Annotated in this window: 87 protein-coding genes, 1 tRNA gene and 2 pseudogenes; 29 read left to right on the forward strand and 61 right to left on the reverse strand. The window is 61.7% G+C overall.

Annotation, left to right across the window (positions count from 1 at the left end):
* Positions 1-68: 68 nt before the first annotated feature.
* The 7 genes from NKI46_RS14720 to NKI46_RS14750 all read right to left on the reverse strand — a co-directional run bounded on the left by NKI46_RS14720 (position 69) and on the right by NKI46_RS14750 (position 7,225).
* The gene (locus tag NKI46_RS14720; RefSeq protein ID WP_023749118.1) at positions 69-983 is read right to left on the reverse strand and encodes a class I SAM-dependent methyltransferase; all 915 of its coding nucleotides are present in this window, start codon (positions 981-983) and stop codon (positions 69-71) included.
* Positions 984-1,055: 72 nt separating this feature from the next.
* On the reverse strand, positions 1,056-2,315 hold the full coding sequence (locus NKI46_RS14725; protein WP_023691487.1) for a polysaccharide biosynthesis/export family protein: 1,260 nt from the start codon (positions 2,313-2,315) through the stop codon (positions 1,056-1,058).
* On the reverse strand, positions 2,302-3,579 hold the full coding sequence (locus NKI46_RS14730) for a hypothetical protein (RefSeq protein ID WP_023739597.1): 1,278 nt from the start codon (positions 3,577-3,579) through the stop codon (positions 2,302-2,304). Before NKI46_RS14730 ends, NKI46_RS14725 begins: the two co-directional genes overlap by 14 nt.
* On the reverse strand, positions 3,576-4,580 hold the full coding sequence (locus NKI46_RS14735) for an SDR family NAD(P)-dependent oxidoreductase (protein ID WP_352536732.1): 1,005 nt from the start codon (positions 4,578-4,580) through the stop codon (positions 3,576-3,578). The genes NKI46_RS14730 and NKI46_RS14735 overlap by 4 nt, the downstream gene beginning before the upstream one ends.
* A gap of 44 nt (positions 4,581-4,624) precedes the next feature.
* Positions 4,625-5,299 carry a sugar transferase gene (locus NKI46_RS14740; protein WP_023681043.1) on the reverse strand — a complete coding sequence of 225 codons (675 nt, stop codon included), beginning with the start codon at positions 5,297-5,299 and terminating at the stop codon, positions 4,625-4,627.
* The gene (locus NKI46_RS14745) at positions 5,296-6,447 is read right to left on the reverse strand and encodes a DegT/DnrJ/EryC1/StrS family aminotransferase (RefSeq protein WP_352536731.1); all 1,152 of its coding nucleotides are present in this window, start codon (positions 6,445-6,447) and stop codon (positions 5,296-5,298) included. The genes NKI46_RS14740 and NKI46_RS14745 overlap by 4 nt, the downstream gene beginning before the upstream one ends.
* A gap of 49 nt (positions 6,448-6,496) precedes the next feature.
* Positions 6,497-7,225 carry a nucleotidyltransferase family protein gene (locus tag NKI46_RS14750; protein ID WP_352723261.1) on the reverse strand — a complete coding sequence of 243 codons (729 nt, stop codon included), beginning with the start codon at positions 7,223-7,225 and terminating at the stop codon, positions 6,497-6,499.
* A gap of 620 nt (positions 7,226-7,845) precedes the next feature.
* Between NKI46_RS14750 and NKI46_RS14755 the strand changes: the two genes are divergently transcribed.
* Complete coding sequence (locus NKI46_RS14755) at positions 7,846-8,523, forward strand: LuxR C-terminal-related transcriptional regulator (protein ID WP_023681040.1); 678 nt, start codon at positions 7,846-7,848, stop codon at positions 8,521-8,523.
* Positions 8,524-8,624: 101 nt separating this feature from the next.
* Here NKI46_RS14755 and NKI46_RS14760 read toward each other — a convergent pair whose 3' ends face one another.
* A complete protein-coding gene (locus tag NKI46_RS14760; RefSeq protein ID WP_352651460.1) occupies positions 8,625-10,343 on the reverse strand; it encodes a sensor histidine kinase in 1,719 nt (572 codons plus the stop codon).
* A 253-nt stretch (positions 10,344-10,596) separates the two neighbouring features.
* On the opposite strand from NKI46_RS14760, the gene NKI46_RS14765 reads away from it, so the two are divergent.
* Positions 10,597-11,274: a helix-turn-helix transcriptional regulator gene (locus NKI46_RS14765; RefSeq protein WP_023706589.1), complete on the forward strand. Its 678-nt coding sequence runs from the start codon at positions 10,597-10,599 to the stop codon at positions 11,272-11,274.
* Between the two features lie 160 nt (positions 11,275-11,434).
* Complete coding sequence (locus NKI46_RS14770) at positions 11,435-12,571, forward strand: NAD-dependent epimerase/dehydratase family protein (protein WP_081740583.1); 1,137 nt, start codon at positions 11,435-11,437, stop codon at positions 12,569-12,571.
* A gap of 49 nt (positions 12,572-12,620) precedes the next feature.
* On the opposite strand, the gene NKI46_RS14775 is transcribed toward NKI46_RS14770, so the two are convergent.
* The 6 genes from NKI46_RS14775 to NKI46_RS14800 all read right to left on the reverse strand — a co-directional run bounded on the left by NKI46_RS14775 (position 12,621) and on the right by NKI46_RS14800 (position 22,967).
* Positions 12,621-13,826 carry an acyltransferase family protein gene (locus NKI46_RS14775; protein ID WP_352746744.1) on the reverse strand — a complete coding sequence of 402 codons (1,206 nt, stop codon included), beginning with the start codon at positions 13,824-13,826 and terminating at the stop codon, positions 12,621-12,623.
* Positions 13,827-14,041: 215 nt separating this feature from the next.
* A complete protein-coding gene (locus NKI46_RS14780) occupies positions 14,042-16,213 on the reverse strand; it encodes a polysaccharide biosynthesis C-terminal domain-containing protein (protein WP_031193022.1) in 2,172 nt (723 codons plus the stop codon).
* 69 nt (positions 16,214-16,282) lie between these two features.
* On the reverse strand, positions 16,283-18,484 hold the full coding sequence (locus NKI46_RS14785) for a GumC family protein (protein WP_352746748.1): 2,202 nt from the start codon (positions 18,482-18,484) through the stop codon (positions 16,283-16,285).
* A gap of 1 nt (position 18,485) precedes the next feature.
* Positions 18,486-20,483, reverse strand: coding sequence for an asparagine synthase (glutamine-hydrolyzing) (gene asnB / locus NKI46_RS14790; RefSeq protein ID WP_023741167.1), 1,998 nt, complete (start codon positions 20,481-20,483; stop codon positions 18,486-18,488).
* Position 20,484: 1 nt separating this feature from the next.
* Positions 20,485-21,744: an O-antigen ligase family protein gene (locus tag NKI46_RS14795; RefSeq protein ID WP_023681031.1), complete on the reverse strand. Its 1,260-nt coding sequence runs from the start codon at positions 21,742-21,744 to the stop codon at positions 20,485-20,487.
* Positions 21,741-22,967: a glycosyltransferase family 4 protein gene (locus NKI46_RS14800; protein WP_023689774.1), complete on the reverse strand. Its 1,227-nt coding sequence runs from the start codon at positions 22,965-22,967 to the stop codon at positions 21,741-21,743. Before NKI46_RS14800 ends, NKI46_RS14795 begins: the two co-directional genes overlap by 4 nt.
* A 1,000-nt stretch (positions 22,968-23,967) precedes the next feature.
* Here NKI46_RS14800 and NKI46_RS14805 point away from each other — a divergent pair.
* Together NKI46_RS14805 and NKI46_RS14810 are read left to right on the forward strand one after the other, a co-directional pair.
* The gene (locus tag NKI46_RS14805; protein ID WP_023739606.1) at positions 23,968-25,446 is read left to right on the forward strand and encodes a M10 family metallopeptidase C-terminal domain-containing protein; all 1,479 of its coding nucleotides are present in this window, start codon (positions 23,968-23,970) and stop codon (positions 25,444-25,446) included.
* 88 nt (positions 25,447-25,534) lie between these two features.
* Positions 25,535-25,747 carry a DUF768 domain-containing protein gene (locus NKI46_RS14810; RefSeq protein ID WP_023733260.1) on the forward strand — a complete coding sequence of 71 codons (213 nt, stop codon included), beginning with the start codon at positions 25,535-25,537 and terminating at the stop codon, positions 25,745-25,747.
* Between the two features lie 80 nt (positions 25,748-25,827).
* Here the strand turns inward: NKI46_RS14810 and NKI46_RS14815 are convergent, their stop codons facing one another.
* Complete coding sequence (locus NKI46_RS14815) at positions 25,828-26,553, reverse strand: AAA family ATPase (RefSeq protein WP_023739607.1); 726 nt, start codon at positions 26,551-26,553, stop codon at positions 25,828-25,830.
* 340 nt (positions 26,554-26,893) lie between these two features.
* Between NKI46_RS14815 and NKI46_RS14820 the strand changes: the two genes are divergently transcribed.
* The 5 genes from NKI46_RS14820 to NKI46_RS14840 are packed head-to-tail and all read left to right on the forward strand — an operon-like array spanning position 26,894 to position 34,520.
* The gene (locus NKI46_RS14820; protein WP_023739608.1) at positions 26,894-29,644 is read left to right on the forward strand and encodes a non-ribosomal peptide synthetase; all 2,751 of its coding nucleotides are present in this window, start codon (positions 26,894-26,896) and stop codon (positions 29,642-29,644) included.
* Positions 29,641-30,621, forward strand: coding sequence for an NAD(+) synthase (gene nadE / locus NKI46_RS14825; RefSeq protein ID WP_280790896.1), 981 nt, complete (start codon positions 29,641-29,643; stop codon positions 30,619-30,621). Before NKI46_RS14820 ends, nadE begins: the two co-directional genes overlap by 4 nt.
* Positions 30,622-30,627: 6 nt before the next feature.
* Complete coding sequence (asnB, locus tag NKI46_RS14830; protein ID WP_023739610.1) at positions 30,628-32,655, forward strand: asparagine synthase (glutamine-hydrolyzing); 2,028 nt, start codon at positions 30,628-30,630, stop codon at positions 32,653-32,655.
* The gene (locus NKI46_RS14835; protein ID WP_031253256.1) at positions 32,645-34,201 is read left to right on the forward strand and encodes a class I adenylate-forming enzyme family protein; all 1,557 of its coding nucleotides are present in this window, start codon (positions 32,645-32,647) and stop codon (positions 34,199-34,201) included. Before asnB (NKI46_RS14830) ends, NKI46_RS14835 begins: the two co-directional genes overlap by 11 nt.
* A 52-nt stretch (positions 34,202-34,253) precedes the next feature.
* Complete coding sequence (locus tag NKI46_RS14840) at positions 34,254-34,520, forward strand: acyl carrier protein (protein WP_023670883.1); 267 nt, start codon at positions 34,254-34,256, stop codon at positions 34,518-34,520.
* Positions 34,521-34,574: 54 nt separating this feature from the next.
* Here NKI46_RS14840 and NKI46_RS14845 read toward each other — a convergent pair whose 3' ends face one another.
* Positions 34,575-35,267 carry a N5-glutamine methyltransferase family protein gene (locus tag NKI46_RS14845; RefSeq protein ID WP_023681023.1) on the reverse strand — a complete coding sequence of 231 codons (693 nt, stop codon included), beginning with the start codon at positions 35,265-35,267 and terminating at the stop codon, positions 34,575-34,577.
* 506 nt (positions 35,268-35,773) lie between these two features.
* Between NKI46_RS14845 and NKI46_RS14850 the strand changes: the two genes are divergently transcribed.
* Together NKI46_RS14850 and NKI46_RS14855 are read left to right on the forward strand one after the other, a co-directional pair.
* A complete protein-coding gene (locus tag NKI46_RS14850) occupies positions 35,774-36,145 on the forward strand; it encodes a response regulator (RefSeq protein ID WP_023670881.1) in 372 nt (123 codons plus the stop codon).
* Between the two features lie 371 nt (positions 36,146-36,516).
* Positions 36,517-36,720, forward strand: coding sequence for a hypothetical protein (locus tag NKI46_RS14855; protein ID WP_155921622.1), 204 nt, complete (start codon positions 36,517-36,519; stop codon positions 36,718-36,720).
* 172 nt (positions 36,721-36,892) lie between these two features.
* On the opposite strand, the gene NKI46_RS14860 is transcribed toward NKI46_RS14855, so the two are convergent.
* From NKI46_RS14860 to NKI46_RS14965, 22 genes are all read right to left on the reverse strand, one after another.
* Positions 36,893-37,078, reverse strand: coding sequence for a hypothetical protein (locus NKI46_RS14860; protein ID WP_023681021.1), 186 nt, complete (start codon positions 37,076-37,078; stop codon positions 36,893-36,895).
* A 1,461-nt stretch (positions 37,079-38,539) separates the two neighbouring features.
* Positions 38,540-39,046, reverse strand: a complete 507-nt coding sequence (locus tag NKI46_RS14865) for a flavin reductase family protein (protein ID WP_050593150.1) — start codon at positions 39,044-39,046, stop codon at positions 38,540-38,542.
* 27 nt (positions 39,047-39,073) lie between these two features.
* Positions 39,074-40,504, reverse strand: coding sequence for an FAD/NAD(P)-binding protein (locus tag NKI46_RS14870; RefSeq protein WP_352746753.1), 1,431 nt, complete (start codon positions 40,502-40,504; stop codon positions 39,074-39,076).
* Positions 40,501-41,676, reverse strand: a complete 1,176-nt coding sequence (ssuD, locus tag NKI46_RS14875; protein WP_023686773.1) for an FMNH2-dependent alkanesulfonate monooxygenase — start codon at positions 41,674-41,676, stop codon at positions 40,501-40,503. Before ssuD ends, NKI46_RS14870 begins: the two co-directional genes overlap by 4 nt.
* A gap of 33 nt (positions 41,677-41,709) precedes the next feature.
* The gene (locus NKI46_RS14880; protein ID WP_023739614.1) at positions 41,710-42,957 is read right to left on the reverse strand and encodes an SfnB family sulfur acquisition oxidoreductase; all 1,248 of its coding nucleotides are present in this window, start codon (positions 42,955-42,957) and stop codon (positions 41,710-41,712) included.
* On the reverse strand, positions 42,954-43,745 hold the full coding sequence (locus NKI46_RS14885; RefSeq protein ID WP_023739615.1) for an ABC transporter ATP-binding protein: 792 nt from the start codon (positions 43,743-43,745) through the stop codon (positions 42,954-42,956). The genes NKI46_RS14880 and NKI46_RS14885 overlap by 4 nt, the downstream gene beginning before the upstream one ends.
* Positions 43,746-43,810: 65 nt before the next feature.
* Positions 43,811-45,142 carry an ABC transporter substrate-binding protein gene (locus tag NKI46_RS14890; protein WP_023739616.1) on the reverse strand — a complete coding sequence of 444 codons (1,332 nt, stop codon included), beginning with the start codon at positions 45,140-45,142 and terminating at the stop codon, positions 43,811-43,813.
* A 50-nt stretch (positions 45,143-45,192) separates the two neighbouring features.
* Positions 45,193-46,242: a branched-chain amino acid ABC transporter permease gene (locus NKI46_RS14895; RefSeq protein ID WP_352746758.1), complete on the reverse strand. Its 1,050-nt coding sequence runs from the start codon at positions 46,240-46,242 to the stop codon at positions 45,193-45,195.
* A gap of 3 nt (positions 46,243-46,245) precedes the next feature.
* Complete coding sequence (locus tag NKI46_RS14900) at positions 46,246-47,142, reverse strand: branched-chain amino acid ABC transporter permease (protein WP_352746761.1); 897 nt, start codon at positions 47,140-47,142, stop codon at positions 46,246-46,248.
* Entirely contained in the window at positions 47,142-48,044 is a 903-nt protein-coding gene (locus NKI46_RS14905; RefSeq protein WP_352459485.1) for an ABC transporter ATP-binding protein, read from the reverse strand. The genes NKI46_RS14900 and NKI46_RS14905 overlap by 1 nt, the downstream gene beginning before the upstream one ends.
* Positions 48,045-48,095: 51 nt before the next feature.
* Positions 48,096-49,196, reverse strand: coding sequence for a dimethylsulfone monooxygenase SfnG (sfnG, locus tag NKI46_RS14910; RefSeq protein WP_023701791.1), 1,101 nt, complete (start codon positions 49,194-49,196; stop codon positions 48,096-48,098).
* A 24-nt stretch (positions 49,197-49,220) separates the two neighbouring features.
* Entirely contained in the window at positions 49,221-49,790 is a 570-nt protein-coding gene (gene msuE / locus NKI46_RS14915) for an FMN reductase (RefSeq protein ID WP_023670623.1), read from the reverse strand.
* Between the two features lie 304 nt (positions 49,791-50,094).
* Entirely contained in the window at positions 50,095-50,337 is a 243-nt protein-coding gene (locus NKI46_RS14920; protein ID WP_023706569.1) for a hypothetical protein, read from the reverse strand.
* Between the two features lie 248 nt (positions 50,338-50,585).
* The gene (locus NKI46_RS14925) at positions 50,586-51,824 is read right to left on the reverse strand and encodes a Zn-dependent hydrolase (protein WP_023707684.1); all 1,239 of its coding nucleotides are present in this window, start codon (positions 51,822-51,824) and stop codon (positions 50,586-50,588) included.
* Complete coding sequence (locus NKI46_RS14930; protein ID WP_352746765.1) at positions 51,821-52,669, reverse strand: BtpA/SgcQ family protein; 849 nt, start codon at positions 52,667-52,669, stop codon at positions 51,821-51,823. The genes NKI46_RS14925 and NKI46_RS14930 overlap by 4 nt, the downstream gene beginning before the upstream one ends.
* The gene (locus NKI46_RS14935) at positions 52,666-53,577 is read right to left on the reverse strand and encodes a ribokinase (protein WP_352459481.1); all 912 of its coding nucleotides are present in this window, start codon (positions 53,575-53,577) and stop codon (positions 52,666-52,668) included. Before NKI46_RS14935 ends, NKI46_RS14930 begins: the two co-directional genes overlap by 4 nt.
* 2 nt (positions 53,578-53,579) lie before the next feature.
* The gene (locus tag NKI46_RS14940) at positions 53,580-54,350 is read right to left on the reverse strand and encodes a glutamine amidotransferase (RefSeq protein ID WP_352459480.1); all 771 of its coding nucleotides are present in this window, start codon (positions 54,348-54,350) and stop codon (positions 53,580-53,582) included.
* Positions 54,351-54,359: 9 nt separating this feature from the next.
* Entirely contained in the window at positions 54,360-55,469 is a 1,110-nt protein-coding gene (locus tag NKI46_RS14945; RefSeq protein ID WP_352459479.1) for a phosphotriesterase family protein, read from the reverse strand.
* Between the two features lies 1 nt (position 55,470).
* A complete protein-coding gene (locus NKI46_RS14950; RefSeq protein WP_352459478.1) occupies positions 55,471-56,481 on the reverse strand; it encodes an ABC transporter permease in 1,011 nt (336 codons plus the stop codon).
* Entirely contained in the window at positions 56,478-57,278 is an 801-nt protein-coding gene (locus tag NKI46_RS14955; protein WP_502896817.1) for an ATP-binding cassette domain-containing protein, read from the reverse strand. Before NKI46_RS14955 ends, NKI46_RS14950 begins: the two co-directional genes overlap by 4 nt.
* Before the next feature lie 95 nt (positions 57,279-57,373).
* Positions 57,374-58,315 carry an ABC transporter substrate-binding protein gene (locus NKI46_RS14960; RefSeq protein ID WP_023739627.1) on the reverse strand — a complete coding sequence of 314 codons (942 nt, stop codon included), beginning with the start codon at positions 58,313-58,315 and terminating at the stop codon, positions 57,374-57,376.
* Between the two features lie 141 nt (positions 58,316-58,456).
* Positions 58,457-59,074, reverse strand: coding sequence for a cupin domain-containing protein (locus tag NKI46_RS14965; protein WP_023672469.1), 618 nt, complete (start codon positions 59,072-59,074; stop codon positions 58,457-58,459).
* 1,346 nt (positions 59,075-60,420) lie between these two features.
* Here NKI46_RS14965 and NKI46_RS14970 point away from each other — a divergent pair.
* Positions 60,421-60,776 (forward strand): annotated as a pseudogene (locus NKI46_RS14970) (tyrosine-type recombinase/integrase); the annotation flags it as partial.
* Between the two features lie 65 nt (positions 60,777-60,841).
* On the opposite strand, the gene NKI46_RS14975 reads toward NKI46_RS14970, so the two are convergent.
* A tRNA-Ile gene (locus NKI46_RS14975) sits at positions 60,842-60,917 on the reverse strand.
* A gap of 134 nt (positions 60,918-61,051) precedes the next feature.
* Here NKI46_RS14975 and NKI46_RS14980 point away from each other — a divergent pair.
* Positions 61,052-61,762, forward strand: coding sequence for an SIMPL domain-containing protein (locus NKI46_RS14980; protein ID WP_023705824.1), 711 nt, complete (start codon positions 61,052-61,054; stop codon positions 61,760-61,762).
* Positions 61,763-62,020: 258 nt separating this feature from the next.
* Here NKI46_RS14980 and NKI46_RS14985 read toward each other — a convergent pair whose 3' ends face one another.
* Together NKI46_RS14985 and NKI46_RS14990 are read right to left on the reverse strand one after the other, a co-directional pair.
* Positions 62,021-62,365 (reverse strand): hypothetical protein, encoded by a 345-nt coding sequence (locus NKI46_RS14985; protein WP_023713887.1) that lies wholly within the window; start codon positions 62,363-62,365, stop codon positions 62,021-62,023.
* A gap of 220 nt (positions 62,366-62,585) precedes the next feature.
* A complete protein-coding gene (locus NKI46_RS14990) occupies positions 62,586-63,032 on the reverse strand; it encodes a YcgN family cysteine cluster protein (protein WP_023672465.1) in 447 nt (148 codons plus the stop codon).
* Between the two features lie 202 nt (positions 63,033-63,234).
* On the opposite strand from NKI46_RS14990, the gene NKI46_RS14995 reads away from it, so the two are divergent.
* Both NKI46_RS14995 and NKI46_RS15000 read left to right on the forward strand, forming a co-directional pair.
* Positions 63,235-65,415, forward strand: a complete 2,181-nt coding sequence (locus NKI46_RS14995; RefSeq protein ID WP_023740177.1) for an OmpA family protein — start codon at positions 63,235-63,237, stop codon at positions 65,413-65,415.
* A gap of 326 nt (positions 65,416-65,741) precedes the next feature.
* The gene (locus tag NKI46_RS15000; RefSeq protein WP_023672463.1) at positions 65,742-66,257 is read left to right on the forward strand and encodes a TIGR00645 family protein; all 516 of its coding nucleotides are present in this window, start codon (positions 65,742-65,744) and stop codon (positions 66,255-66,257) included.
* Between the two features lie 130 nt (positions 66,258-66,387).
* On the opposite strand, the gene NKI46_RS15005 is transcribed toward NKI46_RS15000, so the two are convergent.
* The 3 genes from NKI46_RS15005 to NKI46_RS15015 form a co-directional block, all read right to left on the reverse strand.
* The gene (locus NKI46_RS15005; RefSeq protein WP_023740179.1) at positions 66,388-67,254 is read right to left on the reverse strand and encodes an SDR family oxidoreductase; all 867 of its coding nucleotides are present in this window, start codon (positions 67,252-67,254) and stop codon (positions 66,388-66,390) included.
* A gap of 119 nt (positions 67,255-67,373) precedes the next feature.
* Complete coding sequence (locus tag NKI46_RS15010) at positions 67,374-68,081, reverse strand: helix-turn-helix transcriptional regulator (RefSeq protein ID WP_155924148.1); 708 nt, start codon at positions 68,079-68,081, stop codon at positions 67,374-67,376.
* 8 nt (positions 68,082-68,089) lie between these two features.
* The gene (locus NKI46_RS15015) at positions 68,090-68,962 is read right to left on the reverse strand and encodes a S1C family serine protease (RefSeq protein ID WP_023740180.1); all 873 of its coding nucleotides are present in this window, start codon (positions 68,960-68,962) and stop codon (positions 68,090-68,092) included.
* A gap of 169 nt (positions 68,963-69,131) precedes the next feature.
* On the opposite strand from NKI46_RS15015, the gene NKI46_RS15020 reads away from it, so the two are divergent.
* Positions 69,132-70,082 carry a S1C family serine protease gene (locus NKI46_RS15020; RefSeq protein ID WP_023705829.1) on the forward strand — a complete coding sequence of 317 codons (951 nt, stop codon included), beginning with the start codon at positions 69,132-69,134 and terminating at the stop codon, positions 70,080-70,082.
* A gap of 4 nt (positions 70,083-70,086) precedes the next feature.
* Here NKI46_RS15020 and NKI46_RS15025 read toward each other — a convergent pair whose 3' ends face one another.
* Together NKI46_RS15025 and NKI46_RS15030 are read right to left on the reverse strand one after the other, a co-directional pair.
* Positions 70,087-70,998, reverse strand: coding sequence for an arginase family protein (locus tag NKI46_RS15025; protein ID WP_352459476.1), 912 nt, complete (start codon positions 70,996-70,998; stop codon positions 70,087-70,089).
* A gap of 94 nt (positions 70,999-71,092) precedes the next feature.
* Positions 71,093-71,518 carry a VOC family protein gene (locus tag NKI46_RS15030; RefSeq protein ID WP_023705831.1) on the reverse strand — a complete coding sequence of 142 codons (426 nt, stop codon included), beginning with the start codon at positions 71,516-71,518 and terminating at the stop codon, positions 71,093-71,095.
* A 66-nt stretch (positions 71,519-71,584) separates the two neighbouring features.
* Between NKI46_RS15030 and NKI46_RS15035 the strand changes: the two genes are divergently transcribed.
* Positions 71,585-72,211, forward strand: coding sequence for a TetR/AcrR family transcriptional regulator (locus NKI46_RS15035; RefSeq protein WP_023740182.1), 627 nt, complete (start codon positions 71,585-71,587; stop codon positions 72,209-72,211).
* Here NKI46_RS15035 and NKI46_RS15040 read toward each other — a convergent pair.
* Positions 72,144-73,100: a LysR family transcriptional regulator gene (locus tag NKI46_RS15040; protein WP_023683802.1), complete on the reverse strand. Its 957-nt coding sequence runs from the start codon at positions 73,098-73,100 to the stop codon at positions 72,144-72,146. The genes NKI46_RS15035 and NKI46_RS15040 overlap by 68 nt on opposite strands.
* A gap of 109 nt (positions 73,101-73,209) precedes the next feature.
* Between NKI46_RS15040 and NKI46_RS15045 the strand changes: the two genes are divergently transcribed.
* The 3 genes from NKI46_RS15045 to NKI46_RS15055 all read left to right on the forward strand — a co-directional run bounded on the left by NKI46_RS15045 (position 73,210) and on the right by NKI46_RS15055 (position 76,850).
* A complete protein-coding gene (locus tag NKI46_RS15045; protein WP_023740183.1) occupies positions 73,210-73,845 on the forward strand; it encodes an FMN-dependent NADH-azoreductase in 636 nt (211 codons plus the stop codon).
* Between the two features lie 274 nt (positions 73,846-74,119).
* Positions 74,120-75,826 carry an Hsp70 family protein gene (locus NKI46_RS15050; RefSeq protein ID WP_196813689.1) on the forward strand — a complete coding sequence of 569 codons (1,707 nt, stop codon included), beginning with the start codon at positions 74,120-74,122 and terminating at the stop codon, positions 75,824-75,826.
* Complete coding sequence (locus NKI46_RS15055) at positions 75,816-76,850, forward strand: hypothetical protein (RefSeq protein WP_023749110.1); 1,035 nt, start codon at positions 75,816-75,818, stop codon at positions 76,848-76,850. The genes NKI46_RS15050 and NKI46_RS15055 overlap by 11 nt, the downstream gene beginning before the upstream one ends.
* Positions 76,851-76,921: 71 nt before the next feature.
* On the opposite strand, the gene NKI46_RS15060 is transcribed toward NKI46_RS15055, so the two are convergent.
* Both NKI46_RS15060 and NKI46_RS15065 read right to left on the reverse strand, forming a co-directional pair.
* Entirely contained in the window at positions 76,922-77,215 is a 294-nt protein-coding gene (locus NKI46_RS15060; protein WP_023672451.1) for an HlyU family transcriptional regulator, read from the reverse strand.
* Positions 77,216-77,316: 101 nt separating this feature from the next.
* Positions 77,317-77,994 carry a PadR family transcriptional regulator gene (locus tag NKI46_RS15065; RefSeq protein ID WP_023672450.1) on the reverse strand — a complete coding sequence of 226 codons (678 nt, stop codon included), beginning with the start codon at positions 77,992-77,994 and terminating at the stop codon, positions 77,317-77,319.
* A gap of 272 nt (positions 77,995-78,266) precedes the next feature.
* Here NKI46_RS15065 and NKI46_RS15070 point away from each other — a divergent pair, with 272 nt between their 5' ends.
* Positions 78,267-78,524, forward strand: coding sequence for a DUF2798 domain-containing protein (locus NKI46_RS15070; protein ID WP_023683797.1), 258 nt, complete (start codon positions 78,267-78,269; stop codon positions 78,522-78,524).
* Between the two features lie 44 nt (positions 78,525-78,568).
* On the opposite strand, the gene NKI46_RS15075 is transcribed toward NKI46_RS15070, so the two are convergent.
* The 5 genes from NKI46_RS15075 to NKI46_RS15095 form a co-directional block, all read right to left on the reverse strand.
* Entirely contained in the window at positions 78,569-78,949 is a 381-nt protein-coding gene (locus NKI46_RS15075) for a thiol-disulfide oxidoreductase DCC family protein (protein ID WP_023733293.1), read from the reverse strand.
* A gap of 69 nt (positions 78,950-79,018) precedes the next feature.
* Positions 79,019-79,312 carry a GYD domain-containing protein gene (locus NKI46_RS15080; RefSeq protein ID WP_023733294.1) on the reverse strand — a complete coding sequence of 98 codons (294 nt, stop codon included), beginning with the start codon at positions 79,310-79,312 and terminating at the stop codon, positions 79,019-79,021.
* 190 nt (positions 79,313-79,502) lie between these two features.
* The gene (gene rpoD / locus NKI46_RS15085) at positions 79,503-81,527 is read right to left on the reverse strand and encodes an RNA polymerase sigma factor RpoD (RefSeq protein ID WP_023672446.1); all 2,025 of its coding nucleotides are present in this window, start codon (positions 81,525-81,527) and stop codon (positions 79,503-79,505) included.
* A gap of 412 nt (positions 81,528-81,939) precedes the next feature.
* Positions 81,940-83,880 (reverse strand): DNA primase, encoded by a 1,941-nt coding sequence (gene dnaG / locus NKI46_RS15090; protein WP_023683795.1) that lies wholly within the window; start codon positions 83,878-83,880, stop codon positions 81,940-81,942.
* A gap of 170 nt (positions 83,881-84,050) precedes the next feature.
* On the reverse strand, positions 84,051-84,419 hold the full coding sequence (locus NKI46_RS15095; protein ID WP_023672444.1) for an RcnB family protein: 369 nt from the start codon (positions 84,417-84,419) through the stop codon (positions 84,051-84,053).
* A gap of 388 nt (positions 84,420-84,807) precedes the next feature.
* Between NKI46_RS15095 and NKI46_RS15100 the strand changes: the two genes are divergently transcribed.
* Positions 84,808-86,472 carry a Na/Pi cotransporter family protein gene (locus tag NKI46_RS15100; RefSeq protein WP_352746774.1) on the forward strand — a complete coding sequence of 555 codons (1,665 nt, stop codon included), beginning with the start codon at positions 84,808-84,810 and terminating at the stop codon, positions 86,470-86,472.
* Positions 86,473-86,567: 95 nt separating this feature from the next.
* Complete coding sequence (locus tag NKI46_RS15105) at positions 86,568-87,749, forward strand: MFS transporter (protein ID WP_352746777.1); 1,182 nt, start codon at positions 86,568-86,570, stop codon at positions 87,747-87,749.
* Between the two features lie 7 nt (positions 87,750-87,756).
* Here NKI46_RS15105 and NKI46_RS15110 read toward each other — a convergent pair whose 3' ends face one another.
* Both NKI46_RS15110 and NKI46_RS15115 read right to left on the reverse strand, forming a co-directional pair.
* Positions 87,757-88,314, reverse strand: coding sequence for a GNAT family N-acetyltransferase (locus NKI46_RS15110; protein WP_352673440.1), 558 nt, complete (start codon positions 88,312-88,314; stop codon positions 87,757-87,759).
* 115 nt (positions 88,315-88,429) lie between these two features.
* On the reverse strand, positions 88,430-88,879 hold the full coding sequence (locus tag NKI46_RS15115) for a GatB/YqeY domain-containing protein (RefSeq protein WP_031195862.1): 450 nt from the start codon (positions 88,877-88,879) through the stop codon (positions 88,430-88,432).
* Between the two features lie 258 nt (positions 88,880-89,137).
* Here NKI46_RS15115 and carA point away from each other — a divergent pair, with 258 nt between their 5' ends.
* Positions 89,138-90,355 (forward strand): glutamine-hydrolyzing carbamoyl-phosphate synthase small subunit, encoded by a 1,218-nt coding sequence (gene carA, locus NKI46_RS15120; RefSeq protein WP_352746780.1) that lies wholly within the window; start codon positions 89,138-89,140, stop codon positions 90,353-90,355.
* A gap of 263 nt (positions 90,356-90,618) precedes the next feature.
* On the opposite strand, the pseudogene NKI46_RS15125 reads toward carA, so the two are convergent.
* From NKI46_RS15125 to ypfJ, 3 genes and pseudogenes are all read right to left on the reverse strand, one after another.
* A pseudogene (locus NKI46_RS15125) lies at positions 90,619-91,538 on the reverse strand (aldo/keto reductase).
* Positions 91,535-92,800 (reverse strand): TCR/Tet family MFS transporter, encoded by a 1,266-nt coding sequence (locus NKI46_RS15130; RefSeq protein WP_023733296.1) that lies wholly within the window; start codon positions 92,798-92,800, stop codon positions 91,535-91,537. Before NKI46_RS15130 ends, NKI46_RS15125 begins: the two are co-directional and overlap by 4 nt.
* A gap of 176 nt (positions 92,801-92,976) precedes the next feature.
* Positions 92,977-93,912 carry a KPN_02809 family neutral zinc metallopeptidase gene (gene ypfJ, locus NKI46_RS15135; protein ID WP_023672436.1) on the reverse strand — a complete coding sequence of 312 codons (936 nt, stop codon included), beginning with the start codon at positions 93,910-93,912 and terminating at the stop codon, positions 92,977-92,979.
* 144 nt (positions 93,913-94,056) lie between these two features.
* Between ypfJ and NKI46_RS15140 the strand changes: the two genes are divergently transcribed.
* Positions 94,057-96,165, forward strand: coding sequence for a hypothetical protein (locus tag NKI46_RS15140; RefSeq protein WP_352746783.1), 2,109 nt, complete (start codon positions 94,057-94,059; stop codon positions 96,163-96,165).
* A gap of 28 nt (positions 96,166-96,193) precedes the next feature.
* On the opposite strand, the gene NKI46_RS15145 is transcribed toward NKI46_RS15140, so the two are convergent.
* The gene (locus NKI46_RS15145) at positions 96,194-96,382 is read right to left on the reverse strand and encodes a hypothetical protein (protein WP_023672434.1); all 189 of its coding nucleotides are present in this window, start codon (positions 96,380-96,382) and stop codon (positions 96,194-96,196) included.
* A 91-nt stretch (positions 96,383-96,473) separates the two neighbouring features.
* The gene (gene mntR, locus NKI46_RS15150) at positions 96,474-96,929 is read right to left on the reverse strand and encodes a manganese-binding transcriptional regulator MntR (RefSeq protein ID WP_023672433.1); all 456 of its coding nucleotides are present in this window, start codon (positions 96,927-96,929) and stop codon (positions 96,474-96,476) included.
* Positions 96,930-97,186: 257 nt separating this feature from the next.
* Here mntR and NKI46_RS15155 point away from each other — a divergent pair, with 257 nt between their 5' ends.
* The 3 genes from NKI46_RS15155 (at position 97,187) to NKI46_RS15165 (ending at position 100,223) form a co-directional block, all read left to right on the forward strand.
* Positions 97,187-98,545, forward strand: coding sequence for an Nramp family divalent metal transporter (locus tag NKI46_RS15155; protein ID WP_023705846.1), 1,359 nt, complete (start codon positions 97,187-97,189; stop codon positions 98,543-98,545).
* A 53-nt stretch (positions 98,546-98,598) separates the two neighbouring features.
* Positions 98,599-99,456: a protein-L-isoaspartate O-methyltransferase family protein gene (locus NKI46_RS15160; protein ID WP_023705847.1), complete on the forward strand. Its 858-nt coding sequence runs from the start codon at positions 98,599-98,601 to the stop codon at positions 99,454-99,456.
* A 116-nt stretch (positions 99,457-99,572) separates the two neighbouring features.
* Positions 99,573-100,223, forward strand: a complete 651-nt coding sequence (locus NKI46_RS15165) for a dihydrofolate reductase family protein (RefSeq protein ID WP_023705848.1) — start codon at positions 99,573-99,575, stop codon at positions 100,221-100,223.
* Positions 100,224-100,439 lie beyond the last annotated feature (216 nt).

Here is a 100,439-nt window from a genome sequence, read left to right on the forward strand (position 1 = left end):
CGGGCTTCATGCCGGGCGAGCCACCCCAAGAAAACCGCTGCCTGCCGTTTTCGGGGCTTTCTCGGGATTTAGCGCTTCCTCGCAACAACCAGGAAGTGTTGCGCCAGCTGGCCAGGAACGCGAAGCCTTCTGCAGGCCTTCTCGACAGGCTGCATCATCATTTCACAGAACCCTGGCAACAGGTTTCCCGGCCGAGGCAGGTAACCATACGGTATCGTCTGCTCGACGGTGAATCCCGAGGCAGTCAGGAGGGCCTTGAACCTCGCTGCGCTCAGCGTGTGGCGAATTGTGCGTCGAGACACTCGATTGAGCAGCCGGCACGCCAGGCCGACGGGCGACGTCGCATTCATGTGAACGTTGCACACAAGCCGCCCGCCATCTTTAAGGTGCTCATTGATCGCTTTCAGTGCATGCCATCTCAGTTCATCCTCTGCGTTCAGGAAAAAACGAAATGCGGTTACCACATCGAACGTCATACCCAACTGCTCCCTTGTCACGTCGACGTGACGCAAACTCACATTGGGCGGTACTTGAGCGCTGTCGAGCATAGTTCTGGAAACGTCGGCGCCAACCACCTCGCTGAAGAGGCCGGCGGCTACCTCGGCGATGCGACCTGTTCCGCATGCGAAATCGAGGCAGTTTCGGCTCGCTCCGCTCAAGGGGCGAAGAACGTCGAGGATCAGGGGCTTTTCGATGTTCTCCCAAAGCGCGCCATAATAGCCGGAACTGTGCGTTTTGTTGTAATGTAGGCCGTAGCCGGGCGCGCAATGGCTGGTCCTGTAGCCGTCCGACACGAAGCCGCCCTGCGCATTGCTCTCCTTGCTAGACGTAAATTCCTGCCAATTTCCGGACTCACCGGCGCGCGACCTGGACCGCACAATTCGCGCTGACGGCATATGGAAAGCATAACTTGACGACTGCGTCACCTGATCCGCGTTCGTTGAGGGTGTCAGGGTCGCTCCCTGGTTGAAAATGCGCCTCACCTTGGATCTCCGTTCAGTTGGGTTCGCCCCCCCGATAGAACAGTAAGCTCCGCACGGACTGCGGCTGACGCCCTATTGGACTGCCACACTTTGCAGTTCACTGCTGAATCTGGCTTCGACAGTATCCCCCGGCAGCACAATCGCATCTTCGTCAACCAACAGCTTGCGCCATTCATTGCCGATCTTGCGTACGATGGTCACCTGGGCCCGTACCGTTTCGCCGGCAATCGGCAATGGCTGTGTGGATGCTCCGGTCGGCTGCAGCTTCTCGCTGGCGGCATGGAGCCTGGCGGTGACATCCGCCAGCCGGGCGTTGGTGTCCTTCAGATCCGTCAGCAGGCCAATCCTCCTTTGATTGTCGTTGCGTTCGTGCTGTCTGACAAAGTCCTCCTGCTGGCGCCGCGCCCTCATCAGTTCGACCGAGGTTTGAAGCGCGCCGCTTGAAGATAAAAGCAACGCGCGCCTGACATCCGCGAGCCGGGTGTTGGTCAGATTGCCTGCATCGAATGCCTTCGTCACTCGCGCCAAATCTTGCTCATCCGCCTTCACGCTCTCGCCCTCGACTCGTTCGCGTTTCTGCAAAACGCCAATTTGCTCGGCAGCGTCCGTCCGGCCCTTCTCCAGAAAATCCTGCTCTTGCCGGAAATCACTCAGCGCAACCTTCAGCGCCTCTGCTTCAGCCTGTGCCATCGCGGCTACAACGCTCGGCGAAAGAGGTGATCCCTGTGGTGTCTTCTTGTCGAAATCCGCCTGGCCCTGAAGCTCGGCGCGAATGCGGGCAGCGTGAAGGTATTCTTTCGTGTAATCTCCCCAGAGCATTTCGTAATCGCGCTTGAGATCGACCGGATCAGGCCCGGCCTGGCCCGCCCGTGATCGCAAGAAACTGAAGCCGCCGGAAACGGCCAGCGCCTGCCGTACAGTCATGAGCGGACGGTAGGCCTGTTGTCCCGGGGTGAGCACATCGCCCGTTACATAGATCGGGCGATAGTCCGCTATGATCGCTGTGACATCGTCGGGCTCGACAGTAACTGTCTGCTCCCGCCCATCAGTCAGACGCACGTGAAAAATCTTGCTTGGCAAGACCTCTTGCATGCGCCTTTGCAGTTGGGACGCCGTCAGGCCTGCGACCATGATCATTCCAGCCTCCGGAAGGGCGATATTGCCATCCATCTGGACTACGGCGCGCTGCGTCCGATCAGGGATCGGCGCTATTCCTATCTCGACCGTATCGCCAGGTGAGAGTTGATAGGGCTCGACCTCGCCTGCGCAAGCCATCGAGGTTAGCGACATCATCACGACTGCGCCAAGAACGTATCGTCTACTGAAGGTCATTTGCGACAATCTCCTTCCGGTCAAACACCGGCTTCAAAGGCCATTCAACACGACTAACGAAATCGTATACCGGGCCACCGGGCACGCCCCAGTTGCTGGACCAGACCACCTGGGAGCCGTCCGGAGAGGGAGAGGCATGCGTCTCGCTCCAGTAGTCGAAGGGCGCGTTGTGCGTGTCTGCGACACGGCGGACCTCTCCACTGCCGTCTAGACGCAGAGCAATGACTTGCTGAGCGTAAGGCGCCCAATCCGGGTGCTGCGATAGTTCGGCTGGCGTGCCGCCATAACTCAGAAACACCCAGCCGGGCCTGCCGAGCGACCTGAGTGACGCATGCATGGCCTCGCCATATTTCATCAGCGAGGTAGCCTTGCCATCAGCCAAGCGGCGCTTGATCACCTGATATTTGTCAGGATCCGATTTGCTGATCCCGACATAGATTTCGCTTCCGTCGGAATCGACCGTCATGTCGCCATGGCCCGGTCGATGGTGCTCCATCCACTTCTGGCGCAATATGCCGTCGATGGAGAAGACGAAACTCGCTTCGATTCCGTCCGGTAATTGCTGGGAACACACTATGTTGATTCCGAGTGGTGAGATCGAGCAGGAGCCGGTCGTTCCCGGGAATTCGGCAAGATCGATATCCGGGAATTTCCGCCGTTGCTTGAGATCGTAGCCAAAAACCACCGCTCGGCCGTCATTGTTCGTTGCACGCACCGCAATCCGGCTGCCGTCGCGGCTCGGATTGCCTTTGTTGGGTCCAAATTTGAGGTTGGAGTACGCTCCGGAGGCGAACACGACGTCCTCATGATCGGTACGTGGGGCCCATGTCGCAATCTGCCGGCCCCCGACACAGATCATCAACTCGGGATCAGTGGGATGCCATTCGCATTCGGTCGCGCGGTTGCGGTGGAACAAAGGCAAGTAGGTTTGTCCGTCGAGAAAGCACAGGCCACCGCAGCCATTGGCGATCAGGAGCAGGCTCTGGTCGGCATTCCAAGCCTGTGCGCTTGAGTAACGGTGGGTGCAGTACTTCTTCCCGCATACACCCGCCCGGCCGAGAACGCCCGGTCTGGTGATCCGTGCGAAAACCATGCGAGACCAAGGATCCCTTGTTTGGCGCACATGGCCCGGCAGGTTGTCCACAACCGCGGTGGCCGCCGCCTCCGCTGCCTTGCTTTGACGGCCACCGGCAACGTAGATGTTGGGAGATATGGCACCGGCAGCCAGCAACAGCGCCAACGCATGACGGCCGCCCAGGGTCATGTCATGTAACCCACTTCGCGCCGTACCCGGCCTTCACTAAGGCGCTCGCGCCACCACGTGATTGTTCGCTCCAGCCCATCGCGCAGGCTGGTCTGTGTCCGCCATCCAGTCTCGCGTTCAAAGCGCGAGGAGTCGGCGAGCAAGGCGCGAACTTCGGAATTTTGCGGCCTCAGGCGCCTTTCATCACGACGGACCGGCTTTTTGCAATCGGTCAACTCAAGAACAATGGCCAATACGTCCGAGACGGTCGCAGCGCGTTGGCTGCCAGCGTTGTAGGCGTGGCCGAACTCGAGCTGGGCGAGACCTGCGGTCAGGAACGCTGTCGCGGTGTCTTCGACATAGGTCAGGTCGCGGATCGGGCTGGTATCGCCGACCATGATCGCAGGACATTTCGGGTCGAGGACTTGCCGGATAATGGTCGGCACGATGGCGCGCTCACTCTGGCGCGGGCCATACGTGTTGAAGGGTCGCATGATGACCACAGGGACATCGAACGACCTGGCGTAAGACTCCGCCATCATGTCAGCGCCGATTTTGGATGCCGAATATGGTGACTGTCCCTGCAGGGGGTGTGTTTCGACGATCGGCATGGTTTGGGCAGTTCCGTAGACCTCGCTCGTGGAGGTATGGATCACCCGCTCCGTCTCCCATAGGCGCGCCGCTTCGAGGACGTTCACCGTGCCTAGGATGTTGGTTTCCACATAGGACTGGGCAGCGGCGTAGGAATATGGAATCGCAATAAGCGCCGCCAGATGAAAAACCGCGACTTGGCCGCGCATGATCCGGTTAAGGAACGCACTGTCGCGGACGTCACCACGGACGAGCCTCAACTGGCTGCGGATGGTGTCCGGCAGATCGTCTAGCCATCCATGGCTGTCGAAGGAATTGTAAAGGGCAAGGGCTGTGACATCTGCCCCGTTGCGAACAAGCGCCTCCGTGACATGCGAACCGATGAATCCGTCCGCGCCGGTCACCAGGACTTTCTTTCCATTGTAGCTCATCACTGCGCATTCCCTTGGCTGTTTGGAACGCTTCCCTTGGATATTCAAACGTCGATCGGCGGTACCGGAACCCAACCGACCACTGCCAGCACTCCCCGCACCATCCACGCGAGGTCGGAGACGATGGTGCGTCGCGGATAATATGAGAGGTCCAGTGTTGCCTTGGCGGGGAACATGACTTCCCGGTAGAACACGATCGGATCTACGGATTGGGGGAAGTAATGCGCTTCGTGCCGAAAAACGACCTGGGCTGGTCCCAGCAGGCCTGGCTTGTATTGCAGCACGGCCCTAAGCTCGCCCCGGAAACAATCGGCGAAAGCCAGGCTCTCGGGCCGTGGGCCGACGATCGCCATTTCGCCTTTGAGGACATTCCACAGCTGCGGTAGTTCGTCCAGCTTCGTCGCTGCGAGAAAGCGGCCAACGGTGGTCATGCGTGTATCGCCCACGACCGTCAGCGCAAGGCCTTGAGAGCCGCAGTTCACACCGAATTTGCGAAATTTGTACATGCGGAAGGTTCGGCCGCCGGCCCCGATGCGGGTCTGAGCGAACAAGATCGAGCCACCGCCCTCGAGCAGAAGCGCTCCGGCGATCAGCAGCATCAATGGCGCCAATGCGACGGTAGCGATGCCCGCCACCGCAAGATCGATTGCGCGTCTCGCAAAGCCGTGATCAGGATTCGGAACGAACATCCGGTGAAAGGCAGGGTCTAACGCATTCATGCAGCAGTTCCTCTTTGGGCGCCTGCTTTGAGCGCGCCTGTTTTGAGCGCGGCTGCCAGGGCAGCCACGACTGATTCGGCGGCGGCGGAAGTGATCTGGGGGTGCAGCGGAATTGTGAGCTCTCGCTCAGCGAAATCCTCTGTTCGGGGCAAACTCACGCCGGGAAAGCGCTCGCGGTAGAACGTCATTTGGTGCACCGGCGGGTAGTGGATGGTGGTCTGTATGCCCTGTGTCCGCAGCTCGTCGATGACATCCTGCCGGCTCACGTAGCGCGGCAGGACGATCGGCATGATATGGTAAGCCGACGTCCGGGGTTCGCTAAATGGAATGACAATGGCTGGGCAACGGTCCGCGATCAGGCGTCGGTACAAGACAGCTATGATACGCCTGATTTCGTTCCACTCTTGCAGGTTCTGCAACTGAACCAGCCCTATTGCCGCTCGCATCTCGTCCATTCGGTAGTTGAACCCGAGCATCGTGACATCATATTGCGGCGTACGACTGTTCAGCCGCTGATGCGTCCCCGTGGTCATTCCGTGCCCGCGGGCCAGGCGAACCCTGTCGAGCAGATCGGGGTCACGTGCAATCACGGCGCCCCCTTCGGCCGTTGTCATGTTCTTGTTGCCATAGAAGCTGAACGCGGCCGCGGCGCCGAAGGTCCCGACTTCCCTAAGCCCGGGCGCGTGCGCAGCGTCCTCGATGATATGCAGCCCGCGAAGCCGGGCGAACCGCTGCCATTGTTCCCGATCGGGGAGATACCCGGCGAAGTGAACGAGAATGACCGCTTTCGTGCGCGTCGTGCACCGCGCTTCGGCTTCCGCAACCGAGATCAACGGCACGTCGACGGACTCGATATCGACGAAGACCGGCGTCGCCCCTACATACAGCACCGCATTCGCCGTCGCCACGAACGTCAGCGAAGGAACCAGTACTTCGTCGCCAGGGCCGATGCCCAAAGCATGGAGGAGAAGATGGAGCGCTGCGGTGCAGGAACCAACCGCAACGCAATCTCGCGCGCCATGCATGCTGGCAAAGGCCTGTTCGAACTCTCGTACCCTGTCCCCCATCGTAAGCCAGCCGCTATCAATCACCTGCGACAGGGCTGCCTTCTCTGGCACGCCTAGGATCGGGGCGCTCACCAAGAGCATCTTGACCTCCTGAAAGCCTTGTTAGTGGCTAGACCTCTGCATCAGACTTTCATGCGGCTGCGGCGGCAGCCGCGACCTCGATTGAGGACGACTGATCTTCCCAGGCAATTGCCTGCGCATTCTGGAAGTCATCGACACGACCGATGTCGAGCCAAAGACCGTCATGCTTGTAAACATGCACGGTCGTGCCGCCCTGCATCATCTGCAGCATCAGGTCATCGAACCCAAATGGTATCCCGGACGGAATGAACCGCAGGACATCTGGGTTCATGCAGTAAATCCCCATGCTGACGAGATGGGAAAGCGTCGGCTTTTCCCGGAAGAGCTGGACGGTATTGTCGGTCTCGTCGATGACGCCGAAGTCCATCTTGATATGACGGCACGCCGTGGCGATCGTAACGGGATCCCTATGCAGGCGGTGCGCGGCTACAAACCGGCTCAGGCTTAGATCTGTGAGGACATCGCCGTTCAGAACGACAAATGTTTCGTTCAGTTCATCCCTAATCAGAGAGAGAGGTCCGACGGTGCCGAGTGGCTCCATTTCCTGGGTATATTTGATCTTCAAGTTCCATTGCGATCCGTCGCCGCAGACGCTACGGATCAAATGCCCTAGATACCCTGTCGTAATATACACCTCTTCAATGCCGTTGCGCCGCAGCCACTTTAAAAGCAACTCAAGAACAGGCCGGGCCCCTATCGGCATTAATGGTTTCGGCAGGACCGATGTAAACGGTCGAAGGCGCGTACCCATCCCACCACATTGAATCACCGCTTTCATTCGATCCTCCTGATCTGCAGTTGGCTTTGTTCGGGATCAGTGTTCCATTGTCCGGCCAGGGCATACCCTCAAATCCGGCCAAACCTCGGCGGCAATCCGAACATCATATGTGAAAAGGTATGTGACAGCCGGGGCGGCTGTCGTCGTGCATTCGAATGGTAGGGATTCAAAACGTTCAAGGTATTAGATGGCCACGAGATCAACAGCCGATAGAAGCGCGATTGGGCACTGATCATGACAGCGATAAAACGAAAGCAGTTGCTTTCAAAAAAGCTGCGATCCGCCCGGGCCGGGCCGGCCTACAGGTCCAGCGACAGCGGGTGGCGACATAACAGAAATGGTCCTGAACAGCTGGCTTTGGACCCACAAATGGGGAACCGGCATCGTTTTGCGGACAGGCACCGCACGCCAGGGTTAAAAATCTATGGATGAGCTTCGCAATTTAGTATTATATTAGACGTTCTGGATGTGCGTGGATGGGACGCTGCGGACATCACTGTGATGCGTTGACCAGTGGATGGCCGCCATTTTAGGACCACCACGGATTGTCGATCATAGGCGAATGGGAGGTTCCAGCGGGTTTTCTCGTCGGGAACCGAGTAACGCGTTGGGGTAGTTGCATGGCTCGGATCGTCATTGCCGACGATCACGGCTTATATCGGCGTGGTCTCCGGCTGGCACTCATGGCTGGAATTCCAAGCGCCGAAATATTCGAAGCTTCGTGTTTCGATGCCGCGGTCAATCTTCTAGAGGAGCAGGCGTCCATCGATCTTGCGATCCTCGATCTGAACATGCCTGGGCTGTTCCATCAGGAAGTGCTCAGCGACTTTATGGCTGCCTATCCTGACACTCGCTTTGCGATCGTTTCCGGGGATGATTCCCGCTCGGAGATACTGACCGCGCTTTCGATCGGACTTCACGGGTATATCGTCAAATCGCAGAGCGACGAAGAAGTCGTGCTGGCTGTAAACGAAATCCTCGCTGGCCGGATCTATGTGCCATCTCTCCTATCTCGAACGTCTGCCGACCAGAGATCGCATGCCCCCCCACCTCCGGTACAAAATGCCAGCCGCCGGCACGAGGGCTCGGGCGACGTCGCTAGGCTGACATCTAGACAGAAGGACGTCCTCAAGCTGATGGCAGAGGGGTACTCGAATAAGGAGATTGCCCGCAATCTGGACATTGCCGAGGCGACAACGAAAATCCATGCCGCGGCCGTGCTGCGTGAGCTTGGGGTTAGAAACCGTACCGAAGCAGCTGTGTTGCTCCAAAGCTGGCTGACGAGACAGGCGAGTTGACGTATGCCCCTCGAACCGGCCCGAGTTTGCTTGCAGGAAATCGCAGCAAAGGGCCCACACCATCCGTTAATTGGCCAATTCGGCTTCGACTTGGAGGGGCTCTATTGCAATCCAAATTCCTCAATTTCTTTGCGCGATACACGCAGCGAATATCGAAGGCCATCTTCGGTTATTTCCATATTCGGGGAATGACCGACAAGCGGCGTGCTGTCCACACCGATTATCAGTGACCCGAACCCGCGGCGTACGACTTTTGAACTCTTCCGTCGGCCCGATTCCACCCAATCGAACACGAGGTCGTCACCTTCGTCCTCGGATGCAAATCGCCACTTAACTTCGACCCTGCCATTCGGGTCACCCAGCGCACCATGTTTCACCGAGTTTGTCGTCAACTCGTGAAGGATCATCGCCAAGCCCTCGGCGGCGCCGCTTGGCACAGTGAGGGAAGGTCCACTGATCGTTATGTCGCGTGTCTCCTTGAAGGGCTGCAATTCCCGGTCCACGAGCTCATGGAGCATCCCTGACAGGTTGGCGTGACGAGAAAGGATGCGATGGGTCGCCTCCAGCGTTCGAATCCAATCGATCAACATCTCCTTGTATTTGGCAACGTCATTGTCGGGAATATCGATCATGTTGACCAGAGCTCTGATCACTGGAAACACATTGCTGAACCGATGGCGCTCTTCGCGCATTATGCGCTCGCGTCTCTTTACGGCGGCGCGAAGCAAAGTTGTTTGTCGACGTTCGGTCAGATCCGCCGCCACCCCGATGCGCATTTTGCGGTCGCCGTGCTCTTCCTGCCGTCCACGCAAAGCAATCCAGCGTGTGTGACCATCCACTTGCCGGACACGGATCTCGACGTCATAGTTCAATGCCGATGAAGGCTTTGCCGAGGCGGACAGCTTCGGCCAGTCGACGGGATGGATTACAGCCGAGAGTTCTTCCAAGCGGCGGACTGGGGCCGGAGGCAGACCAAGAATGTCCCAGAACTTGCTCGAGCCGGCGACTGTCCCATCGTCAATGTCTATTTGCCATGTTCCCAGGCGCCCGGCAGACACGGCGAGATCAAGCCATTCCTTCTGAGCCCGAAGGGCCTCGCGTGCCGCTTGTCGCTCGGAAATATCGTCAACCACCACGAATACGCTCTCATTTGGCGCCTCGTCCGGCCGCGACGAAGACAGGGCCAGGTGAGCCCAGAATGCCGTGCCATCCTTGCGCAAAACGCGGATATCCGTCGCAGACGCGGTCCCATTGCCCAAATCTTCCAAAAGTTTCCGCACAGTACCTCGATCGTCGGGGACAATGAGTTCCTGCAACTCGAGTTGGGCAAGTTCCTTGTGCGCGTAGCCGGTCATCTCCAAAAGCCGTCTGTTCGACTGCAGCAGTTCGCCATGGCGATTGGTATTAGCAAAGCCCAAGGCGGCAGCGTCGATGGCAGCGAGCCTCGCTTCTGCCACCCTGAGCGCACCGTGCAGATCTTGTCGCAGGCGGTGGAACACAGCTGCGATCAGGCTACCCGAACCCAGGAGGAAGACGGCCCCGGTCCAGTCTCCACCAGTGAGGTGACCGTCCAGCAGGTGTCGCATCCACAAGCCGGCGACCGCCATCAGAAGCGTTGCTGCGATGGCAACAAAACGGCCCTCAAGATACACGATGACAACGGTTATGGGGATAAACGCAACAAGCGGCAACGGCTGGCCGCCATATACCGTACTTATCGCCTCGAATGCTATCGATGCTGCAAACACCAACAGCGAAGCTAGATGAGCCAACGTAGTGCTCGACACATTCGATTTGAGCCAGCGCAGGTCCGCACCCATGCGCAAAGACTACAACTTTCGGTCTAGTCCGTCGAGACTAGGCCGAAGGGGTGGCACCTAATCCCAATGCCCGATTGCCATGACTTTGCCGGCGAATAAAATCATGTGTCAGGAGCGCTCTTCAGAAAGGTATATCCAAGAGACGCTGCGGAAAAACCATTCGCAGATTTCTCGCAGTATGTGGAAATTCAAGTTGAAGCAGCAACTTCAACCGATTTGATTTGCGTCAGTAGCAATGGGTTGGGTGGAAGCGATGACACTGATTGAAACGCGAAACGATACGCTCGCAGGCAGGCAATACATTGTATTGAACGATACCCGCCACGAACGGCCGATAAGCCTTGTGGACCGACCGGACGCAAGGGTCGGCGGATCTCGACGACGCAGCCTGGAATCCATCACCGGCATGCTTGATCGTATGGGTTGCGGCTATCTCGTCCTGGACCGAGACAAGAAAGTAATAGAATGGAACGCTGCCGCTCGGGACACCCTCGCACGCCAGGGCGAAGCAACTGATACAGCCGTCGAGCTTGCCGCCGGGTTGAGGCGGCTGGTCGCGAATGTTCCGGTCCACCTCCAGCCGGGCTCACTCTCATGGGTAGTGATCCACAGCAGAGGCGACAGGCCGGTGACCATGAACGAGACGGGCGTCGTTACACCGGACGGGACAACCGTCGTCGCATTGCTGGACCGGGATAACAAATCGGCGGCCAACCCTCGCACGTTGCAAAGGATGTTCGGTTTGACCAGCGCGGAAACGCAGTTGGCGCTACGCCTCGCCCATGGCGACGCGCCCCTGGAGATCGCCCGCAGTTGGCATCTCAGTCGCACGACTATCCGCTCTCAGCTTGCCTCACTGTTCGCCAAGACCGACACGAGGCGTCAGGCGGAACTAGTGGCTCTTTTGGGGCGCATTTCGGTTTTGCCATGAGAAATCGACTGCTGTCTGCATCCGCTTTGATTCAGACAGCGGCGGCCCGCATTGAGCGCGCTGTCGCGTAGATCACAAGGCCGGCGGCGCCATTTCCGATCGTTCAAGGCGCTGCCGAGATAGCGCAGAACGCGGAACCTGGAAACGGGAGTGACTTGCCATGGCCGAAGCAGATTCGAAGGTCAACAAGCTGGCGGATATCGTTCACGCGCTGCAGGATGGTGCTGCGTCGAACCTTACGCACACGGGGCCGATCATCGTCACGGGCGCCGCTGGGTTCATCGGATTTCATGTTGCGTCACGCCTTTTGCGGCTCGGCGCCGAGGTCATCGGCGTCGACAACTTCACGCCTTACTACGACCTGAAGCTGAAGGAGGCGCGATTTACACGGCTCTGCGCCGAGCCGAGGTTCACGCCGATGCGCTTCGACCTGGCGGACCGGTCGCTGGTGAAAGCGCTGTTCTGCGAATTCCAGCCATCGCTCTTCGTGCATCTGGCCGCCCAGGCCGGGGTGCGTCATTCGCTCGTCGACCCGCATGCCTATGTGGAGTCAAACATTGTCGCATTTCTCAACGTTCTGGAGGGCTGCCGACACGCCGGCGTCAGCCATCTCGTTTATGCCTCGTCGAGCTCCGTATATGGCGCCAATCGACGCATACCCTTCTCCGAACATCATGGTGCCAATCATCCGGTGAGCTTCTACGCCGCCACCAAGGCCGCCAACGAATGCATGGCGCATTCCTACAGCCATCTGTTCGGCTTGCCCGTAACCGGATTGCGCTTCTTCACCGTCTATGGTCCCTGGGGCAGGCCCGACATGGCAGTATACACGTTCACCCATGCCATCGCCGAGGGCCGAACGATCGAAATCGCCAATGCCGGGCGCGTATGGCGGGATTTCACCTATATCGACGACATCGTAGAGGGGGTTGTTCGCGTGCTCGCCAAACCACCGTGTCAGGATCCCGGTTGGGACGGTCGCGCTGCCGATCCTGCCACCAGTTCGGCGCCATATAGGCTCTACAATATCGGCAATGATCGGCCGGAAGAAATCAACCATCTGATCGCGCTCATCGAGACGGCCCTTGGTCGCCGCGCCGTTCGCGTCAACGTACCTTTACCGCCAGGTGACGTCCTGGAAACCCGCGCCGATGTCAGGGACCTGCGCCGCGCCGTTGGCTTCGCACCGGCGACAACACTGGAGGACGGCGTGCAACGTTTCGTGGAATGGTATCGGGAATTCCATGCACGCCCTGTCGGACAGGTGCGACCAGCTGGCCTTCCGGCAACGGCATAGTGAGCACAACGCCGCCGTTTCCCAGGTGTGGCAGGGTCGCGGCTCGCCTTCAATCTGTCTTGGGATACGCCGGCACTGGAAGGGACCCAAGCTGCCGTCCTGTGCCGTGCCCGACCCCCAAAAGGCGCCGCGCATAGCGGGTGAGCGGCTTCTCGAACAGACGGTGGGTGATAAATGCCACGCCCAGGGTTATCGCCAAGGCCGAACCGATGAAAGCCCACGGGCCGAGCACAAAGATCAAGCCTGTACGCCAGAAAATTATGCGCATGGCGCGGATCACGAATGGATGCATGAGGTAAAGAGCGTATGACGCATCGCCAACGCCAGCGGCCCACCTCGCCGCCAGGCTGTCATGCCTCAGTTTACCCGGCGGTGCCAAGGCAGCACTCCAAACTATTAGAGACGCCGGAATGCCATACACGACGGGGCGACCAAGGCCGGCCGAGATATCGGGAAACGCCGCCGCAAGCATCAGGGCACCCAGTCCCGTTGCGGCGACACAGGCCCTGATTGGGCCGGAAGGCCGCAGGCCCGAGGCGCAAATGACCCCGATCATCGCGCCGAAAGCAAATTCGAGGATGATCGGATTGGTCCAGAAACCCCAGGGCTCTGGCAAAGGAGCCGCAAGAGCGCCCGAGAGCACCATCCCAACCAGGATCGTGAGCAGGACCGTAACTGCCCACCGCATGGGCAGCACGATCGTCGCCGTGAACAACACGTAAAACAGCATCTCATAATTGAGCGTCCAACCCAACTCGTAGACCGGCTGAACGAGGCCGTCAGGGCGACTGGCCGGAACGAATAAATAGGATTCGACTACAAACCTGAAATCGACGTAGCTCTGGTTGAGAAAATTTGGGGCGGCCACCGCTACCGCAATGTAGAGCGAGGTGAGCGCCCAATATAGCGGGACAATTCGCGCGATCCGGCGGGAAATGAAGAGACGCGCGCCCCTGGGCTTTGCGAACAGCTGTCGCGACGTATGCACCATGATAAGGCCGGAAATCACGAAGAAAATATCGACTCCAGCGCTCCATGGTATCGGATTCCAGCTCTGAAAGGTGCGGCCGGCCTGTAATTCCAGGGTGGCCGCATCATGCTGGGCGTGTCGCAGCGCGACCGAACTAGCCGCGAGGGCGCGCAGGACCTGAACTTGGGTGAGGGTTTCGCGTTGGCTGCGCTCGACAGGCGTCGATCTCTCCGAGCGACGGCGCACTGCAGGCGCCGAGGCGCTCGCCATTCGGGCTTGTTCCATGAATGCTCCGCAGATTGTGAGCACACCCTGGGGCCCCTCCGAAACTGATGCATCCTTCAAATGACGGACACAGCCCGCGAAGTATCGGCTGCCCGCGCGGGTGTCCGGAACAGAGATACGCCGAAGCGTCTGTGCAGCCCTATGGCCTTTGTGCGATCCGGGCTTCGTGACTTCCTGCCCGAACGACGGCAATCACCGTAGCCAAAACAGTGCTCTCATTTGCTCGCCCTCAAGAACCAATGCCATTGACGGGCATCGACCGCGCTCGGCCTGATCGACAGCAAGGCAAAAACCAAGCCTGGCATGATTTTCAGTCGCTTGCGGATATAGACGGCCATGGCAATGCTCCAGATGCTCAGTGCAAGTGCGACACCCACCGCAGCGCCAAGCAGGCCGTACACCGCAACTCCGGCTGCACAGGCAATGATATTGGCCACAGCACCCGCTATCATCGTCGTTGCCGCAGCCCATTCATTTCCAGTCATGGTCAGGAGATTCTGTTGGGGCCCGCACAGCGCGACAAAGACATATCCCAAAATCAGAACCCGTGCGATCGGCGCTCCCGCGCTATAACCCTCACCGAAATAGCTCAAGAACGGCTCGACGATCACCATCATCGGGACGGCCACCAGGATGGCACCGCCAGCAGAAAGCAGGGTTGCGCGCGCGAACAGCTGTTGTAGGCCTCTGCGATCGCCTCTGACGTAGAGATCGGCTGCTGTTGGCGAAAACATGGTTGCCACGGCGATACGGGACAGGCCTACGAGCATCGCGACATTCAAGGCCAGCGCGAAAATACCCGCTTCAGCAATATGGCTTGTCCAGCCCAAAACCAGGACTCCTGCCCGACTGACGAAAACATCGAGCCCGGTGATGAGCATGAGCGGGGGGACGGCAAGCCACCATTCCCTCGAGGCGTAACTTGGCTTGGCGTGTCCCAGGTCGGGTGGTTCAAACCTCCTCGCGATGATGAACACCAGGGCCGCTGTGAAAGCGGAACTCACAAGCACCGCCAGCGTCACCGAGGGCGCATCCACTGTTCGAAATCCCGACAATGCCAGGAGGGCTACCAACACGAGCAGGAGCCCGTCTCGCATGATGCGCTCCGGCAACAACGCCGAGACAACGCCGCCGAAAGCACGCACAAGCGTGGCTCCGAGAGCATAGGCGGTAACCAAGGGCACAGCCATCATGCCGAGCACGATGCTTGTCTCAAGCCCTCTTTCCGTTGGATCTGAAAGGAACAGGACTGACGCAGCGCCGATCATCCCGAACAAGGTTGCCGCTATCAGCGATCTCTGCAGCGCAAATCTTATCACCCCGCGGGCCAGATCAAGCCTGCCACTGGCCCTATAGGCCGGGAGGAAACGCAACAATGATACATTAAAGCCAAGCGTTGCCAGATAGGCGAGCACTGACGTCCAAGCCTGAACGTAGGAATAGATGCCGTAGTTGTGAGGTCCGATAAGGCGTGCAATTGCCAACTGGGCAAGACTGGTCAAACCAGCGCCACCAATATAGATCAACAAGGCGAAGATGCTTGCCCAAGCGAGCCGCGATCCCATGTCCTTGTTGCGCGGCGGTGTGGTTGCTGAACCAGTTGTTACGTCTGCGCGATGAGATGGCAACTCAATTTGCTTTTCGCCGACCGCCCTATCGAAGCGCGACAATGCAGAAAGTATTTGTCTCTCAATCCGACAAATACTTTTAAAGGTCGATGGACCATCGGTGTATTCGACGGAGATGATTTCCCGGCCAGATGTTGTCAGGAGGTCATGCATCGCTTCAAAAACGGCGAACGAGCGCATGTTCACGTTCAAGTCGGCCTCGAAAATCCGTTCCGCCGGCGGCTCAAGCTCCATCCGCCTACGAAGGCGACTTTCCACGACCGCAGCTGGCACCAAGAGCCTGATGGTGAGATCGGCCGCCGGTGCGAGGCTGAGCGCCTTTTCCAGCGTTCTGGGGTTGGTGCTCCCATTGAACATCGCAAGCGAACCAATCGCTTGAACATATCCTTGATCGAAAATCGTAATTTCGGGCGATTGCTCCGCAGACTTCCAGCAACGCGAAAGGTGCAGGATGTATCGCCAGATTCGCGCGCGCCATATTCGGTTTTTTGGCGGTATCATCCTCACCATTGCAAAGGAATTGGAAATATCATCGGCTCGCCCTGCCGAAAAAAGCAATATTCTGGCTGTTGAAAATATCGCCGATACGATCCGTGATATGAACAGAAAGATTCCGAGATCATATTTGGCGGCCCTGGTGCTTGGCTTGTAGCTGAGGGCGACCTTGGCGTGATAGCCTTTCCCGCGCAGCTGCTGCGCAAGCGCATGTGCGAAGGTTGTTTTGCCGGATCCTGGAGGTCCGAAAAATTCAATGATCATCGTGTAGCTGGCTCGATTTAGGGACGCGATCGCTCCCTGGAGATTCTGTTGAAGATCGCAGACGCATCTTCAAACCCTCTCCAACAGAAGATCGGCGTTGTCTCCGAGCCTGGAGCCGGCTAGCCTCTTCAGGTTCACCCGGGTGAGCACACTCCCTACTGGAACGGTGGCGGATCCGCCGGCCCCTATTGCATCCAGAGCACCACGGGCAATGCTGCGCCTCGTCCTTGCCCAGCGAACGGCAAAAAGCACCGAATCGGCCCAGCGCTTAAGCAGCCTGGTTTCAGGCCCCCCGAGGCCCAGGGGACCGTTCATGATGACCACGTCGTAGGCCGAACGCAGCTCCTCGGTGAACTGGCATTTGTCGACGGTGGACAGAAGCGTCAGGAGATCATCGGAAGGTGCTGGAGCGGCCATGAGGTCGATACCGATTTCCGGCATCCTCGTGATTGCATCCTTCAGCACGCAACGTTCATTCACATAGTCGCCGAAGGAGTTCCGGGCCTTGTCGGTGCTGAATTCACCACGAAACCCGTTCGTGAGCCGTACATCCTTGCGATCGAGATCGAGGAAAAGCACTCTTCCTCCCAGCCGCGTTGCCGCCAGCGCCAGGCTCCATGCCAACTCGGTCTTCGCATCGTCCTGGATGCTGGACGTCACGAGAATGATATGCGGCGGCTGCCCCTTCCCCTGAGTTGGCGCCGCAGTGACGAGCAGCGAAGTCACGGCGCGGCTGAACGGCAAGTTCTGCTGGCTCAGAACCAGATGCCGTAGCTTTCTGGCGTTAAGTCCCGCAACCCTGGGAAGCAGTCCTACGCACGGGACCCCAAGCTCGGCCTCGGCTTCGGCTTCACTGCGCAAGGTTTGGTTGAAACCGTTGCGGACTAGGACAATGACCGCCCCCATGAGACCAAAGACGACCATGCCGGGGGGAATCAGGAAAATTGGCGACAATGTCATGGGGGTCGACGGCGGCCAGGCGGTCGAAAGGACCGCTACGCCTGGGGAAGGAGCGGCGATGCGACGTGTCAAGTCCTGCTGCCGGCTCAGGAGTTCGTTGTAATGCTGCGTCACGATGGCTACCCGAGGCTCAAGGGAACGCAGCCCCGAAAGTTGGCTCGCCGTGTCGGCCACGGCCGCGTCGAGCATCGCTTTGCGACTTTCAAGAGCCGTAGCCTGGGACCGGTAAACATTTGCCTCGGCAGCGATTCGGGCAACGCTTTGCTCCATTTCGCGGGCGATCGCGTTGCGCAGATCGCCGTCGGCGGCGGCACCCGACTGGCGTGTCACCAGGTCCGTCAACACGGGCGACCCGATTTCTTCAGCGATGGCCGTGACCGGGGCGCCCGCCTTGCGCAGGTCCTCAATACGGCGAAGGCGCGCTTCCGACGCGGAAAGACTGGCTTTCGATAGGAATATCTGCCGGCCGAGTTCCGCTGTCTCACTGGCTGCGTTGTTGGCCGCAGTCTGATCGACGGCGCCATGCGTGAGCCGGTATGTCTCCAGCCGATCTGTCGCTTCGACAAGATCCCTTTGTACTTGCGGAAGGCTGGCGACTATCGAATCCAGATGAACCTGATCCGATGCTCGGCTTTTTTGTACCAGATCTTGAATGTAGACTTGGGCGAACGTGTTCGCGACAAGTGCCGCACGCGCCGGACTTGGATCGGTGAACCCGATGGTGATGACGCGCGATCGCAGCTCTTGTCCGACCCTCATTCCCTTGCGTAGCGCCTTCAGCTCGGGCGCGTCCGCTGCGTCCGGATTTTCCGCCACTGTCTTATCCTGTCTCCAGGCCCTGTTCAGGAGGTCGATGAGGAACGAGCCAGCCGCGGGCGGGACGGCATTGACGACGCTCTTTCCGTTACCGTCGACTGGTTGGGCTTTGCGCAGTGCTGCCATGACCCGACGCAGGTGGCCTTGCGAGGAGAGCATCGTCAGATGATCATCGATGTTCGATTCCAGCGAGTCCTGGGCGGATGCCACGCCACCCGAAGCACTGCTGCTCGGGGCGTCGATAATGACCTGCGTCGTTGCCTCGAACAGCACCGGGCGGGTGAAGCCTGCCAGTCCGGCCAGGATGCCGCCCAGAAGGGCCATGGCAAGCAAGAACCATTTTCGCGTCGTCAGGATGATGACGAGCTGGTGGAAGGGTGACGATTGCGTTGGCTCGCGTGGCGGCCGCATCAAGCGCAGATTGGTTTCAAGTGTCCCAGCTTCCATCTGCTTGGCGCGCGGACGCCGGGCGCGGTTGGCTATGGAACCTTCCATCTCAATCCCCTGTCAGTTCGATATGGTAAGAAGGGTGCGTGGCGACCGTCGATGGCCGCATGGCTTCGTTGCGCCACGCCTGAAACATGAGCACCGGCCACAGGTCGCGGAAATTATCTTGGCTTCCATGCAGATGATTGCGCCAGCATGCGTCGACCTTCTCACGGTCGATGACCCCGTCCCCGGAGCGGCCGATCGTGGCAATGATATCGGTTGCCCAGCCGCGCAAGGGCCCTTTCAACCAAGTCCCGACCGGAACGTCGAAACCTTGCTTGGGCCGGTCGACCAGTCGGCGTGGTACATAACGATCAAGCAGTCGGCGAAGCAACCATTTGCCCTTCCCGTTTCGGACTTTGGCACGGGCTGGCAAGCGCCAGGCGAATTCAACGACGCGATGGTCCAGGATCGGGCATCGCCCCTCGAGGCTGTTGGCCATGGTGGCTCGATCGAGCTTCACCAAAATGTCGCCCGGTAGGTAGCCTGTCATGTCGGCGAATAGGAGACGCGAGAGCAGGCCGTCGAGCTTTGTCGTGTCGGTAGGTGCTGTCGACGGCTTGCGATGAACAAGGTCGTTGGCTGAAGATTTGGTCAGTTGCAGAAGGAGTTCGTCCTCATCTCGCGCCGCGAGCAGGCGGGCAAGGCGAGCCAGGCGGTCACCGCGCAAGCCATGCCGCATATTCGATGAAAGCGGCAGATTGCCGAAGATATCTTTCTGAGAGGCTTGGGCCAGCAACCCAGCCCCCGATGCCAACAGCCGGCGAAATGACAATGGCAGCTCATGCTGCTTTGTGAGGCGGGCTGCCAGGAAGTGTCGAGAATAGCCTGCGAAGCACTCGTCGCCACCATCGCCTGAAAGCGCCACGGTTACATGTTGCCGCGCGAGCCGCGACACCAGCAGCGTCGGTATCTGCGATTCATCGGCAAACGGCTCGTCCCAAATCCGGGGCAGCTCCGGAATGACCTCAAGCGCGGCGGCCGGCGAGAGATGAAGTTCCGTATGATCGGTGCCCAGATGCCGAGCCACCGCGGCCGCATGGGGAGCTTCATCAAACCCACCTTCGCCGAACGCTATGGTGAACGTACGAACGGGGTTTCGGGACTGTGCCTGCATCAGCGCGACGACAGTCGAGCTGTCGATTCCGCCCGACAGAAAGGCGCCCAGCGGCACATCTGCAATCATTCGTTCCTTGACGGCCAGGCGGAGCAGGCTGTCGAGCTCGGTTGCGAGGTCCTCGTCGCTGGCAGCTATCGGATCGCGCTGTCCCTTGCAGGCGACATCGGCCAGCGACCACCAAGGGTGAATGCGATGCGCAAGCGAACCGGTGCCTCGGGCGTTGGCGAATTGGGCCGCAGTGACCGACAGGACTGATCCAGGTGGCAGCTTGAACACGCCCTGCCAAATGCAACGGTCATCCGGCACCCAGCCTTTGGAAACCATTGTCGTCGCCGCATCGACATCGAGTTCCGGGGTGAAGCCTGGGAAGCAAGTGATCGCCTTCAACTCCGAGGCGAAGACGAGCGCATCACGTGTCAAGGCGACATAGAGTGGCTTCTTCCCCATTCGGTCGCGGGCAAGCTGAAGCGTTCGGTTCTTCAGGTCCCACAGCCCAAAAGCAAACATGCCAGCGAAGCGCGCGAGGGCTGAATCAAGGCCCCAGCTTTCGATTGCGCACAGCATGACCTCCGTGTCGCTGGCGCCGCGGAAATGATGGCCCGCCCCTTCCAGTTCACGGCGCAGATCGCGAAAATTGTATATCTCGCCATTGAAGGTGATGACATACCGACCGCTCGCGGAGAGCATTGGCTGGCGACCCGCTTCGGACAGGTCGACGATGGCCAGTCGCCGGTGGCCGAAGGCTACTCCCCCTTCACGGCTCACCCAGAAGGCCTCACCGTCAGGTCCGCGATGACGAAGCGCCGTCGCCATCGGTCCGATGGCCCTGAGCGCACTTGCGTTGGCTGCATCGGGCGCCAACAAAATTCCGGCGATCCCACACATTCTAGCATCTCCTCTGGCGAACAATCGCGGGGATCGCTTCCGGCGTCCCAGCGGCAAGGCAGAGGGTCAGACAGAACCACACGATCGGATGGCGGATGACCAAATGCGGAGCACTGAAAACGGCGATCGATGCCACGAGCGCCACCAGAGCGTCCAGCTTCGCCCGCCAGGCGGACAACGCAGCCGAGCCGAAGATCCACATCAGGGCTAGAACCGAAATCAGGCCGCCCTGAGTGTAGAGATCCAGGATGGTGCTGTGCGCCTCGAAGGGCCGCGGCAAAAACTGTTGATTGACCACGGGCGGACTATCTAGGTGCGGGCCCGGACCCAGTCCAAGCGATCCCGATCGTGCCCCCTTCTCCAAGGCTGCATTCCAGAGGTAGAGGCGAAGCGCCGCGGTTTGGGCAGTCGCTTCCCCGCCCTTGTCTTTGGTCAGGCTCTTGGCGAAGTCTTCGGCGCTGGAGGCCTCGCTGAGGGCATAGGGCGCTATAGACAGGGCCAGCGGCAGGAAGCCAACGGCCATCAGGACGGCAAGCTGCCTTGAAAGGCTCGCCTTATTGCCGTCGCTCGTCAGCCAGGCCCGGACCCGCAGCCCGAGAAGGATCAGACAAGCCAGGACCGTGGTATAAAGGTAGGTATCGCTTTTTGTCAGCCTTCCGACGTAAACGGTGAATATGAGGCTGCATAGGGCAAGGCATCTTCCCCATTTATTGCTGGTGGTTGTGGCAAGATGCAAGGCCAGTGGACCGAGTAGGGCGCAGTAGAGCGCAAGCTGGTTCGGATTGTCGGACCATCCGCAGAAGCGGTCCCAGTACCAGGGCTCGACCCCAGCCTGATGGAGCCAGCCGAAGCCAAGCCCTACCTGGATGATGAAGCCCGCATTCGCGATAGCAACCATCCACCAGGCGATACGACGCAAACGGAAAGACGCGTTGGGCTCCGCAGCGGCCAGACAGGTGACGCACGCCAACAGCACATAGGCCAGCGTGTCGTGCAACAACGGATCCAGGAACAACGTGGTTGTCAGAAAACCGATGATGTAACCCACGCCCATGGCAAGCGCCAGGATCAGCCAGAAAAGCCCAAGCTTGGCCAGGGCCGGCGTAACCTCCAGTTGGCCGCCAGCAAGGATTCGCGTCATCGACAGCATTATCCAGAGCGTGAGGCATAGTTCGCTGTAGCCGAAGGGCAGCCCTGGGATGCTGAGTTGCGCCGCGTAGGACATCGCGACGCCGAAGGCCAGAAGCGCATCACGCATCATTGCCGCGCCTCGCCCAGTCGATGGGGGCTCGGCACCGCCTCTTCCCTCGGATTCGCCTGCGCAGCTTGAACAAGCCTGCTGCGATATCTGCCACCCAGGATTGTCTTGTACAGGTCGCAATACTGGTCGATGACCCACGACAACGAGAACCGCTCCCGCACGAATCCGACGGAACGGCTCCCCATGGTCTTGCCACGGGCGGGGTCGGAAAGAATATCGACTATCCGGGAGGCCAAGCCATCCGCATCGCGCGGCGCCACGAGATAGCCGTTCCAGCCATCCTCAACCACATCGTTGCAGCCCGGCATGTTGGAGGCGACGATCGGTAATCCGGACAATCCCGCCTCCAGCAGGACACGCGGAATTCCCTCGCGATATTGCGTCGGAAACGCAAACAGATCCGCCATCCCAAGGAGGGCTGGAATGTCGCGCCTTGGCCCCAATGCGACAACGTGGGGAACATGGCGCTCGATATCGGCTCTGCTGACGGCAAACGGACCTTCGGAGTCTTGCGGGCCGACAAGTACGAAACGCGCGTTGGGCCTCTCGCGGATAACGCGAGGAACCGCCTCGATGAGGGTTGGAATCCCCTTCTGCCGCGTGAGCCGGCCGACAAATATTATGACCTGGGCCGATTGAAGGCCAAGTTCCTCGCGCATCGTGGCAGCCGAAGGACCACGATACCTTGCCATCGAGAATGCATCGGGGTCGATGCCAGAACTCCGGATCAGTCGCCCTTTGCCGCGAGTCACCAGCCGGTAGCGCTCGAAGAAGGCCTGATCATCACTATTCTGGAAGACGGTCATGGCTGTCCAACGAGACGCCACCCCCTGAAGGCCGCAAAAGAAAGGACGCAATGCCAGGGCACGCGGCTCCCGCGACGAGAATGTCCAACCAAGCCCGTTGATGGTGCGAACGACGGGAACGTGCCCGCGCACCGCCAGTGGAGTTAGGATATTGGGCTTGGTGTCGAAACTTTGAATGATGTCCGGACGCAGTTCGGACATCAGTTCACGGATCGCGCTGACAGCACCCCATTCTGCACCGCCGCTGCCAAAGCGGTCGAACCCAAATCGGCGATGGGCAATGCCATGGGGTGAGAAGGCGGCTCCGAGATCACTCGAAACGGCAGTGACTTGAAAACCCCTTTCGCGAAGCGCCAAAAGAAACGGGATTCTTAGTCTATGATCCTCGCCTCCAACGCAAACCAGATGCGGACTCATCCTGTCGCTCCTGGATGCGATACCAATCGCATAAAACAGCTGACCCTATCCGCGGTTTCCATGGCCGGTTTCATCGCCCCTGAACACACAACAGCCAGTCCCACGCTAGGAGCAGGCTTTCGTGCTGTCCTCGTCTGTTTGCATGAAGCAAGCTGATCAACGATGCGGCAATGCAGCCACAATCGCTGTCACCTCGGTCAGTGAGTTGGATTCATCCGGTCTGACGGTGCAAGGACGGCACCTTCGCGTACGACACGGCGGGCCGGATATAAAAAAGGGCTGTGTTCGAAAGGTCCGCGCGCCGCGTTCAAAGCAACTTCCGCCCGCCTTCTCACGCCGGATCAACATCGCACCCCAGATGGTGTGATGACTCGCACCGCCAGTTCTCCCGACCGCTTCGTCTGGAACAGGCTTTCACCCGGTCTCTGGATATGGTCGGACCACCAGCCGCCTCTTCCCACGGATGGGCGACCGCGTTGCCATGCTCGCCGTCATTCGGACCGGCACGCCCGCCTTTCCGTTGAACCCGGTGGGATCCAGTTCAGTGCCTCTCCGCAATTGCCAGCGGCGCGCGTCTCGCATGACCTTTTGGAGTACTGCCTTGCTCATTTTGGCGCCGAGGCTTTTCACGAGGAGCATTGAGCGGCTGCAATGGGAGGGCTTCGCCAGGACGCTATTCCTTTGCGGTCTGAGCTCGAAGAAATCCTGCGGAAGCGCGCATTTGGCGGTGGCTCAACCGAACGTTCATTGGCCGATTGCCGCCACTGCAAACGCACAAGGCGCTCCGGCAGACTTCGCTGCAATGCTTTCGTTGCAGGCTTGAGCACCCATACTTGGATCATCTACATACCTCTGAGGCAAGCGTAGCATCGAGGCTGTTGTGTTTTTCGGACGCTGATCAAAGATTCTATCAAGGGGCGCCGGTATTTGATTTGTCGCTAATGGATCCTTTCCCTAGGCAGGTGTGGGGCGCCTACCGAATCGGACGAAGGGTATGTCAATGACAACACTCCATTACGCCTCGGGCGGGTCGGCCTCCGAGGTCGCGAAAGCCGGATTCAATCTTGTTGATGTATCTTCCTTGGACCAGCTCAACGCCTTGCCGGCCGGCCAGAAAGGCCTAGTGTGGCTCAATGAAGCCGATGGTGCAACCTCCTCCTTTATCCAGAAGGTCACGCCCTTCATCGGCAATCCGAAAGTGTTTGGCTTCTTCCTCGTCGATGAGCCGGACCCGACCGGCAAATGGGGAACTTATGCCACCGCCGCTGATCTGAAGGCGGAGTCGGACTGGATCCACAGCCACCTGCCCGGCGCCAAGACCTTCATAACCATGATGAACATGGGGTCTTCCGCTAACCCCGACTTTTCAAACACATTCAATCCTGCCAACACGCATATCGACTATTACGGCTTGGATCCCTACCCGGTACGGACCGGAACAAGCACGATTGACTACAACATGATCGACAGGACTGTGGCGGCGGCCGTCGCCTCGGGCATCCCGCTCAGTCAGGTCGTTCCCGTGTATCAGACCTTCGGCGGCGGCGACTGGACGACCGACACGGGCGGTCGCTATGTCCTGCCCAGCGTTGCTCAGGAAAAGACTATGTTGGACCACTGGGCCAAGGTAGCGCCTTCGCCCGCCTTCGACTATGCCTATGCTTGGGGTTCTCAACAGGGCGACACGGCGCTTGAGAGCTCGCCGACGCTGCAGGCTCTGTTCCTTCAACACAACCAGAGCACCGCAAGCGGTCCTTCGGCCAGCGAACCGACGCCGCCGCCTACCAGCACAGTGCCTCCGCCCACAAGTGTCCCTCCGACCAGCACCGGCGATCACATTTTCTACGGCACGGGTAGCGCGGATGTGCTTCGCGGCACCGCTGGCGCGGACACGATGATGGGCCGCGGCTACAACGACACCTACTATGTCAACAACGCCGGCGACAAGGTGGTGGAACTGCGGCACAGCGGCAACGATAGCGTGCTGGCATCGGTCAGCTACGCGCTGTCGGCCGGTTCGCAGGTCGAGCATCTTGCGACCACCAGCAAATTGGGAACTGCCGCCATCAAGCTCACGGGAAACGAATTCGCCCAAACCATTGATGGCAATTCCGGGAGCAACACTATCAACGGCGGTGGCGGGAGAGACGTTCTGACGGGACATGGCGGCAACGACGTCTTTGTCTTCGATTCGGCTCTCAAGGGCGGCAATATCGACAAGGTCACCGATTTCAAAGTGGGCCACGACAAGATCCAACTCGACCACACTGTGTTTGCCGGCCTGCATACCGGCGCCCTCCCCTCTTCGGCGTTCTACGCCGGCAGGGCCGCGCACGACAGCGGCGATCACATCGTCTATAACAGCACGACCGGCGCGCTTTCCTTTGACAGCGACGGCTCGGGCGGCGCACATCAGATCCAATTTGCCACTCTATCGCCACACTTGGCTCTGACGGCGTCCTCGTTCATCGTGACGTGACCGCGGGAACGTCAGCCTGAGTAAGATGGTCTGACGTTCTTGAATATGGCTGACGGAACCAACAAGCCCCGCCGAGCTTGTAGTTGGTATGAGCGCGCGCGGCATCGAATTCCTGCAGAAATGGATAGAGGATAAGATCCCGCTCTACACCAAGGCCGATCCGGCTCTTGCGGCGAAACTTGCGGACCAAGCAACGGCGGATGCCATCAGAGCGGGAATCCGCCCCGAGGAAATCTCTGAGGAAGTCGGAAGCATGTTGACGACCATGCTCGAAGTGCTCGATCAGCACGATTCGACATGATTGCGCGCTTGGCGGCAGATGCTGCCCGGCTTGGCGCGAAATGCATAAAATGTGTCATGGATCATAGGTTATGGGCCAGCCTAGACAGCATGACCAACATGCTCGCCCAGAACGCGCGCGACGACCCCGTCCACGTCGTGAGGTTCAGCACCATTGACCTGTATCAACGGCCATCGGTCCTGGCGCAGGCACTCGCCGACCTCTCTTGAGATTTCGGCCTGCCTTAATCCTTTGTCCACGCCAAGTTCGAACAGCATAACCTCGAGGAGCGGTTGCTGCGCATGCCTATCCACAAGACGGCGGCGTAGCGTTTCCTGCGGCGCGTCGAGTTGCACAACGAGATCCGGCCGCGGCAGGAACGCCAGGCACTTGCGGACCGCCTCCAGGCTTGGAGTTCTAGCCAGCACACCCAGCGCACACAAAGCCTGAATCATGCCCTCTTCGAAGATGAAGCAACCGGGCGACTCCCGCGCTTGGCGCCAGGACTGGCACAGTTGGGCGATGTCGACCTTCATTCGCCATGACCACACGCGGCTTCGAAGAGGGATTGATGCCAGAAGCCGGGCCGCGACACTGTCCTTCGGCAAGGTCGACAGCAAGATAGGACCGGATGTGGCAATCTTCTTGCCAATTCGCCCTATGCCGTGGCGGATTTCCGGAGCGTCATCCTGAACCGATCCAGGTTCAATCAGGCGATACCCATTTACTGTCTTCACATTGATGCCGTGTCTCGCCAGCCCTTGGCAGAGGCCGCGAAGCAGCGTGGTTTTACCCGCGCCAGGCGGCCCAAACAACTCGATGATCATATGCTCTCGTCTCCGAACGAGCAGTCATTCCCCTACCGATCAAGCTTAGCCGGATTTCAGATCACACCAACGTTCATTTGAATGATTGTTCCAGTCAGTGAATCTGGGCACCGAGCCCGGATTCTAGCGGAGATGCCGATCGCATCCGTTCGCCTGGGCAAGCCGTCTTGCGCTCCACGGAGCTTGCAAGGAAAAACGACCGGTGCTGGACACAAATGGCAAAACATCTGAAGGACGCTCGGGAAGCGCTGGCTAGGCAAGATCGAGGCATCATCCGAATGATTGATGAAAAGATCTCCGCGGCGAGCGATGTTCGACCGTCAGCTTGGCGGGGCCCTGAATGTCCTCAGTGTGTTTGCATTCGGAAGTGGCAAATCAAAACCTACAGGTGGATCTGCGACCCACCCGAAGGTGGTCAGTCGTTCCCGAATATGATCTTGACCAAGGGGGGCCAGTCTGGCGCCGTTACCGACAGATGGGTGCCAAATTTGCGGACATTCCAATCTTCGATCACCTTGGAGATGTCGCCAGGCGGTATCCTGACAAGCTCGCAATCAGCGACGGCGCCAACCGCCTGACTTTTTCTGAGCTTTTCCGGGCGGTCGAGACGCTGGCAACTCATATCGGTGCCGTCGTCCCCGAAGGGCAGGCCATCGGCATCCTGCAAGCAAACTCCGCTTGGTATCCTGTGGCGATGTTGGCGACCATGACGGCGGGACGGCCTTCGGTTCCGCTCAACATAAGAGATCCCGCCTCTCGCATTTTCGATATAGTCAGTGCCGCGCGGCTCGGCGCGATTATAGGCGCCGAAAATGTTCGCTCGGTCGAATTGGCCCAGGAGATCGTCTGGATCGATATTGCCGCCGCCGTGGCGCCCAACGATCAACACCCGGAACAGCAGCATAAGCACCCTATCGTTTCGGTCGATGCGCCTGCATTGGTGCTTTACACTTCAGGTAGCACCGGGCGCCCCAAGGGAATTGTCAACAGCCAACGAAGCCTGCTATGGCGGGTCCGGCAATATGTCGATGCGTGCCATATCAGCGCGGATGACGTTTTCCTGCCGCTGACCGGGCCAGCCACGATCGCCGGTTGCCGGGAGATCTTTGCGGCGCTGCTGACGGGCGCCACTTTGCATCTTCTCGAGGTGGAGGCTGTCGGCCTGCGCGCTACGCGCGCTCGATTGCAGTCCGAAGGTGTGACGATCGCCTATCTTGTGCCGGCACTGCTTCGAGCCCTCCTGGCTGAGGCGCCCGCCGACGCTTCCTGGCCGCTCAGAGTGGCCCGGATCGGTGGGGAGAAAGTGTCATGGACGGACATCGCTTTGCTGCGCAAAGCCGTTTCGGACCAGTGCCTGATCCAGATCGGCTACTCATCGACTGAAACCATCGGTTCGCAATGGTTCTTGCCGCCTGACTGGCCCGAGCAAGACGCGTCGGTTCCCGTCGGCAGGCTGCTCCCTGGTATGGCATTCGCTATCGTCGACGAAGCGGAGCGCAATGTAGGGCCAGGCGAAAGTGGAGAGCTTCTGATCAAAAGCCGCTATGTCCTGCTTGGTCATTGGGAGAACGGTGTGGTCGTTCCCGCGCAGCCGGACCCCGACGATCCCGAGGCTCGGCTTTTTTCGACCGGGGACCTCGTTCGGCTCGACGATGATGGCATCTTGAGGATCGTCGGCCGCAAAGGGCGCCAGATCAAGATCAATGGTCGACGCATCGAGCCCGCCGAACTCGAACGGGTCTTGCGTTGCGCGCCTTCGGTGGCGGATGCCGTAGTGATGGTAACGGCCGCGCAGGAACTCATCGCCTTCGTGGTTCCCCAGCGCTTCGCAGGCGGCGCTTTTGCGGACGACCTTCGCCAGCTCCTCAGGATGACCTTGCCGGCACCATTGCGTCCCTTGCGATTGCACACCGTTGACGCAATCCCACGCCTGTCGGGAGGTAAGGTCGATTTGGCAACACTGGCCGAGATAGATCGTTCGCACGGAAGGAGGGCGCAAGCCGCCCGGTCGTCCACTCTCGATGCTCCGCCAGCCGGAGGAGCAAAGGACACGCGTCAAATAGTGCAGCACGCGTGGACGCAGGTTCTCAACACAGGCACTGCCGCAGGAAACTGGGATGATGCTGGAGGAGATTCGCTGCAACTGCTGCACTGCGTGATGGCGATCGAAAACGCCATCGGGCAAGAGCTAGGCCTCGAGGCATTCACCGTCGGCATGAGCTTGGACGAGATGGTTGAGGCGGTCGTCTCTGCACGGTCGGGCGAAGGGCGCGAAAAGAAGCACCACCCCCCGGTTCTTTTCCTGTTTCCAGGGTCCGTTGGCTATGGTCCGAGCCTGGCTGCGTTCGCAGCCGCCATGGGAAAAGTCGCCCGTGTAAACCCGATCCGATATCCGAGCCTTGCGGCGATACTGGACGGACACAACACCCTCAGCGCCATGGCTGGCGCCGCACTCGAGCAGATAAGCCGCATCCAACCTGCGGGCCCCGTGCGACTTCTCGGCCATTCTCTGGGTGGCGCGGTTGCATTCGAGGTTGCCGCACGGCTCATGAAGGCCGGGCGAACGGTGCGGTTCCTGGGCATCCTCGACACGAGCCTTCTGGACGAGCCGAGCAACCATTGGGAGACAGTTACCCGTACGTTCTATCGTATTCGCACCAATCGCATATCCGCGCACCGGATGGCTTGCAGAGCCCTTGCGAAGATCACCGTCGCGGTGGGCGGCGAAGCGCGTCTGGCCAGGATACTGGACAGATTTGCCAATGGAGAGTTCAACCCGACGATCTTCAGGACCAAACTGGAACTGCAGGAGGTTTTAAGGGCGAAGTCATTCTTCCAGTGGCTTGAGGCACCGAAACCGGCTCTGCCCCTCTCCGGTACCTTGTTCCGATGTCGCAGGGTGGGAATGCCGCGGGCCTTGGGCTGGGACAGCGTCTTGGCACACCTGGACGTCATTTCGATCAAGGGCAGCCACATCGACCTTGTCGTCGAACCAAACCTTGCCACCAACCGTCCGCTTATCGAGATGGCCATCGTGCAGACCTATTCCCCCGCCGAATCTCGCAAAAGGGAGGACTTGTCATCGACATAATTCCGGAATTCAGCAAGGACATGCTGACGCTCGATGCCCGCGCGGAGGTCGATCGCATCGTTGACACCTTGCGCACTCAGGTTCTCGGCACCCTGCATCGTCGCGGCGTGGTTGTCGGTCTTTCCGGCGGTATCGACAGCTCCGTCGTCGCGACCTTGTGCATGCGCGCGTTCGGGAAAGACAAGGTCCTGGGACTGTTCATGCCGGAGCGGGATTCTTCCGGCGACTCCCTGAGACTTGGCCGCCGCGTCGCGGCACAGCTTGGCATTGAAAGCGTCCTTGAGGACATAGCACCGGCACTGGAGGCCATCGGCGCCTACCGCCGGCAGATCGATGCGATCCAGACCGTCGTTCCCGACTATGGGGAAGGGTGGAAATGCAAGCTGGTGATCGCGTCGGTTCTGGAGAGCAGCGGGCTCAATATAACCCGCCTCACGGTCCAGGATCCGCAGGGTAAAGTAGATACCGTGCGTCTGCCGCCAGCTGCCTATCTGCAGATCGTTGCTGCGACAAACTACAAGCAGCGCCTGCGCAAAATGACGGAATACTATCACGCCGATCGCCTCAAATACGCGGTTGTCGGCACTCCAAATCGCCTCGAGTACGACCAGGGCTTTTTTGTCAAGCAGGGCGACGGAGCCGCCGACGTGATGCCGATCGTTCACCTTTACAAAACCCAGGTTTATCAACTCGCGGAATATCTCGAGGTGGATGATGAAATCCGGCGGCGGCCACCGACCACCGACACTTTTTCCATGGCCCAAAGCCAGGAAGAATTCTATTTCGCGCTGCCCTATCACCTGATGGATCTATGCCTCTACGGCCTGAACCACGGGGTCGCCAGCAATGAGCTCGCGGCGGTTGCTGGCCTCACCGAGCCCCAGCTTCAGAAAGTGTTCAAGGACATCGAAGCGAAACGAAGGGCGGCCCACTATCTCCACGCGCGGCCTTTGCTGTCCGCCGAAGGCGGAGATTGACCGAGCATGTGCGGCATCGCTGGAATCGTGGCGCTGAATGCCACAGCGGCTTCTCCTTCGCGGCAGGCGCTGATGCAGATGATGGGCGCGCTGGCGCATCGCGGTCCCGACGGGCGCGGTCTCTACCGGGACAGACGCGCGGGGCTGGCGCATGTGCGCCTGTCCATCGTCGATCTCTCCAGTGGCCAGCAGCCGATGGCCGATACAGGCGATACGACGTGGATCGTGTTCAACGGCGAGATCTTCAACTACGTCGAATTGCGTGAAAAACTCACGGCGCTCGGCCACCGCTTCCGAACCCGCAGCGACACGGAGGTCGCGCTGCACGCCTATCGTGAGTGGGGAGAAACGGCCTTCGAGCGGATGAACGGCCAATGGGCAATTGCGATCTGGGATTCAGTGGCCAATCGTCTCGTATTGTCGCGCGACCGCTTCGGCATTTGCCCGCTGTATTTCAGCGAGCATGCGCACCGGCTTTATTTCGCCAGCGAAGTGAAAGCCATTTTCGCAGCCGATCGAACCATACCTCGCGCCTTTGATCCCGCCGGCATCGATCAGACGTTCACGCTCTGGACGGTCGTTCCGCCGCAAGGAGTTTTCCACGGAATCAACGAACTCGAGCCGGGTCGTGTCCGCATCTATCAGGATGGCACCGTTCGTGAGCGGATTTTTTGGCAGCCTTCCTATCCCGACAATTTCGGATCGCAGCAGGGCGAGTTCCCCGGGTCCTCCAACGACGCGGTGGACCGCGTGTCTAGCGCTCTTGAGGCCGCGACGGCGCTCAGAATGGTGCGCGCCGACGTGCCTGTCGGGTGCTACCTCTCCGGAGGGCTGGACAGTTCGCTTGTGGCTGCGCTCGCAAGGCGCTTCGCGGGCGAGCGCTTCCAAACCTTCTCCTTACGTTTTGCCGACGCCGAATATGACGAGACCCGCTTCCAGCGAATGGTTGCCAAGACGATCGGCAGTGAGCACCATGAAGTGGTCGTTTCGCGCAGAGATATAGCCGGAATCTTTCCGGAGGTAATCCAACACACCGAACGCCCGATCCTGAGGACTGCCCCGGCGCCACTCTTCCTGCTCTCGCACCTGGTGCGCGAGCGTGGCATCAAGGTCGTGCTGACCGGCGAAGGCGCTGACGAAATGTTCGCCGGCTACGACCTGTTCCGCGAAGGCAAGGTCCGCCGCTTCTGGGGGCGCCACCCGACTTCGGCACGACGCTCTCGGCTCCTGGAACGCCTTTACCCCTATCTCACCCGCTCGCCGGTGCAACAGCAGGCGATGGCGCGTCAGTTCTTCGGGCGAAATATTCACGCTTACGACGCGCCGGGCTTTGCTCATGAAACACGCTGGCGAACCACCAGTGCCATCAAGCGCTTGTTTACGGCCGATATGCGGGCTCGAACGCAGGGCCGCGACGCCGTGTCCGAGTTGCTCGCCCGTCTGCCCGCGCAGTTTGCCCGTTGGAGCCCTCTTGCGCAGGACCAGTATCTCGAGGTGCAAACACTGATGTCGGGCTATCTGCTCTCCTCGCAAGGCGACAGGATGCTGATGGCTCACTCCGTCGAGGGGCGCTTCCCGTTCCTGGACGATGAACTTGTGAGGCTCGCGAATTCGCTGCCACCCTCCTTCAAACTCCGCGGCCTCGACGAGAAGCACGTGCTGAAGCGCATGGCGGCACCCATCCTGCCCTCCGAGATCATAGCCCGCAAAAAGCAGCCCTTCCGTGCGCCCAACGCGCTTTGCTTCGTCGGCGCAGACGCTCCGGATTACGCACGCGAGGCGGTTTCGCAGGCGGCCCTGCGCGAGGCGAATGTCTTCGATCCAAAGGCGGTCACGCACCTGCTTGCCAAATGCCAGGCCAGAACTGGCGATGGCGACCTGTCCAATGCCGACAACATGGCGCTGGTCGGCGTGTTGTCGACCCAACTTCTTCATCAGCAGTTCGTCGCGGGTTGTCCCAGTGCAACGCTCGAATGCACACTCAGCGTCGACGTCGACTGCGAACATCGGGAAGAGCGCCTGCATGTTGCATGATGCCGTACCATTGCTGCATGACTACCTCGCCCATTCAGCCGTCCGACACGGAAGTAAGGTGGCGCTGGTGTGCAACAGGCAGCGTGTCACCTACCTCGAACTCGAAACGCGAGCCAATGCGATCGCCCGGGACCTTGCCGCATCCGGCGTCGTTCGCGGTGATCGCGTGATGATCTTCGCCGACAACACCGTCGAGACGGTGGTTAGCTTCTGGGCGGTGCTAAAGGCGAATGCGGTGGTGTGCATCGTCAACCCGCTCACCAAGAGCGACAAGCTCGATTATCTGCTCAACGACTGCCGGCCGACGGCGCTCATCACGGACGGCCATCTGCACGCGATCTTCCGCGAGCCGGCGCGCGGCTGCCCGTCACTTCTGCGAGTGATCGTATCGGGACCGATCGACGACGTCGAACTCGCCCAGCTGCCGTTTGCCGTGCGCTGGGACGCCGCCCTCGCCAATGGCGCGGATACGCCGCCGGCACGGCAGTGCATCGATGTTGATCTGGCAGCCATCATCTACACGTCTGGGTCGACGGGCGAACCCAAGGGCGTGATGCTGACGCACAGAAACATGATGGCCGCGTGCGCGTCTGTCGCTTCCTACCTGGCAATTGCCGAGGACGAGGTGATCCTCAATGTCCTACCCCTCGCCTTCGATTATGGACTGTACCAGATGATCATGGCTTTTCGTACCGGCGCCCGGCTGGTGCTCGAACGCTCGTTCGCTTTCCCGGCACGGATCCTCGGGTTGATCAGGCAGGAGGGGGTTACGGGCTTTCCTGGCGTGCCCACAATCTTTGCCGCACTCTCCGAACTCAGGTCCCTCAAAGACCAGGATTTCTCGAGCATCCGCTACGTCACAAACACTGCGGCAGCCCTACCCCTCAAGCATATTTTCATGCTTCGCGAGCTGTTTTCGGGTGCACGCATCTATTCGATGTACGGTCTCACCGAATGCAAACGTTGCACCTATTTGCCGCCAGAGGACCTCGAGCGAAAGCCATTGAGCGTAGGGATCGCAATCCCGAATACGGAGATGTGGATCGTTGACGAGCATGACAGGCGGATAGGCCCCGGCGTTGTCGGCCAACTCGTCATTCGCGGCGCAACGGTGATGAAGGGGTATTGGGGCAAGCCCGAGGCAACGGCCAGGAAACTCAAACCCGGCCCGCTGCCAGGCGAGCAAGTCCTATACACCGGCGACTACTGCCGGATGGATACGGAGGGTTACCTCTACTTCGTTGGCCGTGGGGATGAGATCATAAAGTCGCGAGGCGAGAAGGTGGCGCCAAGGGAAGTGGAAAACGTACTCATGGACATTCCAGGAGTCCGGGAAGCGGCCGTCATCGGTGTTCCCGACGAGCTCCTCGGGCAAGCGGTGAAAGCCTTTGTGGTGATGGAGCATGGAAGAGCCATTGGCGAAAGGGAACTGCAGAAGGAGTGCCAGAAGCGTCTGGAAAACTTCATGGTCCCGAAATCCATCGTCGTTGTGGCGAACCTGCCGATGACGGACACGGGAAAACTCAAGAAAACGGCGCTGTCATGATGCGGGGCCAGAACCAAGTCGCGTTAATGGTGTCGTTAGGGAGGACGAATTCATGTTGACCATCAAGGAACGCACCGGAATCTACAGCGAGCAGATTCGTAGTTTCTTGGTTTCAAATTTCTACGTCAGCGACGTCAAGGCATTGCTGGATGACGCATCCTTGCTCGATCAAGGCATTGTCGACTCGACGGGTGTGCTTGAGATTATCGGGTTCATCGAGGAGACCTTTGGCATTACCGTCGAGGACAGCGAACTTCTGCCTGAAAACCTCGATTCCATCCAGGGGATCGAGCAATACATCATCCGCAAAATGAACTGATGGGTGAGCGTAACGCCCAGAGCAGCCCCGTATTTGGTCTGACTGTCGCAGGATTCATGCCTGCGTCTTGACTTGCCCCAGAACCACCCGGCCCTCGCCTGCTTCGTTCGAGACCGAACGGATGTTCTCGAATGCCTTGCTGCGTTCCAGCAGACCCGCTACCTGTCGGTCTTGGCCAAGCCCGACCTCGAAGAGCAGGATGCCGCCACGCCGCAGGTATCGCGGTGCGTCTTTCAGTACGCGCATATGAATGCTCAGGCCGTAAGGGCCGGCTGCGAACGCCTCGCGCGGCTCAAGCTCGATCAGATGGGCGCGGTCGCCCTCGAGCCGCTTTTCAGAAATGTAAGGCGGATTGCAGACGATTACGTCGATAGTTCCGTCTAACCCAAGGCCGATGAGAGAGTCGAACAAGTCGCCCTGAAGCACCGAAAGACGCTCAGCCATGCCGTGATGTGAGGTGTTGCGGCGTGCCGTTTCGACGCATTCATCGGTGAGATCGCTTGCCCAGACAAGGGCGCTGGGCACATGGTAGGCGATCGCGCACGCCAGATTCCCAGTGCCGCAGCACATATCAACTATGCGCGGAGCCGGCAGGTTCATCTGATGCAACACACCAAGCGCGGTCTTGCCGAGCAACTCGGTTTCAGGTCTGGGGACGAGCGCACCGGGCGAAACCAGCAGTTCAAGTCCCATGAAGATGGCGCGGCCGGCGCCATAGGCATCAGCTACACTGAACTCTTTGCTCATGGCCGACCCCATCGCTTGATCTCCCCAGTATAGATCTGCGGCGCTCATGCGCCAGCCAAACCTGCTCCGAAATCATGAATTCTCAAGCCTTTCCTTCGAAAAACTGCAGGTACAAACTCGGTGCATCGCACTTCTGACGCTCATTGACCGACCGCAATCTCAGGTCGCCCAAGATGGAGAGAGAGAGAGAGAGAGAGAGAGAGAGAGGTGCTACTCATGCTTGAAGAGCCAATGGCGTGGTACGGAGGCTTTTAGATTTTGCGGATCGTGGAGAGGGGTAAGCGCCTATCCAACTCTCGATGGAGCGGAGGCGGACCGCAGCTCCATTGACGCGCTAATCTTCGGCTCCGGTAATTCAGCAAGTGGTCGGTGGAAGCGCCTGCGCTCCAGCATCAGCCTCACCTTGCTGCATGGAGAGGTTACCTATAGGTTTGCGGACATGTCGAAACAACTGTCCGAAGGTCTCGGATCGACATCTCATTTCCGGTCAATCGCAGAGAGGGGCCGTGAGCGAAAGCGTGAGTGTTCTGATTGTTGAGGATCAATGGCTAGTCGCGCAGGACACTGCCGCGCGGCTGCGTCGCGCCGGTTATCAGGTGGTCGGACCTGTGCCGTCGGTATCTGCCGCTCTGCGTCTTGTCGAATCGGACAAGATTGACGTGGCGTTGCTAGACATCCAGCTGAACGGTGAAACGGGTCTGCCGGTGGCGAGGATATTGCAGGCGCGAGGCATCCCCTTTGCTTTCTTGTCGGGATTTGGCCCCGCCGACGTTCCCGCGGCTTTCCGCGACTGCAGATTCCTGCCGAAGCCGGCAACCGATGCTGTCATCCTTGCTGCTGTCAGCGAGTTGGCGTCCCTGCGCACAGCTTCGCGCTGACATTCGCTCCGACCGAATTATTACCGGAGTTGCGCCCTGGCGACCTGATAGGCCGGGCGAGGTCAGTTTCACACAAGGCAACATTGGAGCTTTGGCCAGGAGGACGGCGGACTACGACCGTCGAGGACGGAAATTCAGCGTTCAAAAAGCATCCGCCGGGGTTCCACTTCTCGGCCTGTTGGCGGCGATTTGGACTTAGGTCCGATCCCGGTCGCCAGAGGTCGGATTGCGGAACATCTGCCAAGGACCCACGTTCGGGTTTGAGCACGGAGGTGCCGGCCGATCTCGAAGCGCAAGTTTCACGGGCAACTGTTGGGGAGTGTCGTAGTGCCGATTTCAAACGATATGGGGGACGAGTACCTGGAACTGGAATGTCCAAACTGTTCTCATGTCATCATAAAAAAGGGATCGTGGTTGAAGGTGATATCCAACTTCAACTGCACCCAATGCCATGCAAAAATCAGAATTGGTTATATGACCAAGCTCGCGCTTTTCGAGAAAAAAAGGCAAAGCATGAACCCGGCTGCGCAGTGAGCGTCCTGGCGGCCCGACAGTCGTTTGGGGTGGTGCGTTGAACCGTCGGGCCTGACCGGCCCGATGGCGGGGGAGCCAGGCCGGCTGGGTGAATCGTATACATTAGATCGTGCTTATCAAGCCCAAATCCGCGGCGCGACATCGCCTGGTGGGCAACGGTGAAACCCGCGCCCGTATACGCGCTAGGAGGAACGTCGGCGGTCAACATGCCGCTCATTCGTAGAGAGTGCGAACAGCTTCATCAAACAGCTCCACCTCGGCTTCAACCTTTTCAGCCGCTTTATCGACCTTGTCGAAACGCTTCAGCATTCGGTTGTGGAGCATGGACAAGCGTGCGGCATGGTAGACCACACTGCGCTTGTAACCTTCAGAGTCGAGTGGTTCGAACAACATTGTCATGGCAGCAATCCTCAATGTTTTCCGTCCTGCAATCCTTCCCTAGTAAATCGTCAATTAACTCTTTCGTTCCGCTGGTGATGCGAAGGCGCCCGAATGAATAACTCGTTGCGTCTCCAGACTGCACGAGCGTGATTCGTCTGTCCGAGGTTGGGCCTCAAGGCTTGCGCTTGCCTCGCCTGTTCGGCTCGTGCTGCGTCAGTCACGATGGACGGCCAGCTTCAGTTTTCAATCGCGTTGGGCGTGAGTTGAATACCGGCGCTGCCAAGAAATTGCCGATGATCAACCTGCTCTGTGGGACCGATCAACCCGTCAGGAGCGACGAACCGAGCCGGCTTGTATGATCGGCCCGCCGCTGGGACGCGAGCGGATCGAAGATCACGTCGGCAGGTGCTCTGCCCTCTCTGGGACGCCGGCGCCGCGCGCACTTACTGAAAAAACCCAAACAGAATAAGAGCGAGAAAGGCAAACAGCAGCGCTGCAGCCGCTAGCAACACACCTTTGTTGGAGCCCCGCCGAGGTTGAGGGTCAGGCACGAGTTTTTTCCGGTTTGGGAGTTCATTCATTGGACATTAATTTGCGGCTGCAAATTAGGTTCCGCTCATGCTTGGATGCCTACAATGCCGCCCCACAGCGCCCTACAGGCGCACGACCTTCGCTAGCCATAGGCGTATCCGCTGGCCTTCTGCAAAGGACAACGCGAACGATTCCTGATTGAATGACCGGGCAATTTCCTGATCTTTCTCATTGATTTCGTTTAGCTGGTTTACTTACTGATGTTGCGAACGACAGATGTCGCCGAAACCACAACGTAGAAACACGGCGACTGCAAATCCTAGTTTAAGCCACTCGAGCAGAAGATCGGAGCGATGCCTATGTGCCGCCGAAGCGCAAGAAGCCGCTGCGGGACATGCCAGTCTCGCCAGCGCTAGTTAGGGCTGCCGGCGCGAATCTAGCGTTTCTTCGGCTTCGGCGTGATGTCCTGCGACCCGCGCCTTGTCGCCATTTTTCGCGAGAACACCAGATTTTGCCTTGTCCTTACTGGTCGGCAACTCTGGACCGCAGCGACCGACGGCGCCGGGCGCCAGTGGCAGATCGGTCGTGGCCTTCAACGGCAAGCACCGCATGCGCGCGGGCATGACTTCTTCGTTGCCGTAGCAATCGCAATCGGCTGCCCAACGGCAGTGCCTGGCCGCTACGCGCCACGGAAGAATTGTTCCTCTCAAGCCTCTTGCTGGAAAAGGGCTTCCGCAAGTTCAACAACAACGCGCAAAGCCCGTATTGGCTCACATCCAAACAATCGCACATAGTGCTCCCGCGCCATCTCGGTCGCGTTTTCGCATTTTGGGTGTGTGCGGCGCGTCTCGGCGAAGGGCTATGGAGAATTCGTATTTCGTTCCTTTCGCCGCCTTGAATGAGACCAAGAATTTCATGGCTGTCAGAAAACGACACGTACCAACCCGCTCACGACGATCCATAGGCGCCGTGATGATAGATCAGTGCCGGACCGGGCTCTCCGCTCACCACATGCCGGACGCTGCCGAGGATTAGCGCATGGCTGTGGCGAACTATGGTATCCTCGACGGTGCAATCGACCGCGGCAAGCGCACCTTCGAGCGCCAATGCGCCGCTTGCAAGGGTGGACCAGCGTGCACCCTCGTAGCGAGCCTGCCCCTTGAGGCCGCCTCGACCAGCAAAACGGTCGGCAATCGCGATCTGGTCGGCGCGCAGCACATTCACGCAGAAGTGCCGATGCCGGCTGATGGCTGCCCATGTCGACGAGCTCAGGTTGATGCTGACGACCATCACCTCCGGTTCGACCGACAAGGAATGGGCTGTGGTAATTGTTGCGCCCGTCCGCTCGTCGCCGATGCCTGCGGTGACCACGGACACGGCTCCGGCCAGGTGTCGCATCGCAAATTTTAGGGAGATCCGGGTTTCATCCGGCAGAATGCGTTCGGTTAGTGTCATCTGGATAGCCTCATCGTGTTTGCAGTTTCACGACGCCCTGCGACGCAACGCCGTCTTGTATCCCAACCATTGGTGAATTCCGGTGGCGATGCTCTCGGCATGGGCGGTGACTTCAGGGATGCCCATCAGCTCGCCGACGCTGCCGCGCGCCAGCGGTCCGCTGATGAAAATATTGTCGGCCGGGTGACCTGACGCACCGACCGCGCGGCCGTGGCTGTCGATGTCGAGACCAAGGCCGGTTGGGTCGAGACGGACCAGGCCCAGATGTCCAAGGGTGGCGATCGCCGTGTTGGTGCGAAGAATGTCGGCATGCGCCGGCCCGGTGGTCACGATCACGCTGTCGAACGTCTCGACGATGAGGTCGTGTCGGCGCCTTGACCGCTGCGTGACGCGGAGACGCCCGTCGGCCTCATCGGCCTCGACAATCGATGCGGCGCGATAAACAAGCGTCCCCTCGACAAGGCGGCGATCCAGCACGGCCGCTACCTGTGGCGCGATGCGGAAGCGATGCACGTCCCAGAGCGCGCGAAGATGGCGCAGCACGCGGCGCTGCTCTGCGAGCGGCAAGGCCTGCCAGATCAACTGCCCCTGACGCCGGACAGCGTCGAGGACCGGATACCAGTCTTCGCCCTGTCGCGTCGCTGCCGCGATCGTGGCCCGGATGTGCCCGAGCAGCACCATGGCGCTGCGTAAAGGCAAGCTGGTGAAGTCGCCTATCGGGTCGCCCTGCATGGCGGCCTGCACATGCGAGCGATAGCCATGGCGCGACAGTGCCGTGATGCGGCCGCGATGGCCCTTGCGGTCGAGCGTTGCAATGACGTCGGCCGAGGTCAGACCGGTGCCGACGATGAGAACATGGTCGTCGCGCGCGATCGCCTGCAGCCGTTCGAGATCGTAGGGATTGGCCACCAATCCGGCGACTGAGGCCACGCTGCGCAGCGGCGCCGGGAGGGCCGGCAATGGATGCGTCGCCGCGATCACCACAGCATCGGCGGAAAGCGTTGCGCCATCGGACAGGACAAGCCGGTAGCCCTCGCCACTGCGCTCGACCCAAGCAACTTCGGCCCTGACATGGCGGATCGCCTTGCTTTGCAGGAAGGGCTGCAGATGGGATTCGACATAGCGGCCGAAGACCCGACGCTGCGGGTAAATCGCGCCGCTGGCGGCGATGGCCTGCGTATCGTCCAGAATAGCGCCGGTCTGCTCCAGCCAGTCGGAAAAATGGCCCTCCTCACCTGAGATCAGCGTCATCCTGGACGCCCGCACGTTGATGCGGTGCGAGGGATCGGCCGTCGAATAGGCCAGACCATAGCCGAGCGCCTCGCGCGGTTCGACGACCACGATATTGGCTGCATCGGCGGGCAGCAGCCGCGCCAGGTGAAACGCGGTTGCGGCGCCGGAAAAGCCGCCGCCAATGATGGCGACCGTCAGTTTCCCAGCCCTGCGGGAAGCGCTCAAGACTGGCTCGCGCGCAGCGCCGATGGTCGATGATCTCCGGCCACCGTTTCGCCGAACGGTCCCATGTTCACCGTCGTCGGCCGGGTCGAGATTTCGTGATCGAGCGGTAGCAGCGGCAGCACCAGTTCGCCGAAGCGATAGGCTTCCTCCAGATGCGGATAGCCGGACAGGATGAAGGTATCGATGCCAATCCTTCGGTATTCGTCGATCCGTTCTGCCACGGTCGCCGCGTCACCGACCAAGGCGGTGCCGGCGCCGCCGCGCACGAGGCCAACGCCGGCCCAAAGGTTCGGGCTGATTTCGAGCTTGTCGCGGCTGCCGCCATGCAACCGGCTCATGCGCGACTGGCCAACCGAATCCATGCGGGCGAAAACCTTCTGTGCCTCGGCGATCGTCTTGTCGTCGAGGCGGCTGATCAGCCGATCGGCATCGGCCCAGGCCTCGTCATTGGTCTCGCGAACGATGACATGCAATCGGATGCCAAAGCTCACTTCGCGGCCGGCCTTTTCGGCAAGGCCGCGCACATGCTCGACCTTGGCGGCGACGTCCGCCGGCGGCTCGCCCCAGGTGAGGTATTTGTCGATCTGCTCGGCGGCGACCGCATTGGCCGCGTCCGACGAGCCGCCGAAATAGAGCGGCGGGTGCGGCGTCTGCACCGGCGGGAACAGCAACCTGCCATCTTCGATGTGGAAATGCTTGCCTTCGAAGGCTACGGTTTCGCCGCTGAGCACGGCCTTGTAGATGTCGAGAAATTCCCGCGTCACCTCATAACGCTCGTCATGGCTGAGGAATATGCCATCGCCCTTGTTCTCGACCGGATCGCCGCCCGTGACCACGTTGATCAGCAAGCGCCCGCCCGAAATGCGGTCGAGCGTCGAGGTCATGCGCGCGGCGAGCGTCGGCGACTGCAGCCCTGGACGGACCGCAACGAGAAAGCGAAGTCGTTGCGTTAGCGGCGCCAACGCCGACGCCACCACCCAGCTGTCTTCGCAACTGCGCCCGGTCGGCAGCAGCGCGCCATAATAGCCGATGGCGTCGGCCGCCTTGGCGACCTGGGTGAGATAGGGCAGGTCGACCGCCCTGCCGCCCTCGGAGGTTCCGAGATAGCGGCTGTCGCCATGGGTGGGCAAGAACCACAGGACCTTGATCCTGTCGGGGGTGGCAGTGCTCATGAATAGTCCTTTGTGACTTTACGGCGTTCCCGCTCAGCTCCAGGCGTGGAGGGGCGGGTTGACCTCGTTCAGGTAATAGTTGCCGAGGATCGCGTATTTCCAGCGGACGGGATCGTGCAGGGTGTGGGTGCGCGCATTGCGCCAGTGGCGGTCGAGATTGTGCTCGGCCAGCGTGGATCGCGTGCCGGCGAGTTCGAACAGTTTGTTGGTGGCGTTGATGGCAATCTCGGTGGTGAGGATCTTGGATTCGGCGACCGCGATCTGCGCTTCCGCGACCGTCTTCTCGTTAGGATCGGCCACGGCGCGGTCGACCGCAAGGCCGGCCTTTTCCAGAATAGCCTCGGCCGCATTGGCGCGCAGGCGGAGGTCGCCGATCGCCTGGATCGTATAGGGATCCTGCCAGGCATGATCGACGCCGCTGTCGATCCACGCGCGCGATCTGGTGCGCACGAAGCTGACCGTCTCGTCGATCGCCGCCTTGGCGATGCCGAGATCGACCGCCGCCTGGATGATCTGGAAGATGGGTCCGTCGGCTGTCGGTTTGTCGTACCCCTTGTAGCCGGGGACGAGATGCGTCTTCGCCACCTTCACATTGTCGAGCAGGACCGTGCCGGAGAGCGTCGTCTTCTGGCCGAAGCTCGACCAGTCATCGATGACGGTCAGTCCGGGCGCGCCGCGATCGGCGATGGCATACCAGGCGCGCCCCTCGTCATCGAGCGCCACAATCGGCACCAGATGGGCGAGCAGGGCGCCGCTTGAATAGAATTTCTGGCCGTTGACCACGACATGGTCACCGGCATCGACAAACTTGGTCTCGAAGTCGGCGGCACGCCTGGAGCCGAACTCGGAAAACGCGTTGCCAAAGCGCGTGCCGGACAGTGCCTCGGCGAAGAGCAGCTTTTTCTGCGCCTCGTCCGAAACCGTGCGGATGGCGGCGACCACGCCGAGATGGTTCTGCGGAATCTGGCCAAGCGAGGGATCAGCCGCCGAGATGATGGTGATCACCTTCGAGAGCGTCACATAGGAAACCTCCGGCCCGCCATGGGCCTTCGGCACATTGATCGACCACAGGCCGCTCTGCGAAAACGCATCCAGCTCTTCCTTCGGCCAGATGCGCTCGCGATCCCGCTTCGACGCTTCCCTGGTGAATTCAGTGGCAAGTTTTTCGGCGATGGCGATCGCCTCGGCATCGGTCTTGATGATATGCGCCTTGGCCGACGGGCGCTCGACCGGAGGCACGGCGACGCGCGCGTCGGACGGCTGCTTGGATTGGATGGTCATGCTGCAGTCTCCTGGGGAAAGTGTTGCGATGGAAGCGGCGCGCCGCCGAGATAGTAGATCTTGATGTCGTCGCGCTGGCGCAGGTCGGCAGCCGACCCTTCCAGCACGCTTTTACCGTTTTCGAGCACGGTGGCGCGGTCGGCATATTTCAGCGCCACCGCCGAATTCTGCTCGGCGACAAGGATCGAAAGACCCTCGTCCCGATTGAGCCGCTTCAAAGCGCTGAAAATCTCGTCGACGATCAGCGGCGCGAGCCCCATCGAGGGCTCGTCGAGCACGAAGAGTTTCGGCCGCGACATCAGCCCGCGACCGATCGCCGTCATCTGCTGCTCGCCGCCGGAGGTGAGGCCGGACCGCGTGCGCCGTTTCTCGAGAAGCCTCGGAAACAGCGCGTAGACACGCTCAAGGTCGGCCTTCACGCCAAGGCGCGAGGACGAGCGCCCGAGCGCACCGGTCAGAAGGTTCTCCTCGACCGTCAGCGAGCGGAAACAGTGCCGGCCCTCGAGAACCTGGACCAGGCCCTTGCGGACAAGGTGCGAGGGGCTTGCCCTTGAAACATCCTCGCCATCGAAAATGATCCGGCCGGCGGTAACGGCGCCGCGCTCTGCCGGCAGAAGATTGGATGCGGCTCGCAACAACGTCGTCTTGCCGGCGCCATTTGAGCCGAGCAGCGCAACGATCTCGCCCTTGCCGACCGAGAGGTCAACGCCATGCAAAGCGGCGATGGCGCCATTGTAGACGGCCTCGACGCGGCTGACCGACAGGATCGGATTTTCCGGGCTGGACATCGATAACTCCGCTGCGAAGATGGATGGCACGGCCGGCCCGCGGGCCGGCCGTGAGCTCTTCAAACTCAGTTGCTGACCACCGCATCGGCGTCTTCGGCCGTGCGGATCTTGAGGCCCTTTTCCTTGGCATAGGCCTCGGACGACTTCTCGATGATCGGGCGCAGCAGATTCCAGTCCGGCGCGATCCAGTCGGACACGACGTTCCACTTCTTGCCGTCCCACTGCTGGAAGGTCACGTAGCCGTCACCTTCGTGATTGTCCCAAGAGACGTTGATCGAGTGGAACAGGTCCTTGGCACCGAGCGCCTCGACGCGCGCCGGGTCGAGCTTGAGGTGTTCGAAGCCCCAACGGACCTCATCGCCGGTCAGCGTGCGATTGCCGAATTTGGCCTGCGCGATGCGGATGGCTTCGACATTGAGGATGCCGTTGACGATGCCGAGATTGTGGTAGACCGAGCCGATGCGGCTCTTGTCCTCGAGATTGCCCTTGCCGGCGTCGTAGACCGTCTTGACGATCTCCTTGACGACCGGGTAGTCGGCGCCAGACGCCTGGGTGGTGATGGCGGTGTAGCCCTTGGCGGCGTCGCCGGCGGGGACGACGTCCTCTTCAGAGTTGGACCAGACGTTGCCGACGATGTGATCGGCCGGGAAGCCGGTCTTCTGCGCGGTCTTCAGCGCAACCGGGTTCATCACGCCCCAGCCGCGCAGCACGACATAGTCGGGACGATCGCGACGGATCGTCAGCCACTGTGCCTGCTGCTCGTTGCCGGGGTGCGGAACCTCGATCTGCGACAGTTCGAAACCGTATTTCTGCGATAGCAGCTCATAGATCGGGATCGTCTCCTTGCCGTAGGGCGAGCCGTGATAGAGCACGACGATCTTCTTGCCCTTGAGCTTGTCGAGGCCGCCTTCCTTGGAGGCGATGTAGTTCACGATGCCCGATGTTTCGCTGTAGGGGTTGAGCAGCAGCGGGAAGACGTAAGGGAATACCCGGCCGTCGGTGGTGTCGGTGCGGCCGTGATTGATGGTGATAAGCGGCACCTTGTCGTCGGTGATGCGGTCGATCATGGCGTAGGCGATGCCGACCGAGAGCGGGTTCCAGGCGGCGATGCCGGGATTGCTCTTCAACCGTTCGTAGACCTCGACGCCCTTCTCGACCTCATACTGGGTTTCGCCCTCGCTCCAGGTCAGCTTGACGCCATTGACGCCGCCGTCGCGGATGTTGATCAGGTTGAGATAGTCGATGAAGCCGCCGAAGAAGCCGGTGCCGCCCGCGGCATAGGGGCCGACGCGGTAGCTCTGCAGCGGGAAATATTGTTCGTCGGCATGGACGGCTGTCGCGCCGAGCACGAAAGCGGTGGCGATCGCCGCTTTCTTGAGGTGACTGAAGAAGGTCATGAGTTGCGTCTCCTGAGGTTTTGGGTCCGTGAGAGAATGTCGAGCGGCGCTCAGCTGGACCTTGAGCCGATCCGTCGTTTCAGGCGGTCGAAGAGGGCCGACAGCCCGTTCGGTTCCGCGATGAGGAAAATGATGATGAGCGCGCCAAGCACGATGCGCTGGCTCATGTCGAGCACACCAGAATCGAACAGGCCGCCGAACACGAAGGCGCCGAGCCGAGACAGAACGAGCGGGAAGACGACGATGAATGCGGCGCCCAGAAACGCACCGCGTATCGAAGCCAGCCCGCCGATGATGATAATGAACAGGATCTGAAACGAGCGGTCTAGATTGAAGCCGGCCGGCTCGACCGTGCGCAGATAGGTGAAGGCCCACAGCACGCCGGCGACGCCGATGATGAAGGATGAAATGGCGAACGCCAGCAGCTTGGTCGTAAGCACCGGGACGCCTATCACTCGCGCGGCGGTTTCGTTGTCGCGCACCGCGATGAAGTTGCGGCCGGTGGCGCTGTTGACCAGCCGCCAGACCAGCGCCGTCAGCACGATGACGGTGGTGACGGAAAGCAAATAGCGGCCGGTGGCGCCGTCGAGCGAAAACCCGGCTACGGCAAGGTGCGGTGCAGAAATCACCCCGGACGGATTGTCGTTGGAGAACCAGCCGAACTTGGTCAGCGCCCACTGCACGAAAAACTGGGCGGCCAGCGTCGAGACAGCGAGATAGAAGCCGCGCAGGCGCAGGCTCGGCAATCCGAAGATGACGCCGATGCCGGCGGCCGAAATTCCCGCCAGGATCATGGTCGCCGCCAGCGGCAGTCCTTCCACCCGCAGGTTGAAATTGTATGCGGCGAAGGCGCCTACCGCCATGAAAGCGGAGGAGCCAAGCGAAAGCTGGCCGCAATAGCCGGTCAAGAGGTTGAGGCCGACTGCCGCCAGGCTGAGCGCCAGGAACGGCAGCAGGATCGCCTCAACCAGATAGCTCGAGGCATAGGCCGGGATCAGGCCGTAGGCGACGACGATCAGCACGGCCGGCAAAGCGAATTTCCGGGCGAACTTCTGCCAGTCGATTGGAAGCCTGGCGGCGTCGAGCGCTTGCACGGCCATCGGTCAGACCCTTTCGACGGTTTTCTGGCCAAACAGGCCGGAGGGGCGCACCAGTAGGACAACCAGCGCCAGCGCATTGGCGAACCAGCCTTCGATGCCGCCGCCGACGAAGGGTCCGAGATAGACCTCAGCGAGCTTTTCGCTGGCGCCAATGACGAGGCCGCCGACGATGGCGCCAAGGATGGAATCGAAGCCGCCAAGCACCAGCACCGGCAGCGCCTTCAACACGATCAGCGAAAGCGAGAACTGGACGCCGAGGCGTGCGCCCCACAGCAGTCCCGCGACCAGCGCCACGAAGCCTGCAGCCGTCCACACCGTTCCCCAGATCCGCGGCAGCCGCAGCCCGACGGCAAGTGCCGCGAACTGATCGTCGGCGACGGCGCGAAAAGCCAGCCCGATCCGCGTCCAGTAGAAGAATGCGCTCAAGCCGGCCACCATCGCCGCGGCAATGCCGGCCGCGAGCAGATCGAACGACGAGATGAGGATGCCACCGACCTCGAAAGGCGTGTCGTCGATGCCGAGATCGAGCCCGTGCACCTGCGTTCCCCAGATCAGCTGGGCTGCACCCTCGATGATGTAAGACAGGCCAAGCGTGGCCATGAACAGCGTCATCGGCGATCGGTTGACCAGCGGCCTGAGCACGGTTCGCTCGATGGTGAAACCCAGCGCGACCATGACTGCGAAGGTGATGAGCAGCGCAAGCGCAAACGGGATGCCGCGTTCGACCAGGCTGACAAAGGTGAGTGCCGCAAACAGCACCATCGACCCTTGCGCGAAGTTCAGCACACCCGACGTCTTGTAGATCAGCACGAAGCCGATGGCGACGAGCGAATACATGACTCCCGACAACAGGCCGCCGACCAGCACTTCGACAACGAAGAGAAAATCATAGTAGCTCATCAGATGCCCTCGCCATCCTCGCCCCCGGCGGTGCCGAGATAGGCCCGGATCACGTCCGGATCGGCGCGCACTTCGGCCGGCGTGCCGTCGGCGATCTTGCGGCCGTAATCGAGCACGGCGACGCGGTCGGATAGGCCCATGACGACCCCGATGTCGTGCTCGATTAGAATGATGGTGACGCCATGCCGGTCGCGCGCGGCGCGCACGAACCCGGCCATCTCGGCTTTCTCGGTCGCCGTCATGCCCGCCATCGGTTCGTCGAGCAGCAGGATCTTCGGCTCGGCAACCAGCGCTCGCGCCAGTTCGACCCGCTTCTGCAAGCCGTAGGGCAGCGTCGCGACCAGCCGATCGGCGACCGTTTCCAGATGCAGGAAGGCGATTGTCTGGTCGACCTTTTCGGCAATCGCAGCATCTTCGCGCCTGGCGCGTGGCAGGCCGGCAATATGTTCGACGAAACTGGCGCGCCTGGTGTGGACGCCGCCCGACGCGATGTTGTCGTGCACGGAAAGCCCGGGAAAGAGCGCCAGGTTCTGGAAGGTGCGCGCGACGCCCAGACGTGCCAGACGGTTCGCGGGCACACGGGAGAATGACTGGCCGGCGATCGCGATCTTGCCGTGGTCGGCGTGATAGAGGCCGCTGATGATGTTGATCAGCGAGGATTTGCCTGCGCCGTTGGGGCCGATCACGGCGCGGATTTCGCCGCTCTTGACCTCGAGATCGACATCGCTCAGCGCCGTGACACCGCCGAACGAAATGCCAATCCCGCTCAGAGTCAGGATCGCATCGACCTTTGCCGACAGGCGCGCCGGGCGCGTGTCCGTGAGTGGACCAGCGCCAGCAAGAATGCCGGGGATTTCGGGCGCACGCTCGTATGCGGCGGCTCCCAGCGAAGCACCAATCATGACACGTTCCTGATTTTGAAGGAGTGCGCGGCCCGCAGGCCGCGCCCTGGCCTATTCGGCGGCGACAAGCTCCCTGTCACGCGCCGCTTCCAGTTCGCGCACCAGCGGGATGATGCGCTTACCGAAGAACTCGACCTCTTCCTGGAAATGCAGGAAGCCGAGCAGGATCAGATCGGCGCCGGCATCCTTCAGCTTGAGGATGCGTTCGGCGATCTGTTCCGGCGTGCCGATGAGATTGCTGCGGAAGCCGTCATTGTACTGCACGAGATCCTCGAGGGACGACTTCGCCCAGTTGCCCTCGCCTTCCGGCGAGGCCTTGCCGGCATTCTTGACCTGGTCGGCAAAGCCCTGCACCGCTTCGGGATTGGCCTTGGCGACGATCTCGTCCAGCACGGCGCGTGCTTCCGCCTCGGTTTCGCGAGCAATGGCAAAGGCGTTAACGCCGATCTTCACCTTGTGGCCATTCGCCTTCGCCTTGGCCTTGATATCGTCGACCTGCTTCCTGATCTCTTCGGGCGTGTTGCCGTTGGTGAAATACCAGTCGGACACCCGCGAAGCCATGTCACGCGCGGCGCGCGACGAGCCGCCCTGGAAGATCTCGGGCTGCGGATCGATCGGCTTCGGCTTCATCGAGTAGTTGGTGAAGCGATAGAAGTCGCCCTTCAGCGTAAAATTGTCCTCGGTCCAGATGCCGCGCAACGCGCGGATGAACTCCTCCGAGCGGCGGTAGCGCTCGTCATGGTCGAGCCACAGCTCGCCGATGGCGGCGAACTCGCCACGGAACCAGCCGCTGACGACATTGACGGCCACGCGGCCATTGGTCAGGTGGTTGATGGTGGCGATCTGCTTGGCCGCCAGCGCCGGGTTCCATGGACCGGGCAAGACGGCGGCAATCACTTTCAGCGTTGTGGTGGCGGCCAGCAGCGCGTGGCTGAACGACACGGATTCGTGCTGGTTGTCGGCGCCGTAGCCGGCGGTGAAGCGGATCTGGCTCAGTGCGTAGTCGAAGCCGTTGGCCTCTGCGATCTGGGCGAGCTTGCGGTTGTAGTCGATGTCCCAACCGGTCCGCTGCTCGATGTTGGAGATGACCAGGCCGCCGGAGACGTTCGGAACCCAGTAGGCGAATTTCAGGCCGTCGGAATGAGACGTCATGTCGTTGTTCCCTGTTTGGTTGGCTCAGCCGACGCGCGCTGCGGCGGCGGCATTTGCATGGTTGGAATTGAGCAGTGAAACCGCTTCGGATGCGGCCCGTGAAATGCGTTCGCGTATCGCCTCGCCGACGATTTCGGCGCCGATGAAATCGTCGGGCGCCCCATAGACGCCGGTCGGTACGGTGACGGCGCCGAAAAAGCCGAATAATGGCCGCAGCTGATGTTCGAGAACCAGGCCATGGTATGGACTTCCGCCTGTCGCCGCGAGAAGCACGGTCTTGCCGGCGAGCGCGCGATAGTCGACGAGGTCGAACAGGTGCTTGAGGGCGCCGGTGTAGGAAGCCCGATAGACAGGCGTTCCGACCACGAGCAGATCGGCCTTCTCGACGCGCTGGATGATTGCTTCGCCGGACGCGCCGAGGGCGCCACGGGACAGCCCGACGAAAAGCGAAGGCGCCGCCTCGGTGATTTCGATCAGGCCGGTGTCTGCCGGGACGCGCAACGCCACGTCCTTGACCAGCGCGTTCACCACCGCGGTTGTGCGCGATGGCGTGCTTACGCCGCCGGATATTCCGAGAACCGATAGCCTTGCCAACTCGTCAATCTCCCAGACCCTGCATGCGCATCGGTCATTTCCAAACCGGGGCAGACGATATTCGACAAAATCTATAGAGATAAGGAACGACGTTTCGTTTTTCGCCTTTGGCGAGAAAAATCCGGTTCTGCTAATGTGCGGTAGCAACGTCCATCTGGCGATGGCCGGGAAGGATCAAAACGGCTCGCAGTCATCTATCGACATTTTTGAAAGCGCCGATGCCTTTGGGCAATAAGGTTCGTTGCCATGATGCCTGGCGTCGCCGTCGCGCAATACTACGAAGCGGCTTCCCTTGCCGGCGACGTCACCAGTTTCTGGGTGCCCAATCGGGATTGTCTCTTTCCATGGTGCGCGACATTGGCTTTAGGATTAACCGCAGCGACAGTTGGGACACACGCATCCCTGTGGACGCCTCGAGTGCGACAACGTCCAGCAGCGCTGGACGGCTGGACGGCGCCAGTTGCTCGCGATCGACACGGGCAAGCTCTATGGCGGGCGTGGGGATTTCCTGCCGGTGGCCGAGGCGATAGCCCAGCAGATCGTCCATCTCGGTAAGTCGACGAGATCGTCACCGCCTAGCACCCACGGCGTCAATGACGGCCCAGGGATCTGGTGGGCTTTTCTGCTGGGTCAGGTGTTGAATGTGGGCCGATCGTACGTCCGCGATCAATCCGCCGCAGCTCGGCGGCCTTGATCACCCGTTGCAGCCCGCCGACGTCACGAAATGACGGACGGGCACCAGGAAGTCCCACGGGTTGCCTCTTCACGCCAGCACGCCTGTGCCACCGTCGCTGCCTAAGAGGCGGCGACGGTGGCCGCTTGAAGCAGAACCCGCGCGCCGGTAACCGCGTGGGCAGGCTCCACATATTCCGCCTCGTTGTGGCTCAGCCCGTCACGGCACGGCACAAAGATCATCACGGCAGGCGCCACCCGGGCGAGGAACAGCGCGTCATGGAATGCACCCGAGATCATCTGTTTGTGCGGCAGCTGTAGGGAATTGGCGGCCTCCTCGACGGTTTTGACCATATCGGGAGAGAATGCCGCCCCCGGCATGTCGAACGACCGCCTGATCGTTACCGTGCAATGCTGAGCTTCTGCCTCCGCCGCGCATACCTGGCGCAGTTCTGCTTCGATGGCATCGAGCCGCTCTACCCGCGGATGCCTGATATCGACGGCGAAGACCACAGACTGCGGTATGGCGTTGATCGATCCCGGCTGGGCGGTGACCCGGCCCACCGTCAGCCTTGCGCTGCTGTCGAACGGCATGATGGTCGTCTGGAGCCTGTGAATCGCGGCAACGGCCGCGACCATCGGATCCCTACGGTAGGCAAGGCCGGTTGTACCGGCGTGACCGGCGGCGCCCTCAATGCAGACCTCCAGCCAGCGCGTACCTTGCACGGCTGTGACGATACCGATCGGCAACCGCTCCTTTTCCAGCGACGGTCCCTGTTCGATATGCAGCTCGATGTAGCCGGATATCGGCATGCCGAGGGGGCGAAGGGTTGCCTCTGGCAAGGCGGAGATCGTTGCCCCGAGCTCCTCTGCGAGGGACGCACCGTCGCTGCCGACTATGGACCGCCATGCGGAAATGTCGGCTCCGGTGAAGGCCATGGAGCCCATGACACCCGGCGTAAACCGGCTGCCCTCTTCATTGGCCCAGGCGACGACCTCGATCGGCATCCGAGTCTCGGCCCTCGCGTCCTCCAGCGCTTCGAGCGCCTCGAAGGCGGAAAGCGTGCCGAGCGCTCCATCGAAGCGCCCGCCGGTCGGCTGGCTGTCGAGGTGGCTGCCGATCAGCAGCGGCGGCAGGGTGGCATCCGTGCCATCGCGGCGGACGAAAAGGTTTGCCATGGCGTCCTGGAAAACCGCGAAGCCGCGCGCGAGCGCCAATTCCGCCAACAGGCGCCGGGCGCCGCGATCCTCAATGCTGAACGCCTGTCGGTTTACGCCACCGGCTGGCGTCGCGCCGATCCGGGCGAAGGCATCGAGCCGGCCCAGCAGCCGCTCGCCGTCGATCTCCGGCACTAAAGTCACCGCTTGAGGCCGCGGATGAAGGCCTTCACCCGTTGCGGATCGACCTGATTCCACCACACTCCATCATGTTTCAGCGAGCTGGCGACAATGACGCCGTCGACGATGTCCAAGATATCGTTGGCGTTGTCGGGTGTCACCCCGCTGCCGACAAGCGTCGGCAGTCCGGCGGCGTCCTTGATCATCCTGATGTAGCTGAGGTCGGCGGCGTGGCCAGTGCGCTGGCCGGTGGCGATCACCGCGTCGGCATCGAAGAACACGAGGTCCTTGACCTGCTCCTCGATCGGCCGGTCGCCGACGATCGCGTGGGCGCCATGCTTGACATGCGCGTCGGCGAAGATGCGGATACCGTTGGCCCGAAGCCTTGCGCGGAAACGCATGGCGCGCGCCGCTTCGCCTTCGATAAAGCCCTCGTTGGCGACATAGGCGTTGGCCCATTGATTGACGCGCACGAAGGAAGCACCGGAGGCACTGGCGATCGAAAGCGCGGGAATGGAGGCATTGGCAAGCACATTGATGCCGATCGGCCGGCCGAATTCGCGGCGGATGCGGTCGGAGACGACGGACATATAGGCTGAAGTCTCCGGCCCAATGTCATCCGGCTTAGCAAAAGGCACGTCGCCGTGGTTTTCGACGATCACGCCGTCGCAACCGCCATGCAAATAGGCTTTCGCATCGTCGAGGCCGCGTTGATATATGGCCTCGACCGCCTCGCCATCGTAGCGCGGCGCACCCGGCAAGGGTGCAAGGTGAACAACGCCGATCACCACCTTGCTCCTGCCGAAGATCGACTGCAGCACATCATCCGCGACCTGGCCAATGGGTTTGGAGTTAGGGGAATTTGTCATGCGGTTTTCGCTTCCGTCGTTTCCATAAGCACTTTCATTTCCCGTCTGTCGGGGCAGGAACCGAGCGTGCCGGCGCGCCCGACCGAGATGGCTGCGGCGCGGACCGCAATCCGCGCTGCCGCGGGGAGCTCCATGCCGGCCGCAAGGCAACCAGCGAGGCAACCGCAAAAGACGTCGCCCGCGCCGCTGGTGTCTAGCACGGCCACGCTGGGCGCCGCGATCCGGTCGATCCGTCCTTCGCCATCGGCGACAAGGCAGCCGAGTGCGCCAAGCGTCACGATGGCAGCGCCGGCGCCCTGACGGATCAAGTCGCGGGCCGCCATGGCAGGGTCGCCAGCCCCGGTCAGTTGCGCCGCTTCGCCCGCGTTGGCGATGACGACGCTGACGTCGCTCAAGCCCGGTGTGTGGTCGGCCGCAAGCGGGCTCGGATTGAAGATCGTCATCGCTCCCGCGCCGCGCGCCACCTTCAGGCAAGTGGCCGTCATATCCGGAGCCAGATTGCCCTGAAATACCACGATATCGCCGCGTTCGATCGCTCGGGTAAAACCGCTGTCGGCCATAGGATTGTACGCGGCGGCGCAACTGGCTCCGGTGACGATCAGGTTCTCGCCCCGCGCATCGACCATGATCGTTGACCGATCGCTGGGCAGTGGCAGTACCGCCAGATGGCTGGCATCGAGATCGCGGCTCAACTGCTCTGCGATCCAGGCTCCGGCGGGATCGTTGCCGATCGCGGCACGGAAGCGAACATCGGCTCCGGTGCGCGCCGCGGCCACCGCCTGGTTCGCACCCTTGCCGCCAAGTCCGTCAGCATGTTCCGATGCGTTCAGCGTCTCGCCTGCCGCCGGAAACCGGTCCAACTGAAAGGTTGTATCGACGCAAACATTACCGACGACATGGACGCGCATGGCTAATCCCTGGCCGTTGCCCAGCCTAGCATCTGTTCGAACAACGTCTTGTAGCCATTCCAGGCGATGAAGCCCGGCGGCAGCCAGTGCGGGCCGACATCCGACGTCCAGGCGACGGTGCGGCCCTGGCCATATTTGCCGGTCACCAGCAGCGGCAGCGAACGGTAGTCGGAAGAGACGGTGGCGAGAACTTCCGCGCCGTCCTTGACCGTGACCTCGTTGAAGCCAAGCAGGATTGGCCAATCCTTGCCGAGGCCCTTGAGGATCGGATGGGTCTGCGGGCCGACGACGACCGGCGCATAGCCTTCTGGAACCTCGACACGGTCGTCCACCGGCAGGCAGATGACCGGCAAAACGTCCTCAACCGGCGTCTTGTGATAGCGCGCGCCACCATTGATGCCTTGGAAGCTGTAATACCCGCCGAACATCAACAGGCCGCCGCCATTGCCGACATAGTCGCGCAACAGGCGCAGCCGGTTCGGCGTCGGTTTGGAGTGGATCCAGGTATCGGGGTGAAGCAGCAGCGTGTTGGCTCCAAGATCGGAGAGCACGACCGCGTCATAGGCCGAAAGCGCTTCCATGGTCTGCGGGAAATTCCGCTGTGCCTCATGCGCCGGCATGAAGGTGACGTCGAATAGGCTGTCCTTCAGCGCGGCCAGCAACTCATCGGCACCGGTGTGATAGGTCACGGTGGGAAACTGATCGAAGCCTTTGATGTGGGTCGCGGTCGAGACCCAGGACTCGCCTGCGAGAAGAACCTTCCTCCTGGACATGTAGTCTCCCTATCTTGTTTTGGAGCCGCGGCTGAGGCCCTCGGCGAACACAGTCTTTGGATTGTCGATGAGCATCGTGTCGATTGCCGACTGCCCGACACCATGGCGCTTCAGTCTCGGCACGAAATGCTTGAGGATGAAGCCGTAGCCGAAACCGCCGAAGCGGGTCAGCATGATCTTGAGAAAGACGTCCTGCGACAGCAGAATCCTGTCGAGCAGTCCCATGTCGATCAGCGAGCGGATCGCCTGCGCATTCTGCTCGTCGGACGGCGATTGCGCGTCCTGGTCGGCATAATAGAAATCCATGCCGATCATGTCGTATTCCAGGAAGGCGCCACGCGCGGCGAGGCTTTGCTGGTAGGCAAGATCGTTGTGGCTGGGGTTCATGTGGCAAAGCACCGTATGCCGGAGATCGGCGCCTTCTGTCTCGACCACGTCAAGCACATCATGCGCCAGCCGCTCCCAGCCGGGCAGATGGATCGTCAGCGGCACGCCGGTCATCTTGGCCGCACGGGCGGAGGCCCGCAGCGACTTGCGCTCCTCGTCGGTAAAATCCTTGCTGACGCCAACCTCGCCGATGATGCCGGCAATGATTTCGGGCTGCGCCGACCCGCCGCCGACATCATTGACGAGGAATTCGGTGACATCGTCGACGTCCATCGCTTTCAGCCAGTCGGGGTGGGTGTGTTGCAGATAGAAGCCAGTGCCCATGACGATGCGCAGTCCCGACGCGCGGGCAATGCGCGCCAGCTTCGCCGGATCGCGGCCAATGCCGATATTGGTTGCATCGACCACGGTATGGCCGCCGAGCGCCCGGTACTTCGCCAGTTCCGACAGCGCCAGGTCGCTGTCGTCGAGCGAGACGTTGTCGCGGTTCATGTAGGGGTTCATCCGCAACTCGCCGATGATCTCCATGCTGACCGGCTGCTCGGCGATCTTCTTCTCGTCGGGATGGCAAGGGCATTTCCACGATGTCGCGCCATCGAGCAGGATATGCTCGTGCATCAGCGTCACGCCCATATCGGCGATCGCAACCGGGCCGGTGACGGTCATCACCGTGCCGGAGCGAACACCGATCGGCGCCCGTTCCCTTGGCTTGTCGTCGAACAGATGATCCATGTCAGCGGCTCCGCGTTGCGCCCTTGAACAGGCGGAAATTCAGCCAGATGGCAACGAGGATGATTGTGCCGGTAACGATCGGCGTCAGGAATGGGGACATGTGCGCCAGGATCAAGCCGTTGCCGATGACCGCGACGGTCAACGCGCCGAGCACAGTGCCGATGATCGTACCGCGCCCGCCGAACAGACTGGTGCCGCCAAGCACCACGGCGGCGATGACATCGAGCTCGAAACCCTGGCCGGCATTCGACGAGCCGGAACCGAGCCGGGCGGCGAGGATGATGCCGGCCACCGCCGCCGCCATGCCCGACAGGATGTAGACGAAGAGCGTCATGAAGCGCGTATCGACACCGGCTCGGCGCACGGCCTCTGTATTGGCGCCGATGCCGGTGACATAGCGGCCGAACGGCGTCTGGTTGAAGGCGAGATAGGCAATGATCAGCACGACAAGGGCGAGCAGCGCCGGTACCGGCACGCCGAGAAACCAGGCCCTGCCGATGTTGACGAAGAAGCTGGTCGGTTCGACCGGGATCGAATAGCCGCCGGTGATCAGCAACGCCACGCCGCGGATGACGGAGAGCCCGGCAAGGGTGACGATGAAGGGCGGTATCCGCTCGTAGGCGATGAAGAAGCCGTGCAAGGCGCCGATCGCAGCACCAAGCGCCAGCATGGCGATGACGACCAGCGGCCATGGCAGGTCGGCCTGCAGGAAAACCGCCGACAGCGTTGCCGTCAGCGCCAGCACGGAGCCGACCGAGAGGTCGATGCCGCCGGTGGTGATGACGAAGGTCATCGCGGCCGCAACGATCAGCAGCGGCGCCGACTGGCGCGCGATGTTGAGCAGATTGGGCGTCGTCAGGAAGGAACCGGTGATCAGCGAGAAGACCGCGCAGACGACGATGAAGAACAGCGCAATCGAGACGACGCTGCCATTGGCTAACGCCACATCCTTCCACGTGCTGTTGTGAGCGCGTTTGGGCGAGGCGCCAACACCGGCGGAGGTAACGTTCATGGTTGGACCCCCTCATCGCGGCTTGCGCGGGCCGAGCGCGCGGTGAATTTGCGGCCGACGATCAGGTTGACGACCTCCTCGATGCTGGTCTCGCCGATCTTGCGCTCGGCGACATTGCGGCCTTCGTACATGACCTGGATACGATCGCAGACCAGGAACAGATCCTGCAGCCGATGGGTGATGAGGATGACGCTGACGCCCCGGGCGCTGACGGCGCGGATGAGTTCCAGAACCGCCTCCACTTCCGCCACCGCAAGGGCGGCCGTCGGCTCGTCCATGATCAGCACCGACGGATCGAAGGAAGCGGCGCGGCCGATGGCGATCGACTGGCGCTGGCCACCGGAGAGGTTTTCGACCTTGAGCCTGGTGTCGGTGATGACGATGCCGAGCCGGTCGAGCATCTGGCGCGTCTCGCCATGCATGCGCTTGTTGTCGAGAAAGGGGACGCCGAGAACGCGGCGACGCGGCTCGCGGCCGAGGAAGAGATTGCCCGCCACATCCACCGTGTCGCAGAGCGAAAGGTCCTGGTAGACCATCTCCACCCGCGCGGCGCGGGCATCGGCCGGCGACGAGAAAGACGCCGCCTTGCCATCGATCTCGATGGTGCCGGCATCAGGAATGACCGCACCGGACAGCACCTTGCTCAAGGTGGATTTGCCGGCGCCATTGTCGCCGACCAGACCGAGCACTTCGCCAGGCTTCAGGTTCAGCGAGACATCGTCCAGCGTCTGGATAGGGCCGTACCGTTTGGAAATACCGGTCATCCTGACGCGGTAGGTCTCGCCATCGCTCATCATGGTTCCAATTCTCTGGGCGCGACATGTTCAATCGGTCGCCGGGCCGCGCAGGCAACCCTCGGGTCAATGCGCAGCCCAGCGGTCCGGGGAGGATACTACTTGAACATGTCCTTGAACTGGCCGACATTTTCCTTGGTCACGATGGTGATCGGAACGTTGATGATCGGGTCGATCTTCTCGCCCTTCTTGAGCTTGACGAAAGCTTCGATGGCAGCCTTGCCTTCACCGGCCGGATCCTGCTGGACGACAGCGACCACCCAGCCCTCTTCGAGACCCTGCACCGCCGACTTGGTCAGGTCCCAGCCGAACACCTTGACGTCGCCCGTACGGACCTGGCTGGAGACGGCGGAAACCGCGCCGAGCAGAGCCGGCTCGCCGGTCGCGTAAAGCGTCGTCATGTCAGGATTGGCGGTCATCAGGTTTTCGGAGGCGGACAGGGCGACGTCCTGGACGTTCTGGCCGTCGACCGTGTCGAGGAAGGTGACCTTCTGGCCGCTGTCGGTGACAGCCTTCTTGAAGCCGTCGAGGCGCTGGTTCTGGATAAACGAATTGAGCGCGCCAACGACGCCGATCTTGGCGGTGCCGCTCAGCTTAGTCTTCACGTATTCGGCGTAGAACTTGCCGATATCCTCGCCTGCCTTCGTGTTGTCAACGCCGACGAAGGCGACGTTGTCGCCATTTGGGATCTGCGCGTCAATGGCGATGACCGGAATGCCGGCGGCTTTGGCCGCGGTGATGGCCGGCTTCACACCGTTGACATCGATGGCGACGAGAATGATGCCGTCGACCTTCTGGGTGATGTAGTTCTCGATGGCGTCGTTCTGCGCGCTTGGTACATTGTTGGCGTTGAAGATGACGAGGTCCACGCCGGCAGCCTTTGCGGCAGCCGTTGCGCCGTCATTGATCTGGTTGAAGAACAGGGCCTGCTGGTTGATGGTCACCAGCGCATAGGTCTCGGCCATGGCGGAAGCAGAGCCGAGGGCGAGGGTCATGGCGATGGCTGCGGCGCAGCCTGAAAGGATCTTGGTAAGACGCATTCCGGTTCCCCTTGGTTTTCTCGAAAAGGCCCTTGATCGGGCTCACGTGGCGCCTGAGCGCAGAGCATATTTCAAGATGCTTGATTTCTTGTCAAGTGACTTGAATTGGCATCAACGAAGAGAAATGAGGGGCTCGCCCGATCAGAATGTTGCCGGCGTGTTCACCCAGAAAATGCTGGCGCGTTCGTCGCCGACATTGCGGTACCAGTGCGGCAGTTCGGAATTGAAGACGAAGGAATCGCCGGCCGACAGGCGAAACGTCTTTTCGCCGACCATCAATTCGATCGCACCTTCCAGGAGGTAGCCGACTTCCTCGCCAGCGTGCTGGATCGGGCCGGCGCTCTCACCTCCCGCCTCGATGTGATGGATGTTGCACTGCAGGAGATGGCCGGGCGAATACGGAATGACGCGCTCGAGCGAAATGCCTTCGCCGCGCCGAAGCGGATCGAGCGCGATCAACGGCCGCGATCCAGCCCGAAAGACGATGCCTTCCTCACCATCGGATTCCTCGAACATCCAGCCAATGTTGGTGCCAAGCACCTCGACAAGCCGGTGCAGCATGGGAAGCGAGGGCGAGACCTTGCCGTTCTCGACCTTGGAAAGCAGGCTTTCAGAGCAGTTCGCGGCGGCAGCTAGCGCCTTCAAGGTCAGCCCACGCGTCTGCCGGGAGAGTTTCAACCGTATGCCGAGCCGCAGAAGGCTGGTGGCGGTCGAGCGCTCGTCGCCGCCCTTGCTGTTTTGGGTGTCCATCTTGTTCATTTGGGGACGCGAACATCTCCGCTGGTTGGGCTGACTCGTAAAACCGATCCCAGGCGTTGTCCATCCTGTGAAAAACGGACGATGCATCCAATCGTCGGTGGGCCTTTTCAAAACCATCATCCCCCACTAAACGCTACGACGCGTTCGGCGCATTTGCGAGTAACTGCCCGATGCATGCCGCAGAAGTTAGGACAACGCAGGCGTTGATCTCGCAGTACCGCACACCATGATCGAGGCGACCCCAACCTTCCGGGACAAAGTGGTGATCGCTCACTGACCGCGCCGCTGGGGACCGACGCAGCGAACTGCGGCCGTCAGGGCAGCGGGCCATTACTACGACCTGCAATGTCTCATGCAGTCGGAAACCGGCGAGGCCGCGCTCGCCGACCTCGATCTCGACGCCGACTGCGTGCGCCATGCGCGCGTGTTTTTGATCGGCCCGATTATGACCTCGCTTCTGCCGTACCAAGGACCTTCGCGATCGAGCCAACGCCCAAGATGGTCGATGCACTTGCGCGCGACTACGACGTGGCGCATCACTTTTGCCAACCGGCCGAGTATATGGTGTTTGACCTCCATGCGATCCGCACGAGCAGGTACTAGGAAACGATAGGATAGAAGGCTGCGTCGGCTGAACAACACCATCGCCGCCCTTAGCAGCGACACCAAAGCTACGCCGCCCAACCCATAATGGTCAGGGCCACATGCTCTCTTGGTTCTGTCGCACCACCTGAATTCCTCGAGCGATCCGCGCGCCATGTAGACGTCGACGCTCGGATCGTTGACGGCCGCCACCATTTCGGTCCGCCTGCCTTTGTAGCGTGAGCCCACGATCACCGCGCGCAGCTTATGTTCTCCGAGAAGGGCATGAAATAGTGCATCTCACAATTGACCTCGACACCGTCTTTGAGCGCGACGTAGGCGCGATATTCTTGCTCATAGGCCACCCATCGGCCTTTGTCCGGATTAGACGTTTGATGTCTTCGGGGGTGATTTCATCCAGAATGTTGAGGCCCATGTCAGTGAGCGTCGGACGCTTTTTCACATAGTCGACATCATAGAGTGCCTTTTCAGGCACGTCGAAGCCGAGGACTATACCCTTATGGCTGCCTGCGTAGTGCGCCCACATGAGGGGCTGTCCCAGTCCTTGCTCATGCAGATCACGCCGTTCTTGACGCTGAGGTGCCGGCGCATTTCTCGCAGTGCGATCCGATCGGCCTTTTGAGACAGCGTCACGCCGATGAATTCAAAGTCGTCGTTGAGCTGTTCGATTCGGCCGATCCTGATCCGGGGTTCCAAGATCGAGCGCACTTCGACGGGGTTTGATATCGTCCAGGCCAAGAACAAGGGGAACCGGCGGCAAACGGCTTTTCGTGCCAATCACGCCGATGCTGTCCGAGATCCTGGATGCGGCTGACAGGCGCGGGGAGACCGTCTTGGTCAACGCCTATGGGGAGCCCTTCTCCGCCAAGTCCTTGACTGGAATGATGGCGCATTGGTGCAAGCTTGCCGGTCTTCCGAACGGCCTTACCCTGCATGGTTTGAGGAAATCGCTCGGTGTTTATCTGGCGAAGGCCGAGGCCTTCACCAGGCAGATGATGGACGTCTCGGTCACGACGATATCGATCATGCGGAGCTCTATTCGTGCGAGGCATCGCAGGTGCGGCTGGCGGTCCCGGGGATGGATCGAGTCGTGCGGCTGGTCACGCGCAAGCCGATGCTTGGCGAACCTGTCGGCGAACCTCGTGGCGAATCACTCCATAACAATGGTGGGCCCGGAGGGACTCGAACCCCCAACCAAGCGGTTATGAGCCGCCGGCTCTAACCATTGAGCTACAGGCCCCACGCGCGCTGGATTAGTGTTTTTCCTTGCGCGGCACAAGGCTTTCCGGACGGGCTGGCCGAGATCGCCCAAATCAGCCCATATTCGCGCCCTAGTCGACAGGCGCGACTGGATCGCACATCGAGGAGATTTTCATGACCAGACATATTTTGCCGCTCGCACTTGCCGCCGCGATCGCTTTTCCGGCGATGGCAAGCGCTGCCGATTCGCTGCCCCCGCCCCGCATCATCGTGTCGGGTGAAGGCCAGTCGACCGTGGCGCCCGACCTGGCGCTGCTGACGCTCAGCGTCATGCGCGAGGCCAAGACCGCACGCGCGGCACTCGACGCCAACAACGACGCCATGGCCGCCGTGATCGCGGCAATGAAGTCGGCAGGGATCAAGGATCGCGACCTGCAGACCGCCGGCATCCAGATCAACCCGCGTTACAATTACACCAACAAGCCCGACGGCAGCCAGGAAGCCGAGCTTGTCGCTTACCAGGTGACCAACACACTCTCGGTGCGCATTCGCGACATCGACAAAACAGGTGAGGTCCTCGACAAGGCTGTGTCGCTCGGCGTCAACCAGGGCGGCGGCATTTCGTTCTCCAACGAGGATCCGAAGGCTGCCGTCACCGAAGCCCGCAAGAAGGCGGTCGCCGATGCCATGGCCAAGGCCAAGACGCTGGCCGAAGCCGCCGGCGTCAGCATCGGCCGGGTGCTGGAAATCACCGACCAGAACGTTGCGCCGGCGCCGATGCCGATCAATGCCAAGGCCTTCGATGCGGCAGGCGCCGCGGTTCCCGTGCAGGCCGGCGAGAATGCCTACGCCGTGCAGGTAACAGTGACATTCGAGCTTAAGTAGCAGGCCGCCGGGCCGGGCGCGGTTCTGCTGAACCCGTCGGCCGGAACCGCTATCGCCGACATGAAAAACCCCGGAGGACTGGCCTCCGGGGTTTTTTCGAGCCGCACCCTTCCGCGGAGGGAAAGGGGCTCCTGGCTGACCCTAGAAGGGTCATGCCGCTACTCCAGGCTGATCCTCGCGGAGGAACATGCCTCCGGATCGACCTTCGCAGAAGGTCGTATCCCAGACTGATCTTCGCAGAAGATCAGTCTGGTTCTCTTAGCGATAAATAACCGGGCAGCCGCGCTCATTGGCGAACACGATCACAACGCGATCGCCATACTGACGGCCGGCGACCTTCACCACGCGGCGATTGACATCGACGATGCGGACGCGGTGCAGGCCCATGCGCTCGGCCTTGTCGAGGGCGCGATCCGGCGAGCAGCGGCGCCAATTGCGGTCACGGCGAAAGCCGTCCTCATCGTCGCCGGTGTAGACGCCGACGCGGCGGTCATGGTTGTTGCCGAAGCCGAGATAGATCGAGTCCGCCTGGGCGGGCACTGCGGCAAGCGTGCCGAGAGCTACGAGACCCGAAAGGGCTGCCGTCTTGAATGAGTTGAACATTGTCTTCTCTCCTTGTTGAGGGCTTGCGCCCGTCTTGGTCGAACCGATGGGGGGAGAATGCTCCTTGCAATCTGAACTCTTCGCGAACCGGCCGTTCATTTTCGGTTAATCTGCCCGACAGGTTGAAAGCAACCGCCCCTTCCACCGCTGCAAACGATCCTGACCGTCAAAAACGTCCAATGGCGCAGAACGCCCTATGGCAGCGTCCGTTCCAGAATGCTCAGGGCTCGTCATCGAGCATATAGTCGAAATAGTCGTCCGGCTCGGCCAGATCGGTCTCACTGGCGCGGACGCGGCCGCGCATGGAGATGCCGGCATCATGAACGGTCTCGGCACTTCCCGACACCAGCCTGTGCCACCAATAGAGGTCGTGCCCCTCGGCAACCAGCCGGTAGGCACAGGTTTTCGGCAGCCACGTGATGGTGCGCACATTCTGCGGCGTCAGCCCGACACAGTCCGGCACGCGCGCCAGCCGGTTGGCATAGTCCGAACAGCGGCAGCTTTGCCCATCGAACAGCCGGCAGCCGACTGATGTCCAGTAGATCTCGCCGGTGTCCTCGTCCTCGAGTTTAGACAGGCAGCATTTTCCGCAGCCGTCGCACAGCGATTCCCACTCGGTGGGCGTCATCGCTTCCAGCGTCTTGGTCTTCCAGAACGGCGTTTCCATTATGGGTCGAGATGTGGCCTCCGCATGCGGCAAGGTCAAGCTGTTGTGTGACTTCAAGTTCCGGCCGCACCATAGGAAAAACATGAAGTTGCCTTCAAAACGCCGGTCAATCGTCCTTGGGTGCGGGTAATGCCCGCAAACCGGAACCAATCCGGTCAAGGACAGTTTGGGCAGGGATGGGACCCCACAAGGAGAATTTAAGATGAAACGCCAACCACGGGTACTGGCAGGTACGGCACTTGGCCTGCTTATGGCATCCGCGCCGTTGGGCGCATCCCCGTTGCAGGGCAACGCCGTTTTCGGCCCCTTGCAGCACACGGCCGCGCCACTGATCCTGGTCCAGGACGACCCTGCTGCAGATGGTCAGCAGACCGACCAGGAACTGCCGCGCAAAAAGAAACGCCAGCAGGCCGAACAGGCAGCGCCGGCCGCCGAGCAGCCTGCACCGGCTGCAGAGCAACCCGCCCCTGCCGCCGAGGAACAACAGCCGCGCAGGAAGAAGCGGGATCAGCAGCAGACCGAGCAGGCCCCGGCCGAACAGGCCGCACCTGCCGCCGAGGAACAGCAGCCGCGCAAAAAGAAGCGCAATCAACAGCAGCAGATCGAGGCGGCGCCTGCGGATGAGGGCGGCGCCCAGGCAGCGCCGGCGACCGATGAGCAGCCGCTCAAGCCACGCAAGAAGAAGCGTGACCAGCAGCAGATCGAGGCAGCACCGGCTGAACAACCGGCCGAACAGGTAGCTCCGGCAAATGAAGAACAGCCGCTAAAGCCACGCAAGAAGAAGCGCGACCAACAGCAGATCGAAGCGGCGCCCGCTGAACAGCCGGCCCAGCAGCCTGCCGAGCAGGCAGCGCCCACCGAACAGGTGGCGCCGGCAAACGACAACAAGTCGGGCAAGAAAAAGCGAAAGCAGGATCAGCAGATTGAGGCCGCGCCTGCCGACAAAGCGCCAGACGTCAAAGTTGCGCCTGCCGAAGAGCCCGCGCCGCAGGCCGAGCCGATTCAGCCCCCGGCCGATCAGCAAGCGGCTCCCGCCGAAGGTGAACAGCCGAAGGATCAGGCGAAAAAGCACGGCAAAAAAACTGTCGGCGAACAGCCGGTGACGGGCGAACAGCAGCCTGCGACCGGTGAACCACAGCCTGCGGAGCAACCGGCCAATGCCGAGCAGCCCGCGCAACGTGAGACGCCGGCGCAAGGCGAAGCCACGGCCAACCCCGACGAAGCACCCATCCTGGACAGCCAGAAGGATGCCAGGCGCAAGCACCGCAAGGACCAGGGCGGCAACAGCCAAAATGGGAACGGCCAGAATGCTGGCGGCCAGACGGGCGAGCAGCCCGCTCAGGGCGGCACCGAGGCGCAAGCCCCGAAGCCGGCTCCGGTCGACCAGGGACCGCCGCCCATCGACGACAAGTCAGCTCAGCAGGCAATTCAGCCAGAAAAGATCGCCCCGGTGACGGAGGAAAAAGGCAAACGCGTCGAGCGTGCACCCGATGAGAACGTCCGCGACCGCCGGCGTCCGAAAGGCGTCGACGTCGTCAAGGAACTCGGCGACCGCGTCATCCTGCAGTTCAACAACCAGACGATCGTGGAAAGCAATGACGCTCCGCGCATGCACCGCGGCGCCAGGAATGTTTACTATGAGGAACTGTCGGGCGATCGCTCTCGGGAAATCGTCGAGCGCGACAATGGCATCCAGATCGTCACCATCCGCAACCGCAATGGCGACGTCATCAGGCGATCGCGCATCACGCCGGATGGGCACGAATATGTGCTGAGCTATGTCGACGAGCGCAGCTATGACGACGACAATGACTGGCGCGATCCCGGTGACGACCTGCCGCCGATGCGGCTCACCATCCCGCGCCGCGAGTACATCCTCGATTCGGAAGATGTCGAAAGCCCGGACGATTATTACGAGTTCCTCGAACAACCGCCGGTGGAGAAGGTCCAGCGCCTCTATTCCATCGACGAAGTGAAGCGTTCGGCGCGCGTGCGCGACATTGCCCGTCGCGTCGACCTCGATACATTGAACTTCGAGTTCGGCTCGGCCTCGATATCCGACACCGAAGTGCAGAAACTGGAAGGCGTCGCCACGGCCATGGAGAAACTGTTGAAGAAGAACCCGGCCGAAACCTTCCTGATCGAAGGCCACACCGATGCGGTTGGCACGCCGGAAGCAAACCTTGCTCTGTCCGACCGGCGCGCTGAGTCTGTCGCCGAAGCGCTGACCAATGCCTTCGGGATCCCGCCGGAAAACCTGACCACTCAGGGCTATGGCGAGGAATACCTGAAGGTCAACACCACGGCGCCCAACCGCGAGAACCGCCGTGTCGGCATCCGTCGCATCACCTCGCTGGTGGCACCGGTGGCGAGTAACAATTGATCTGCTTTCCAATGGCTTGAGCAGCTTTCTGGAATCAGATCGACAACAAGGACCCATCCCGGCAGATCGGGATGGGTCGAGCTGCGGACAGCAATCCCGGTTCAGCAAGAATTGTACTGGTATTAGAACCGGCTCATTGAATAGAGCGGCCGCCCTCCCCAGATTCAAGCCTGGGCGTTCCCTGCCCCGTCCCGACTCCAGCGGGATGCATTGAACCCCGCCGGCCCTCCCGGCGGGGTTTTTTTGCGTCGCAATTTGCCTTGCAAACTGCGGCAAGCTGATCGAAATACCCCAGTCGACCTCAGAAAGCTGACCGGAACCGCTGCATGAAACGTCTCGAACTCGCCATCGAATCGATCATCCTCGCCTCACGCTGGCTGCTGGTGGTTTTCTACATCGGGCTGGCCCTAGCGCTCGCCGTCTATGCGCTGTCCTTCGGCAAAAAACTCTACGAGTTCGTCATGGTCGCCTTCACACTCGACGACACCGACACCATCCTGAAGATGCTCGGCCTCATCGACGCCGCACTTGTCGCCTCGCTGGTGGTGATGGTGATCATCTCCGGCTACGAGAATTTCGTCAGCCGCTTCGACGACCAGGATGGCGGTGTGCACTGGCTGGGTACGATCGATGTCGGTTCGCTGAAGGTCAAGGTCGCCTCGACCATCGTCGCTATTTCCTCGATCCACCTGTTGCAGGTGTTCCTGAATTCGTCTTCCTATACGATCGACCAGCTGATGTGGCTGACCATCATCCACCTCGCTTTCGTCGTCTCGGCGCTGATGCTGGCCTATATCGACCGGCTGATGGGACTGAGCAAAGGCAAGAAGGGCGAGGAGTGATGAGCCCCTTTCTCCCCGTTCATGGGGAGGTGAGGCTGGTCCGCACAGCGGGCGAAAAGCCAATTGCTTGGTTTTTCGAAAAACGCCGGCAGGTGGATGAGGAAGCAGCGCCGTCGGCCCGTGATTTCCGTCAGTAGATGCTTTTGACGTTCGTCGGCGAATTGGCAAATACCGCGTCCGGCACGAAAAAGTCGCCGGCCAGCGGCCCGGTCGCGCCCGGCGCATAGACCGCGAAATCGGTCACGCCCTCGGCCCGCAGCACCTCTTCATCGATGTAGAAATTGCCTGATGTCTCGCGCGATGGCCGCAGGAAGATGGCGTGTGCGGCATCGGCCATGATGTCGGGTAAGCGGCTCATCGCCGCCACCGTCGCGCCGCCGAGCAGATTGCGCACCGCAGCCGTGTCGATGGTCGAGATCGGCCACAGCGAATTGACCGCGATGCCGTCCTTGGCAAACTCGGCGCTCATCCCCAGCGTGCACATCGACATGCCGAACTTGGCCATGGTGTAGGCGACATGGTTCTTGAACCATTTGGCCTTCATGTCGAGCGGCGGCGCCAGATTCAAGATGTGAGGATTGCTTGCCAACTTCAGGTGCGGAATGCACATTTTCGACACCAGGAAGGTGCCGCGCGTGTTGATCTGGTGCATCAGATCGTAGCGCTTCATGTCCGTCTCCAGCGTGCCGGTGAGCTGGATGGCGCTGGCATTGTTGACGCAGATATCGATGCCGCCGAACTTTTCGACGGTCTTGGCAACCGCCTCAGCCACCTGCGCCTCCTCGCGGATGTCGCACAAAACAGGCAGCGCCTTGCCGCCGGCCTGCTCGATCTCCTCAGCTGCCGAGTAGATCGTGCCCGGCAGCTTCGGATGCGGCTCGGCGGTCTTGGCCGCGATCGTCACATTGGCGCCGTCGCGCGCAGCTCGCAGCGCGATCGAAAGACCGATGCCGCGCGACCCGCCGGAGATGAACAGCGTCTTTCCCTTGAGCGACATGTCTTGGCACCTCCCTTGCTACATCACTGACGCGAACCATTGCGCGGCGGCAATGCACTGCGCAAGGCCTCGGCAGCCTGCAACGGGTTACGCAACGTAGGCTCAAACGGAAAAGGGGGTTAGACCAGCACCAGGCCCTGCCGCATCGCGATCGCGATGGCATCCGTGCGGTTCGCAGCACCCAGCTTGATCAGGATCGCGGCGACGTGGAACTTTGCCGTATGCACGGAGATGTTCAGCCGCCGCGCGATCACCTTGTTGGGCGCGCCTTCGGCCAGCAGCGCCAGCACTTCGGCCTCGCGCGGCGACAGCGCCGGACGGGCGGTAGCGCCATCGTCCAACAGCTCCTCGCCGAACAGCCCGCTATGGCTTCCGCCGTTGGCGGCGCCATCGAAATCGTCGTGGCGAGCGGGCGTCGAACGCCCATCCCTGGACACCCGGTAGCCGGCCGCCGCTAGTCTGACGGCAGCCGCGATCAGATTCGCATCCGACGCCAAAGGCAGCACGGCAAGCACCCGGTTTTCTGGCCGGCCAGCGCTCGCGGATAGCAGCACCCGTGGGATTGCGCTGTTGCCACCATCGGCCCGATCGAGCCAGGCCGCACTGTTCGCAACAGCGTCATCGACGACAGCGACGTCGGCAATCCCGCTGCCGGCCACGACCGGAAGCAGATCGTCCGCCATGGCAAGCGAAGCCGACAGGCGCTCGGCACGCGCGGCATCGTGCAGCGCGATCAGCACCACGAGCTGGCGTCCGCCGCCCGCCACCTCCGGCCCACCCACCTCCGGCCCACCCGCCTCCGGCCTTGTCAGCGTGTCGCTTTCCATCGGCCCTCTCAGCTCAGCGGCTTTTCACCGACGGTCAGCGCGACATCGCGCTGCTCGCCGCCGCGCACCACGCCGAGCGTCACCGCGGCACCCGCGCTATCCGGCCCGAGCTTTCGGATCAGTTCGCGCGGGCCGTGCACGGCCTCGCCATTCCACGCCACGATGATGTCGCCCAGCGCAAGGCCGGCGGCCTTGGCCGGACCATTGTCGTCGAGGCTCATGACCATGGCGCCGCGCGCCGCGCCGTCACGGATCGGGTGCAGGCCGGCGCCGAGATAGCCGCGCGCGACATGGCCCTTTTCACGCAGCGTCGCCACGGCCCGCTCGACCGTCTCATAAGGCATGACCAGCGCACGACCACGCGGCCCGAACAGCAGCATGCCGATCAGCGCGCCCTTGGCGTCAAGCACCGGCCCGCCCTCGAAACGGCCGCCGGCATTGACGGCGAGATTGATGCGCCGATCGATGCTGCCGCCGCGCATCGAGCGCCAGGCGGGGCCGACCTCGCCGACCGAGCCCGAGACAGCCAGCGCCGAGCCCTGACTGCTGCCGACAGCGATGGCGACGTTGCCCGGCCGTACCGCGTCAGCCTTGGCGAGCGCAGGCGCCGCGACCGCGCCGGCCGGCTTCAGAAGCGCTACGCCGGTCGACGGATCGCGACCGACCAGTTCGGCCTTCACCACTTCGCCCGAAGCCAATGTCAATTCGATCTCCTCACCGGCCTCGACAGCTTCCTCGGCGGTGACGAAATAGCCGTCACGCCAGTGGAAGGCGCTGGCGGTGCGATGGTGATGGGTGGTGAAACTTGCCGTTGCCGGCGCAGCCTTGGCGGCGAGATCGGCGATGGCCTCGGAAAATGCATTAAGGTTGAAGTCACTCATGATGATCTCCTGGGTTTTCTCATGCCCCAGATATCGCTCGGCAGTGCGCCCGGAGGTACTCGTCTGACGGCTAGTTACTGGTTTGACTGGCCATCTGGTCAGGTCGCGGCAGTTCGAGCCGCTCCGCACATATAGTCATCATCGCGCCTGAAAACACGGAGCCCTGCCAATGGCCCTCGCCGCCCACAAATTCGAGACCGACGACACACTGCTCGACGCCTATTCGACGACAGTCGCCGACGCCGTCGACCGCATCGGCCCAGCCGTCTGCCGCATCGAGCGCGTCGGTGGCCAAGGTGGCCATGGCTCCGGCTTCGTCATCACCCCGGACGGGCTGGTGGTTACCAATTTCCATGTCGTTGGCGATGCCAAAACGGTGCGCGTCTCTATGCCCGACGGCGCCTCCAGCGAAGGCCGCGTGCTAGGCCGCGACCCCGACACCGACATCGCGCTGGTGCGCGCCGATGGCAGCTTCACCGAAGTCGCGCCGCTCGGCGATTCCAAGCGGCTGCGGCGCGGCCAGATCGCCATTGCCATCGGCAATCCGCTCGGCTTCGAATGGACCGTAACGTCAGGCGTGGTCTCCGCACTTGGCCGTTCGATGCGCGCCTCGACCGGGCGGCTGATCGACGATGTCGTCCAGACCGATGCCGCGCTCAATCCCGGCAATTCCGGCGGACCGCTGGTGTCGTCGGCAGGCGAAGTCATCGGCGTCAACACCGCCATGATCCACGGCGCGCAAGGCATCGCCTTCGCGGTCGCTTCCAACACCGCCAACTTCGTCATTTCGGAGATCATCCGCTTCGGCCGCGTGCGGCGCGCCTTCATCGGCATCTCGGCCGACACCACCAGTTTGCCGCGCCGCGCAGCGCTCCTGTCGCAGGTGACCACCAGTACTGCGGTGCGGCTGCGCAGCGTCGAGAAAGACGGACCCGCGGCGAAGGCCGGCCTCAGGGAAGGCGACATCATCGCGGCGATAGACGGTCGCCCGGTCACCGGCGTCGACGACCTCGTGCGCATGCTCGACGCCGAACGCATCGGCCGCGAGACGCTATGCACAGTGGTGCGCCGCACCGGCGTCAGCCAGGTGACGGTGACGCCGGTAGCAAGGGCGAGCTGAGCCTTTATCGAGGCTTGAGCACCCGCCCGAGCAGCGACACCAGCAGTCGCGCAAGGTCACCGGTCGGGTCGAGGTCGGGATCGTAGATCGTCATGTCCAAGCCGGTGCAGCGCTGGTCCGCTGCCAGCGCCGACAGAATGGCAACGAGTTCATCGGGGTCGATGCCGGGGCTGCCGGGCGAATCCACCGCCGGCATCACCGTCTGGTCGAGCACATCGACATCGAGATGCAGCCAGTAGGGACAGCCGGCGCGCGCCAGCGTCGCTCTTGTCTTTTGCAACACTCCAGCCGCGCCGAGTTCCTGCGCGGCAAAGACGTCGATGCGCGTCACGGCGGTCGCATTGATGTCGGGCCAGGCAAAATCGGCATCGCGGCTCTCGCGTTCGCCGATCTGAACCACCGCCTCGTCGGCGACGAGCGGACCGACAACACCTGGCCATTGCGCCAGCAAAGCCTCGCCGCGTCCGGTGGCAAGTGCCAGATCCATGCCGGCAACCGAGCCGAGTGAGGCATTGACATCGTAGTTGCCGGGATGGCGGAAATCGCTGTGGCCATCGACATGGACCAGGGCGACTGCGCCCGAGCGCCGCGCGGCGACCAGTGCGCCAAGCAGGATCGAGCAGTCGCCGCCGATGATCAGCGGGAACTCGCCTTGCCCAAGCGCACGGGTGACGATCTCGGCAAGATCGAGGTTGAAGCGGCGGATCGCCGGACCATTACGCAGCCTAGTGCCCGGTTGCGGTTCGGTACTGTAGGCGGGTCTGTCGAGATCGACCACCCGCCCCGGCGCCAGCGACTCGATCAAACCAGCTTGGCTCAGCGCTTGCGGCGCACGCCAGGTGCCGGGCACATGGCCCGGCTCCAAGGGCCGAAGGCCGAGATTGGATGGCGCCCGAACAAGGCAGATGTCACGCATGCGGCAGGCCCAGCTTCAACGTCACCAACATAGACCGCATGGTGCGGATCCGGCCACAGCGGCCGGAGCCGCTGCCGACATTTGCTGCCATTGTTCAGGCGCCCGCCGCGCCCGCCGCGAATTGCGCCTGAAATTCCGGGCTGAGCGGGATCGGCTTGATGACGTCGATCAGCACGCCATTGGGATCCCTGGTGATGAAATGGCGCTGGCCGAAGGGTTCGTCGCGCAGCGGGCACAGGATCGGCAGGCCGGCCGCAACGATCCGTTCATAGACAGCATCAGGATCCCTCACCTCGAAATTGATCAGCAGCCCCGATGTGCGGCCGCGCCCCCCCTCGGGGATCGTCTCGTGGTCGCCCTGGACGATACCGAGATTGACCCGGCGATCCTCGGCAGACTGCAGATGCACATACCAGTCGCTCGCAAACAGCGGCTTGAAGCGGAAGTGATTGATATAGAAGGCTTTTGTGCCGGCTACGTCGCCCGTCATCAGCACCGGATAATAGCTCGTCGTCTTCATCTTTCTTTCTCCCGTCAGCCAACATACAGTTTGCATGTAATTCGAAATAACATACAGGCTGCATGTATGCAACGAGAAACCCCGCGCCGCTCCAACCGCGACCGCACCGAAGCGACGCGCGCCGACCTGATCGCTGCGGCGCGCAAACTGTTCATCGAAAAGTCCTATGCCGAGACCGGCACGCCGGAGATCGTTGCGGCCGCCGGCGTCACCCGCGGCGCGCTCTATCACCACTTTGCCGACAAGCAGGCGCTGTTTGCCGCCGTGGTCGAGCAGGAGGCGGCGGCGGTGGCGCAAGAGATCGAGCGCGCCTCGCCGCCTTCTTTGTTTGCCCGCAATGCGCTGATTGCCGGCTCGGACGCCTATCTCGCCGCCATGCGCGCGCCCGGCCGCACGCGGCTTTTGCTGCTCGACGGGCCGGCCGTGCTTGGCCGCGCCGCCATGGATGCGATCGACAATCGCCACGGCAACCGGTCGCTGCGCGAAGGCCTGGTTGCGGCAATGCGCGAACAGTCGATGACCAGACTGCCGGCCGATGCGCTGACCGCTTTGCTCGCCGCTGCCTTCGACCGCGCAGCACTTGCCGTCGAGGCCGGCGCCTCGGCCGAAGACTATCGCGCCGTGCTCATGGCTCTGATCGATGGGCTGTCTCCGGCTCATCTTCAGGCAGGTCGTCCGGGTCGAACTCGTTGAAGCAGCCGAGCTGGCGTTTGAACTGGTCGATCAGCCAGGCCGCCGCCGGTTTCGGGCTACGGTCGGCGCGGTGCATGGCATAGAGCGATGAGCGCACCTCGCTAAAAGGTTCAAGGTCGAGTTCGACCAGCCTGCCGCTGGCCAAATCGTCCGCGATCAGCCAGCGCGGCAACCCGCCCCAGCCCAGCCCCTCGCGCATCAACGTATGCTTGATACGCACATCTGTCAGCCGCCATGTACGATAGGCAAAGACGCCGAAGTCGCGTCCCTTGGTGCGTTCCGACTGGTCACTGACAACCAGCTGGGTGTGCTCTCGCGCATCCTCGAGCGCCACCGGTTTCGGCAGCAGTGCCAGAGGGTGGGTGGGGGCGGCAGCCAGCACGATCGACATGAAGCCGATGCGCACGAGATGCACGTCGACCTCGCCCAGCAAGCCACCGATGCCAAGATCCGACTGTCCGCTGACGACATGGTCGGGGATCAGACCGAGCGTGCCGATATGCAGTCGCATCATCACGGTCGGGAACTGCGCCTCGAACGCCTTCAGCACCCGCACCAGCACCGGCGAGGGCAGCGCCGCGTCAACCGATAGCGCAACTTCAGCCTCCAGCCCCTGATGGTGACCGTCGGCACGCGAACGGATGCGCTGCAGCACGCCGACCATGCGCCGGGCGTCCTCCAGCATCGCCCGGCCGATTTCGGTCAGCTGCGGCTCGCGCGTGCCCTCGCGCTCGAACAGTTTCAGGCCAAGCTGCGCTTCAAGATTGGCGATGCCGTAGCTGATGACGGACTGCGCGCGGTTAAGCTTGCGGCCGGCGGCTGAGAAGCTGCCGGTGTCGGCGACCGCAACCAGGATCTGCAATTGGTCGAGCGTCGGATTGGGCTGCACGGCATACCTACTTTATGGATGGATCGTATAGAAAATATACCAGTTTTTTGAATGGGTCGGTAGGCCCATATCAGGCGGGAGAAATCAATTCCCACTGGAGAGAACCGCTATGTCTATCCTGCTTGTAACCTCGAGCCCGCGCGGCGCTGCCTCGCACTCGACCCGTATCGCTACCGAATTCGCTGAAAAGCTCGTCGCCGCCGACCCGTCGAATACGCTCGTCGTACGCGACCTCGTGGCCAACCCGCTGCCGCATATCGACACCGATTATGCGACCGGCATCTACACCCCCGTTGAAGCCCGCACGCCGCGCCAAGCCGAAGTCGTCGGCGTCTCCGACATCGTGCTTGACGAACTGTTCGCAGCCGACACCGTGATCCTGGCCACCGGCTTCATCAACTTCAACATCTCCTCGACCCTGAAGTCCTGGGTCGATCACATCTCCCGCTCCGGCAAGAGCTTCTCTTATGGCGAGGGTGGTCCCAAGGGCCTCGTCACCGGCAAGAAGGTCTATATCGTACTCGCCTCGGGCGGCATCTATTCCGAAGGTGCGGCCGTGCAGTTCGATCACGCCATCCCCTATCTGCGCGGCGTGCTCGGCTTTCTCGGCATGACCGACGTCGACGTCATCCGGATCGAAGGCGTCGGCATGGGTCCCGACGCCGTGACCGCCGCGCTCGCCAATGCGACGGCCAAGGTCGATGCCGTGGTGGCTGCGAGCCAGCAGGTTGCTGCAGCGGCGTAAGCGCAGGCCCTTCCCACCTGCATTAAAAAAGGCAGGCGCTCCGGCGCCTGCCTCTTTTGTTGTTGCACGAATGTCGACCGGAACGGAGTAGCGCATGTAGTGAAACGCGCCGCGAGATCGCCACGTAACCGTGTACGCGTTGTCGGGTGAATTTTCTTCACATGGGTTTTATCATTCAGATAAGTTCCATTTTGAGTTTTATGCCAAGTACAGTATGCGCAAGTCACATACGTCTTAATGACAAGCCACCTCGAAACCGCTCATGGAGACTTGTTTGTCTGAGTTCCCAATTCTCGGCATTGACCTTGGCACGACCAATTCGTTGGTAGCTCATTTTACCGAAGAAGGCCCCATATTGATCCCCAATGCTATCGGGGCTTTTCTGACGCCTTCTGCCGTGGGGCTTAGCGACAATGGTGACTTGCTGGTCGGCCAGGCAGCCAAGGACAGGCTCGTGTCCAATCCCGATATAAGCACGGCACGATTCAAGCGTTATATGGGCACGGATCACATGGTTCGTCTCGGCCGCAAGGCATTTCGACCGGAAGAGTTGTCCGCGTTCATTCTGCGCTCCTTGAAAGCGGACGCCGAGGCGCATTTCCAGCACCCTATTGACGATGCGGTTATTTCCGTGCCGGCCTACTTCAACGATGTGCAACGCAAGGCAACGATCGCTGCCGCACAACTCGCGGGTCTTAAGGTAAGCCGGCTGATCAATGAACCGACCGCGGCGGCCTTGGCTTATGGCCTGCATCGCAAGGACGATGAAAGCACCTTTCTTGTCGTGGATCTTGGCGGCGGCACATTCGACGTTTCAATTCTGGAGATGTTTTCTGGCGTCATGGAGGTGCGAGCGTCGGCCGGGGACGCATTTCTGGGCGGAGAAGACTTCACGGATATCCTTGTGGCGTTGTTGGGCAAGGATCTTGGCCGTGAAGATTTGGGAAAGGGAGATCTGTCACGGCTGCGTGCGCTGGCTGACGAAGCAAAGCACAAGCTTTCAACCAGCAAAGACGCCGATATCCGATATGTCCTGGACAGCGAACAGAAGCATCTTTCCGTCTCTGCAGATCGTTTTGAGGAGGCAACGACGCAGTTAGTCAACCGGATGAAGGCCCCTTTACAGCGCGCGATGCGCGACGCAAACCTAAGCAACGACCAGATCGACCGGATCATTCTCGTTGGCGGTGCAACGAGAATGCCAATCATCAAGTCTACAATAACCAAGCTTTTCAAGCGTTTTCCGGAACATGATCTCGACCCTGACCATGTCGTGGCCTTGGGCGCGGCGGTACAGGCCGGGCTTGCTTCCCGGCATCAGGCGCTCGACGACATCGTCATGACCGATGTTTCACCCTTCACCTTGGGTATCGAGACAAATCATCAAGTCGGACCGAATAGCCAAACCCTGCCCGGATATTTTGCTCCAATCATCGAGCGCAACACGGTTATTCCAGCGAGCCGGGTTGAGCGTTTCAATACTGTAGTTCCTGGTCAGCAGAAAGTGGAACTCAATGTCTTTCAGGGCGAGGCGCCGCTGGTACGCGACAATGTGAAGATAGGTACATTGAGCGTTCCTGTTCCCGTCAACCGCAACGCAAATGAAGCGGTCGATGTTCGCTTTACCTACGATACGTCCGGAGTGCTTGAAGTCATCGCAACGGTCGTCACTAATGGCAAGGCTCATCGACTTGTCATAGAAGGCAATCCGGGCGCTCTTTCGCAAAAAGACATTCTGCAACGCCTGGCAGAACTTGAACGGATCAAAATCCATCCACGCGAAGAAGCGTTTAACGCGGCGCTCGTCGCGCGCATCACGAAAGCTTTTGAAAATGCCTTGGGGCCGCAACGCAAGATGTTGTCGGCATGGCTTGGGGAATTCGAGGCAATCCTTGCCCGGCAACATCCCAAGGAAATCGCCGCAGTGCGATCCCAAATCACGGGAAAACTCGAAGCGTTAGAGAAGTACGATGTTTATTGATGCGTTTTCCATGCTCGGAATATCCGACCGGGAAGACGTCACCGAACGCGAGATCAAGCGCGCCTACGCTACAAAGCTCAAACTAATCAACGTCGATGAGGATCGCGACAGCTTCATTGCATTGCGTCACGCATTCGAGCAGGCGCGCGATCAGGTCAACCGGCGGGAGTATTTCAAGAAAATTACTTCCCCTGACGAGACACAAATTGCCGAAGACACCGACACGCCCGCGTTGAAGAACGTGCCACTGTCCAACGAGAGTCCGCTTCCCGCTATCCTCGAAGCACGCGCTTTGCGGGCCATGGAAGATGATATCGAGACGCTCCTTATCGAAAATATCGAACCAGATGCACCGAAAGAAGCGGCTCCAGCCCGCACGGCTTCAATTGCCACCGAAGCGCCTGCCCTTCGCGCCATGAAAGCTGTCGAGTCGCTTATCACCGAACCAAGAAAATGGCAGAGAATAGACAGCTGGCTGGCAATTCTGGATGGCGAGCTCCTACAGACGATTGATGACATTCAAGAGTTTGAAACCCGCATGCGGACCTATGTTTGCGAACAATCAGGCTTCGGCGAGCGGCAGCGTCCGTCGGCCAAGCCCTGGATGATGCAGCGCTTGCTTGACTTGCTTGACGAACGCTTTGGCTGGACACACAATCGCGGATCAAACTATTGGGAGCGTCAACAGCTTGACTGGTTGCACGCGCTAATCGATCCTGAGACGGCACCCCAATATCGTATGGCGTCCGCGCCGCAACAGGACCCTGAGCCCGAAACGATCGCACCATCGAGCCAAGCCACCGGTTCGGCGCGTCAATCACCTATTTCCGGGTGGGTATGGGTTATGATCATCTTTGTGCTTGTTAAACTTGCTGCCGCGCTTTCTGGCTCAAATGAGCCCGCGAAAACATTCTCACGGCCCGATGCCACACAACAAGTGCCCGCAGGCGTTCTTCGCGACCTCTGTCGTAATCTGTCGTTTGACGAATGTTTCAAAAAGATGAGTGGGATGCCGGAGCCATAGGCCGAAAAATTATCGAGCGGAAATCGGCGGAAAAGATAAACAACCGGTGCAAATGTTGGCCACCGCAGGCCCTACCCGAACATCCTCTCGCCTTGCTCGTCGACCAACTGCATGCCCTTCTTGATCGAGATGTCGACGGCGTCGTCCAGTCCGGCAAAGCGATCGGCGCGGATGAATTTGTGTTCCTTCATCACGCCGTCGACTTCCTTCGAAACCACGCCGCAGGTCTGGTATTGGCCCCCCTCCGCCTTGTAGGGCGTGGCGCTGATCAAAAATCCCTTGTGCTCAACCTGCTTTGCCGGTGCTGCGCTCTTGGGCTCGCCCCCCTCACCGCCACCACCGAAAAGACGCTTCAGAAAAGACATGGGGCTTCCTCCAACGGCAATCATCCTGCACCACGTCTCGCGGTGCAGGATGATTTTCAGTACCGTTCCTCAGTCGAACGGGCAAGCGTTCTCGCCAGGGGTCAACCGCGCGATAGCGCTTCCAGGGCTTCAGCGGCGGCTTCCAGGACTGCAATCGCCTCGGCCTGCTTTTCAGCCGGCGCGTCGACGAGATCGCCGAGCGCGGCACGCAGCCGGTGGCGCACGGCGCGGAACTCGTCGCGGGCTTCCGAGCGACCCCGTCCACCACGCCGTCCGCCTTCCTCGCCGTCGTCGTTCCAGCCGAACCAGTCCCGCGCTTTGGCCATCTTGCGGCCGAAGCGCTCGAGATGCTCGAGCACGCCGTCGATCATCTCGCGGTTCTCGGCGAGATGCGCCTGGCCCGCCTCGGTGATCGAAAACACCTTCTTGTTGCCGTCGGCGGCTGAAGCCGCATAGCCGGCCTCTTCCAGGAAGGTCAGCGTCGGATAGACGACGCCCGGGCTCGGGCTGTAGATGCCGCTGGTGCGCTCTTCCAGCGCCTTGATGATGTCGTAGCCGTGGCGAGGCGCCTCGGCCAGCAGCGACAGCGTGATCAGCTTGAGATCGCCGTCGGCCAGCATGCGCCCGGCACGAAACATGTCGCCCGGGCCGCCGCGTCCACCGCCACGTCCGCCGTGGCCGAACGGACCAAAGCCGCCGCCCCCTCTTCCACCAAATTTGCCTGCCATGTGCAGGAATGCGCGCTCGGCGCGCTCGCCAAAGGGATGATGTCTATGCATGAATTGCTCCTTGAGTTATATCTTACGATACATCTTAATTAGGCTTGCCCCGCCGACGAGTCAAGATATATCTTACGATGTATCTAAAGGCGGCGCCAGAAGGTTGATTTCGCCGCCGCCGGCAGCTAGAAAGCGCGTGAGGGCCAAAACCTCTCCGTAAGCGTCTGACGTCAAGCAACGCATCCACCCCGGTCTTTCCGGGCAGTTCCGCCGGAAACCCGGCGCAATGGATGCCAAATGCGACGGACCGGATGTTTCAGGAAAATCCAAAAATGACCACGAACCGTAAGCGCGGCAAGCTGCCGGCGCGCTATGCCGCGATCGTCAGCCCGCTGGTGCTGTCGCTGCTGATGACCTTCATCGTCTCGTTCATATCGACGCTGAAAAGCCTTGGACTGCAACCTGATTTGCCGGCTGTCTGGCTCACTGCCTGGGGCCTGTCCTGGCTGGTAGCGTTCCCAACGTTGCTCATGGTGCTGCCGGCGGTGCGCCGCATTGTCGGCTGGCTTTGCGAGCCGGCGTCCCGGTAACGCCCATGACGGTAAGGCCCGCAGATTCTTCGGGCCTTGCCTCGCTACCAGCGGCCCTTGCGCCGGTTCCAGGCATAGAGAAGATCGGCGAAACGATCATAGGCCAAGCGCGTCAGCGGCAGCGCGACCGGATTGCCGAAGAGCGTCGCCAGCCAGCCGTCGCCCGGCGTCGCCCGCCAGACGGCAACCGCGACATCGGCGCCGACCAGCAGCCTGCCTTCGGCATCGGTGGCATGCAGCCGGCGGCGTATGTCCTCCAGCGAGGCGCTGTAGCCAGAGAGCGCCGCCGGTTCGAGGTTGATGTCGCGGAATTCGATCCGCCCGGCCTTGATCGCCTCGATCAGCCGCCGTTTCTGCCGGGTGATGCCGCCATCGCAAACCGGGCAGCGTGTGTTGTACCAGACGGTCAGCGCAGGCTTGGACATGGCGCGACTATCACCCTGACGGCACGGCCCCGCAATATGACGCCGAGCCGCACGGACCCGCGCCCAGCGCTATCCAAGCGAGGCGACGATCTCGCGATAGGCAAATTCCGGGAAAGCCTTGAGCGTTCGCGTCTTGACGCTGCCACCCGTTGCCAGCATCAGGGCGAAACGAGCAAGCACAGCATCGTCGGGCGCCTCGATAATCGCCACCATGTCATATTCGCCCATAGTCAGGTAAAACGCCTTGAACGAGCCGCCCATGTCGGCCAGTTGCTTCTTGGCGGCATCGAGCCGCTTCGGCGACTCTCGGATATTTCTGGCGCCCTGTTCCGTCCAGTTCATCAGCAGGATGTAGGTTGTCATCACACACCTCCCTCCGGCGCCACGGAGCACGGCTGAGGACATCAGCCGGGGCGGACATCCGGTTTTTCGCCCAGAACATGCATCCGACCAGGCAAGTATCCTCCCGACGGAGATGGGCGACAAGAGCCTTCACCCGGCAACAAAAAGGGCGCCATCGGCGCCCTTTTCGAATTCTGGTCTGTTGCCGGTATCAGCTGTCGAGGAAGCTCCTCAGCTTGCGGCTCCGGCTCGGGTGCTTGAGCTTGCGCAGCGCCTTGGCTTCGATCTGGCGGATACGCTCGCGCGTCACCGAGAACTGCTGGCCGACTTCTTCCAGCGTGTGGTCGGTGTTCATGCCGATGCCGAAGCGCATGCGCAGCACCCGCTCCTCGCGCGGCGTCAGCGAGGCGAGCACCCGCGTGGTGGTCTCGCGCAGATTGGCTTGGATCGCCGCATCGATCGGCAGGATCGCCATCTTGTCCTCGATGAAATCGCCCAGATGCGAATCCTCTTCGTCACCCACAGGGGTTTCGAGCGAGATCGGCTCCTTGGCGATCTTCAAGACCTTGCGCACTTTTTCGAGCGGCATTGCGAGCTTTTCTGCCAGTTCCTCCGGCGTCGGCTCGCGGCCGATTTCATGCAGCATCTGGCGCGACGTGCGCACGATCTTGTTGATCGTTTCGATCATGTGCACCGGGATGCGGATGGTGCGCGCCTGGTCGGCAATCGAACGCGTGATCGCCTGCCGGATCCACCATGTCGCATAGGTCGAGAACTTGTAGCCGCGGCGGTATTCGAATTTGTCGACCGCCTTCATCAAGCCGATATTGCCTTCCTGGATCAGGTCGAGGAACTGCAGGCCGCGATTGGTGTATTTCTTAGCGATGGAAATGACGAGGCGCAGGTTGGCCTCGACCATTTCCTTCTTGGCGATAGCGGCTTCGCGCTCGCCCTTCTGCACCTGGTTGACGATCTTGCGGAATTCCAGGATCGAGATCGCCGTCTCGGTGGCGAGGTTCTGGATTTCCGAACGCAGATCCTTGATCGCGTCCTTCTCGTTCTTGGTGAATTCCTTCCAGCCGCGCGAGGTGAGATTGCCGATCGAGCGTGTCCAGTTCGGGTCGAGCTCGGAGCCCTGATATTCCTTGAGGAACTCCTCGCGGCGCACGCCATAGCTTTCGGCCAGGCGCAGCAGCTTGCCTTCGTTCTGCACCAGCCGCTTGTTGATGTCGTAGAGCTGCTCGACCAGCGCCTCGATGCGCGCCGTGTTGAGCGACAGCGACTTCACCGCCTTGATCAGCTGGTCCTTCAGCTCCTTCAGGCGGCGGTCCTGGCTTGGCGACAGCGTGCCGGTCGCGGCCAGACGGTTCTCGACCTGCTGGTCCTGCAGCTTGCGCAGCTTCTTGTAGGTGTCGGCGATGACGTCGAGCGTCTCCATCACCTGCGGGCGCAGTTCCGCTTCCATCGCCGCCAGCGACAGGCTCGCCTCGTCCTCGTCTTCCTCGTCGTCATCGACCAGGCCGCGCGTGTCGGCGCCGACATTGGTGATGTCGTCTTCCTCGTCGCGTCCACGCCTCGGCTTGTCCTCGGCCTTGGGCGCCTCCTCGATGCGCTCGACCACCGGCGCCTGCTTGGCTTCGGGGCCGGCATAGGTGGCTTCGAGGTCGATGATCTCGCGCAGCAGGATCTTGGATTCGTTGAGCTCGTCACGCCAGATGATGATGGCCTGGAAGGTCAGCGGGCTTTCGCAGAGGCCCGCAATCATCGTCTCGCGGCCGGCCTCGATGCGCTTGGCGATCGCGATTTCGCCCTCGCGCGACAGGAGCTCGACCGAGCCCATCTCGCGCAGATACATGCGCACCGGGTCATCGGTGCGGTCGGTCGGCTCTTTCTTGGTGGTCGTGGCGGCGACGGCGGTGCCGGTCTGCTCGGCCAGCTCGTTGGCGTCTTCCTCGGCGTCGGCATTGCTGTCGGCGGCCTCGGGCTCCTCGCTCTGATCGTCGTCCTCGACCACGTTGATGCCCATGTCGGACAGCATCGCATTGATGTCTTCGATGCGATCCGGATCGGTCTCTTCCGACGGCAGCACCGCGTTCAGTTCGTCGAGAGTCACATAGCCGCGCTTCTTGGCGGCCTTGATCATCTTCTTGACAGCATCATCGGAAAGGTCGAGCAGAGGCCCATCGGTGGCGCCTTCACGTTCGGTCTCGACCTCTTCCTTTTCCTTTGTCGCCATAGTCTTTATCTTCTCCTAGCGGCCGAGCATCGAAGCCGCGTAGCTGCCGCACCGGTCAAACTACATGCGCTGGTGGCGCTTAACCGGGCCGGTAACCGAATCAACTCTTTTGTTTGTTCATATCGTGCCCCCAAAACCGGTTTTCACTTTTGGGCGATATGCATTAAGTCCAGATTAACCCTGATATCTGTGGCAGGCTGACAGCCTGTCCAGTGATCAGCACCTCGCGTCAGTGCATTTCCATCGACGCCGGCACGGGTTAAGGTTTCGAATCGTCCTGATTCCGTCATTCTGCCAGAAGGTCAAGCGCCTCTCGCATGATTCGCATCAAAAAAGCGAATCAATTACCCGACTTAGAGGCGTCGATTCGACGCGCAGCACGTACATCATCCATTCTTGCGCAGGTTTCGACCTACACGCGCCCACCCCTGCCCGAGGACACACCGAAGCCTTCGATCAGCGCTTCCGTTGCTTGTACATCACGGAACTGCGCCTGAATCTCGATGAGGTGCCGGTAGTTTTCGTCAGTGGGATCGCTGGCGAGCGCTGCTTCCGCCTGTTTCAGCTCCTTATGTAAGGTGCGCGCGCTGCGCTGCAAGTGCAGCGCCTGGTTGAAGGCGTCGCGGGCATCGTCAAGCGCTGCGGTTTCCAGCGCGGGCCATTGCCTGGCCCGTTGGATGAGCGCCACGGCGCGCCCCCAGATATCGCTGCAGCCGGCACGTTCGATGGTGGCGATCACCGCGCTACGGTCGTTGGCCATGTCGTGCGCCATCGCATCGAGGATGGCGGCGTGCAGCCGCTGCAGATCGGTGTTGGCGAGATCGAGGAACTCGACATGGGCGAAGTTCTCGTCGATCAGCGCCGGATGGTTGACGAGGGCTACGATGATCGTCGCCTCGCGCACCGACATCATCTCGCCACCGCGTTTGACCATGGCGGAGCGGCCGAGGCTTTCGGTGATCGCGGCGCGCGCGCCTGCCCCGCTGCCTTTGGCGAACTGTCCGCCGGGTGCGGGCGTTTTGCCCTGCCCCGGTTTCCAGTCCTGGCGACCTTGCCGCACTTCGCGCTGGGCGCTGAAGAAGGTCAGCTCCCGCTCGCGCATCCACTGCTGGTAGTGGTAGCGCTGGCTCTCATCGCGGATGCGGCTGGTCAGTTCGCGCAGCGTCTTTGTCAGCCCCGCCCGCCGCTCCGGCGTGTCGAAGACGCCACCGGATGTCTCACGCATCCACAACAAATCAGCGAGAGGCCGCGCTTCCGCCAGCACGGCACGAAACGCGTCCGGCCCTTCTGCCTTGACCAGATCGTCGGGATCCTTGCCCTCCGGCAACAGCGCAAAGCGCACCGACCGCCCGGCCTGCACCGACGGCAGCGCGAGATCCGCGGCCCGCCACGCCGCCTTCAGCCCGGCCTGGTCGCCGTCGAAGCACAGCATCGGCTCAGGCGCCATGCGCCACAGAAGTTCGAGCTGGTTTTCGGTGAGCGCGGTGCCGAGCGGCGCCACGGCATTCTCGAAGCCGGCCTGCGCCAGCGCAATCACGTCCATATAACCTTCGACGGCAATCACCGTGCCGCCTTTCGCCAGCGCTTTGCGGGCGCGGGCGAAATTGTAGAGCACGTTGCCCTTGTGGAAGAGCTCCGTGTCGGGCGAATTCATGTATTTGGCCAGCGCATCGGGCGCCAGTGCGCGGCCGCCAAAGGCGATGATCTTGCCGCGCGAATCCGGGATCGGGAACATGATGCGATCGCGGAACCAGTCATAGGAGACCGGGATGTCGTCGCCATGACGCACCAGCCCGCAGGCCTCGATGTCGGCCTTGGGCACACCCTTGGCGGCAAGATGTTCCTTCAGCGCATTGCGGCTGTCGGGCGCAAAGCCCAGCCGGAACGATTGCTGCGTCGCCGGCGTCAGCCCGCGATCCCTGAGATAGGCGCGGGCTTTTGCACCCTCCGGTCCTTGCAGCCGCTCCTGGAAGAAGGCAGTCGCCATCTCCATGACGTCGGTCAGACTGGCGCGTTCCTTCTCACGCTGTTCTTCCCGCTCGTCGCGCACCGGCATCGGCACGCCGGCCATGTCGGCGATCTTCTCGACCGCTTCGGGAAAGCTTAATCCGTCGAGCTCGGTCAGGAACTTGAAATGATCGCCCGACACCGAACAGCCGAAACAGTGATAGCGGCCCTTCTTGTCCTCGCAGTGGAAGGAGGGGCTCTTTTCGCCATGGAACGGACAACAGGCCCAATAGTCGCCGCGCGAGGCGTTGGTCTTCTTCCTGTCCCATGCGACGCGCTGGCCGATGACCGATGAAATCGGCACACGGTCGCGTATCTCATCGAGAAAGGCGGGCGGAAAGCGCATTGGGGAACTCGTTTGTCCCTCATATAATCATGCTCGCGGAATCCGACGACCCTTATTGCGGACCATACCCGGTTTCCACAGCCAAAAAGCCCGGTTCTACAGCCAAAAGAAAGGCGGCCCTTTCGGGCCGCCTCCTTTCAAGTCTCTGCATTGCGCCGGCGAGGCCGGGCTTAATGCGCGGCAATGGCGCCGAAGATGATGCCGGACAGGACGCTGACCAGCACATAGTCGTTGCCGACGCGGATCCATTCCTGGCCGCGGCCGGGGCGATGCAGGCCGTAGCGGCCATAATCGCGGATCGGCTGGTGCCGCTTCCAGCTGGAATATTTCTGGCCATTGCGCCAATGGCTGCGCTTGACGACCACCGTCTTCTTCACGACGCGCTTCCTGACATCGACATGCTTGCCGGGCCTCTGCCAGTCGACCCGCGTGTAATTCGACTGCGGTGCGACCGGTGCGTTCACCGGTGCGGCCTGGCCGGTAAGCGAAGTGGCGGCCAGCATCGAGAAAGCGAGGGCGGAAAGAACAACACGTTTCATAGCGGGGCTCCTTGGTTGTCGATGCCTAGGGAATAGCGCCCGAAGGATGAACCGAAACTGAACACTAGCATTACATTTACGCAATGAAATCCGGCGCTTATCCTGGATATTTGAACATCATCGCAAAGGCGATTGCCGGGAGTCCGGCAAACCGGGACGATCCGCTGCCATCACCAGGGATCCGCCATGCAACCATTTGCGCATCCGTCCATTTTCCGACACGCCCTGTCGCGCCGCGACGGCTCTTGAAATCGACAAGATTTTATTACCCGGCTAAAATATTCCGGATATTGTTCAAGACTGTCATGACCATGATTCGCAGCCCCGTTTTCATCCCTGCACTGCGCGCCCTCCGCGTCGCGGTAGCTGTCTGCGTGCGGGTTTCGAAATGAGCGGCTCCGTCGTTCTGCTGCATCTGGCGGGCTCGGTGGCGCTGATGCTGTTTGCCACCCGCATGGTCAAGACAGGCGTCGAGCGCGCCTATGGCGACGTGCTGCGTCACCGGCTGCGCTCCACCATGCGCAATCCGATCATGGCGGTGCTGGCCGGCTGCGGCCTGTCCATCGCGCTGCAGAGCTCGACCGCCGTCACGCTTCTCGTCGGCTCCTTCGCCGGCGCCGGCATCGTCTCGGGCATGTCGGGCCAATTGGCTGTGCGCGGCGCCGAGATCGGCTCGGCGCTGGTGGTCAAGCTCTTGACCTTCGATCTGACGCTGCTGGTGCCGATCTGCCTCGTCGCCGGCACGGTCATGTTCATGGCCACCGAGCGGCGCGACTGGCGCCAGTTCGGCCGCATCCTGGTCGGCATCGGCCTTTTGGTACTGTCGCTGGAGATGATCGGCCAGGCCTCGGAGCCGCTGCGCCAGAGCACGCTGATGCCGCTCATCATCGAATATTTCTCCAGCGACTACGTCACCGCCTATCTGCTCGCCGCGCTCCTTACCTGGCTCTTCCACTCCTCAATCGCCGCCGTGCTTTTGATGGTCACGCTGGCCGGGCGCGGCTTCATCCCGCCCGAACTCGGCATCGTGCTGGTGCTCGGCGTCAATCTCGGCTCGTCGATCATCGCGCCGCTGCTCACCCGAAGTGCCGAACCTGGCGTGCGCGTCGTGCCGATCGGCAATCTGTTGATGCGCGGCATGGGCTCGCTGGTGATGCTGATCCTGTTCATGACGCTGAAGCCACCGGTCGCCTTCCTCGGCGCCACCGTGCCCGACCAGATCGTCAACGCCCACATACTGTTCAATGTGCTGATCCTGCTCGCCGGCCTGCCGCTTGCCAGCCTGATCTATCGTGCTTCCGAGAAGATCGTCGCAATGGGCACCAAGCCGGCGCCGGCTACAGAGCTCGATGTGGTCGAACTCTCCGCCCTCAACGACGGCGCGCTCGACGTTCCGAGCCAGGCGCTGGCCAACGCCACCCGCGAGGTGGTCCGCGTCTGCGAGACGGTCGAGATCATGCTCAAGCGTATCATCGAGCTGTATGAAAGCGCCGACGGCGACAAGATCAAGGCGCTGGCCGCCCTTGACGACCGCGTCGACAGGAAGCACGCGGCGATCAAGCTCTATCTGGCCAAATTGACCAGGAACTCGCTCACAGAGGACGAGGCGCTGCGCTGCCAGGAGCTGATAGGCGCCTGCGTCAAGCTTGAGCAGGTCGGCGACATCATCGTGCGCAACATGCTGGTGCATGTGAAGAAGAAGTTCGAGCGCGGGCTGGAGTTCACGCCCGAGGGCTGGAGCGAGCTGCTCGCCTTTCACACCTCGGTGCTGGCCAATGCCAGGCTTGCCTTCAACGTGCTGGTGTCGCGCGACCCTGAGACTGCCCGCCAGCTGGTGCTGGAAAAGGACCGGCTGCGCGACCGCGAAAAGGAAACCAGCGCCAGCCATTTCGTGCGCCTGCGCGACGGCACCGCCAAGAGCGTCGAGACCAGCTCCATCCACCTCGACACCATCCGCGACCTGAAGCAGATCAACTCGCTGCTGGCGTCGATGGCCTACCCGGTGCTGGAAGAGCGCGGCCTGCTCGGCGGCTCCAGGTTGAAGGCGAGCTGATCAAGAAAACCTAAACCGGCCGCAAAAATTTCTGCATTGCCGGCAAGCGCCATCCATGATTTGAGGCCAACTCGTTCAAGGATCGCTTCCGCGCCATGCTTCCGCTCATTGCCCTGTTCATCGCCGCCTTCGCTTTCGGCACCACCGAATTCGTCATTGCCGGCGTGCTGCCGCAAGTGGCCGACGGCCTTGGCGTTTCGATCCCGACCTCCGGCTATCTCGTCTCAGGCTATGCCGGCGGCATCGCGGTTGGCGGGCCATTGCTGGCGCTCGCCACCAAGGGCATTCCCCGCAAGACGCTGCTGCTTTGCCTGACCGTCGCCTTCACCATCGGCCAGGCCGCTTGCGCGCTAGCGCCCGATTTTACCTCGATGCTGCTCTTGCGCATTGCGGTCGCCGTCGCACACGGCGCCTATTTCGGCGTCGCCATGGTGGTGGCTGTCGGCCTCGTGCCCGAGGACAAGCGCGGCATGGCCGTGGCTGTGATCCTCTCCGGCCTCACCGTATCCAATGTCATCGGCGTGCCGGCCGGCACCGCAATCGGCAATCTCTGGGGCTGGCGCGCCACCTTCTGGGTGATGTGCGCGCTGGGCGTGGTGGCGTTTGCCGCCATGGCCGCCCTCCTGCCGCGCAAAACGGGCGCATCGAGCCCATCCACCAGCCTTGGCAGCGAGGTTCGCGTGCTGGCGCGCCAGCAAGTCTGGACCTCGCTGATCCTGATGCTGACGTTGATGATCGGCCAGTTCGGCCTGTTCACCTACATCACCCCGACACTGCTTGAGGTGACCCATCTCGACGAGAGCCTGATCCCCTGGGTGCTGCTGCTCAACGGCGTCGGCGCCACCGTCGGTGTGTTTCTCGGCGGCAAGCTTTCCGATTGGAAGCTGATGCCGTCGCTGATCACCATGCTTGCGCTGCAGGCGGTGATGTTGGGCGTGATCTATGCCGTCAGCCCCTACCCCGTGCCGATGGTCATCGCCATCGTTATCTGGGGTGGCCTCAACTTCGCCATAGGCACGCCGATCCAGACCCGCATCCTGGCCTGGACGGCGGACGCCTCCAACCTCGCCTCCTCGCTCATCCCCTCCGGCTTCAATGTCGGCATCGCGCTCGCCGCGTCGCTGGGCGCCGCCATGCTCAATGCCGGCTACGGCTACCGCAGCCTGCCGGTTGTGGGCGCTGCCGCCATGCTGGTCGCGGTGGTGGTGGCACTTGCCTCCTACATCTGGGAGGGGCGCAGCCGGGCAGCGCCGCCGCTGCCCGCACCGGCCGAATAGCGTCGGACTACAAATCGATCCGGAACAACAAACTCTCGGCGCCGCCATACGCGGCGTCCTTGATGAACGAACCGACCACACGGCCGCCATTGGCCAGCACCACCTTCTGCGAGGCCGGATTGTCGAGGTCGGTGGTGATCTCGACATATGGCAAACCAACAGCCTTCGCCTCCTCCAGCATCAGCCGCAGCGCCTCGGTCGCATAGCCTCGTCCGCGCTTCCACGGCACCACGGCATAGCCGATATGGCCGAGCACATGCGACGGCAGCGCGGCCGTACCCGGCTGCCAGCGAAAGCCGATCGAGCCGGCGGCCTCGCCGTCCCAGATCCAGCGCCGGAACCCCGGGAGCCGCGGCACGGTCGTGCCGTCCGGCAAGGTAATCGGGCCTCCTTTGGCCTCGGGATCGTCGAGGCTGGCAAGGAACGCCGCGGGATCCTCGTCGATCGCCGCAAGTTGCTCGCGCGTCGCTTCCATCAGCCGGACATTGTCCGGCGACCAGCCACGCTCGAGCGCCGCCTTGTAGGAGGGCAGATGTTCGAGCGTGGGTTTGACGATTTCGATTATGGTGGGGCTCTCCGGCAGGTCAAGGCTTGGCTCGCTTAAGCCGGTGCGGACCGTTTCTTGCCCAGAGGTGATGTCCCGCCCCTGCTCTCCTTCGCCACTGAAGCGGTGTCGGCTCTTACTGCAGCAGGCCTTTGACGATGCCGCTAGCCTTGCCGAAATCCATCTGGCCGGCATATTTCTGCTTCAGCGCGGCGATCACCTTGCCCATGTCCTTTTGGCTGGCGGCACCGGTCGCAACGATCGCCTCGCGCGCCGCAGCTGTTACGGCGGCGTCGTCCAACGGCGTCGGCAGGAAGCCGCGGATGATCTCCATCTCGCCACGCTCCTGCGCCGCCAGTTCCGGGCGCTTGCCGTCCTCGAACGCCTTGGCCGATTCCTCGCGCTGCTTCACCATCTTGGCCAGGATCTGCAGGATCTCCTCGTCGCTGGCGGGGTCCTTGGCCGAGCCGCGATTGGCGATGTCGCGGTCGTGGATGGCGGCCTGGATCAGCCTGAGCGTCGGCAGGCGGTGCTTGTCCTGCGCCTTCATCGCGCTTTTCAGGGATTCAGCGATTTTTGCGCGCATGATGCTTTCTCCTTCGAACGGCGCGGACAATAACCGCGGCCCATCCGCAAAGCAAACGCGCCAAAGCCCTGATATCGTTTGACGAAACAAATGCTCGCCGTTTTGGCACGGCATCATTGACCGCTCTGGCGCCTTCCCCTATGTACTCGGCCTTGCATAAGACAAAGAATTGATGCGCGCAGGCTTGAGAGATCGGCCGCGCCGTTTGCTGCGCAGATGGCCCGCCATCGAAGCGCGCAGCGTGACAGGAGCGTCGCCATGGCCGAGATGACCCCCGAACTGACCCCGCCTTGGGCAACCGAAAAGCCGACCGCCGTCCTGGTGCTGGCCGACGGCACCGTCATCGAGGGTCGCGGCCTCGGCGCCACCGGTTCCGCCGTTGCCGAAGTCTGCTTCAACACCGCGCTCACCGGCTACCAGGAAATTCTCACCGACCCGTCCTATGCCGGCCAGATCGTCACCTTCACCTTCCCGCATATCGGCAACATCGGCACCAATGACGAGGACATCGAGGACTTGAACCCGGTCGCCCGTGCAGGCGCCGTTGGCGCGGTGTTCAAGGCCGATGTCACCAACCCGTCCAACTACCGCGCCGACACCGGGCTGGACCAGTGGCTGAAGAAGCGCGGCATCGTCGCGCTGTCGGGCATCGACACCCGGGCGCTGACCGCGCTGATCCGCGAAAAGGGCATGCCCAATGCCGTCATTGCGCACGCGCCCGACGGCATCTTCGACATCGACGATTTGAAGCGGCGCGCCGCCGCCTGGTCGGGCCTGATCGGGCTTGACCTCGCCAAGGAAGTCACCTCGGGCCAGTCCTCGGTCTGGCGTGAAACGCCCTGGGTATGGAACGAAGGCTTTGGCGAACAGGCCGAGCCGTCGATGCACGTCGTCGCCATCGACTACGGCGTCAAGCGTAACATCCTTCGCCTGCTTTCCGGCCTCGGCGCCAAGGTCACCGTGGTTCCGGCCGGCACCGGCTCGGAAGAGATCCTGGCCATGCAGCCCGACGGCATCTTCCTCTCCAACGGCCCCGGCGACCCGGAAGCCACCGGCGACTACGCCGTGCCGGTCATCCAGGACCTGCTCAAGACCGACATCCCGGTATTCGGCATCTGCCTCGGCCACCAGATTCTGGCCCTGGCGCTGGGCGGCAAGACCGCCAAGATGCACCAGGGCCATCACGGCGCCAACCACCCGGTCAAGGATCATACCACCGGCAAGGTCGAGATCGTCTCGATGAACCACGGCTTTGCCGTCGATGCCGACTCCTTGCCCGAGGGCGTCGAGGAAACCCATGTCTCGCTGTTCGACGGCTCGAACTGCGGCATCGCGCTGACCGGACGTCCGGTGTTCTCGGTCCAGCACCACCCCGAGGCCTCGCCCGGCCCGCAGGACTCGCACTATCTGTTCCGCCGCTTCGTCAACCTGATCCGCGAAAAGCGCGGCGAGGAATTGCTGGCCGAACGGGTTTGATTTTACAGGTCTTCGCCTAGCCGTTGCCCAGATCGTGATGCTCCGAATAGCCGGAGTTACAAACGCGGCGCGATTGCCCTTGTCTTGGGTCAATGGAATAAACCGGTCAACCGGTCTGTTTGTGACGGCGCGAAGCGACGAAGGCTTCGAGAGCGCCGACGGCATCCCCTGAGCCCAAGCCCTCCTCATCGCTTCGCTTGCGCGCCGCATTAACGGACGAAGCACACACCTATGGCGGGTTCGAAGTTCGCGCCTGGGTAACCTTACGCCACCGGCCGGCCTTCGCTGGCCTCCAGTATGGCGAACCATTGCTGGCGGTCGAGGTCGATCTCCAGCGCCTTGACCATGACGGCCAGCCGCTCGGGCTTCATCGTGCCGAGCACCGGCGCCAGCCGCGCCGGATGACGCAGCAGCCAGGCGATGGCGACGGCGGCGAGATCGCCGGCGCCGATCTCGGCAGCCACCGCCGCGATTGCCGCCCTGACCCGCGCCTCGCGCCCTTCCTTGCCGGTGAACAGCAAGCCGCCGCCGAGCGGCGACCAGATCATCGCGCATAGCCGAGGCGTTGCGCGTGATCGAGGCTGCCATCCATCAGCGCATTGGTCTTCAGCACCGACATCTCGATCTGGTTGGTGGCCAAGGCAAACGGCAGCCGCGAAGCCAGAAGGTCGAACTGCGACGGCGTGAAATTGGAGACCCCGACCGCTCTCACCTTGCCCGACTTGACCAGCCCGGCAAGGGCCGCCGCCGTCTCGTCGGCATCCATCAGCGGATCCGGCCGGTGCAGCAGCAACAGGTCGAGATAGTCGGTGCCGAGATTGGCGAGCGAACGGTCGACCGAGGCGGCAATGTGGGCCGCACTGGTGTCGTAATGCTTCAGCCGGTTCAGAGGCCGGTTGGCCGATGCCAGAATGATGTCGCATTTCGAGATCAGCTCGATGCTGTCGCGCTTGCCCTTCCAGCGCGACAAGCCGGCGCCAAAGGCAGCTTCCACCTGGTAATGCCCGTAAATATCGGCATGGTCGAAGCTGGTAAGGCCGAGATCGACCGCAGTGCCGATCAGCCGCGCGATCTGGTCGGCGTCCGGGCGCGCGGCGCTGTCGAGCAGGCGCCAGGCGCCGAACACCAGCCGCGACAGCGACAAACCGTCCTTGGTCAGCTCTATGCGGCTGTCATGGCTCATATCTGGGCTCCATCTTCCGCAGCGCCGGTGGCAACGCTTCTCACCGCCGTCGGCCTCGCAACTTTCGTCACAAAGACAATGACCGCAAGCGTCAGGAAGCACGCGCCAACCAGATAGGGGGCGCCGCCGAACACTACGGGCGCATTCGGTCCGGTGAACCAGGAAAAGATCGCGGTGTAGAGCAGCGGCGTGATGATCGAGGTGATCGAGAAGATCGACGTCATCGCACCCTGCAATTCGCCTTGCGCCGATGGCGGCACCTTGGCGGCGGCAAGGCTTCTCAGCGGCGGATCGGCCAGTGCTTCGAGGCAGCCGACGACGATCACCGCATAGATCATCCAGCCTTGCGAGGCGAAGGCGTAGCCGAAGGCGCTGGCCGCAGTAAATGTCAGGCCGATCACCGCCGTCCTCCATTCGCCAAGTTTGGGGATCACGCGCGGCAGCACCGTCGCCATGACGATCGCCCCACACAGGCCGAAGGCGCCGAGCGAGAAGCCGATCTGCTGCTCGCTCCAACCATAACGATAATTGGACACGAACGACCACACCGCAGGATACATCATGTGGCCGAGCGTCATCAGGAAGAAGGCGAGCCCGATCCAGCCGATGCCCTGATATTGGCGCATCTGCAGCAGCGTGCCGACCGGGTTGGCGCGTTTCCACTCGAAGCGGCGGCGGTGCTTTTCATCGAGCGTTTCAGGCAGGAAGAACATGGCGATGAGGAAGTTCACGAAGGCAAGCCCGGCGGCAAAGTAAAACGGCACTCGCGGCCCGAACGTGCCGAGCAGCCCGCCCAGCACCGGCCCAATGACGAAGCCGACGCCGAAGGCGATGCCGAGCAGACCGAAATTCTTCGCCCGGTTGTCGTCGTTCGAGATGTCGGCAATGAAGGCCGACGTCGTCGAATAGCTGGCGCCCGAAACGCCGGCCAGCACGCGGCCGATGAACAGCATCGGATAGGACCAGGCGATGGCGCAGATCAGATTGTCGATCGAGAATGTAAGCACCGAGGCAAGCAGGATCGGCCGCCGCCCGAAGCGGTCGCTCAATCCACCCATGATTGGCGCGAAGAAGAACTGCATCGCCGCATAGACGAAGAACAGCCAGCCGCCTTCGATCGCCGCTTCGCTGATGCCGACGCCGGAAAGCTCCCTGAGAAAGGCCGGCAACACCGGCATGATCATGCCGAAGCCGATAATGTCGAGCAGCAGCGTGGTGAAGACGAGCGCAAGGCCCCGCCTGGCGGTTTTGGGGTCGATCATGATGGCGTCTGCTCCCTGGGACCGCCCTTGGGCGGGCGCCCGTTATAGGCGAGGCGCCACTTTGGAACAATAGGAGAACGCCTCAGGCGTTCTCCTCCTGACATCTGTTGCCGGTGGTGAATCGGCCCGCCGACGGATGCGCTTTGAACCGCGGTCGGCTGGAACTTGCGAGCGCCTCAAACCGGACCGGTCAGCGTGTTGCAATCCGACAGCTTGCCGCTCTTGTAGCCGCGCGCCAGCCAGGTCTGCCTTTGCTGCGACGTCCCGTGGTTGAAGCTTTCCGGAACGACATAGCCCTGCATCTTCTTCTGCAGCGTATCGTCGCCGATCTGCTTGGCGGCGTTGAGCGCCTCTTCGATGTCGCCCTGTTCCAGAATGCCCTTCTGCGCGGTGAAATGCGCCCAAACGCCGGCGAAGCAGTCGGCCTGCAGCTCGATGCGCACCGACATCTGGTTGGCTTCCGCCTCACCCATCGACTGCCGCATCTGGTTGAACTTGGGCAGGATGCCGGTGAGGTTCTGCACATGGTGACCGACTTCATGGGCGATCACATATGCCTGGGCGAAATCCCCCGAGGCGCCGAACTGCTGGTCGAGCTGCTGGAAGAAGGTGGTGTCGAGGTAGACCTTGTGGTCGCCGGGACAATAGAACGGTCCGGCTGCCGTCGAGGCGGAGCCGCAGGCCGAGCGGATCTGGCCGCTGAACAGCACAAGCTTCGGGTCCTCGTATTTCAGGCCCTGCGACTGGAAGATGCCGGTCCAGGTCTCTTCGGTCTCGGCCAGCACGGTCGCCACGAACTGCTTCATCTCGTCGGAAGCAGGCGTGCCGGCGCCGTCGTCCTGGCCGCCGCTGTTGTCGGTAATCTGGCCACCGCCACCCGGCAGCACGCCGCCGCCGTCGCCGCTGCCCAGGATCTGCGACGGGTCGAAGCCGAAATACCATCCGGCCAGCACCACGAGGACGACCAGCAATATGCTGCCGCCGCCGCCGGTGCGGCCGCCGATCGGGATGCGGAACTGGCCAGGGCTGCCGCCGCCGAAACCACCACCGCCGCCGCTGTCGCTGCGCTCGTCCTCGACATTGTCACTCTGACGGCGGCCCTTCCAGAGCATGGCAACTCCCCGTATGCAAATTTCGGCTGGCGTGGCCGATGTCGTGGCCCAGTCCGACCCAACAGACAATTATCGCAATGGTTGCGCCAAGTCACAGTATTTTTCGTGGCAGCGGCATCGTGTTCGCACTCTGGTCGAGGCGGCATGCGCGCTGTAGCATCCGGTTCGAACGGGGGTGTCGGGGACTTGCGGACGATCGGTCGATTTCTGCTGCTGGCGGTGGTGCTATGCCTCGGCCCGTCGCCGGCGCGCGCCGTGACGCTCGATTCCAGCGTCGCCGTAACCGATCCCGAGACATTGCAGGCGCTTGAGCGTGGCGGCCTCTCGATCAGCCGCCTGCTCGGCCCGGCGCTGGGTCTCACGCGCGAGGTCGACAATCGGGGCCTGTTTTCGGTGCGCGCGCTGACCCCTGTGCGCAACGCCGTCAAGCAGGAGATCGCCGACGAGCCTGCCAATAGCCCCGATCCTTACGTCGCGGCCATGGTCAAGTCGAAGGACACCAGCCAGAAATTCAACCCGAAATACATCGACGATGACGGCTCGACGCTCGACCTGACCGGCGTCGTCAACCGCATGGACCGCGGCTATCTCGGCCACACCGAATGCGGCGAGATCAGGCTGATCTACCGCTTCCACTATTCGGTGGCGGAGAAGCCCACGAAGGGAAAGACAGCGCAACGCATCTCGTCGCGGCTGCCGCTGACCATGGGTCTGGTCTTCAACGCCAGGCCCGGCGAGGCTCGCCCCCGCGCTTCGAGAGACCGTCCAAGCGCCACCGCCGTTTCCTGTGCCGAAATCGCCAAGCGCTGGCTCGCCGCCGGCCAGAAGAACCTTGCGCCCGAGCAACTGGCAGCCTGGCTGCGCTCCGACGAAGGGCCGCTCTCCAACGCCATGCTGAATTCGTCGCAGATCATGCGGCTTGAGCTGAACATGCAGGTTCTCCGGCTGTCGGCCTCGAGCCGCCGCGACTTCGGTGGCCACGCCGAATATCTCCTCAAGATTTTCAAATGGGACCCAACGACGTCCACCTTCCAGGAATCGAAGATGGAGAACCAGATCGACCGGAAAGTGGTTCTGGCCGACCGGCCGGCCTTCGCCAAATGGCTGCTCACCGACCGCAACCTCTACGACCTCGATCGCGGCCGGCTGGTCATCGACGACAAGTTCCTGGCGACCAGCGCCGTCTCGGTCGCACCCGGCGGCATGGCCAGGTCGCAAAACAATATCGCCTATGGGCTGCTCGACGATGCCGACATCGACAAGGCACTGCAGGACTATGTCGCCAAGGGCAACGAGCTGCGCAGCGTGAAATCGGTGGCCGGCTTCAATCTGCGTCTCAACGAAATGACCTGCACCGGCTGCCACCAGACGCACGGCATTGCCGGCTTCCATTACACCGGCGCCGATCCGGCCAGCGAGCCGCGCCGCAACGCCGTCTTCGTCCCCGGCTCGGCGGTGTTCTTCGCCGACCTGCCTCGCCGCCGCGCCATCGTCGAGGACTTCGCCGCCGGCGGCCATCCGGATTTCTCACGCGGCTTCGCCGCCCGTCCGGACGCCAAACTCGCCGAAGCGCTGAAAGGCACCGATCTCTACAATGGCTGGGGCTCGATCTGCTACAGCGGCAAGGATGCCAGCTTCAAGGACTGGAGCTGCGGCGAAAGCCTGCGCTGCGCCGGCGTCCATGAAAGCGACATCCATCCGGGCTTCGGCACCTGCGTCAGCGAGGCGGCCACCGCAGTCGGCGACCCCGTCGAGTTCGGCGAGATTAAGATGTCGAGCTGGGGCAGCGACAACTATTGCCGCCTGTCGCCGGCCACCGCAAAAGCCTGCGCCATCGATCCGGCGCGCGACAAGAAACCGGTAATCAAGCTCGCCGGCTATGGCGCGGCGCGCCAACGCTACGACAACCCCGAGCAGAAGACCGGTGGCTTTCCCGGGGGCATGCTGCGCAAGGCAAGCTGCGACAAGCTTCCCGACGAGGCGACTTGCGGCCGCCTCGCCAAGACCGGTTTCAACGACTGCATCGCGTCGGGCAAGGACCACAAATTCTGCACCAAGGAATTCACCAAGACCGCCGGCCTGCGCGCCTGCGACAAGGCGCATCCCTGCCGCGAGGACTATATCTGCACCGCCGGCTACGACGATCTGGCCGCAGCCAAGCCTGGCAAGGGCTCCTGCATTCCGCCCTATTTCATATTCCAGTTCCGCGTCGACGGCCATCCGCGCAGTTGGGTGCAGGACACCGAGGAATGAGCGGCAGGTTGCCGCTTGCGAACAGAACTCAGATCTTCTGCTTGGTGCCGGCGCTTTTGCCGTCCGAGCTTTTGGAGCGTTCCTCGAAACGCGCGGCGCCCTTTTTCAGCGCATGGCCGGTTTCGACCTCGGTCTTGCGTTCGTCCTTTGCCGCTGCCTGCCTCAAACCCTCGGCCGCCTGCTTGCCCTTCGCGGTCGGTGCCTGTTCGACGCCCATGTTTTCCTCCTTGGCGCGCGACAATCACGCGCAACGTCAGGAGCAACGAGCCTGACGTGCGGAGGTTCCAGTGGTGCGGCCCCGGCACCCCTCAGCGCGGCGCGATCATCGCCTTGCGAAAGGCTTCCAGCGTCTCGGCGCTGACATGATGCTCGATGCCCTCGGCATCGATGCGCGCCGTCTCGGCGCTGACACCGAGCGAACGCAAAAACGCTTCTACCGTCTGGTGGCGGATGCGGCTCTCTTCCGCCACCTTGCGCCCGGCGTCGGTCAGGAACACACCGCGATAGGGTTTTCTGGAAACGAGCCCGTCGGCGCACAGCCTGGTCAGCATCTTGGCCACCGTCGGCTGGGCGACACCGAGCCGCGCAGCAATATCGACCTGACGCGCCTCATTGCCGTCCTCGATCAGGTCGGCGATCAGCTCGACATAATCCTCGACCAGCGCGCCGCGGCGCGCTTCGCGCTGCTGCCGGAACCCTTTCGAATGAATCTCGGCGTCAGGCAGCGGCTCCTCGCGTCCAACCGGTCTGTGCTTCAGCGCCAACACGCGCTCCTTCCCATCTTTTGACAAGAATCGGCTTTGGGCAAAGCAATCGCCCTTTGCCATTCATAGCACGGGCTTAACTGTTCCAGCCGTTTATTTCCATTCCATGGTAGGCGCAACCGGCGTTTGCGATCCCCGGCCGGCCTGCCGGTCGGCGCAACAGGAAGCACATACAATGAAATATAGCCTATTGCATAATGTTGAGCCCTGGCATAGATAGGATGACGTCAACCGATCCACCCAGTGGAAAGCCCTCCATGTCCGAAGCTGACGCTACCTTGGGATCATCCTGGCGATTTGACAGGCCGGAGGACAATCCTCCCAGCCTGCGCGAGGTGAACTCCACGATCGCGGTGCCGCAGTCCGGCGTCTGGTTCCGTCGCCTGTTCGCCTTCATGGGACCGGGCTACATGGTCTCGGTCGGCTATATGGATCCGGGCAACTGGGCCACCGACCTCGCCGGCGGCGCCCAGTTCGGCTACACGCTATTGTTCATCATCATGCTGTCCAACCTGATGGCGATCCTGCTGCAGGCGCTTGCCGCCCGGCTTGGCATCGCCACCGGCCGCGACCTCGCCCAGGCCTGCCGCGCCTATTATCCGCGTCCCGTCAGTTTCGTGCTGTGGATCGCCTGCGAACTCGCCATCATCGCCTGCGACCTCGCCGAGGTGATCGGCACGGCGATCGCGCTGCAGCTTCTGTTCGGCATTCCGCTGATCGGCGGCGCGTTGCTGACGGCGCTCGACGCCTTCATCGTGCTGCTCTTGATGAACAAGGGTTTCCGCTATCTCGAAGCCTTCGTCATCGCGCTTCTGATCATCATCTTCGGCTGTTTCGCCATCCAGATCTTTGCCGCTGCCCCTCCGGTCGGCTCGATCCTGCATTCGATGTTCGTGCCGTCGACGGAGATCGTCACCAATCCGGCGATGCTCTACATCGCCATCGGCATCATCGGCGCCACGGTGATGCCGCACAATCTCTACCTGCACTCCTCGATCGTACAGACACGCGCCTATGAACGGACCGAAAAAGGCAAGCGCGACGCCATTAAATGGGCGACGACGGACTCGACCATCGCGCTCGTCCTGGCGCTGTTCGTCAACTCCTCGATCCTGATCGTCTCGGCGGTGGCCTTCCATGGCACCGGCCATCAGGATGTCGCCGAGATCGGCCAGGCCTTCGAGCTCTTGTCGCCACTGCTCGGCCTCGGCATCGCCTCCATCCTGTTTGCGGTGGCGCTACTGGCCTCCGGCCTCAACTCGACGGTTACGGCAACGCTTGCCGGCCAGATCGTCATGGAAGGCTTTTTGCGCCTGCGCATTCCGCAATGGGCGCGCCGGCTGCTGACGCGCGGCATCGCCATCGTCCCGGTGGTGGTCGTCACCGCGCTCTATGGCGAAAAGGGCACCGGCCAGTTGCTGGTCTTCAGCCAGGTGGTACTGTCGATGCAGCTGCCCTTCGCAGTCATCCCGCTGGTGCAGTTCGTCTCCGACAAGAAGAAGATGGGCAACCTTGCCATTCCCCGCGGCGTGGCGGCCCTCGCCTGGGTGGTCGCGGCGGTCATCCTGGTGCTCAACTTCAAGCTGCTCTACGACACCGTCTTCGGCGTCGGCTGATTCTCATTCCCGACCGCGACAAACCGGCGGCTTGCGCTATCTTGCTCGCCATCATGACAAGTGTCGAAGACGCCAGGAAATTTTACGCGCAGCTGATGGCGGCCAATGCCGGCTCGGCCGACCCGCGCCTCGAAGAGGCGTTCGCCACCGTTCCGCGCGAGGCCTTTCTCGGTCCCGGACCCTGGGCGGTAGTCGCCGGCAGGGCGCTCACCACCGGCAACGGCAAGATCATGACGCCGAGCGCCGATCCTGTTCACATCTATCAGGACGTGCTGGTGGCGCTCGATGCCGACAAGGGCATCAACAATGGCGAACCCTCCCTGCACGCCATGTGGATCGGCAGGATCGCCCCCAGACCGGACGAGGCCGTCAGCCATATCGGCGCCGGCACCGGCTACTACACCGCCTTGCTGGCCCGGCTGGTTGCGCCCGGCCCGGTGACCGCCTTCGAACTGGAGGCCGATCTTGCTGCCAGAGCGACAAAGAATCTCGAGACCTACGGCAATGTAAGCGTCATCCACGGCGATGCCGTCACCGGCGATCTGCCGCCGTCCGACATCATCTATGTCAATGCCGGTGTCGTCGCACCGCCGGCTGCCTGGCTGCGGGCGCTGAAAGCGGGCGGCCGCATGATCTTTCCCTGGCGCCCGTCCCAGGGCGTCGGCCTGGCCGTAATGGTGACCCGCACCAAACAAGGTTTTGCCTGCGACCCCTTCATGCGCTCGTGGTTCATCCCCTGCGTCGGCGCCTCGGTCGCCGGTTCGGCGGCCAAAATCCCCGACCTCCAGAAGGCCGCGCGCAGCCGTTCGATCTGGCTGACATCAGACAGGGCGCCGGACCGGACCGCCACCGCCATCATCGGCGATGTCTGGTTTTCGTCGCAGGCGCTTGGCGGCGGGCGACGGCGGTAGGTACTCTTGTCGGCCGCAGCGTTTTTTTGCCAACGCCTGTCGGGCGGCCGCCGGCCTGTCCGTCCTTAGATCGAAATCCGGCCCTGACGGCGCGGATCCTGGAAAAGGAAAATCCAATGCGAAAGATCATCGCCGCTACCTTCGTCAGCCTCGACGGCGTCATGCAGGCGCCGGGCGGCCCGGAAGAAGACCCGGTTGGCGGCTTCGAGTTCGGCGGCTGGACGTTCCACTACTTCGACGAGGTGGCGGGCGTGGCCATGGAGGAATTGTTCTCTAAGCCCTTCGCCCTGCTGCTCGGCCGCAGAACCTACGACATCTTCGCCGCTTACTGGCCGTATCAGAAAGATGCCATCGGAGACGTCTTCAACCCTGCCACTAAATATGTGGCGACGCATCGGCCGGATTCGCTCACCTGGGAAAATACGCAATGGCTTGGAGAAGATATCGTCGCGGCGTTGCGCCGCCTCAAGAAGGAAGATGGGCCTGACCTGCTCATCCAGGGTTCGAGCGAGCTGATCCAGACTTTGCTCGCCAACGGGCTGATCGACGAGATCCGGTTGATGATCTTCCCGCTGCTGCTGGGCAAGGGCAAGCGGCTGTTTGGCGACGGCGCGATGCCGGCCGCCTTCAAGCTGGTGAAGTCGCAGGCTACCACCACCGGCGTCATGATGGCGACCTACGAACGCGGGGGTGAGGTCAAGGTCGGGTCGTTCGCCACGCAAGAGCCGTCAGAGGCAGAGCTCGAGCGACGCAAGAACTGGAAGTAACAGAGGCGGGCACCTTTCCTCTCCCTCCGGAGGGGGGAGAGGTGGCGCTGCGAAGCAGCGACGGAGTGGGGGAACCACCTGGCAACGGTCGCCAACGGACATTGAACAGGGACAAGGCGCAAGAATCCTGCCGTACCGCGCTAAGGGTCGGGGGGGCCCGCGCCGGCGGGGGGGGGGGGGCCAGCCCCCCCGCCGCCGCGGGGGGGGTGGGAGAGG

This window comes from Mesorhizobium sp. M0615, assembly GCF_040320805.1.
GTDB lineage: Bacteria > Pseudomonadota > Alphaproteobacteria > Rhizobiales > Rhizobiaceae > Mesorhizobium.

Coding starts and splice junctions, on each gene's coding strand:
- ypfJ (WP_023672436.1), bottom strand. CDS start 93,912: ATGCTCTGGAAGGGCCGCCGTCAGAGTGACAATGTCGAGGACGAGCGC.
- NKI46_RS14740 (WP_023681043.1), bottom strand. CDS start 5,299: ATGAATGCGTTAGACCCTGCCTTTCACCGGATGTTCGTTCCGAATCCT.
- NKI46_RS15015 (WP_023740180.1), bottom strand. CDS start 68,962: ATGAGTGACTTCAACCTTAATGCATTTTCCGAGGCCATCGCCGATCTC.
- NKI46_RS14815 (WP_023739607.1), bottom strand. CDS start 26,553: ATGATCATCGAGTTGTTTGGGCCGCCTGGCGCGGGTAAAACCACGCTG.
- NKI46_RS15100 (WP_352746774.1), top strand. CDS start 84,808: ATGAGCGGCTCCGTCGTTCTGCTGCATCTGGCGGGCTCGGTGGCGCTG.
- NKI46_RS14745 (WP_352536731.1), bottom strand. CDS start 6,447: ATGCTCTTGGTGAGCGCCCCGATCCTAGGCGTGCCAGAGAAGGCAGCC.
- NKI46_RS14785 (WP_352746748.1), bottom strand. CDS start 18,484: ATGGAAGGTTCCATAGCCAACCGCGCCCGGCGTCCGCGCGCCAAGCAG.
- sfnG (WP_023701791.1), bottom strand. CDS start 49,196: ATGACGTCTCATTCCGACGGCCTGAAATTCGCCTACTGGGTTCCGAAC.
- NKI46_RS14840 (WP_023670883.1), top strand. CDS start 34,254: ATGTTGACCATCAAGGAACGCACCGGAATCTACAGCGAGCAGATTCGT.
- NKI46_RS14845 (WP_023681023.1), bottom strand. CDS start 35,267: ATGAGCAAAGAGTTCAGTGTAGCTGATGCCTATGGCGCCGGCCGCGCC.
- NKI46_RS14725 (WP_023691487.1), bottom strand. CDS start 2,315: ATGACCTTCAGTAGACGATACGTTCTTGGCGCAGTCGTGATGATGTCG.
- NKI46_RS14820 (WP_023739608.1), top strand. CDS start 26,894: ATGTCCTCAGTGTGTTTGCATTCGGAAGTGGCAAATCAAAACCTACAG.
- NKI46_RS14985 (WP_023713887.1), bottom strand. CDS start 62,365: ATGTTCAACTCATTCAAGACGGCAGCCCTTTCGGGTCTCGTAGCTCTC.
- NKI46_RS15065 (WP_023672450.1), bottom strand. CDS start 77,994: ATGCATAGACATCATCCCTTTGGCGAGCGCGCCGAGCGCGCATTCCTG.
- NKI46_RS15055 (WP_023749110.1), top strand. CDS start 75,816: ATGTTTATTGATGCGTTTTCCATGCTCGGAATATCCGACCGGGAAGAC.
- asnB (WP_023739610.1), top strand. CDS start 30,628: ATGTGCGGCATCGCTGGAATCGTGGCGCTGAATGCCACAGCGGCTTCT.
- NKI46_RS14780 (WP_031193022.1), bottom strand. CDS start 16,213: ATGATCATTGAATTTTTCGGACCTCCAGGATCCGGCAAAACAACCTTC.
- NKI46_RS14960 (WP_023739627.1), bottom strand. CDS start 58,315: ATGCGTCTTACCAAGATCCTTTCAGGCTGCGCCGCAGCCATCGCCATG.
- NKI46_RS14855 (WP_155921622.1), top strand. CDS start 36,517: ATGTCCAAACTGTTCTCATGTCATCATAAAAAAGGGATCGTGGTTGAA.
- NKI46_RS14805 (WP_023739606.1), top strand. CDS start 23,968: ATGACAACACTCCATTACGCCTCGGGCGGGTCGGCCTCCGAGGTCGCG.
- NKI46_RS15025 (WP_352459476.1), bottom strand. CDS start 70,998: ATGCGTGACATCTGCCTTGTTCGGGCGCCATCCAATCTCGGCCTTCGG.
- NKI46_RS14965 (WP_023672469.1), bottom strand. CDS start 59,074: ATGAACAAGATGGACACCCAAAACAGCAAGGGCGGCGACGAGCGCTCG.
- NKI46_RS15030 (WP_023705831.1), bottom strand. CDS start 71,518: ATGAAGACGACGAGCTATTATCCGGTGCTGATGACGGGCGACGTAGCC.
- NKI46_RS15060 (WP_023672451.1), bottom strand. CDS start 77,215: ATGTCTTTTCTGAAGCGTCTTTTCGGTGGTGGCGGTGAGGGGGGCGAG.
- NKI46_RS14835 (WP_031253256.1), top strand. CDS start 32,645: ATGTTGCATGATGCCGTACCATTGCTGCATGACTACCTCGCCCATTCA.
- NKI46_RS14810 (WP_023733260.1), top strand. CDS start 25,535: ATGAGCGCGCGCGGCATCGAATTCCTGCAGAAATGGATAGAGGATAAG.
- NKI46_RS14990 (WP_023672465.1), bottom strand. CDS start 63,032: ATGGAAACGCCGTTCTGGAAGACCAAGACGCTGGAAGCGATGACGCCC.
- NKI46_RS14920 (WP_023706569.1), bottom strand. CDS start 50,337: ATGGACGATCTGCTGGGCTATCGCCTCGGCCACCGGCAGGAAATCCCC.
- NKI46_RS15045 (WP_023740183.1), top strand. CDS start 73,210: ATGTCTATCCTGCTTGTAACCTCGAGCCCGCGCGGCGCTGCCTCGCAC.
- NKI46_RS14765 (WP_023706589.1), top strand. CDS start 10,597: ATGACACTGATTGAAACGCGAAACGATACGCTCGCAGGCAGGCAATAC.
- NKI46_RS15130 (WP_023733296.1), bottom strand. CDS start 92,800: ATGATCGACCCCAAAACCGCCAGGCGGGGCCTTGCGCTCGTCTTCACC.
- NKI46_RS14905 (WP_352459485.1), bottom strand. CDS start 48,044: ATGATTGGTGCTTCGCTGGGAGCCGCCGCATACGAGCGTGCGCCCGAA.
- NKI46_RS15010 (WP_155924148.1), bottom strand. CDS start 68,081: ATGGAAAGCGACACGCTGACAAGGCCGGAGGCGGGTGGGCCGGAGGTG.
- NKI46_RS14995 (WP_023740177.1), top strand. CDS start 63,235: ATGAAACGCCAACCACGGGTACTGGCAGGTACGGCACTTGGCCTGCTT.
- NKI46_RS14880 (WP_023739614.1), bottom strand. CDS start 42,957: ATGACCATCCAATCCAAGCAGCCGTCCGACGCGCGCGTCGCCGTGCCT.
- NKI46_RS14760 (WP_352651460.1), bottom strand. CDS start 10,343: ATGGGTGCGGACCTGCGCTGGCTCAAATCGAATGTGTCGAGCACTACG.
- NKI46_RS14940 (WP_352459480.1), bottom strand. CDS start 54,350: ATGTCCAGGAGGAAGGTTCTTCTCGCAGGCGAGTCCTGGGTCTCGACC.
- NKI46_RS15080 (WP_023733294.1), bottom strand. CDS start 79,312: ATGACAACCTACATCCTGCTGATGAACTGGACGGAACAGGGCGCCAGA.
- NKI46_RS14980 (WP_023705824.1), top strand. CDS start 61,052: ATGACCAGACATATTTTGCCGCTCGCACTTGCCGCCGCGATCGCTTTT.
- NKI46_RS15155 (WP_023705846.1), top strand. CDS start 97,187: ATGTCCGAAGCTGACGCTACCTTGGGATCATCCTGGCGATTTGACAGG.
- NKI46_RS14775 (WP_352746744.1), bottom strand. CDS start 13,826: ATGGAACAAGCCCGAATGGCGAGCGCCTCGGCGCCTGCAGTGCGCCGT.
- NKI46_RS15005 (WP_023740179.1), bottom strand. CDS start 67,254: ATGTCGCTCAAGGGAAAGACGCTGTTCATCTCCGGCGGGTCGCGCGGC.
- NKI46_RS14895 (WP_352746758.1), bottom strand. CDS start 46,242: ATGGCCGTGCAAGCGCTCGACGCCGCCAGGCTTCCAATCGACTGGCAG.
- NKI46_RS14890 (WP_023739616.1), bottom strand. CDS start 45,142: ATGACCTTCTTCAGTCACCTCAAGAAAGCGGCGATCGCCACCGCTTTC.
- NKI46_RS15000 (WP_023672463.1), top strand. CDS start 65,742: ATGAAACGTCTCGAACTCGCCATCGAATCGATCATCCTCGCCTCACGC.
- NKI46_RS14955 (WP_502896817.1), bottom strand. CDS start 57,278: ATGATGAGCGATGGCGAGACCTACCGCGTCAGGATGACCGGTATTTCC.
- rpoD (WP_023672446.1), bottom strand. CDS start 81,527: ATGGCGACAAAGGAAAAGGAAGAGGTCGAGACCGAACGTGAAGGCGCC.
- NKI46_RS15115 (WP_031195862.1), bottom strand. CDS start 88,879: ATGCGCGCAAAAATCGCTGAATCCCTGAAAAGCGCGATGAAGGCGCAG.
- NKI46_RS15035 (WP_023740182.1), top strand. CDS start 71,585: ATGCAACGAGAAACCCCGCGCCGCTCCAACCGCGACCGCACCGAAGCG.
- NKI46_RS15020 (WP_023705829.1), top strand. CDS start 69,132: ATGGCCCTCGCCGCCCACAAATTCGAGACCGACGACACACTGCTCGAC.
- NKI46_RS15165 (WP_023705848.1), top strand. CDS start 99,573: ATGCGAAAGATCATCGCCGCTACCTTCGTCAGCCTCGACGGCGTCATG.
- NKI46_RS14770 (WP_081740583.1), top strand. CDS start 11,435: ATGGCCGAAGCAGATTCGAAGGTCAACAAGCTGGCGGATATCGTTCAC.
- NKI46_RS14795 (WP_023681031.1), bottom strand. CDS start 21,744: ATGATGCGTGATGCGCTTCTGGCCTTCGGCGTCGCGATGTCCTACGCG.
- NKI46_RS15075 (WP_023733293.1), bottom strand. CDS start 78,949: ATGTCCAAGCCTGCGCTGACCGTCTGGTACAACACACGCTGCCCGGTT.
- NKI46_RS14865 (WP_050593150.1), bottom strand. CDS start 39,046: ATGACACTAACCGAACGCATTCTGCCGGATGAAACCCGGATCTCCCTA.
- NKI46_RS15140 (WP_352746783.1), top strand. CDS start 94,057: ATGCGCGCTGTAGCATCCGGTTCGAACGGGGGTGTCGGGGACTTGCGG.
- NKI46_RS15095 (WP_023672444.1), bottom strand. CDS start 84,419: ATGAAACGTGTTGTTCTTTCCGCCCTCGCTTTCTCGATGCTGGCCGCC.
- dnaG (WP_023683795.1), bottom strand. CDS start 83,880: ATGCGCTTTCCGCCCGCCTTTCTCGATGAGATACGCGACCGTGTGCCG.
- NKI46_RS15105 (WP_352746777.1), top strand. CDS start 86,568: ATGCTTCCGCTCATTGCCCTGTTCATCGCCGCCTTCGCTTTCGGCACC.
- ssuD (WP_023686773.1), bottom strand. CDS start 41,676: ATGAGCACTGCCACCCCCGACAGGATCAAGGTCCTGTGGTTCTTGCCC.
- NKI46_RS14950 (WP_352459478.1), bottom strand. CDS start 56,481: ATGAACGTTACCTCCGCCGGTGTTGGCGCCTCGCCCAAACGCGCTCAC.
- NKI46_RS14860 (WP_023681021.1), bottom strand. CDS start 37,078: ATGACAATGTTGTTCGAACCACTCGACTCTGAAGGTTACAAGCGCAGT.
- NKI46_RS15160 (WP_023705847.1), top strand. CDS start 98,599: ATGACAAGTGTCGAAGACGCCAGGAAATTTTACGCGCAGCTGATGGCG.
- NKI46_RS14750 (WP_352723261.1), bottom strand. CDS start 7,225: ATGAAAGCGGTGATTCAATGTGGTGGGATGGGTACGCGCCTTCGACCG.
- NKI46_RS14945 (WP_352459479.1), bottom strand. CDS start 55,469: ATGGATCATCTGTTCGACGACAAGCCAAGGGAACGGGCGCCGATCGGT.
- NKI46_RS14755 (WP_023681040.1), top strand. CDS start 7,846: ATGGCTCGGATCGTCATTGCCGACGATCACGGCTTATATCGGCGTGGT.
- NKI46_RS15070 (WP_023683797.1), top strand. CDS start 78,267: ATGACCACGAACCGTAAGCGCGGCAAGCTGCCGGCGCGCTATGCCGCG.
- NKI46_RS14735 (WP_352536732.1), bottom strand. CDS start 4,580: ATGAGCTACAATGGAAAGAAAGTCCTGGTGACCGGCGCGGACGGATTC.
- NKI46_RS14900 (WP_352746761.1), bottom strand. CDS start 47,142: ATGAGCTACTATGATTTTCTCTTCGTTGTCGAAGTGCTGGTCGGCGGC.
- NKI46_RS14935 (WP_352459481.1), bottom strand. CDS start 53,577: ATGCGCGTCCATGTCGTCGGTAATGTTTGCGTCGATACAACCTTTCAG.
- asnB (WP_023741167.1), bottom strand. CDS start 20,483: ATGTGTGGGATCGCCGGAATTTTGTTGGCGCCCGATGCAGCCAACGCA.
- NKI46_RS14930 (WP_352746765.1), bottom strand. CDS start 52,669: ATGACAAATTCCCCTAACTCCAAACCCATTGGCCAGGTCGCGGATGAT.
- NKI46_RS14885 (WP_023739615.1), bottom strand. CDS start 43,745: ATGTCCAGCCCGGAAAATCCGATCCTGTCGGTCAGCCGCGTCGAGGCC.
- NKI46_RS14730 (WP_023739597.1), bottom strand. CDS start 3,579: ATGACCCTGGGCGGCCGTCATGCGTTGGCGCTGTTGCTGGCTGCCGGT.
- NKI46_RS14800 (WP_023689774.1), bottom strand. CDS start 22,967: ATGAGTCCGCATCTGGTTTGCGTTGGAGGCGAGGATCATAGACTAAGA.
- NKI46_RS15145 (WP_023672434.1), bottom strand. CDS start 96,382: ATGGGCGTCGAACAGGCACCGACCGCGAAGGGCAAGCAGGCGGCCGAG.
- carA (WP_352746780.1), top strand. CDS start 89,138: ATGGCCGAGATGACCCCCGAACTGACCCCGCCTTGGGCAACCGAAAAG.